Below are 115343 nucleotides of genomic sequence, written 5' to 3'. Positions count from 1 at the left end.
CCGGCAGCGCGTAGCCGAGCAGCAGCAGGTTGAACACCGCGCCGCCGACGTCGACGCGCCAGATCAGCGGGTTCTCCAGGATCAGCAGGCCAATCACGCTGATGAGCCCGCCGATCGCCGTGAGCACGATGGCGCCGACATCGTGCACGATGCTGTGGCTGTGCAGCCGCAGGCGCTCCAGCCCGATCGCCATTGCGAGCGTGATGCAGACCTGGAGCGCGAATTCGAGCAGCGACGGCGGTGAGATCATGTCGCCGCCGGTCGCAAAGTGCCGGATCTCCATGAAAGCAAGCAGTGCGGTGAACAGGATCGCGGCGGTCTCGACCATGCGCAGCGGCGCATCGTCGGCGCGGCGGCGCAGGAACAGGCTCGCGGCCCAGAACGATGCCGCCGGCAGGCCGTAGCCCCAGAGCAGCCAGTTGAAGATCGGCGTGGTGCCGACGGCGTCGCCGACGATGCGCGGATCGTAGGCGATGCGCGCGGTGACGAGGCCGGCGAAGATCGCGGCGAGCCAGCGCAGGAACGGGATCGGCCGCTGCAGCGAGATCCAGGCGGTGCCGAGCGACATCAGTGCCAGCGCGATCGTCAGCCAGCCCTTCTCCAGCGCGAAGGTCAGCGCCAGCGCCAGCGCGCCGAGCGTGCCGGTGGCGAACAAAGCGGCGGAGATCATGATGCCCGGCCGGGTCTCGCGGCGCGTCAGCGCCTCGGTCGCAGCGCCAAAGGCGGCGGCGAGCAGCACAGCGAGGATCGCAAACGGGATCGAGCGGTCGAGATGGGCGATGCGCGCGTAGAGCGCGACCAGGATCGCGATCGGCGTCGCGACGCCTGCCACCGACCACACCACCGGAATGATCGCCGAATTCGATCGGCCTTGCGCGAGGAAGCCGGCGATGCCGAAGCCCGCGGCGAAGATCGCCGCGGTCACCAGATGCAGCGTGACGGAGCTGTCGGTCGCGGCAGGTCCGATTCCCGCTATGGGGCCGCCCGGCAGCACCAGCATGTCAGGGTTGGCGCGCACCGCCCATTCGGCGAACACGACGAAGACGGTCGCTGCGGCCGCACCGATGGCGCCGGTGGCGGCAGATGCACGCCAGGCGACGAGGAGGGTTGCGCCGACGAGAAGCGCGAACGCGATCAGTGCCAGATCGGCATGCGCGCTCGACAGCACGATCAGCATCGCGCCGAACAGATAGGCACCGAGCGCGCCCGAGGAGATCGGCTCGATCTCGCCGTCCTGGATTTCAGGGCCGAACATGAAGCCGCAGACGACGAGGAGCGCGGCCAGCACGAAGCCGGCGATGACATGGAAGGCGTGCGGCGCGACCTGGACCTGCTCGGTGTCGAGACCCGGGAACAGCCAGAGCACGGCGAAGGCGATGGTCGTCACCGCAAGCCAGCGCCACAGCCGGATGCGGGCAAGGCCGAAGCTCGCGGCAGTGACGACGGCGAGATAAATGTAGAGCGCCCAGTAGTCCGGCTTGCCGCTGGAGACGAGCACCGGCGTCACGAAGGCGCCGACCACGCCGAGGCCGGCGAGCGCGGGTCCGTGCAGCAGCGCGGCTGCGAGCGTGCACATGGCCACGATGCCGAGCAGCACGAAGGCCGTTGCGGGCACGAGGAAGCCGTAGAGCGCATAGGCGGCATAGATGGTCGCGAACGCCACCGCCGTTCCGGCCGCGGTGAGGATCGCCGGGATGTTGGCGATCGGCAGCGCGGCGATGTTGGAGATGCTCTCCTTGCGCCGCGTCCATTCGCCGGCTGCCAGCAGCGCGGCTGCGAACAGGCCGCCCAGGAAGACGCGCACGCCGGGGCCGAGCAGGCCGGCCTCGATCGAATAGCGCACCATGAAGAAGCCGCCGAGCGCGAGCGCAAGGCCGCCGATCCACACCACCCAGCGCGTGCCGAGCCGCTCCTCGAAGCCGGGTTCGCGAATATCGGGTGCGGGCGAGGGCAGCGGTGGCGGGGCATCGGCCTGCGGGCCCGCTGCGAGCGGGGGCGGCGAAAGCTCTTCGGTGACGAGCGGAGGCGGCGCAGCTTCCGCCTCGGATGCAAGCGGCGGCGGCTCGGTGGCCGCCGTTGTGGGCGTCTCGACCTGCGCCTGTACGGGCAGCGGCGGCGGCGGTTGCACCTGCCGCCGTTGCGCGCAAAACATCTCCTCGAGCGTGTTGAAGCGCCGCCGCAGCTCGGCTGCCTGGCTGGAGGCCTTGATGGCGATCAGGATGGCGATGATCGCGATGATCAGCGCGAAGACGTCAAACGGGCCGTCGAACATGAAGCCTCCAGGCGATCGACAGGCAGGGGCCGATCACGCAAATCTTGAGTTAGCGCCGGGAGCGTACGCGCAAGCCCGGTGCGGGCCGCTCCTGAAGCACGTCGCGGCGGAAGCGGTAGAGCGCCGCCGGCCGTCCGCCCGTCTGTGTCGACATCACCCCGGTCGGTTCGACCAGGGCTTCCATTTCGACCAGGCGGCGGAAATTCTGCTTGTGCAGGTGCCGGCCGGAGATCGCCTCCACCGTATGCTGCAGTTCTGTGAGTGTGAATTCGGGCGGCAAAAGTTCAAACACCACAGGACGATACTTCAGTTTGGCGCGGAGCCGGGCGATCGCCGTGGCGAGAATCCGGCGATGATCGAACCGCATCGAGGTCCCGAGCGGGGGCAGCATCTTGCGCGCTAATGCCGCAGGGCGGCCGTCGCGCCGCGCTTCCTCGACCAGGCCGGCCTCGTACAGCAGCTCGTAGCGGTCGAGCACGCGCTCCTCGTCCCAGGCCGCCCCGTCGAGGCCGAAATAGAACCGCACACGATCCTTGCGCGGCAGCGCACGGGTCGTCTCCGGCGTCTCCTCCGCGGCCCACTCGGTCAGCGCGGGAATGATGTCGCGGGCGATGATCGCCGGCGGTTCCTCGCGCCAGTCTTCCCAGGGGAAGAAGCGATACCATGGCGCGAAGCTCGCCGCGTTGGCCGCAAGCTCGCCGTCCACCGCGCGCGTCAGTGCGAGATAGCCGATCGACACCATATGCGCCCCGGTGTCGCCGGCCTCGGCATGACGGCCGCGATCGCCGAAGGTGTAGAGCTGCTCGACATAGCCGAGCCGCAAGCCGGCCTGCTCCTCGACCCAGGCGCGCAGGCCGATCTCGAAGGTGCGGTGCGCCAGCGCGTCGAACGGGCCGAACGGCAGGCCGGCCAGCCCGTCGCTGCCGCGCGCGGTCAGGATCAGCGGCTCGTGGCCCTCGATCGCAACGATCGCAGCGGTGAGGCCGATCTCGATCGGGGTCAGCAGCGTCTCGCTCATGCGATAATGATCGAAACTGTTATGGAAGAAATATGCCGACTGATTGCGGCGGTCTCTCCGCGGGCTCGCTGTAACCTCTCCCGCTCGCGGGAGAGGTCGGCGCGCAGTGCCGGGTGAGGGCTTTCTCCTCTAGGGGGGCGTCCCAATGCGGAGACACCCTCTCCCCAACCCTCTCCCGCAAGCGGGAGAGGGGGGCACGGTCTCGTCGCGGCTGCCATTCGACTCCCTCTTCATTCGAGCTCGATCACGAAGGGGCGCCCCTCGACCATCATCGCGCCCGGACCGATCTCGTCGAGCGCGCGCAGCATGCGGCCGTTGCGCCCCAGCGCACGGTCGGCGAGGCCGACGATGCGCCGGTTCGGCGAGGCGATCGGCGAGGCTGCGCGGATCTTTCTGGCGATCTCGAGCTCGTCGCGGTTGGGATTGAGCGCGCAGACCGCCGCGAACGCGCTCGCGGTGGAGCGGCTGATGCCGGCATAGCAATGCACCACCAGCGGTGCGCTGCGGTCCCAGCCGCGCACGAAATTCAGCACCTGATCGATATGCGTCTCGGACGGTGCGGTGAAACCATCCATCTCCTCGGTGATGTCGTCCATCGAGACCTTGAGATGATTGGCGGGGAGCACCGAGACCGGCCGCGCCACCTGCTCGACATTGGCCATCACGGTCAGCACATGGCTGGCCCTGGTGAGGCGGACGGTTTCGGGGAGCGCGGCGAGGGAACAGACGTGGATCATGGCGAACCTTTTTCTTGATTATAGCCGCGCCCCGTCGGGTGGGCAAAGCTACCACTTCGTCGTCCCGGACAAGCGCGCCACAAGCGCGCGCCGATCCGGGACCCATATCCACGGGAAGGGATTTGACGAAAACTCGGAGTTACAGGCTCGGGTCGCAATCGCTCCCTGTGGGTATGGATCCCTGCTTTCGCAGGGACGACAGCGGAGTGCGAGGCCTCACCGTCTCACGAACCAGGCTCACGCGAACACCGCGTCAAACCGCTCCAGAAACTGCTTCTCCGCCCGCGCCGCGGTCCAGGACGTGAGATAGTCGCGCCGGACGCTGTCGGAGAGGCCGGGATCCTTGCCGAACAGGCGCTTGGCTTCGGCCGCGCTGAAGCCGGCAAGCTCGGTCGCCTCGAGGTAGGCTGCACCGCGGTCGGCGGCCTTGATGGCTTGCGTGATCTCCTCCGGCAAGACCGGCGGCAACCCGAAACGGATATGGATGGCGCCGAGCAGGCGCTTTTCGACCGCCTTGTAATGGCCGTCGAGCACGGCCTTGAACGGCGAGATCATGTCGCCGATCACATATTCCGGTGCATCGTGCAGCAGGGCTGCGAGCCGCATGCGCTGGTCCACGCGCGGCATTTCGTGCCGCAGCACGGTCTCCACCAGCAGGGTGTGCTGCGCGACCGAGAAGATATGCGCGCCGACGGTCTGGCCGTTCCAGCGCGCCACGCGCGCCAGCCCATGCGCGATGTCGGCGATCTCGACATCGAGCGGGGAGGGGTCGAGCAGATCGAGCCGACGGCCCGACAGCATGCGCTGCCAGGCGCGGGATTCCGCGCCGCGTGCCGTTTTCTTCGCGCTCATTTGGCCTTGAGGCGCGGCTTGCGCTGCAGCTTGCTGCAGCTTGCGTGGCAGTGGCAGTCGACCAGATGGTCGTTGACCATGCCGGTCGCCTGCATGAAGGCGTAGACGATGGTCGGGCCGACGAACTTGAAGCCGCGCGAGGACAGCTCCTTGGAGATCTGCACCGACAGCGGCGTCGAGGCCGGTACGCTCGCGCTGGTCTTGAAATGGTTGACCTTGGGCTTGCCGCCCATGAAGTCCCACAGCAGCTTCGAGAAGCCCGGACCTTTCTCCATGATGTCGAGATAGGATCTGGCGCTGAGGATCGTGCCGTCGATCTTGGCGCGGTTGCGCACGATCCCGGCGTCGTTCATCAGCGCGTGCACCTTCTTGTCGGTGTAGCGCGCGATCTTCTCCGGCCGGAAATCGTCGAAAGCTTTGCGGAAATTGTCGCGCTTGCGCAGGATGGTGATCCAGGACAGGCCGGCCTGGAAACCGTCGAGGATCAGCTTCTCGTACAGCGCGCGGTCGTCATATTCCGGCACGCCCCATTCGGTGTCGTGATAGGCGACATAGAGGGGGTCATCGCCCGGCCAGGGGCAGCGGGTCTTTCCGTCGGGATGCAGGCGGGGAGCTCGGCTCATGCGGTGGGCTGTTTCGCAGGGATACGGACAACGTCAGGATCTGCCAGGCGCAACGCGAGGCCGCCGGCGGTGAGAGGCTGGCCGGCATCGAGCGCCTCTGCGACACGGTCGATGCGCACCAGGGCAATGCCCTTGCCCTGCGCCGACGAGCCCATGGTTCCGACGGATTTGTCGCCGGCCATGACACTGACACCGGCCTCCGGCGAGAAGTCGTCAAGCAGCACCTTGACGCTGCGCGTGCGCGCGGTGCCGCGATGTTGCATGCGCGAGACGACCTCCTGGCCGACATAGCAGCCCTTGTCGAAATCGACGCCGGCGAGGCGGTCCATGTTGGTCTCGTGCGGGAACGCATCGTTGTACATGAAATCGAGCCCGCCGCGCGGCACGCCGAGCGCGATCCGGTGCGCCTCGTAGTCCGCCGCATCGACCAGGTCGGCGCCGATGAGATCGGACAGCTTCTGCTTGAGGTCCTCCGGGATCAGGATGCGGATGCCGAGCGCTTCGTTGCGCGGGTCGGCGAAGGCAAGGTCGGTCTGCGCCGCAGGCTGGCCGTCCCAGGCCGCGAGCACGCCGAGATCGAGGTTTTCCACGGTGACCTTGGCACGCAGCTTGTAGAATTTCAGCTTGGTGGCGAGGCCCTCTGCCAGCGCTTTCGGGCAGTCGATCAGGAACCCGCCGCCATGGCCGGCCGGCGCCTCGGTGATCAGGAAATCCACGATGATCTTGCCCTGCGGCGTCAGCAGCGCGCCGAATCGCCCCAGGCCCGGCTTCAGCCTGTCGACGTCGGTCGTGACGAGGCCGTTGAGGAAGTTGCGCGCATCCTCGCCCGCGACCTTGACGACGCCCCGGTCGGGAAGAAACGCTGATTTCATGCGAAAATCTCTTGCGACATGGTGCTGCGGAACGTAAGCCCGCGAGGCTTAAACGACAAGACCTCGAGCCCTGCGCTTGGGGATGAGAGAGGCCCTCAGCCATGACCCAGCGCTTCGATGTGATCCTCAAGAACGGCACCGTCGTCAACCAGGACGGCGAGAATGTTCGCGATATCGGCATCGCCAATGGCCGCATCGCCGAGCTGGGCCCGCTCTCGCAAGGCAGCGCGGCCGAGGTGATCGACTGCAAGGGCCTGCACATCCTGCCCGGCGTGATGGACACGCAGGTGCATTTCCGCGAGCCCGGGCTGGAGCACAAGGAAGACCTCGAGACCGGCTCGCGTAGCGCCGTGATGGGTGGCGTCACCGCCGTGTTCGAGATGCCGAACACTGCGCCGCTGACGGTGACGGAGACCGAGTTCACCGACAAGGTGAAGCGCGCCCATCACCGCATGCATTGCGATTTCGCCTTCTTCATCGGCGGCACCCGTGAGAACGTGCAGGATCTGCCGGTGCTGGAGCGCGCGCCGGGCTGCGCGGGCGTCAAGGTGTTCATCGGTTCCTCGACCGGCGCGCTGCTGGTGGAGGACGACGACAGCCTGCGCCGCATCTTCCAGGTCATCAACCGCCGCGCCGCATTCCACGCCGAGGACGAATACCGCCTCAACGACCGCAAGCCGCTGCGCATCGAGGGCGATGCCCGCTCGCATCCGGTCTGGCGCGACGAGACCGCGGCGCTGATGGCGACGCAGCGCCTGGTCAAGCTCGCGCACGAGACCGGCAAGCGCATCCACGTGCTGCACATCTCGACCAAGGAAGAGATCGGGTTCCTGCGCGACCACAAGGACGTCGCCTCCTGCGAGGCGACGCCGCATCATCTGACGCTGGTCGCGCCCGAATGCTACGAGCAGCTCGGCACGCTGGCGCAGATGAACCCGCCGGTGCGCGGTGCCGATCACCGTGCCGGCATCTGGCGCGGCATCGAGCAGGGCATCATCGACGTGCTCGGCTCCGACCACGCCCCGCATACGCTGGAAGAAAAGCAGAAGACCTATCCGGCCTCGCCCTCCGGCATGACCGGCGTGCAGACGCTGGTGCCCCTGATGCTCGATCACGTCAATGCCGGCCGGCTGTCGCTGGCAAGGTTCGTCGACCTCACCAGCGCCGGCCCCGCGCGCCTCTACAACATGGCCTGCAAGGGCCGCATTGCTGCGGGCTATGACGCCGATTTCACCATCGTCGATCTCAAGCGCAGCGAGACCATCACCAACGATTGGGTGGCGTCGAAGGCCGGCTGGACTCCTTACGACGGCGTGCGCGTCACCGGCTGGCCGGTCGGCACCTTCATCCGCGGCCGCCGCGTGATGTGGCAGGGCGAGCTGGTCACGCCCGCGCAGGGCGAAGCGGTGCGGTTTCTGGAGACGCTGAAGCAATAGGGGCAGTGGTTCGCTCGATCCGTCATCCTGAGGTGCGAGGCACGGGACGCAACGCGTCCCGTGGAGAGCCTCGAAGGATGCACGGCCGCGCTGTAACCACGCGGAGAGGGCCGGGCTGTCGCCCTTCGAGGGCCGCTGAAGGAGCGGCCACCTCAGGGTGACGGATTGAGTTCTGAGTGCTCGCTTGCAAGCGTAGACCTTAGCCCGCATGAGCGTAGCAATATGCGGGGGTTCGCTTGAGCGATTCCCGGGTTTCGCTACGCTCACCCGGGCTACGGCTCCGCAACGCGAGGCGATTATGTCCCAACCGTCACCCCTCATCACCACCGGGCAGCTTGCCGCCATGCTCGGCGATCCCAATCTCCGCCTCTATGACTGCACCACGTACAACGAGCCGGTCCCACCCGGCAGCGACGTGCCGTATCGTGCCGTGCCCGGCGACAAGACCTTCGTGGCCGGCCACATTCCGGGTGCCGATTTCCTCGATCTGCAGGGCGAGTTCTCCGACGTCTCGTCGCCGCAGTTCTTCATGATGCCCGACGTTGCCCAGCTCGAAGCCGCCTTTGGTCGTCACGGCCTCGATGCGAGCAAGACCATCGTGCTCTACAGCATCGGCACCATGATGTGGTCGACGCGGTTCTGGTGGATGCTGCGCGCGCTCGGCGTCGATGCCCGTGTGCTCGATGGCGGTCTCGACAAGTGGAAGGAGGAGGGGCGACCGATCGAGATGGGCGCACCGAAGGGATATCCGGCGACGACCTTCAGGGCCGCGCCGCGCGCCGGCCTCTTCGTCGACAAGACCGCCGTGGCGGCCCGTATCGGCGATCCCGCAACCGTCATCGTCAACGCGCTCGGGCCGCAGTTTCATCGCGGCCTCGAGCCGAGCCGCTACGGCCGGCCGGGCCGCGTTCCCGGCAGCGTCAACGTGTCAGCCGCAACGCTCGTGAACGCCGACAAGACCCTGACGACGCTTGCCGACGCCGAAGCCAAGTTCACTGCTGCAGGCGTCACGCGCGACAAGAATGTGATTCTCTATTGCGGCGGCGGCATCTCGGCGACGATCGACCTGTTCCTGCTGGCCCAGCTCGGCTACGACAGGCTGACGCTCTACGATGCCTCCATGGGCGAGTGGGCGAGGGACCCGACGCTGCCGATCGAGACGGATTAACCTCTGCTTACCCTCCCCTGGAGGGGGAGGGTCGATCGCGCGCAGCGCGAGCGGGGTGGGGTGATCTCTCCATTGAGGCGGTCTCTGTGCGGAGAGATCACCCCACCCCGCTTCACCTCTCGCTTCGCTCGACATGAATCGACCCTCCCCCTCCAGGGCAGGGGAATCGCATGTGGTTTTGAGGGTGGTATTGCGCGGTCCAGCGATATGGATTCTGAAGAGGACTCCCGATTCGGCGTGGGGGTCCTATGCGCAAGATTCGCAGTATCTTCAGTACGTTGCCCGATCCGCGTGCACCCAACGCACTGCACGACCTGCTGGATCTCATCGTCATCGCGCTGGCAACGGTGTTGTGCGGAGGACAGGGCGCGACGGATATGGAGGTGTTCGCGTCGTCCAAGGAAAAGCTGTTGCGGCAATTCCTTCGGTTGGAGCACGGAATCCCCAGTCACGATACGTTCAGCCGGGTCTTCAACGCGCTCGATCCGGGGGCTTTCGAACAAGCCTTCCGAAGCTTTATGGCAGCATTCGCAGAGGCCAACGGGATCAAGCTCACCGGCGTGGTGGCAGTCGATGGCAAAGCTGTTCGAGGAGCCTACGAACGCGGTCGCAGCGCCACGCCACTGCACATGGTCAATGTCTTTGCGACCGAAGCCCGCATGGCCCTGGCTGCATGCAAGGCGCCAGGCCGCAACGAGGCCCAAGGTGCCCTGGATGTGCTGCAAATGCTTTCGCTCGAAGGCTGCATCGTCACTGCCGACGCCCTGCATTGCAATCGTCCCTTCGCCAAGAAGGTGCTCGAGCGTGGCGCCCACTACGTGCTGGCTCTCAAGGAAAATCAAAGCAAACTGTTCGCGGAGGTCGAGCGCTGCTTTGCCCGCTCGGGCAAGCGCAGCGTGGCTCAACGACGCGAGCCGAGCACGCACGATCGATGCGAATCCCGGCGCGCCACCGTCATGCGCAACATCAGTCTGGGTACGACAAACCGCTTTCCCGGAGTGGCGGCCGTGGCTCGCATCACTTCGCGCCGACGACTGCATGGCAAACCCGCCGGCAAGCCGTCCGTGCGATATTACTTGTTGTCCAAATACCTGCCCGCAAGACGATTGTTGCAGGTCGTCCGAGGCCATTGGAGCATCGAGAATCAGTTGCACTGGGTGCTCGATGTCGTCTTTGGCGAAGACGCTTGCCGAACCAGAAAAAACAACGGCCCCGAGAACTTCGCGATCTTGCGGCGAGCTGCAATCAATCTCATTCGAGCCCACCCCGCCCGCATCTCCATGCGACAGAAGGTCAAACGAGCAGGCTGGGAAGACGAATTCCTTCTCAGCCTTATCGGTCACATGCGATAGCCCTGCCCTCCAGGGGAGGGTAAGATCCCCCAAGGTCAGAAATCCGGGAACCTTTCTCCCGGACCTGCATCCAATGTCCGGAACCAATGAAGGGGTGCCCGCCATGCCAGGGACCGCAGCCGGCCTGTCCGCCGGCGCCAGGACATTAGAAGCCGAACTGATCGACCGCGCGCGAGGCCGCGACGAGACTGCGCTCCGCGAGATCATGCAGGCCAACAACCGCAGGCTCTATCGCCTCGCGCGCGGGATCTTGCGCAGCGACAGCGAGGCCGAGGACGTGGTGCAGGAAACCTATGTCCGCGCCTTCACCCATCTCGACGGCTTCCGCGGCGAGTCCGGGCTGTCGACATGGCTGTCGCGCATCGCCATCAACGAGGCGCTCGGCCGGGTGCGCAGCGCAAAGCCGCATGTCGCGCTCGGCGCGGTGGGCGAAGCGGCGCTCGAGGCGCAGATCATCAAATTTCCCGCTTCTCCCGCGAGCGATCCGGAAAGGACCATGGCCCAACGTGAAATCCAGCGCGTCGTCGAACGCGCCATCGACGAGTTGCCGGATGCGTTTCGCATGGTGTTCGTCGCGCGTGTCATGGAGGGCATGAACATCGAGGAGACCGCCGAACTGCTCGGCGTGAAGCCCGAGACCGTGAAGACGCGGTTGCATCGCGCCCGCGCCATGCTGCGCGAGAATGTCGAGAAGGAGATCGGTCCGGTGATGATGGACGCGTTTCCGTTCGCGGGCTGGCGCTGCGAGCGCCTGACCGAAGCGGTGCTGAAGCGGCTCGGCGTCGGCGGCTGAAATTTTTCGGGAACGTCCGCGAAGAATTCCCATCCAACTCCCGTGAAGCAACGCCGGCAAATGTCCGGCAGCACAGGAGTGTCAGACCATGTTCATCCGTTGGAGCGCGGCGCTCGCCGCGGCCATTCTGTTGTCGAGCCCCGCGCTGCAAGGCGCCAGCGCCGCCGACAAGCCGACCGATCCGCAGATCGCCCACATCGCCTACACGGCCGGGGTGATCGACATCAACGCCGCCAAGCAGGCGCAGAAGAAGGCGAAGAGCAAGGACGTCAAGGCGTTTGCCGAGGACATGCTGCGCGACCATGAAGCGGTCAACAAGCAGGCGCTCGCGCTGGTCAAGAAGCTGAATGTCACCCCTGAAGACAACGACACCAGCACGGCGCTGTCGAAGCAGGCGAGCGACAAGCTGGCCGAGCTCGACAAGCTGGACGGCGCCGCCTTCGACAAGGCCTATGTCGCCAACGAGGTCGCCTACCACAAGGCGGTCAACGGCGCGCTGGAGACCCAGCTGATTCCGTCGGCGAGCAATGCCGAGCTGAAGAGCCTGCTGCAGACCGGCCTGAAGATCTTCCAGGGCCATCAGCAGCACGCCGAGCACGTCGCGGCCGAGTTGAAATAGGGAGTGTGCGATGAGGTCGTGGCGGCTGTTTTCGTGTCCCATCGCGCTTGTCGTCGCGGCGATGGCGGTCCCGGCGCACGCCGCGACGATCGAGATCACGATGGAGAACCTCGTGATCTCACCGGCCGAGATATCGGCCAAGGTCGGCGATACCATCAACTGGATCAACAAGGACGTCTTCGCCCACACCGCCACCGCGAAGAACGGCGACTTCGACGTGAGCTTGCCGCCGAAGACATCGGCGACGTCAGTTCTGAAGAAGGCGGGAACGATCGACTATTACTGCCGCTATCATCCCAACATGAAAGCGACGCTCAAGGTCGAGCCGTGAGGGAGAGAGCACGTTCCCGAGCGCGGCGGGAACATCTCCCGATGGCGACGAGACTAATGCTTGTCCGCTGAAAACGGCTTCCGTGCGATAAACGCGGCAGACTTCGCGAAGCCTTTCGCCAAATCCGCTTTGCAAAGTCATTCATCCGTTGACTGGCCCCGCCCGCGTGGCGGGGTCATTTTCGGAAGGTGCTACTGCCTGCAGATGTCGACCGAGAACTCGCCGTTGCGGATGCGGCCCGGAAAGCCTTCGACGAACTTGGCGACCGCGTCCTCGCCATAGGTGCCGACGAGCTCGGCAAAGGCCGCAAACAGGCTCGCCTGCGCCAGGCAGTCGCCGTCGACGCCCTCATGGCGCGCTTCGGCCCAGGCCTCGTTGAGATAGCTCAGTGCGGCCTGTTTCTGCTCGTGATCGGGCAGCGGCGCGCGGTCGGGTGCGTAGGAAATCGGCTGGCTCATGAAACTCGATCAGGGCTGGGGCGCGATCCACGGCGATGCGCTGTGCGAGAGGTGTAGCACGCGTATTAACGACCGCTAGGCCACATCTTTAAGAACGGTTAACGGCTGTGAACAAAGTCGATGGCAGGGTTCCCGTGGCTGTCATTCCGGGACGCGCCGACAGGCGCGGGCCCGGAATCCATCGGGCCGCGAAGACGATGGATGCATGGATTCTCAGGTGCGCAATTGCGCACCATAGTTCGCGCTGCGCGCGCCCCGGAATGACGAGGAGAGAAATCAGTTCGCGTAGCGTGCCGTCAGATCCCGCGAGATCTTCGAGCCTTCCTCAATATACCGGCGGATCGCGACCGTCGCGGCGGGCGTGCAGCTCCGGTAGGTCTGCTGAAAGCCGTTATAGCCGCGGTTGAAGCCGGCGATCATGCGGGTGCGGCGCTCGCCGGAGGGGGTTTCGGCATCGATCAGCGCCTGCATCTCGTTGCGCCATTTGTTGCCCTCGTTGGCCCCGCAGATGCCGCGCAGATAGTGCAGGCCGCCGAGGATCTCCGCCAGCCGCTGCAAATCGGCGTCAAACGGCGCCGCCACGTCCTGGGCCCTGGCGGGCGCCGAGGCGCAGGCGAGAATCAGGGCAAAAATGGCCAGAAATCGCGTGGACATCGGCGGGGTGTATGCCTCCTCGGGGCTGACGACGCAAGGTAGGGGAGCCGGTGAGCCGGGCGGCTCGGGTCAGGCCCCAATCAGCCGCGCCGCGGACTGGATGACCTCCTCCAGCCCTCCGGTCAGCCTGAGGTCACCCAGGCCCGCCAAGGCGTCGGGCGCGATCCAGCGGTAATCGTCGAGCTCGTCGTTGAGAGACGGCTCCCTGGCCACCCAGCGGGCGGCAAACGACATGATGAGGTAATGGCCGGCCCCGGGCGCGGCCGGCAGCACCTCGCGCCAGCCGGCAAGGCCGACGATCGCGATGTCGAGCCCGGTCTCCTCGTCGACCTCGCGGCTGAGGGCCTGGTGCAGCGATTCGCCGAACTCGACCCGGCCGCCGGGGAGCGAATAGAAGCCCTTGGCGGGCGAGCGGGCCCGGCGGGTCAGCAGCACCTTGCCGTCGCGGAAGATCGCGGCGCTGACGGCAAGCTGGGGGTGGCTGGGCTGGACGACTGAAGCCATTTTCTCAAAGGACCCGGTTCAGGACCTGTTCTTAAAGGATCTGGTTCAGTTCGCCATGATGGTGTCGACGTCGGCTTCGGCCCCGCCATGGATGATGCCGCCGCAGGCCGCGATCAGCGGCTTGACCCAGAGGGCGGCCTGCTCGGCGAGGCGGATGCGCGTGGTGTCCTTCTCGACCTCGCGCATGGCCGAGCCGACCGCGGTCAGGATCGAGGTCATGGTATCGGTGAGGTGGTCGAATTGGGCGCGGACGCTGGGATCGGCCTTCTCATAGGCCTCGATGGCAAGGTCGCGTGCCTTGAAATTCGACGCCGTGAAGTGCTCGGCATAGGACAGCGGCGACCATGTCAAAAAATCTTCCGCGCATTCCGGCATGTCCGGAACCATTTCCAGCAGCATCACGGCTTCATTGAAATGGTTGAGATAGTCAGTGGCAAGCCCGGTCCGCGGGTTGATGTTGGCCACGCGCAGCCGTTCGGCCCAGGCTTGCGCCTCGGGGCCCGTCTGTACATGCGTCCGCGCGGGTTGCGAGGCCATTGAGCTCATCTGCCGCAGTGTTAACGTTCGGGGTTAAAAGGACCTGAACGGACCCTATATAGACGCCCTGGGATGTGTGGACGCTTCGTCATAACTTCGGCCCCCGCGGCTTTGCGGCAACTGTTCGGCTATGTCGAGCAGCCCAACTTCCCGCCCCGGTACAATGTCGCCCCGACACAACCGATTCCGGTCGTGCTGGTCGAGAACGGCGCCCGCCATTTCCGCCTGATGCGCTGGGGATTGCTGCCGGGCTGGGTCAAGGACCCCAAGGGCTTTACGCTCCTGATCAATGCCCGCTCCGAGACGGTGCTGGAGAAGCCCGCATTCAAGCGCGCGATACGCCGCCGCCGCGGCCTGATCCCGGCCGACGGCTATTATGAGTGGAAGTCGGAAGGCGGCCGCAAGCAACCCTTCTTCATTCACCGCGCCGACGGCGCGCCGCTCGGTTTCGCCGCATTGTTCGAAACCTGGGCCGGGCCGAACGGCGAGGAGCTCGACACGGTCGCGATCGTCACGGCCGCGGCGGGCGAGGATCTCGCGAGCTTGCATGACCGCGTGCCCGTCACCATCAGCGAGCGCGATTTCGAGCGCTGGCTTGACACCAGAGGCGACGAGATCGATGCGATCCTGCCGCTGATGAGGGCCCCGCGTATCGGCGAGTTCGCCTGGCACCCCGTCTCCACCCGCGTCAACCGCGTCGCCAATGACGACGAGCAGCTCGTGCTGCCGATCAGTGCGGCGGAGATGGAGGCGGAAGTGGAGGCGGTGAAGCCGAAGAAAGCGGTGCGGAAGGTTGCGGCCGGCCCGGCGGATGACGGTCAGGGCTCGTTGTTTTAGCTCGCGCCACTCACTCAGCTGTCGTCCCGGACAAGCGCGCCCCAAGCGCGCGCAGATCCGGGACTCAACCCCAGGGAGAGGTTATAGCAGCAAGCTGCTCACCACGAGTCTTCGTCAAACGCAATCCTGTGGTGATGGGGCCCGGGTTCGCGCTACTCGCGCCCCGGGACGACGAGAAGAGTGTGGGGTGCTACCTTCACACGACCTCCCGCGCCCTCAAGCCCGCGATCTCCGCCGCATCGAACCCCAGCTCGTCCAGCACCGCATCCGTATCCGCGCCCAGCTCCGGCGCCATCCGGTCGAGCTTGCCGCCGCCATGAGCGAGCTTGAAACCGCTGCCGGCAAAGCGCAGGCGGCCGTAGGGCGTGTCCAGCTCCTGGATCGCGCCGCGCGCCTTGATTTGCGGATGGTCGATCACCTCCTCGACCTTCCAGATACTGGCACAGGGCGCCCCCGCGTCTTCCAGGATGGTCTCCCATTCGCGCGCCGGCTTTGCCGCGAGCGCCTCCTCGATGATCGCGCGCAATGCCGGCTCGTTCTCGTTGCGCGAGAACCAGTCCGCGAAGCGCGGATCGGACAACGTGTCCTCGCGGCCGAGCGTAGCCATCAGCGCGCGGTACTGCTTCTCGTTGTTGACGGCGAGCAGGATGTGGCCGTCGCCGCATTTGAACAAATTCGCCGTGGTCCTGCGGCTCACCGCCTGGTTGCCCGAGAGCGCCTGGCGATGGCCGGCAACCGACCAGTCCGCGATCTGCCCCGACAGGAACGCCATCGTCGCCTCCAGCATGGAGACGTCAATGAGCTGCCCCTGGCCGGTGCGGTCACGCTGATACAGCGCGCTCGACACGCCGAACGCGGCGGTCGCACCCGACAGCACGTCGCACACCGCAAAGCCGGCGCGGGTCGGCCCGGTCTCGGGATGTCCGGTGATCGCCATGATGCCCGACAGCGCCTGCATCTTGCCGTCATAGCCGGGCCGCAATCGATCCGGGCCGGTCTGGCCAAAACCTGACACCGCGCAATAGATCAGCTTCGGATTGATCGCCGAGAGCGCCTCGTAGCCGATGCCGAGCTTGTCCATCACGCCCGGGCGAAAGTTCTCCATGACGACGTCGACGCTCGCCGCGAGCTTCTTCACGATCGCGATCGCCTCGGGCTTCTGCAGATCGAGCGTCAGGCTGCGCTTATTGCCGTTGATGGCCTGGAACGCCGGGGCGAGCCCGCGCTCGGCCCATTCGCGGCTGAGCGGCGTGCGGCGCATGTCCTCGCCCTCGCGCCGCTCGACCTTGATGACGTCGGCGCCCAAGAGCGCGAGCTGATAGCTCGCATAGGGGCCGGCCAGCACTTGCGTGAAATCCAGGATCTTCACGCCCTCGAACGGTCGCGTCACGTCGCTCTCCCCCTTGTTTGTTCTTATTGGAAGACGTCAGGCGGCGCGGTTGCCGCGCGCGATCTCCTTCTGCTTGTCGAATTCGGCGCGGCGGCGCGCCAGCTCTTCCGGCGACAGCTGCGCGACGTTGTTGTAGTCGAGCTTCCAGGAGGCATCCTCGCTCCAGCGCAGCGGCGACTGCATCGTGGTCTGCGGGCCGCTCGCGGTCTCGAGCAGCAGAAGCGCCAACTCCAGGGTCTGCGCCTGCGAGGCGACGTCATGCGGCTTGCCGGCGGAGTTGCCGAGCGGGAAGTCCGAGAACAGGAAGCGCGGCACCGCGGCGTGCTCGATGATGTCCTTGGCGCAGCCCATCACCACGGTCGGAATGCCATTGGCCTCCAGATGCCGCGCCACCAGCGCGGTGGTCTGGTGGCAGACCGGGCAGTTCGGCACCAGCACCGCAACATCGACCTTGTCGGCCAGGCAGCGCGCCAGAATCTCCGGCGCGTCGGTGTCGAGCGTGACGCGGTGGCTGCGGTTGGTCGGCGCGCCGAAGAAGCGCGGGGCCACTTCGCCGATCCGGCCCGCCGCGCTCGCCTTCAACAGCTGCGGCAGCGGAAACCAGGTGCCGTTGTCGGTCGCCGAGGTGTGCTTGCGGTCGTAGCCGATATGCGAGATGCGAAGGTCGTGCTCCTTCGACGTGTCGCCGTCATAGACCTGATAAAACTTCGCGCCGCCATTATACGCCGCGCCCGGCCCCTGGTCGCCCTTGGCGGGATCGTAGGGCGCAGCCGTGGTGATGATCGTCACGCGCGACCTGGCCAGCGGCTTCTTCAGCGGCTGGAACGGCGCCGAGGTGTAATGCGCCCAGCGGTACGGCGTGGTGTAGCCGATCGCCGCGTAATAATCGCGTGTGCGCTGCATGTAGGGGATGGGAGAATCATAGTCGGGCGCAAAGCCGAATTCATCGTCGCGCGGCGCGGACATGGGCGCGTCTCCTGGTTCTTGGTTGGAGCCAGACTAGAGATAGTTTTGGGGGCGCTCAATGGGGGGCGGGGAGACGCAGGTCAGAATTGCAGATGAGGATGATGCGGCATGCGCGGTGCCTCTTACCCTCCCCTGGAGGGGTCCGGGGCGAGCTGCGCTCGTCCCGGACCCCTCCAGGGGAGGGTGAAGAGCGTCAGCTACCTGAACACGTGCAGCGCCGCGTATTGCAGCAGCATGATCGCCTTGGCGTCGATGATGCGGCCGTCGGCAATCATCGCCAGCGCCTCGTCGATCGAAAGCTCCAGCACCTCGATGTCCTCGCCCTCGTGCGCGAGGCCGCCGCCGTCGCTCACCCGCATCGAAGGCTCGTACTCGGCGACGAAGAAGTGCAGCTTCTCGGTGATGGCGCCCGGGCTCATGAAGGCCTCGAACACCTTGTGGACGTGGTGCAGGCGATAGCCGGTCTCTTCCTCCGCCTCGGCGCGGATGCGCTCCTCGGGCTCGACGTTGTCGAGCACGCCGGCGGCCGCCTCGATCAAGAGGTCGTCATAGCCGCGGATGAAGGCCGGCAGGCGGAACTGGCGCACCAGGATCACGGTGCGCCCAGCGAGATTGTAGGGCAGCACGGCAGCGGCGTTGTCGCGCTCATAGGTCTCACGGTGCTGCGTCTGCCATTCGCCGCTGGCGCGCCGGTACTCGAACGTCGTGGTCTTCAGCGTGGTCCAGCCGTCCGAAAGCACGCGGACGTCCTTGATGCGGACGCGGTCGGAAATGGTCATGAGATATCCCTAAGCTTTGCGGCACTCTATCTGGCCCTGAAGGCTTGCAGAAAGGCGCCGGCGCGGGCGCCTGCCACCCGCGACGCAAGCTCGGTCGTTCTTGATACGAGCTAGTGCACGAGTTCCGCAGCGACAACGGGCGATGGCTGCGTGTCGTCCGTTGCAGCCTCGTCGGCCAAGTCCGCCTTCGGCACGTCGGGCCACATCCACCACACGAACTGTGTGTACGGATCTTCGGCAATCTGATCAAGGATGAAACGGATCGAATCCTCGTCCAGCGCCAAGGCGTTGGCAAATGCCCGCAACTGGCGCTGCGCCGCTGCCTGGGCCAGCGACGGGCTTGGTTGGGGTTCGCCCTTCGCGGTCGCTTGTTCCTGAAGTTCGTCATAGGCCAGCAGCGTATCGTTCAGCGTCTTGACTTCGAACCCGCTACGCAGTCCGTATTTTTGTACGATCTTCATCTGATCGTCGTCGAAGTACGATCTGACCATCGCCCGGCTGCAGCAGATCAGGATGAACGAGAAATCCATCCCGGACCGGATCGAGAGTGCGATCGGATCGGCATAGGCGAGCTGCACCAGGGTCTTCACGCCCTCGTCGATGAAGCGCTCGGCAACCGGCACGGTGACGCCGTCGACTTTCTTGAGCTGCTGAACGCCGTCTTCGCCGGTGTCTGCATCAAGTTTCAGCGGCACTGCGGCAGTACGGCGCATGAATTTGAGCACCGTATCGGTCGGAAAGGCGCCAACGAAGAAGGCCAGAGCGCCCGTGCTCAACGTGACCGTCGTGCCGGTCATGACGCCGGCAAACGCTGAGATGGCAAATCCGAACGGAAGCGAGATCAACAGACGCAACGTCGCGCGATTGATGTCCGAAGTCACGATGTCGTTCTGGCGCGCGCGGAATATGAGGTCGTAAGTGATCCACATATAGGCGCCGGCAAGCGACAAGATGGCGATCTTCGCAGTGCCCTCCTGCGCGCTTGCCCAATCATGCGTGAGCACCCACAAGACGCAAAAATAGGTGAAGACGAGCAACGTGATCGTGAGCAGGAGGATCGGAGCCGCGAACAAGTGCCGGCCATACCGCTTGTCGTACTCCTTCGCAAAGCCGTCATTGTCGGTGAAATCGCTCTCCGGACAAAAGGCCATCCTGTAGTAGCCGATCGACTGATTGGACAGGCGTGAGACGATCTGCCGCTTTCGTGCCGGCCAGCCGAACGACAGGTAATGACCGACCGGAATCAGGGGTAGCGACGCGATGATGCCCGTGGCGATCAGGGTGGTGTTCTGGAAATTGCTCATGAAACACCCGCGAGAAAAATGTCAAAGCAGTTACAAACTCGCCTCCGATGTTGCGCGCGACGCAGTCATAGTGGCACGCGCGGCGACGCCTCATCCATGGTGCTGGAATGATTCATCAACTATAAGATGTGCGCAAGCGATTTCTTCCCGCGTGTGACCTGCAGCAGGCCCTACGGCGTCGGCTCCCGCCCGTCGAGCCACTTCTGGAACATCACCGAGGTGGATTCCTCGAACCCCAGCGAGTTGTAGAACGCATTGGCCTGTGCATTCTCGCGGCGGACGAGGAGCTGAAGCTTCGAAATTCCGGCCGCGCGCAGCCAGTCCTCCGCCGCCGCCATGATGACGCGGCCATGGCCGCGCTTCTGGCTGTCGGGATCGACCGCGACGTAATAGACCCAGCCGCGATGGCCGTCATGGCCGACCATGACGGTCGCGACGATCGCGCCGCCATCGCGGCCGACCAGCACGGTGGAATTGTCGCGCCGCCGCGCCAGCGCGATGTCGGCATGCGGATCGTTCCAGGGCCGGGTCAGGCCGCAGCGCTGCCACAGCGCGACGACGGTCTCGACATCGCCATCGGCGATGGCGTCAATCGCAAGTGCGCTCACAGCACCTTCCCCGGATTCATGATGCCGTGCGGATCGAGCATCGCCTTGATCGCGCGCATCAGCTCGATCGCGGTCTTGTCCTTCACCTCCGGCAGCTCGTCGCGCTTGAGCACGCCGATGCCGTGCTCGGCCGAGATCGAGCCGCCCATGCGCAGCACGATCTCGAACACCACCGCGTTCACATCATGCCAGCGCGCGAGGTAATCGGCGGTGTCGGCGCCAACAGGCTGGCTGACATTGTAATGCAGATTGCCGTCGCCGAGATGGCCGAACGGAACTGGGCGCGCGCCGGGAATCAGCTTGACCACGGCGGCGTTGGCTTCCTCGATGAACGCAGGCACCGCGGCGATCGGCACCGAAATGTCGTGCTTGATCGAGCCGCCTTCGGGCTTCTGCGCCGCCGACATCTCCTCGCGCAGCTTCCAGAAATTGTTGCGCTGGGAAAGGCTGGCCGCGATCACGGCGTCGTCGACGATCTCCTCCTCCATGGCGCGCGTCAGGATCGTCTCCAGCGGGGTGCGGGCGTCATCGCCCGGCGAAGACAACTCCATCAGCACGTACCAGGGATGCTTCTCGCTGAGCGGATCGCGCACGTCGATGCCGTGCCGCACCGAGAAGTCCACCGCCATCTCCGACAGCAGCTCGAAACTCGTCAGCGCGTTGGCGGCCTCGCCTTGCGCGATCGTCAGCAGCTTGAGCGCCGCGGCCGGCGATTTCAGCCCGACATAGGCGGTCTCGACCGAGCGCGGCTTCGGAAACAGCCTCAAGGTCGCCGCGGTGATGATGCCGAGGGTGCCTTCGGCGCCGATGAAGAGGTTGTGCAGATTGTAGCCGGTGTTGTCCTTCTTCAGCTTCGACAGCACGTTGAGCACACGCCCGTCGGCGAGCACGACCTCGAGCCCCAGCGCCATCTCGCGCGCCACGCCATAGGCGAGCGCGGCGGTGCCGCCGGCATTGGTGGAGAGGTTGCCGCCGATGGTGCAGCTGCCTTCCGCGCCCAGCGACAGCGGAAACAGTCGGTCCACGTCGGAGGCCTTCGCTTGCGCGATCTGCAGCACCACGCCGGCCTCGCACGTCATGGTGTTGGAGGCGGTGTCGACCTCGCGGATCTTGTCGAGCCGCCGCAGCGACACCACCACCTCGCCGTTGTGCGGCGTCTGCCCGCCGACCAGCCCGGTGTTGCCGCCCTGCGGCACCAGCGCGATCCTGTGCGCGGAGGCGAGCTTGCAGATCGCCGAGACCTCCGCCGTCGAGCCCGGGCGCAGCACCAGCGGCGAGCGGCCGTGGAACAGGTTGCGCTCCTCGGTGACGTAAGGCTGGATGTCGTTGGCGTCGGTGATCGCGTGCTTGTCGCCGACGATCTCACGGAATTGCGCGATCAGCTCGGGGGCAAGCGGAGGCGTGGCGGGTTGATTGATGTTCATTGTCTTGTCTCTTCTTCCACTCTCATCTCGCCACGGCAGCTCGGCGCAACCGGTCGTTGATCGCTTCGCCCAGGTCGTCTTCCGGAATGGTCATCACCGCGATCGCCCGCGGGCCCTTCGCATCCAGCTCGCGAAGATAGCCGAACAGGTTGGCGGCGGCTTCATCGAGATCGCCGGTGGGCGACAGATTCATGACGGCGGTGGCGGCCTCCATGCCAGGCAGGCGCGCTGGTCCGAATGCCAGCAGCGCTTCGTCGGGTGCAACCTCCTGTGCGCGCAGGCGCACGGCAGCGCGCGGCGCGTAATGCGAGGCCAGCATGCCCGGCGCCAGCGGCTGGCTGTCACAGCTCTCGGCCTCCATTGGGGGGCGCGACAGCGGCGCGCCCAGCACGGCTTCGATTCTTTCGCGCGACAGCCCGCCGGGCCGCAGCAGCATCGGCGTCTCGAAGCAGCCGACGATGGTCGATTCGACGCCGACCGTGACAGGCCCGCCATCGACGATCAGGTCGATCCGGCCCGACAGGTCGCTCTCGACATGGGCCGCCAGCGTCGGCGAGACGTGACCGGAGATGTTGGCGGACGGCGCCACCACCGCCCCGCCGAAGGCGCGCAGGATCGCCTGCGCGACCGGGTGGGCGGGAATGCGGATCGCGACCGTGTCGAGGCCGGCGGTCGCGAGCTCCGCCACCGGGCAGCCCTCCGTCTTCGGCACCACCAGCGTCAGCGGCCCCGGCCAGAACGCCTCGGCCAGCCTCAAGGCGCGCGCGTCGAACCGCCCGATCCGCAGGGCGGCGGCGATATCAGGCACATGGGCGATCAGCGGATTGAACGCCGGCCGCCCCTTGGCGGCGTAGAGATGGGCGATCGCCGCGGCATTGGCGGCGTCCGCGCCGAGCCCGTAGACCGTCTCGGTCGGAAACGCGACCAGCCCGCCGGCGGCCAAGGTCCGGGCGGCAGCCTCCGCGCCGGCCGCGCCGGCCGGTAAAATCAGCGTTTCAACACCCGTTTTCACAGGGACAAAATTCCTCATCTCGGCCGCTTGCGGTGCGCCAAACCCGACGCTATAAGCCGGCCTCTTGTCGGAGTGTGGCTCAGCCCGGTAGAGCACTGCGTTCGGGACGCAGGGGTCGCAGGTTCGAATCCTGCCACTCCGACCAACAATTTCAAGCACTTAGCGTGAGAGCGCTTTTTGCCCCCCGAAGAACGCAGGGTTCTTGGGTGGAAGCGCGCCGCCAAATGATCGGTTTCGGCGCCGTTCGTACCACATCCTCCTAGAATGTCTGCGCTCGTTTGCATGCAAACAGCACGCATACCTATTCCGGTCCGTCAGAACTTGTCAGTTCATTTGCCTGCTGGCTCGAAAGCCTGTTCGCGTGAGACTTCGGAGTGAGGAGGCAATCCGGTGGTGAGCGTCGGCCTTGATCGGCTGAGACCGGCCGCTCGCAAAGTCGCGTTGTTCCGCATCCATGCGTCATTAACAAGGTCCTGCCATTGGATGACTTCAATTGATCCTCGGTATTGGTTCTTGAGCGGACGGATGCGTCCCTGTCCGTTCGCCGTCGTTTCCCAATTTGATAGTTGCTGCTTCAAGTCACCGATAATGTCGGCCACAACATAGCAATGAAAGATGCAGTCGTGGGCTACTCGAACCCTAGTACGGTCGAATGACTCGATTTCTCCACCTTGCAGTTGCGCAAGGTACTTCGTGATCTGGTTTTCAAGTTGATCTTCCGCTGCCGGATAAGAGGTGCGGCCCGGCTTCTTGAACTCCACGATCATTACCGTGCGCAACGGTTCCGAGACGTTGACCGAATCCAGTTCGTCAGACTCGGTGACACCTAAGCCGTAAGCGAGATCCCAGAGTAGGAGATCAGGGCGATCGGCGGAGCCGCCTTTGGCAAGTATAGCATCAAGGCGCTTATCCGAAGCGAACGCCCTCGTGAAGGCCAGCCGTTCATCTACAATCCAGAGTTCATGAGCACGACTCTTAATCTCTTTCGGATTGTCACCACGTACTCCCATTGGGACGATGAATGAGTGCAGCGTCTTTTCGAGGTGGTGGTCATCATCTTTGCCGTCACGAGTCCGAATCCGTTTTATCAATTTCTCCAGAAGTTCCAATGCAAGTTTGCGTCGAACGACGTGCTGCGCCAACGCAAGTTGCTCGGAAGCCTGAATGCCTTTTGCAGCATCGATGACTATCTGTTGAAAATTTGCAGGTACGCGCTCCAAATCGAGTGCTTCGATAAGTGTTTGCAGTGCGTCTTGTCGATCTTCTTCGCGTCGGATTTGATATTTTACCAAGCCTGCCGCGAACTCCTCGGCTGTCGTCGCGTGAAACGGCACTCTTTCAAGCTGCGTCTCGTCATCATCAAATCCAAAAGTGGGGTATCGAGAAACGAAGGACTGATAGTTCGCTTGTCGCTCCTTAACATAGGCCTCGACCTGTGCCGGCAGTAGCGTCGTTCGAACCTTCTCCATACAGCCGCGGCTGATCTGGTTGAGCGTCTTCTCTGTCAAATTGAAAGCTGTTCGCCCCTCATTCACGCGCGCGTCAAGGTACTCACCCGATACACACCCGTGGAAAACTAAGTCTCTCTCTGAGTTGCGCTCAAGGTTCGTCACTCCAAGGAGATTGTCGACTTTCCGAGTTTCGACGGTGCGACCATTCGCGAGCAGATGCAGTTGATGCTTTCCGTCGAGGCCCGTGCTGGCTTCTGCTCGACACGTGAATCCGATAATTGAAAAATTCCCAAACCCCTTCAATTCGAATGAGTCCGCTTTCAGCGGCTTCCCGACGGTCAGATCGGCAACGGCCTGTGGATATGTGGTCAGATCGCCGTCGAGGTCGACCTCGATTGTTGGACCGTCGCCCATCAAGAAGTCAGCAATGAAGTGTGCGCTGAAGTAACGAAGGAAAGTGTCTGCGCGCTTTGGAAACGTATCCGCATACTCCTGCGTGCGCAGTCCTCGGAATGTGATCGTTGTACCAATTGAGAGAGCTGCCGCCGGCTGGTCTTCGACGCTAGGTCTGATTTGCTCTTTGTTATTCAATACGAACGAGAACACCCTGCGCGATCGCCCGTTCGTGGTGTTGTAAACGCTCTCGACGATGATTTCTTTGAATGCGTCCAACCAAAACAGGCGACCAACGCCTTTGCCACCTTTGGCGCGCTTGAAATCCGTGTCGATCGTGCAAAACGCCTCATACCGGTTGGTGTCGAGACCAATGCCGTTGTCAGACACCACAATCTCGATTTTATCCGGACTCGAAAGCGACGTGACGCTTATGGAAATTTTTCCCTTGCCAACTTCCTTTTCAAACCGATCCTCAACCGCATAGACGGAATTGCTAACCGCCTCGAACAGAGGTTGCAGCCCTTGGGCTGCATTCGACGGTTTGGCGAGCTTCCGAACTCGATTTTCGATATTGGGGGTAAGTGTCGGCACCGGGGTGTCCCATGAGTTTAAAAATCAAACAATGCACTTCCTAGGTTGCATTGTAAACTTGGCGCTTGACGGTACGGGTCTGCTTAGCGACGCAGTAGAGCGAGATCATTGCGAAGCCGATCGCCCTTTCAAACTGGATAGTTTGTCCCGGGTTCGGCCTGCCAGGTGATGTATAAGGAAAAGGCCGCCAACTAGGCGGCCTCGTAACGTTGTGGGGCGGAGATCGGCGGAAGCTAATCGTCGTCATCATCGCGTAGATGTCTGTTGACCGTACCTAGCCAATGGATGTCCTGACCCATCTCTTCTTCAGAGGCTTCCCGGCGTCCGAATGCTGCATCGAACAACCGACCAAGAACGGTACGCTTTTCTTCTTCCCAATCGCGTTCGCTCATCAGAGGTCTCCTGTGGCTAAGCCCCCGCGATAGGTTTGCTGAGTCGATCGAAGTTCCCTCATCACAAAGAGCACCAATCCACAAATCGCGTGGGCAATCAGCGTCCGAGAAGATTGAAGTGGGCTCAACGGAGACTAGGCGTTACCCCCCGAATACCCCCCGAAGAATAACGTGAACAAATGAGGAAGATCGCGTACAAACGGCGACAAAAAATGCTGGAAATTCAAGATGCCTCTAGCAGGAAAAACCGTTCGGGACGCAGAGGTCGCAGGTGATCGAAAGCGCAGCGAGCGATTTACAATCCGTCTGTAACCTATTGATTTCAATGGCGCTGTTGTGGCGGCCTTTTACAGCTAAGCTACTGTACTTCCTGCGAAAAAATAAGACTCTTAATCAGCGGGTCCCAGGTTCGAGCCCTGGTGCGCCCACCAAACAAATCAAGATCTTAGCGAGAATAACCGTTTGAGAAGGCCGGACTAAAACGGTTTTTCAAACGGTGTTTGTGGCAGCCGGCGGCCGATCTACTCCCGACAATGTGATTGGTAGGCTCGCGCCTCTGAGCGGTGGTTTCCTGCTGATTGGAAATCGTCGGTGCGTTGCCCCCACCCGGCAAGCGTGGTGACAGTTCGAATCCCTCAATGGAAACGAAGGCCTTACGCTTCGATATCGGCGGTTTGAGGGATTCCGCCGGCGCGGGCCGACGACAGTGATGCGCCAAGCACTGATAAGATTCTAACAAGCTAAACACGAGAATCATAATCCTGGGGTCGGGGGGCGAGTCCCTCTCCCGCTACCAAAGCTACGATTTCCCACGACAATTTGCGCTTCCCTGCGATTTTGTACTCCTGATGGTAGTGGCCAACCCAGCCACCAAGCTGCCACGAGCTCAGCTTGCTTCGAGCCGAGCCAGTCTCGTTGGCTCCGCGCCGGGCGGTAGATCCTGCACCAAGATGACGTTTGGCCGCATCGATAGGCAGGTTCATTTTCCACGTCATGTTGTGCAGTGGCTGGACCGTGCGCGCTTTGCGACGACCGAAGCCGAGGCGACCCCCGGCACCGATGCGACGACCACGTGCGTCACCATCGCGAGGGCCGCGACGGGGCGACGAAAGATCCTCGTCGCCAAGGGGGCTTATCATGCGGCTGTGCCGTGGTGCTTACCGTCGCTGCTCGGTGTGTCCGCGGAGGATCGCGCGCATCTCGTATATTTCACTTTCAATGACGTCGAGGGTCTCGAGGCTGCGGCGAAGACCGCAGGTGATGATCTCGCCGGCATCCTGGTCTCGGCGTTCCGGCACGACTTCGGGTTCGACCAGGAGCTTCCGACCGCAGAGTTCGCGCGCGCGGCGCGCCGGATCTGTGACGGCATCAATTGGCGTGCCTTCCAGACCCAGGATGCGCGTTGCGTTGACGTGATCGTCCCGCGAGCTGCAGCGCAGCGCTTCAAAGCTGGCCCGTAATCCTGACGTAATGCGGGGCCCGTAGCTGCACTTCCCACGCTCCCACGAGAGCGTAGGTCTTGTTCGCCCTCGGGTATCGTCAAAGGGAGTTATTACATGAGAACGTTGATCAGGGTGTGTGCGATGGCACTGCTCACGATCATCTGCGCCGCAGGCGAAGTCCGCGCCGCCAGTCGGGCCGGGTACTCCGGCGTCAACCTCAACATCCGTTCAGGACCGAGTGTTCGGTTTCCCGCAGTCGGCATGTTGGGTGCTGGCTCCGGGCTGGTAATCCACGGCTGCCTTGATCGCTACGCGTGGTGTGACGTAAGCGCTTCCGGTATGCGCGGCTGGGCGTCGGGTGCGCATATCCAGTTTGTTCACGACGAACGTCGCGTCTATGTGCCGGCCTATGCAGCGCAGGTGGAGATACCGATCGTCACATTCAACGTCATCAACTACTGGGGGGATTATTATCGCGATCGCGATTTCTATCACGATCTGGATCGTTGGAGCAGTTATCACTGGGAAGACGATGGCTCGCCGCCAGGCTGGCGCGATAATTGGGGCGGAGACTACGAGGGAAATGAATACTGATGACAATCGCACCAAAAGCCCCACGGAGCTGACATCAGTGGGCCGTTCGTCGAGGCAGGTGCTGCCAATAGATAGCAAGTCGCGCGCAAAACGAGCCTCAGGTCGCGCCTGGTTTTCTTTGGACCGTTCCGCGCTCGGACCGTTCGGGATGATCACGCATGGCAGGGAAAATCAGTTCGACCGTCGCTCCGCCACCAGGCGTCTCTTGCATCCGAACGCTGCCGTTATGCGTGGCCACGACCTGAGAGACGATCGAGAGACCAAGTCCCATGCCTTGCGCTGCCGTGTTGCCGCGTTTGAATGGCTCAAACGAAACGTTGGGGTTGAAGAATCCCAGGCCCGGGCCGTGATCGATGACGCAAATGCGCGCGGGCTCGCTCACTTCGACGAGGACGGGCCGGTCAGATTCCGCATGAAGTATTGCATTTCGGATCAGATTCGAAAGCGCGATTGCAACCGCAGTCTCGGAGCCCAAGACCGGGACAGGATGTCCAGGTTCCGTGAACACGATATTGGTGCCGTTCTTCAAGGCCATCGGTACGTGTTCAACTGCGATTCGTCGCGTGAGCGCGACAAGGTCGACTTCAGTCAACTCGGACGGTTCCATGGAAATGCGGGCGAGTTGGAGAAACATCGTGATGATCGCCGACAGCTTTTCGTTTTCCGCAACGACTCTGGCGCGGAGTGCGGCGTCCGGGATTTGTTCGAGCGCGGTGCGCGCATTGGTGAGCGGCGTTCGAAGCTCGTGGGCTGCATTCGACAAGAAATTCCGCTGCAGCTTCGATGCGTTATCGATGCGCGAGAGCGCACGATTGAATGCCAGGACCAATGGTAACAATTCCGTCGGCGCGTTCTCCTCGGGCAGGCGGCGACCATCGGGTACGCCGTCGATGGTTTCCGCCGCCGCCGCGACCGCGCGGACTGGACGGGCGATCAGCGCCGGAACGAAGACGAGAGCAGCTAGCGCAGTTGTCATCAGCATAAGAAGAATTGGAAGCATGACGATCGTCGCCTCGGAGAGGGTTCCAAGCATGAGCTGCCTGGCGGTGAAGGCCACGCCGCCGGTCTCAATCCAGATCTCTCCGACGGGCGTATCCCTCGAGGCGGTTATCCTCTTGAGTTTTCTTGTGTCACCGTCAATCGCATATGCAAAAAAGCTCGTTCCGTTGCGTTGCGGTTCGGATTTCTTCGGTCGCCATTTGGGTACCGGTCCGGCGGATACTTCCGATGTCCGGTCGGATACAACATACCAAAACGACGGGAATTCGCTGATGATCTCCTGCAGTTTCGGCGTTGGCGTGATGATCAGTTGACCTTGGTCGTTTCGTGCTGTCGCTGCGGCCAAAGTGTTGGCCACGTTGGCGGCGGCCCACGTGCCATCGTCGTCGCCACCCAGGCGGATCAACAAAGCAGCGGCACATAACAACATGATGGTCGTCACAACCCCGATCAACGTTGCCGCCGTCAGCGTGATCGAGCGAAAGATGCGACTTAAGCCAAACCGATTCGCGTCGCTATTCGTCATTCAACACATAGCCAAGGCCACGGATCGGCCGAATCGTCACGTTGCACCTGGCTTCACGAAGACGCCGGCGTAGGCGAGAGACATGAGCTTCGATTGCGTTGGATTGAATGTCGTCTTCGAAGCCGTAGGCGGCGAGCTCCAGGGTTGAGCGCTCAACAACCCAACCGACACGGCGCACCATGGCCTCCAGAATTGCCAGCTCCCGCCGTGGTACCACGATGGGCTTCTGATCGACGTGCACCGCACGGTTGACGATATCGTAGCTCATATTGGCGATTGTGACGATCGCGCCTTTGTCCAAGAGCAGACGACGAAGGACGGCTCTCGCACGCGCGATCAGTTCGACCGGCGCGAAAGGTTTGGACATGTAATCGTCGGCCCCCTCGTCGAGTGCGTGGGCGACCTTGGCCGGCTCATCGAGCGCCGTGAGGACCAACGTCGCGGGGCTCGGATGCTGACGCCTCAAATCCGTCAGAAGATCGAGTCCGTCGCCGTCGGGAAGACCACGGTCGATCACGACGAGGTCAAAGGGCCGAACGGTTACCGCTGCTCGCGCCTCATCCAGCGTTCTCACGATGTCGGATGAACCGAACACACCGGCAAAGACATCGCATAGCCAGGGGCCCAGCTTTGGGTCGTCCTCAACCACCAGAACCCGCATTGAATCCGCCCCCGATACTCCCAACCGTGCGGTCCAACGATTACCGATACATTATCGCAACATTACGTGGCCTCCGCCGAGGCCGCGATTTGATTCCATTCTAAACGGTGCGTTGTCGATGCTCGCTCACGCACGGCAGAGGCCATTCGCTCGAGTTCGGCCCAGAACACGTGTCGTAATACCATCGCAATCTCAGGGAAGAAGTCCCTCGAGGGTCGGGAAATATTCCCGGGGCCGGGCGTTCGACCGTCGTTGTTGTACCACAAATCGTGGACTGCCTAGAGAGCGCTTCCGAAGCTGCCGGAAACCAGTGTGATCTGCTGCCACGATTGCGTGACGGTGCTTACGCGCAACGTAATCCAACCGATGACCATCGTGCGCGTCCCCCGCACCACTCACGTAAGACACGCCCGCCGCTATGCGACTTGTTCTCACGCATACGAGCGCCAGCTCGAAAGTGCGTCAGAGGCGAATGTAATCGTGCTGCAATCCTGTTGGCCTCTACCTGCTCGTTAGACATTGCAGTCCAGCGTACTCTCCAGCAAAAGGAGCAAGTTCATGCCGCTAAAATTCGCTTGCCTCGCGCTCGCGATCGTCGGCGCTCTGAGCGTGGCCGCATTCGCGCAATCTTCGACACGATCTCAAAATGCGATCGATGGATCCGGAATGCCGCCAACGGAGTTCGGTCAGCTCAAAAAGGTCGACCTGAACATTGCCACCGCCGCCGAACTGCGCAAGCTGCCGCGCCTCAGTCCCGGCAGCGTGACCGCGATCATCGAGTCTCGGAAGAAATCCAATTTCAAGGATTGGACCGACTTCGTGAACCGCAGGCTTGTTCCGCACTTTGCGCAAGACGAGATCAGGAGCCTGGTCACAATCTGAGCGAACGCCGCGGACGTAGGCCAGCAGTCTGTGCGAGCCATTGTGCATCCGGGGGGCTGAGCAGTCACCTGAGCGATGCGCGCCCCATCAGGCCAGCGCCCAAAATGCCGACGGCATGGCGAAATGGTCGCCACGTCTGCTGCTTCGACGCAGGTTTGCCATTCGCGCCCCTGACCGCGTAGAAGAGCTCCCGTCGGCCGGTCGGCTCGAGCGATCGACGCAACGGCGTAGGAAAAACGGCGGGCCGCAAGGAGATCGCGCGATGCAATGGAAGAATACGGAGCAGGAATTCGGCGCTTTGGCCAAGTTCCTGCATTGGACTGTCGCCGCCGCCTTCATCGGTGCTTATGTCGTCGTCTACTACGTTATCTGGTTCATGGACGACAGCTCGCCGGACTCATTGCCGGTGCTCAACATCCATTGGGTCCTCGGGATATTCGTCGGTGTCTTGGTTGTCCCTCGTCTGTACTGGCGGCTGCTGAACGTACAGCCGGAGGAGGCGCAGACCTCGGAGCTCGAGAAGCGAATTGCGCAAGCGGCGCATTGGGGGCTTTACGGGCTGATGATCCTGATGCCCCTCACCGGCTATATCGGCACGGATGCCGACACGGATTTTGCGCTGTTCAAGGTGCCAAATTTTCGTGAAACGGCGCTGTTCGCCTGGATCGAGGTCACCTGCGGGATCGGCTGGGAAGCGTTCGAGCCGCCGGTCGACGCCATTCATCATCTCGTCGGAAAATGGATTGCCTGGCCTGTCGTCGGCCTGCACATAGCCGCGGCCCTGTTTCATCACCTGGTTCGGCGTGACAAGATTCTCGTCCGCATGCTGCCGCACTCGTCGGCCCCGGGAGTATAGCTAGCCAGGTGCCTCCCGCCAATTCTGCGACCGAGAAGTTGCTTTGCAGAACGCCAGCCATCTTGGCGGAGGCACTGACGACCTGGCGATCGCCAGATCCGAGGGCAGTGGCCGGTTGCAGGGCGCGTCTACGCGACGACGCCCCCAGCCTCACCAATCCGACGCCGCGTCATTGTAGCCATCACGATACCCCGAAGAGTAGCCATAGCCCGAATCATATCCGTGGCCGGAATAATAGGGCGCCTCGTAATATCTGTAGACGCGACGACCCCTCGGCTGATAGACCGGCTCGTCATCATAGACATAGGCAGGGGCCCGGTGCGAATTCGCGATCGCGCTCCCAGCGAGTGCGCCGACTGCGAGGCCGCCAATGATGCCGGCCGCGATTGCGCCATCGCCCGCGTGCGCGCGTGTTGGCGACAACGAGGTCATGGCGATCAGCGCCGCGGCTCCTATCAATGCTTGCTTCTTCATATGAGTTCCCTTGTCGGAAGACGACGTTAGTCACACTGGGACGCTGGGCCTGGAGCATTGCCATAACATTACGCAGTCACTGCTGCGGACGTTTGCCGCAACGGTCATCCGGGGCATGCTCGCGAATGACGACTATGGCGCATGAAGACGACGAAACTCGAAGCCGCTATCATGCGCGCAAGTTCATCGACGGTGAGTGAGAAGCCGTCGAATCAGTGCTACCGAAATTCCGGACCGGGCAGCGCGCCGGGGGTGCGACGCATCTTCAAGTCCAATCGCCGGCCATGTCGGTGCGGCCAAATTAGGTGGGTGCTTTTTCGCGCTCGCAGTCGCGAGCCGGATTCGACGACACTTCAGCCGATGGAAATCTCAGGACGATCGTGGCACCGCCGCCAGGCGTATCGTCGATCGCCACTAGTCCTTTGTGCAAAGCCATCACTTGCGCGACAATTGCCAGACCAAGTCCAGTGCCATCGCCGTCCTGACGGCCGCGCACGAAAGGTTGAAGTACCGCAGATCGGTCGCCTGGTGCGATTCCCGGACCGCGGTCGATCACACGCACCGTCGCCGGAGCCTCCACTTCCACCAAAACCTGCTGACCTTCCCGGGAATGCTGTAGCGCATTGCGAATGATATTGGCGAGCGCAATCCTGATCGCCTGGTCGGATCCGTAGGTTTTGATGGACCCGTCCGGAGCCGAGAATTCGATCTCGACGCCGGAATCCAACGCGCTGGGCGCATGTTCTGCGGCGATCCGCTTCGCTGTTGCGACGAGATCGATTTCCGTTTCCTGCGCCGGCGCCGAGGATAGACGCGCCAGTTGCAGGAGCATTGTTATGATCGAAGACAGTGATTGCAAGTCGGATACGAGCGCCGCTTTCAGTGCTTTGTCGCCGACCCCCTCCAGCCGTGTCCGAGCCCGTGCCAACGGCGTGCGCAACTCGTGCGCTGAGTTGGACAGAAAACGACGCTGTGCCGAGGTCGTCGCGTCAATGCGCTCGAGCGCCCGGTTGAAAGCGCTGACCATCGGGACGAGCTCCAACGGCGCGCTCTTCTCGGGCAAGCGGACACCCTCGCGCGTTCCGTCAATCAATTCGGCCGCGACCGCGACGCGGCGCACGGGGCGCGCGATCAACATTGGTACAATTACAATTGCAGCCAGAATTGTGCCCACGAGCACGATAAAGATAGGTATCCTTATATACGAAGTATCCTGGACAGTGCTCATAAACATCTGCCACCGGCTATAGGCGGCTCCGCCGACCTCGATCAGAGTTTCGCCGGCATCCGTTTGGTCAACCACCGCCGAAAGAGAGCGCCGCGTCGATGTATCGTTCACTGCATATTCAGAAAACGCCGACTTCTTCTGCTCGTTAGCTAAGCCCGCCAAAACACGCTTAGGCACTGGTCCGTACTGGATCACGCTTCGGCCATCGGAGATGACGTACCAAAAGCCCGAAAACATACGTTTGAGCTCCAGGAGCGTTGGCGTCACCTTGGCTGCCTTCGGACTATGCTCGTCGATAATCAGCTCTCCGCGTTCGTCCTGACCAATCGCGGCCTTGATTGCCGTCGCAGCGTCGGAATGCGCGAAGGTGCCGTCGTCGTCCAAAAGACTGAACTGCAGGATCAACACACATGTCAGGACAACGGCGATCACAACGCTCAGAAGCGCTGCGGCGATTAGCGTGATCGAGCCGCGAATGCGGTTCATCTGGTGTCGCACAAGAGGTAGCCGAGCCCGCGCAATGGCTTGATGCTCGCTAGACAACCATTGTCGCGCAAGCGCTTTCGCAATCGTGAGATATGCGCATCGATTGCGTTCGACTGGATTTCGTCGTCAAAGCTGTAGGCGGCTGCTTCCAGCGTATCCCGCAAAACGACTTGCCCGGATCTTCGCGCGAGCGCTTCCAGCAAGGCAAGCTCGCGCCGCGGGATGACGAGTGGCTCACCGTCGATATAAGCCATCCTTGACGTGGCATCGAACATCAGATTGGCAACCGTCACCCTGCCCCTTTGATCCAATTGAAGCCGACGGATGACCGCCTTGGCGCGCGCAATCAACTCGATCGGCTCGAAAGGCTTAGCCAGATAATCGTCAGCTCCGGCGTCAAGCGCGCGCGCGATGTCGTTTGGATCGTCAAGCGCAGTCAGAACGAGCACTCCGGGCCGCGGTTGCAACTGCTTCAGTCGCGCAAGCAGATCGACGCCATCGCCGTCGGGTAAACGTCGGTCGACCACAATCAAGTCAAATTGACGCACTGAGATCGCCGCCAAAGCCTCGTCAAGCGTTGTGACGAGATCTGCGCCACCCAGGGTCCCGGCCAGTTCGGATTTCAACCAAGGCCCCAGCTGTTCATCGTCCTCGATGACAAGTAATCGCAATATAGACTCCTCCGGCGATCCTGGCGCACTGAAGGATGACTGTAACATTACAATAGGATTACCGCCATCTGGCGGCTGGGCCGGCTCCCGGTCGGCCTGTAGCCGAGCTGCGCGCCACAGGCTTCGAAAATGGGCCATTCTTTGCCTCCGTCATCCAACTCCATGTGACCGTTCGTTAACCTAAAGAGAACCCTCTGACATTGCAGGCCGCCGCTTACTCACGACTGTCGATTGCAGACGTATTACGTGATCTGAACCGATCTTCGCTCCGGGAGGGTGCGGTTGCTCGCCCAATACGACCCGTCAAAGGCTGAATGCTATTCTCTAGCCGCTATCAGGGCTGCATGGACCGGGATGGCGCGGCATCAGTGACGCCATTGAGAGGCAGAATAATCTCAAAGATTGAGCCGCCGGTCGCAGATGCCTTGTATGCGGCCCGGCCGTTATGAGACTCCGCGATGGCGCGCACCACAGATAGACCCAGGCCCGACCCACCGAGTTGCCGCGAGCGCGAGACCTCTGCCCGCGAGAACGCGTCGAAGGCGTGGGGGGCAAAGTCCGGACTGAGACCCGGTCCTTGATCCTCGACAGTTACGACGAGGCCGTCGCTATCGACTCTCATCAAGACCTGAAGACGCCCCGGCGTCGCATAGCGGCGCGCATTCTCGAGGAGGGCCAACAATGCCTGCCGCAATCGAACACTATCGCAAGCCAAAACGATTGGGCGAGTGTTCATTTCGACCGAGAAGCCTGCTCCGACGAGCCTTGGCCTCATGACGTCCACCACCTCGCGCACGTCTTGTTCCACGTCCGTCAATACAAAGCGCATCTCAAGTCGACGACTGTCCGACAAGGTAACGATACGAAGATCGTCGACCAGCCGCGACAAGCTTTCAATCTGCCATAATAGAGTTCCAAACAATTCGTCGGTCGGCTCGAACAGCCCGTCAGTGAGACCTTGAATCCGGCCGCGCAGGATCGTCAGCGGAGTTCGAAGCTCGTGTGCGACGGTGGCGTTCCACGAAACCATGGCCTCCGCGGTGTCTTCCAATCGCTGCGCCATCGCATTGAAATCGTCGACCAGGTGGGCCGTTTCGCCCAGCGACCGGTCGCCCGGAGATGCACGGGCCGTCAGATCGCCGGCCGCGATCCTTCGCGCCCCCTCTGCGACAGAGTTCAGGGGAGCAAGGATTCGCTCGGCGAGGCGCAGGGCGGCAACGATCGCGATGATCAGGCACAGGAGGAGAAAGACTGCGATCAATACGAAGTCCGGCGCCTCGGGGAGAAGTGGGGGCGGGCCGGGCGGCGGGGGGAACCAAGTCAGGTAAACCGCGTAGAAGATGAACGAGCCGACGAAAACGATCAGGACCGCAATGGCTACGACCATGCTCATTGACAGGGCGATCTGCCGGCTCAGTCGATACCGCTTCATAGCGCCGCCAGCCGATACCCGATACCGCGAATGACGGACATCATGCCCGACGCGCCAGCCTCGTCGAGCTTGCGGCGCAGATTGCTCACATGGCTGTCGACGGTGCGTTCGAGGGCATCACCACCAGGAAGGCAGGCGTCGACCAACTCACTCCGGCTGAAAGCCCGCATCGGAGACTTCGCCATGTGAGCGAGAAGCCGGAATTCCGTGAGCGTGAGTGACAGCGATCTCACCGCGTCATCGTTCAGGACCCTGGCGAGATAACTTTCGAGATCGATCTCGAGCTTGCCAATCCGAACCACGGCGCTATTGCCCGACGCGCTGGTCCGCCGCAGGACCGCCTTCGCGCGGGCGACGACCTCCGCGGGATTGAACGGTTTGATGACGTAGTCATCGGCGCCGAGACGCAGTCCTTGCAGTCGATCGATGTCCTCGTCGAGCGCCGTGACCATGATCACAGCCGTGTCGCCGCGACGCCGCAACTCGGTCAGCACTTCCCAACCGTCGACTTTTGGCATGTTCACGTCCAGGAGGACAAGGTCAGGCTTCAGAATTGCATGTTGATCGAGCGCGACCTGGCCATCCGCGGCGCTCACGGTTCGAAATCCTTCCCGCGCCAAATAAGCTTCGAGTATCGTGACGATTTCCGGCTCGTCTTCGGCGACAAGGATGAGTTCGTTCATATCTTGTTTGGTCTGGTTGGCTGGCTCATATCACGCGTCACAGCCGCGGCTCGGCGGTGCGTCGGATCGAGCCGCGGAATTTTGGGTCGGCCCGTCCGAACATATGGCCGAATTTCCGTCTGCTGTGAACTCCCGCAAAGACGCGTGGTGACGCGTCGCCAGACCATGCAGTGGACTGAACCATAAGGCATTTCTATTCCCATCCAGTGGATGCCGTCAGCCTCCCGCCGCCTCCATCAAACCTCCATCAAATCTCCACGGACCGCGAACGTCGGGCGCTTAGTTCATCGCCGAAGCCTCGACGGCCTGCCGCGGTGCGGACGGGGGCGCTCAAGCACGTCCTGAAAGTGTCCATCCATGAATCTTCAGTTGACGATCGTCACGGTGACGGCCGTCCTTGCGCTCGCCGGCTGCGAGTCCGGATCAAACGACAAAGGCAGCGCATCGGCGGCTCGTCCCGAGGTGCGTGTTGTCACGTTGCATCCGCGGACTGTCGCCATCACAGCTGAGCTGCCCGGTCGCGTTGTTGCTTCCCTTGTGGCGGAAGTCCGGCCACAGGTCGTGGGGATCATCCTGAAGCGCCTATTCCAGGAGGGAGGCGAGGTCGCCGAGGGGACGCCGCTCTATCAGATCGATCCCGCGCCCTACCAAGCCGCTCATGATAACGCCGTAGCCGCCTTGCAGAAGGCGGAGTCGTCGGTGCCCAGCGCGCAGGCCAAGGTCGATAGATACCAGGGACTGGCGAGGCAGAACGCCGTCAGCAAGCAGGATCTCGATGACGCCGTTGCAGTGCTGGCCCAGGCCCGAGCTGACGTGGCGACCGCCAAGGCGAATGTCGCCACCGCGAGGATCAACCTCGACTATACGACGATCAAGGCGCCGATCGGCGGCCGAACCGACAAGTCCTCGCTCACCCCGGGTGCTCTGGTAACCGCAGGCCAGGCCATTGCCCTCACCACGGTCCGCACGCTCGACCCGATTTACGTCGACGTCACCCAGTCGAGCACCAATCTGCTCAACCTGCGACAAGCCATCGATGCGGGGCGTATCAAGCTCTCGGGCCAGAATGTCAGGGTCAGGTTAAAGCTCGAGAACGGTACGATCTATCCCGTCACGGGTCGTCTCGAATTCGCGGAAGCCAATGTCAATCCGGCGACGGGGACGTTCACTGTCCGAGCGGCGTTCCCCAATCCCGAGCGTCTGCTGCTGCCCGGGATGTATGTCCGGGCCATCGTCGAGGAAGGCGTCGCGCCGAACAGCTTCCTCGTCCCGCAGCGCGCCGTCACGCACAACGTCAAGGGGGAGGCAACCGCACTGATTCTCGGCACAAAGGACAAGATCGAGGAGCGCGTGCTCACGATTGGGCGAAGTATCGGCAATAGCTGGCTCGTCACGGCAGGAGTTGGCGACGGCGACCGCATCGTTGTCGAGGGCCTGCAGTTCGTGCGCGTCGGACAGCAGGCCAAAGCTGCCGAGGTCGTGATCGACGACACCACCGGCGAGGTGCGCGAGCGAGGGCCAGCGACATCCAGGGATCAGGCAAAAGGCTGACGCATGATCTCGGTGTTCTTCATCAACCGGCCGATCTTCGCCTGGGTGATCGCGATCGTGATCATGCTCAGCGGCTTGCTTGCGCTCTCCACGCTTTCCGTTTCGCAGTATCCGGAGATCGCGCCCCCGACCATCCAGATCACCGCCAACTATCCAGGAGCCGACGCGAAGACGGTCGAAAATTCGGTCACCAAGATCATCGAGCAGGGCATGACCGGTCTCGACAATCTTGACTACATGACCTCGACATCGACCTTGACCGGTCAGGCCGAGATCACCCTGACCTTCACCAGCAAGGCCAATCCCGACATCGCACAGATGCAGGTGCAGAATAAGCTTCAGCTCGTCACTGCGTTGCTGCCGACGATGGTTCAAGCCAATGGCCTTACAGTCACCAAATCGTCGAGCGGCTTCCTGATGGTCGTTGGCTTTGTCTCAACCAACGGCAAGATGACCGACACCGATCTGTCCGACTATGTCAAGAGTTCGCTCAACGATACGCTCAAGCGCGTTGAGGGCGTCGGCAACACGCAACTGTTCGGCGCCGGCTATGCAATGCGCATCTGGCTCGATCCGGACAAGCTCGCCAAATACGCGCTCACTCCGACCGATGTCGCGACTGCGATCCAGACGCAAAACACACAAGTCTCGGCTGGACAGCTCGGCGGCCTCCCGGCGCGCAAGGGACAGCAGCTCAATGCCACCGTCACCGCGCAGAGCCGCCTGCAGACACCGGAACAGTTTCGCAACATCATCCTCAGGAGCGCGGCCGACGGCTCACTCGTCCGTCTCGACGATGTCGCGACCGTCGAGCTCGGCGCGGAGGACTACACCAGCGCATCAACCTACAACGGCATGCCGGCAACCGGACTCGCCGTCAATCTGGCGACCGGCGCCAACGCCGTCCGCACGGCGGCGGCGGTCAAAGCGGCTATTGACCGGCTCGCACCGACCTTTCCGGACGGAATGCAGGTCGTCTATCCCTATGACACGACGCCGTTCGTCCAGATCTCGATCGCGCAAGTGACCAACACCCTCGTGGAGGCGATCGTGCTGGTCTTCCTTGTCATGTTGGTGTTTCTGCAGAACGTCCGAGCCACGCTCATCCCGACGCTGGCAGTCCCCGTGGTGCTGCTGGGGACTTTCGCGGTCCTGTCGATCGCGGGGTATTCGACCAACACGCTCACGATGTTCGCCATGGTGCTGGCGATCGGACTACTGGTCGACGACGCCATTGTCGTGGTCGAGAATGTCGAACGCGTCATGCACGACGAGGGCCTGTCGCCGCGCGAGGCGACCCGCAAGTCGATGACCGAGATCACCGGCGCGCTCATCGGAATCACGACGGTATTGTCCGCAGTCTTCGTGCCGATGGCATTCTTCAGCGGTTCGGTCGGCGTCATCTATCGCCAATTCTCGGTCACGATCGTTTCGGCAATGGTGTTGTCGGTCGTCGTCGCACTGGTCCTGACGCCGGCGCTTTGCGCCACGATACTCCGCGCCCCGGGCCCGCACGCCGGCAGGAGGGGTTTGTTCAGCTGGTTCAACCGCGGCATGGAACGTACCACAGAGGCCTATCATGGCGGCGCCAAGGCCATCCTGCGGCGCCCGGCGCGGGGATTTGTAGCATTTGGCGCCATGATCGCTGCGGCCACGTTGCTCTTTACCCGTCTGCCGAGTTCGTTCCTGCCGCAGGAGGACCAAGGTCTGCTCATGGTCAGCGTGCAATTGCCGGTCGGCGCCACGAGCGGCCGCACGGAAAATGTGCTTGACCAGGTCACGCGGCATTTCCTGGATCACGAAGGCAAGGCCGTCGACGGCATCATGACCGTGCAAGGCTTTTCCTTCGGCGGCCTGGGCCAGAATGTGGGGATGGCCTTTGTGCGGCTGAAGGACTTTGCCGAGCGCAAGGCGCCGGAACTCTCTGCCGGGGCGGTCGTGAAGCGAGCGATGGACGTTTTCGCCGGCATTCGAGACGCACAGGTTTTCGCTCTGTCGCCACCTGCGATCGAGGGAATGGGCACGAGCAACGGGTTCGACTTCTATCTCAAGGACATCGCAGGTGCTGGCCACGACAAGCTGCTGACTGCGCGAGACCAATTGCTGTCTGCGGCAGGTCAAACCAGGCTCTTGAGCAACACCCGTCCGAACGGTCAGGACGACACACCGCAGTTCTCGATCGACATCGACCAGGAAAAAGCCAGCGCTCTTGGGATCAACCTGTCCGACATCAATGCCACGTTGTCGATGGCGTGGGGCAGCAGCTACGTGAACGACTTCATCGACCGTGGCCGGGGCAAGAGGGTCTATATTCAGTCAGCAGCCGATTTCCGGATGCAGCCCGAGGATATCGATCGCTGGCAGGTCCGGAACAGCTCCGGCACAATGGTGCCATTTTCGTCGTTCGCAACCGGCCGCTGGACTTTCGGCTCACCTCGTCTCGAGCGCTACAACGGATCGCCCGCCGTCGAGATCCAGGGCGATCCTGCCCCTAGCGTTAGCTCGGGCGACGCCATGAACGAAATCAATCGTCTGGTCGCCGCTTTGCCGGCGGGCTTCAGTCATGATTGGGCGGGCCTGTCGCGGCAGGAGAAGCTATCCGGCAATCAAGCGACCGCGCTTTACGCAATCTCGGTCCTCGTCGTTTTCCTGTGCCTTGCCGCACTCTATGAGAGCTGGTCGGTTCCATTCGCTGTTGTGCTCTCGGTGCCGATCGGCGTTCTCGGTGCTCTCGCCGCAGCATTCCTGTTCGGTCAAACCAACGACGTCTACTTCAAGATCGGATTGCTGACGACGATCGGGCTTGCGGCCAAGAATGCCATCCTGATCGTTGAGTTCGCCATCTCCCACCAACGAGCGGGCATGGCGTTGACGAACGCGACGCTCCTTGCCGCGCGCCAGCGCTTGCGTCCGATTTTGATGACGTCCTTCGCCTTCATCCTGGGCGTGGCGCCACTTGCGATCGCGAGCGGCGCGGGATCTGGCGCGCAGAACTCGATCGGCATCGGCGTCATGGGCGGCATGATCGCCGCCACGGTGGTTGCGATCTTTTTCGTCCCCCTGCTGTTCGTAACCATCTGTCGCGCGTCCAGGCACGCAACCCAGACGGAGGCGACGACAAACGCCGCAGACCCGAGCGCGGGAAATACTTAGGGCCGGCCGACGGGGACGGGTGCAATTCAATGACAAGGTCAACAACGATGGTACCCGGTGTGCCGTACGTCCACACGTCGGCAATGTTGATCATCTTCTCAATGATCCTCGCCGGATGTGCGGTCGGCCCGGATTATCAGACACCGCTCCTGGCAATGCCGTCGCATTGGAGCCAGACAGACGCGACGAAATCCTCACGTCCCCCCGATCTGTCGCGCTGGTGGATGCGTTTGCGCGATCCTGTCCTCAACGACCTGATCGAGGAGGCGGTCGCTGGCAATCTGGATGTCGCCACGGCGAAGGCGAGAGTTCGCGAGGCCCGGGCGAGCTATGGGCAGGCTGTCGGCGCGCTGTTTCCGACGGTCACGAACAGAGATATGGTGACACGGACCAACGGTTCTGCGCTCGCGCCTTCGAACGGCTCGCCGCCTGCGATCGGTACGTCCGCTCAGCCGGGTTCTGGCGCCACCTATACGCTGTTCCAGGCCGGGTTCGATGCGAGTTGGGAGCTCGATTTGTTTGGAGCCAACCGGCGCGCGGTCGAGGCGGCTGCCTACGGCATCGACATCTCCGAACAAAGCCTCGACGCTGCCTTGTTGACGCTCATCGGCGACGTTGCCTCCGATTACGCCCGGGCGCGCGGATATCAAGCCCGTATCGCGCTCGCCCGGCGCAGCGCCGCCTCCCAGGAGGAAACGACCCAGATCACCCGCGACCGGTTTGCGGCTGGCACCGCATCGGCCGTCGACCTCGCGAACGCGATCGGGCAGGCCGCGACCACGAGGTCGGCGATCCCCACACTTCAGGCCTCCTACGTTCAGACCGTGCACCGGCTCTCCGTGCTCACCGGACGCCCACCTGCAGCCCTGCAGGAGCGCTTGGAAAAACCTGCACCCGTCCCCAGGCCAAGACTGCCGATTCCGACCGGAATTCCAGCCGACGTTCTGCTGACCCGTCCTGACGTACGGCTCGCCGAACGTCGATACGCACAATACACCGCCAGAATTGGGCAGGCTGAGGCCGCGCGCTATCCGAGCGCGAGTCTCACCGGAAACATCGCGACGGCCGGCACGCAACTAGGCGACCTCGGCAAGAGTTCATCGATCAGCTGGTCGTTCGGCCCCACTGTGACCGTGCCGATCTTCAACGCCGGCAAGTTGCGCGCGGCAGTCGAGATTGCCGAGGCGCAACGTGATCAGCATTTCGTCACGTATCGGTTGTCGATTCTCACCGCACTAAAGGATGTTGAAGACGCGCTGGTCGCGCTCGGCCAGGAGCGCCTCCGCGCTCGCGCCCTCTCCACCTCGGTCGAGGCCTATCGCGAAGCAGCGAGCCTGTCCCAATCCCTCTACAAAGCCGGGTCTTCGAGCTTCCTCGACGTGCTGACTGCCCAGCGCTCGCTTTACAATGCTGAAGATGCATTGATCGAGAACCAAATTCTTACCGCCATCGACTATATCGCGTTGAACAAGGCGCTCGGGGGTGGATGGGATGGTTCGGTTGATACCTCCAGGCCGGAGACTGTGGATGCTATGACGGGTCCGCGCCCCGTTCGGCCAAATTGATGCGTGGCTCACCGCCGTTGGCTTTACATGCATCGTCCGTTGCCTGAATTCCCGAACGATCGCGAGCTTCGTAATCTAGCCGTAATGTGGGACGACGAAGCTGACATTCGATCCGAGCTGGTTCGGTGGTCGCGCTTGTCTACTCTGCGCGCTCGCCAGATGCAGGCCGTTCGGTAAGTGACGCCAGCCCCGCACTTCCGAACGGCCTGCAGTGGGACTCGCTGAATGCCCTCCATTGTTTCGGGCCGGATCACGTTGGCCGCGCTCATTCGGGGGCATGGCCAACGATCCGGGCGATAGCGGGCCGAAAGGATCCGCTAGCAGGCCGATTGTCTCCGTCTCCCTGATCCACCGGGCCCGTGGCCGGAGATCCGCTTGCGGTTTGCTGTCTTGGTCCAAGTGACCCTCTCGATGGCTACATCCTCAATCGGCGCCATGATCTCCTCGCAATGGCGACGGCAGCCCCTGCCTGCACGACGCACCATCGACCTCCTTCCCAACAATCCGCGAACGGACGCGCTCCACGTAAGGTTATTGCAATGCTCGAGGGGTCTTTACGCATGATCGACTTCGAATTCGTGCGGCCGCCCTTGTCGGGCCGTCCGTGAGGAGGGCTGATGGCAATCGACGCGACACCGCCTAACTCAAATGTGGCCGTTCCCTCGGCAGCTTCAGGAACGGGAAATCCGGGAGCCAGATCGGCTGGCGCGACGAAGTCGGGACTGGCTGACAATTTCGAAACGTTTCTATCCTTGTTGACGACGCAACTGAGGAATCAGAACCCGCTGGACCCGTTGAACGTCAATCAGTTCACTCAGCAACTCGTCCAATTTGCGCAGGTCGAGCAGCAGCTCAAAGGCAACAGCCTGCTTGCGACGCTCGCGAATGGTCAAAAGGCAGTGCAGTCCACGCAAGCGCTGGCCTTCGTCGGTGCAACGGCCGTTGTCGATGGCAGCACCACGACGTTGGCCAGAGGCTCTGCCGGCTGGTCCCTGCAGACGCCGAAGAGGGTGAGTGCCGTCGTCTCGATCACGAATCCGACGGGTCAGACCGTCTATTCGGAAGATCGCACGCTCACGGCGGGCGCGAATAAATTCGCATGGGACGGCAAGGGAAATGACGGGAGAAGGTGGCCCGACGGCGTCTACAAGATCAGCGTAACGGCGAAGGAACGCAGCGATCAGAATGTCCCGATTACGACCGAGGTCCAAGGCATCGTCGATTCGGTCGATCTGACCGCAAGCCCGATCTTGGTGTCGATCGGCGGCCAGAGCTACACGCTTGACAGGATTAAGCGCGTGGTGCGGCCACCAACCGATAGGGCGAACGGCATACTTCGACCGTAGAGTGTCATGGATGCCCGTGCGACGGAAGCTCCGACCGCCTCGATCGCGCGACGTCTCCGGTGAGGCTGAGCAGATCGCCTCCATGAGCCAATTTGGCGGGCGCGCATGAGAGTGGTCATTGCAAGGTGGCTCCGCTCGCGAACGCTCGGGATCAGCGCGAATCCCCCTCGGAAACTACGGAATCTGGAAAAGCCTCATCCAGAATTGCCGCGTTGCGATCCGCGCCCGCGTGACGGCTCTGCTCATGCGGGCGGCGCAGTGTTTGGGGGAGTCAAGCGGTGGCTGCTTGTCTCCAGCCTCCTTGGAATGATTGTCCCCGCAACCGGTTGCTCGGCAATCAATCGCCTGTCGACGATCGGTGAAAAACCGGCATTGTCGTCGATCGACGATCCGACGACCCGGCCAGGCTATAGACCGGTTCAGATGCCGATGCCAACTCCGCAGCCGGCGTCCTACAATCCGAACTCGCTCTGGCGTACCGGATCCCGGGCCTTCTTCAAGGACCAGCGCGCGTCGAAAGTCGGGGATCTATTGACCGTCGCTGTGAGGGTCGCCGATAGCGCCAACATCGCCAATGAGAGCAGGCGCAGCCGCGGCAATAAAGAGAACACAGGCGTCGGCAACTTCCTCGGCGCCAATCTCGTCAAGGATCAGCCTCCGCTGCCAGGTCGTGTGCTCACTGCCGACTCCACGGCCTCCAGCGACGGCAAGGGATCGGTGGTGCGCCGGGAGGGTCTGCAGACCAACGTCGCCGCGGTGGTCACGCAGTTGCTGCCGAATGGAAATCTCGTGGTCGAGGGCAAGCAGGAAATACAGGTCAACAACGAGATTCGCGAACTGAGCGTCGCTGGCATCGTCCGCCCCGAAGATATCCAAAGCGACAACACCATCGATTCGTCAAAGATTGCGCAGGCTCGGATATCTTATGGGGGCCGTGGCCAGATCAGCGACGTTCAGCAGCCGCGGTATGGCCAGCAGGCGCTCGACGTGTTGCTGCCGTTCTAGCAAATTGGATCAACTTTGATCCGGATCGGCCAAACGTCGTCTCGGCGGGACGGCCGGTGCAGGCGCTCGGAGATCTGCGCCGAGATGCTCGCCGCGGGTCCCGTCATCGTACTTCGCCCGAGTTCGTGGTCACTCGACTAACGGCGTTCCGGACCCAGGGCACCGCTGGCCGTATTCACGCGGCACGCTCGACGAAAGCCGCATACGCCGGCGAGCTTGGCAGCTCTTCCTGCGATGGACGCTCATTTCTCTCGTCTGATACCCGCCACTGCTGACGGCCGGTCGGACGCATCGCTCCGTGCGCGATCAATGCACTGCAATGTCGGCCGCAATCTAATCTCAAATTCGGGAAACACCGGGCGCTGGTGGCAGCCTTGCCGTGAGATGTGCGGGGCCAATCGTTCGACGGATATCCAAGCGTCGATTCGTCGGCGTGAACGAGTGATCGAAGCGGCAAAGTACAAAACGTACCGTGTTCGGGACGCTAGGTGCCCTAATGCACGGCGTTCGCGTCTCATCTTTACACCTGAATAAATTGCCCGGGGGCCAACCTTCTGCGTGTCGCACGATCGAAGCGACGGAGAAACCAGAAGGACCTCAGCTATGCCCTCCGATATCACCCTATCCGCTGCCACACGTCAGAACCTGCTGTCACTGCAGGACACAGCGGCACTGCTCGCAACCACGCAGTCTCGCCTCGCGACCCAGAAGAAGGTCAATTCCGCGCTGGACAATCCGGTCAACTATTTCGCAGCTCAAGGCATGAGCGCGCGCTCGGCGGATCTGCTGTCCCTCATGGATGGGATCTCCAATGGCATCCAGACCATTCAGGCCGCCAACCAGGGCATCACCCGCATTCAAGGGCTCGTCGATTCCGCCAAGAGTACCGCGCAGCAGGCACTTGCCGTGCAGAACACAGCCTCCGGCTCGACTGCGACCGGAGCGGTCGTGGCGGCCGCAAGCGGAAAGTCTCTCCTCGGCGGCGGCACGGGTGCCGCTGCAGATGGCACTCACGACTACAGCGGCGCCACGACCGCGTCGATCTTCACCCTGACCGACAATTTCGGCAATTCCGCCACTATCACCCTGGACCGGGCCCACTTGGCACCGAGTGCGAAGGACGTGTCGAAGGTCACTTCGGCGGAGATCCTCACCCAGATCAACCAACAGCTCGGACAGGCGGGCGGCTTTGCTACCGCTTCGTTGACCAATGACGGCCGGCTGACTTTCACCTCGACCCTCACGGGCTCGGACGCCAAGGTGACGATTGGTGGCGGCAGCGCCGCAAACACGGTCGATGTCGGCTTCGGCACCGGCAGCATCACGACGGTCAGTGCCACTGGCATTGACGCGACCGATGGGTCGGCCAAGGCAAGCGTCACGGGCGCAGCCATCACCGCGCTTGGCGCGGCGAGCAACTTCGATCTGACGAGCGGGGATGCTTCGATCACGGTCCAGCTGGGGAACGGACTCACCAAGACGATTAACCTCAACAAGACCGCTGACGCGACGCTCGGCGTTGCCACGCTGAAGGCGCAGGACATTGCAGGCGCTATCAACCGCCAGCTCAACGCCGATACCGGAATTTCGGGCAAGGTGATCGCGACCTACGACAACACGGCCGGTACGGTCTCGCTGCGAACCACGTCGGCAGGAGGCGACCAGAAGCTGACGGTGACCTCGGCAGCGGCCAGCACCAAGGACATCGGCTTCGGCGTCGGAGGCGACGCAACCAAGGCCAGGATCGGGGCCGGTGCTGGCGCTACGGCAGCGAACGGCACCAATCAGCGTGCCGCCCTTGCGCAACAGTTCAATGATCTGTTGACGCAGATCTCGATGGCAGCGCAGGACGCGCGCTTCCAGGGTGTCAATCTGCTCTACAGGTCGGGCAGCGACCCCAAGGAAAACACGCTGCATATGACCTTCAACGAGAAGGATACGAGTTACCTCGACATCAAGGGCGTGAAATTCGACTCGGCAGGTCTTGGGATCACCCAGTCAACCGGAAATTTCGCGACGAACGATGAGGTCAAGGGCGCGTTGAGCCAGTTGATGAACGCGTCATCGACGCTGCGCAGCCAGGCCTCGACGTTCGGCTCGAATCTGACGGTGATCCAGAATCGGCAGAGCTTCACCAAGAGCATCATCAACATTCTCGACGTCGGCGCAAACAACTTGACGATCGCCGATCTGAACGAGGAGACGGCGAACCAGAACGCGTTGAGCCTGCGCAATTCGCTCGGCATCTCGGCGTTGTCGCTCGCCAACCAGGCGCAGCAGGGAATTCTGCAGCTTCTCCGAGGTTAAGGCGCCGCCCGACCTGCGGGAGGGGGCGGGCGCCACGTGTTCCATGAATTCAGGACGTGGCGCCCGCTATCCACCGGATATCGACCTGCGTTGTGGCACCCGCCCGTCTTCCCGATTGGATCCGGGGACGAGCAAGCAGCGCAACTTCAATGCATGTCTCCCCCGTGCCGCCGTGAACTGGCGCGGAGCAGATCAAGAACACGTTCGATTGATCCCGAGCAGTTCAGCGGACCGGCGTCGGAGACGGTCGAAACATCCTTCCAGCTGCTCACGACGAGGTAACAATGAGCATTTCGACCGCATTGCAGACTGCTTTCAGCGGAATGAAAGCGCAGTCATTCGCCATCGCCAACATCTCTGGCAACATCGCGAATTCGCAGACGCCTGGCTACAAATACATCGATACCAGCTTCGCGGATCTGGTGACGGCGCAAACTCCCAAGCAAACGATGGCGGGAAGCGTCGTCGCGGAAGCGAGGTTCACGACAGCTCTTCAGGGCCCACTCCGGGCCACTGGCATTGCCACCAACATGGCGATCAACGGCCCAGCCTTCTTCACAGTCCAGCAAAAGACCGGTGATGCCAAGTTCTCGGGTACCTCTCTGTATACACGACGCGGTGACTTCATCCTCAACAAGGATGGCTATCTAGTCAACGGGGCCGACGGCTACTTGTTCGGCAACAATCTCGACCCCGCGACCGGCAGTGTGACGTCCTCCGGCCCGATCAAGATTGCGAATGCGAGTTTGCCAAGTCGACAGACTACGAAGATCGACTATGCCGCCAACCTGCCAAAGATGCCGGCAACAACAGCATCGGCCAGTGGTGACTCGACACCCTATTCCGTCGCAAGTGCGGTTGTGACCGACCCGTCGCTGACGGCGCCGGATACCAGCAAGAAAGTCCTGGCGGCGCAAGCGTCGGCTTTCCTGGATAAGTCAATTGCCGGTCCATCCCTGACGCTCTACGCACCCGGTGGTGGCCCGGTTTCCTTCTCCACCCGTTGGGCCAAGGTGCAGGACGCGGCTCCGACGGCAGCGCCGCCGAAGAACGCCGTCTGGAACCTGTTCTACTCATCGAGCGCGACAGCCGCAAAACCCAGCGACTGGACCAATGTCGGTTCACCGTTCTCCTTCGATTCGTCCGGCAAATTGGTGCCGCCGGCAAGTGCCACCGTGGCCGCTGACGGCAGCGCCTCGCTGAGGATCCCGCAAGTCGTCGTCGATGGCGTGAACGTTGGGGACATCACGTTGAATTTGAATCTGGGAGGTCTCACGCAATATGCGACGACTTCCACTGCCGTGACAACCAACACGCTGATCCAGGATGGCTACGCGGCTGGATCGCTCAAGAATCTCTCCGTGACAGCGGAGGGGACCATCGTCGGCACCTTCTCAAACGACATGACGGCGTCGCTCGCGACCGCCGGAATCGCCAGCTTCGCGAACCCGAACAGCCTCAGAGCCACGTCCAGCGGGAGTTACGAACATACCCGGGATTCGGGTCCGCCGATCGCCGGCCTGAATAATTCGACGATCGTCGGAGGCAACGTCGAAGCATCCAATAGCGACGTCGCAGGGGAATTCTCCAGGCTGATCGCGACCCAGCAGGCGTACTCCGCCAACGTGAAAGTAATGACCACTGCGAAGGAGATGATGTCGGATCTGCTCAATGCGATCCGGTGATCAGCTGTCGAGGCGTACGCGCTGCGGAGACATAGGATGCTGACGAATGCCTTCAACACGGCCTCAGCCGGCCTTCAGGCGACGCAGATCGCCATTGGGATCGTTTCCCAAAACGTCGGGAATGCGGGGGCGGTCGGTTATGTGAAGCGTTCCGTAGTGGCGGTCCCATCTGGGCCCGCCAATTCCGGAGTGGCGGTCAGTACAGTCAGTCGCATGTTTGACGATGCGGCGTTGAAGCAATTGCGCCTTGAGGGCTCGCGCGCGGCCTATGCGTCCACTATGGCTGGGACCTTGGCGCAGGTCGACAAGCAGTACGGTAAACCCGGCGACTCCACTTCACTCGACGCTCGTCTCAATGCCTTCACCCAGGCTCTTCAGGGGTTGGCGTCCAACCCCGCCTCGGCCGCCATTCGAGGCTCGGTCCTGAACACCGCCTCCAACCTCAGTCGCCAGATCCAGGGCATTTCGAATAATCTGCAAGGCCTTCGCTCGGGCCTCGAAAACCGCCTTGTCAGCGAAGTCGCCACAGCGAGTAGCCTGCTGGGTGCGATCGCTGAGCTGAATGTGAAGGCAGGCGCGACCTTGGACGCCGCCGCGCGCGCCGACATTCTCGATCGGCGCGATCAGCAGATCACACAACTCTCCTCCTACTTGGACGTGACCGCTATGGCACAACGTGACGGTACGGTTACCTTGATGACGGGGTCGGGCGTGATCCTGCTCGATCACGGAGCTGCGACCACACTCAGCTTCGACGCGCGCGGCACACTTGGCCAGTCATCCGCATTTTCGACAGATCCATCGACGCGCGGCGTCGGTACGATTACCGCCACGATGCCTGGCGGAAGCAGAATTGATCTCGGCTCTCGCGGCATGTTGCAATCGGGTTCGATGGCGGCAGCACTGGAGTTGCGCGACACGCTGCTGCCGCAAGCTCAACGCCGGCTCGACGATCTTGCCTTCGGCCTCGCTCAATCGCTCACCGACAAGACCACAAGCGCGACTCAGCGCGCGAGCGGCTTCGAACTGAAGTTGACAGACGTCGCCAACGTCAAACCCGGGAATCACATCACGATATCGTTCGGGGCGGGTGCAGCGGAACGCAACGTAATTCTTGTCGCGTCAAACCTCGCGTCGCGGCCGGCGGATGCGAGCCAGACCGTCGATTCCAATGCCCGCGTGCAGACATTCACGATCCCTCCGGCTCCGGCGACAGCGCTGGATTATGCGAACGCGATCTCGTCTGCGCTCTCTGCTGTTTCTCCAGGCCTGGCCGCAACGAGCACGACCGCCGGTACGCTGACGATATCCGGGGCGGGCGTCCAGGGTATTACCGCGACGATCACCCAGCCCACGTCTGTGAGCGATGTTTCGGATACTTATCCGCAACTGCCGCTTTTCGTGGACGGGGCGGGCAATATGCTGGTCTCGGGGTCGCTCGATGGCGCTCCTCAGCGCGTAGGGTTGTCCCAAAGGCTGACCGTGAATGCCGCTCTGACCGCCAATTCGTCTCCGCTTGCCGCCACGGGCGGCACGGCGACCAGCTCTCGGGCACAATTCCTCTACGATGCTCTGACGAGTGCCAAGCAGACGTTTTCGTCATCGAGCGGCGTCGGCGGCAGCCAGGTGCCGTATAGCGCCACTGTGGCTTCGTTCGCCCGCGACGTAGTTGCAGCCGAGGGCGCCGCCGCAGCATCCGCGAGAACAAACGAGGAGCAGCAGAACGTCGCCCTCACGACGGCGCAAGGGTGGTTTTCGAAAGGCGCCGCCGTGAACGTCGATGAGGAGATGTCGCATCTGATCGCTCTGCAGACTGTCTACGCCGCCAATGCCCGCGTGCTGACGGCGGTCCGCGAAATGCTGGACGTTCTTCTGCGGTCATGAGGACACACGCCATGACATCCATTCTGACCTCCGTTCCTGGCAACTATTTCCTCAACCGTACGACGTCCGATCTGCTCGCGCTCAGGAGCCAGTTCGATCGTCTGTCGACCCAATTGAGCAGCGGCCGGGTCGCGGATACATATGCAGGATTGGGCCTCGCTCGCTCTGAGAGTCTCGATGCGCGCTCAATTCTCAGCGCACTCGCTGGCTATGATGCCGCTATTGCGAATGCAAAACCTCGCGTCGAGCTGACTTCGACCAGTCTGGCGCAGATCTCGCAATCGCTCGGGATGGTGCGCACGAGCCTTACGAGCAATGCCACGGAAGTCGGTACGACCGCCAAACTGGCCCGGGCAGGTCTCGACAGCACCATAGACGCGTTGAAGCGGCAATTTGCCGGGCGCTACATCTTTGGTGGCCTGGACGGCGGCGTTCCGCCGGTCGCATCAGCCGATGTTCTCCTCGACGGCGACACGAGTGATCCGGCAAGACCGTTGGCTGGCCTCAATATCCTTGTTTCGGACCAGATCAAGGCAGATCAAGGTGCCGGCACCGGTCGCTTGACGGTGGCAACCCCAACGCCAGGCAGTGTCCTCGTCCTGGAAGATGCCGACGCAGGTGTCAGGGCCAATTTTGGGTTTATGCTGGCGGGTCCTCCCGTCGCATCCGGCGCCTTTGCCGCGATCAGCTACTCCGCAAGCGCACAGGAAGGCGCAATTCCCCGCTTTTCCCAGGCCCCCACCGCAACAGACCACTTTCGGGTCGTGGCCAACCAGGCCGGAGGCGGCCAAAAGGCCTACGATCTGAGCGGGGCAGACCTTGCCGATATCAGCTCCGCTGCGAAGGCTGCATCTTCCTTGCAGACGCTGATCGGCAGCGGAAAGATCGCCAGCGTGCAAAGCGCGACGCCGCCGGGCCTCACGGCCTCGTTCGCGAATGTCAGCCCACCCGCTTCCTTCACGATCAACATTGCCTCACAACCTGTCGCAGGTGACCAGGTTTCGATCAAGCTCGCCTTGCACGATGGCACCGCGACAACGCTGACCCTGCAGGCGCAACGGAATGCCGAGGCGGGCTCGACGACCGACTTCACGATTGGTGTCACGCCAGCGGCGACCGCGCAGAACTTTTCCGATACTCTGCAGCGCGCGCTCAACCGGGCATCGGAAACGGCCCTCGCTGCAAGTGCAACGGTTCGCGCGACCCAAGACTTCTTCGCTGGATCGAGCATCCCGGGACTCGCGCCGCGACGGATACAGTTTTCAGGGCCGACACCGAGCTACATCCAGACCCCACCAGAGTCGACCGTGATCTGGTACAAGGGGGAGACCTCGGCCACCGATCCCCGTGCAACCACCACGGTGCGGACCGGGAGCACCAGCACGGCCGCGATCGGAGCGCGCGCCAACGAAGAACCCATTCGCGCTGCATTGACTGCTTTGGCCGCCGTCGCGGTAAGCGATCGAGGAGGAGCCAAAGCACCTATGGCGGACCGATTCAAGGAGTTCGTGGCGCGAACGGGCACACTGCTTTCGCAGAAAGAGTCGCTCGAGGGAATGTCCAACGAGTTTGGTCTCGCATCGCGCGGGCTTTCCGAAGCGCAGGAGCACAACAAGTCGCAGCGAGCCATCTTTCAATCGGAGCTGGACGGCATCGAGAATGTCTCGATCGAGGAGCTCGTGACCAGGCTCGTCGATACTCAAAACAGACTGCAGGCCAGCTATCAGGTGACGTCGATGCTGTCCAAGCTGACGCTGGTCAACTACCTCCGATAGCTCGTGTCATGTCCTCCCTCGCAAAGCGGTCGAACACGAACATCTCGGGGCGCGCCGTCCTCGAGCAACCACGTAATTCAACGGTAAGGCGCTTGACGAACATGGCCCCGTTTGGAGGTCTGGCCGATTCGCCTATGACGCACAAGCTGATAGACCCGCGATTCTCGGAGATAGAGGACGATCAAGTGAGATTGCAGGCTTGGCAGGAGCTCACGTCAAGTCTGTTCGTGTCCAGCAGCGACAGGACAGCAGTCCCAGGTCGCGATCTCTTCTTCCGATGCTACAACCTGGATCGGATGCTGTTCTTTGATCATGCAGCTTGCGCCCACAGTGCCGAACGAACGGTACCCCAGATCGTGGCTCAAGGGGTCGATCACATCCTTATCGGGCTACAAACGTCCGGTGTAACCCGCCTGACCTGCGCGAACGGTGAAGCAGTCGCGCGGGTTGGAGATTTCTTCATCCTGGACCTTGCCCAGAGAGTCCAATCCGAGACTGACGGCATGGCCGCAATTCATATCTGCGTTCCAAGGCGCCGCTTTGAAAGCCAGGTCGGGAAGCTGAGCGCTCGCCACATGCAAGTCCTCCCCTCCGACAGCAGCCCACTTCTGAAGTTGACGGCCGATCACCTCCTCAACATGAGAGCGTGCCTTCGTCGCGCCGACGCGGAACAACGAAGCGCACTGACCTCTGCCGCACTCGCGATCTGCAACGCCGCTTTTGCGCAAGGCAGAGGTGACCCATGCGATCATCCGATCGTTGCTGCAATCGAAGTCCGGCAATTCATCGACGATCATATCGATCGTCAAGACCTCGGAGTCGAGCTGCTCGGCGCCCGTTTCGGTCTCTCACGGACTCCGCTCTACAAGCTGTTTGAGACCGATGGCGGCGTAGCGAGCTATATTCGCAATCGCCGGCTCGCCCGCGCAATGCGCATTCTTGCCGGGGTGGAAGGCGGACCTCGGCAACGTGTTTCGTCGGTTGCCTATGCCTGTGGGTACGAGTCGGAGAAGATCTTCAGCCGCGCCTTCCGCCGACGATACGGCGTCAATCCGCGGGACGTGAACAAGACGTTCCAAGGCATTGCCGTGCGCGAGAAAGGCAAGCTTTTGGCGTCATGGATACAGGGCTTGTAGCAACAGCCGTCATCTCCGGCACTCGAGGCTGTGCGGCTTTGGTGCCGCTCGCCGCGTCGGTCCGCACCTGGAGCAGCGCTGTGCTGCTCACGGCGTGGAGGTACGAGAAACGCAATGATATTTCGTGTGCTTCCCGGAACGCCCAGCAGCCGTGATTGAACGGTAAAGTCGTGCCTGACGTAGTTTCCGGCTGCGACCGCCATCCGCTCTACCCATTCGATGCAACCTGGCTGGTCATCGAAGCAGAGCGCTGCCCAACCCTGCTCCAATGTCAGTTGGTGAGGCAGTTCCAGCGCATACCGATAGGCAAGGGGTCGTCCGTAGTGAGGGTGGTCGGAGCTGTAGAAGGCGATCGCCAACCCAAGGTCGTCGTTACCTCCGACAATAGCAAGTGGAAGTGTCGTTAGCTCGCTCCATCGGCGGGTTAGTTCGTCTGCCGCTTGGCGATAGAAGCTCCGTCCTTCTTCGTAGCCTTGGCTGTTCCGGTAAAGCGCGTGGACGGGCGCCGCGATCAGAACCGCTGCGATTGCAATGCAGGCAACGAGGACCGCTGCGTTCACGACATAGAACCGTTCGATCCGATAACTAGCGCCGCATACGACAGGTACAGCAAACAGAAACAATCCCTGCAGCGCCCACAAGGACGGAAGGTCGGTGCCGACCGCGAGCGACGTGATTACAGGCAGAGCAACAGTACCTATCGCAACGCTATACAGCAGCTTGAGCCCCGAGTTCATCAGCACGAAATCCTGAGAAAAGCGCGTGAGCCGACAACCAGCCATTACCGTCCACGTTGCGGTGGACACGCCCATCGCGGCAGCAAGCCCCAGAATGAAGTTACCGGCATCGTGGAATGACCTCGAGCCGTCTGCGCCAGTATGCTCCAACGCGTAGTGGAGAGGCGCGGCTCCCGTCGTCGCAAGCCAGTAGAGATGCGGCGACAGTGTGATGAGACCGACTGCGGCGGCGATCCAGGGCGAAACCGAGAAGAAATACTCGCGCCGAAAAGGATGGGAGATCGCCGCAATCGCAAAGCTCACGATTAGGAAGATTGAATAGTACTTGCCTAACATCGCCAACGCGCTCGCAAGTCCCGCCGCCACCGCCCACATCGCGCCCCGTGTCTCAAAAGCCCGCAAGAAGCAGTAGGTGGCAAGGGGCCAGGTCGCGAGGAGTACCGAGTTGGCGTTGAAGCGCTGGGCGTGAAACTGATACGCAGGCGTCAGCATCAGCAGGAGGAGCACGATCACCCGCTTGTCGCCGGTCACGAAACGTCGCGAGACAAGGTCGACAAACCAAAGGGCCAAAGCCGCATTTGTCATCGCCATCAGCTGCAAAGACCAGTTGGTCAACGGAAACAAGGACGTCCAGGCCGCGGTAACCCACCCCATCAAAGGCGGATGCTTGGGATAACCCCACGCCAAGTCTCGTCCAAACGTCCACGTTTCCAGGACGTCGGGATGCAATCCGGCGCCGAGATAAGCGATCGACAAGTATGTCGTCCAGACCGCCACAAAGCAGAGCAGTAGCAAGGGTATGGACCACCCTGCTTCGACCCCCTCCAGCCACCGGATGAAAGGGCGGCGCCATGCGGCTGGACAGCGATCTGACCGTTGAGCCAGTGCCAAGAACGTCAGGTCCATTGGTTTGCCACTCAGCGGGGATTATGACCGCTGGAGCATGGCCCACGCGAAGCCCGCGCAGATCGACCGAGAGGCGTCCCGGTCTTGGCCGCGACGGCCATAACGCCGCAGATCATCGAGATCTTCAGCGAAGCGGGGAGGGGATTATCCCTCGTCGACGTGTTGTTCTTGAGCATGCGGCCGAAAATCTCCGGTCTATGTGCCGGTCGCCCCATTTGGCTGGCACGCAGATGGACATGCTCTTTATGACAATCATTGCGATCGTCTGACGCCCTGTCGAAGGATCGGTCACGAGAGCCCAAGTTCGGCTGCGCCGATTGCGACTATGCGTCGCGGCCATTGAGTGGAAACGAAAGCGGAAATTCATCGCGCACTTGGGCGAACTGCGAGCTCGCAGTCATCTCGGCCCCAACCCGCAGCTGTGCGACCATGTCGACGGATCGGAAGTTCATTGTCGCGCCAGGGACAGGCCCAGTGGGAGTGTCGATGCCGTCCGCTCAGCCGAGCCAGGATTTCTCACCGGACTTCGATGCGTAATGTAGTGGTAATCCTGGCGATCAATCAAACGAAGCTGTATCGATCGGCAGTTCAATGAAGCACGTGGTGGAGTCAGACGACTTCTGGCAAGCCGGAGGACGGCACGCGCCGTACTCGGCGGCGATCCGTTCAGGCGTGCGACGGTCGCCTGTCGTGCCTCGCGGCGATTGACATACGCGTCAAATCTAGAGTGATCTGAATGAACGACCACGCCACTCCCAACCTGCCCTCACGCAGCTTCGATCAGACGCAGCAATTCTACCGGCGGCTCGGCTTTACCCTCGCGTACCGGGACGATGAGTGGATGATCCTGAATCGCGGTCGGTTGAAGCTGGAGTTCTTCGTGCACCCGGGCCTGGACCCTCTGACCAGCTGGTTCAGCTGCTGTCTGAGACTGGATGAGCTCTCGGAGTTCTACGCGCTGTGCCAGTCGGCCGGCATAGAAGAGAAGTGAAGCGGGTATCCCCGCCTTCATCGGCCTGAAGAGCAGGATGGGGGCGGACGAATGGGCGCGTTGATCGATTTGGACGGAACGCTCCTGCGGCTCATCCAGAATCGAGCTGCACGATCTCTGGCGACACATTGACGATCGAGACACCGTCGTGCCCCGATCGGCCTCCGATGTTGCGGTCGGAGCTTCGAGTGCGCTGGAGGACTCTATCTTCTTGGTATGTCCCTGTTCCTCCTCGGCAGCGTCGAAAGGCCGCACAACCAGAATCCAAAACCCCCCGACATGACGAGGCTCGCGTAGGTCAGACCTGCCGTCGCGAACTGTCCACTCAGGAACAAACCAACAATCAATCCAGACAACAAGAACAGGATGCCTGGGAGATCCCTACCGACGCCGCGGCCGCGACTTCGGCCGTCCTCTTGGGTACGCCTGTTGGACCAGGCGGCGCTGCCAACGAATCGGGCCTTCATTCGTCATCCTCAAGCAAGCGGCATTCGTATCGCAGCCACCAGCCGAGCACAGCCCCGATGAGGCAGCCGGCTATCGTGGCGGTGAGTGGGGATATGCGATGTCCAGCGACGACACCAAGCAGGCCCCCCGTCATGGAGGCGATCAGCCAAAATCCAACCGGAGCACCCTTGCTCTCCTCATCGCATCGATCTGAGCCCGTCATCACAACTCTGTCGGTAACGTGAAAGAAAGCTGACAGTCGGCGGGCGAGATTACCGCCGTATTACACCTTCAATCCAGGTTCGGCTGATGCGTGCCCTACAAATGCGGCTCCAACCAGGTGCGTGGGAATGCGCTCAACGCAGCGCGAGATAACAATCGGCTCAAGAGCGCGCACCCGCGAAATCACCGCCGACGAGGCCCGTTGAACATGGTGACGACAGCGCTCAAGACCTCGTGGTGCCGAAGTGATGCCCGTGATCGCTTATCCTGATGCGCAAATCCGGACGGACCCTTGGAAGAGTCGACCAGCTACAGTTGCGTTGTCGGCTGCGGCAGCATCACCACCGGATCATCTTGAAGAAAAACGGGTGCATGGATCGAAGCGCGCCGAGGGGCGGGATTGCGGAAAGGGAACGTACCGAATAGGACATGAACTCGCGCGACAAAGCCACCCTCGCGTTGAGGCGAATGGCTTGCGTAAATTGCCGTACCGCGAGAGATCTGCGGCTCCCCGTGGCATGGAGAAAGCCCGACAACGCCAAGGCGCTTGCACGCGCTTCGTTCTCCCACCGACGGACGTCGTCCGGCAAATCGGTCCGCGCAAAGAATTCATCGACCAGTTGGACTGGCTCGTTTGCCATGTCGTACGAACTCGGCTTACGAGTCGTGGATTCGGGATGAACTCGAAAATCTGCGAGACAGTGCGGAACGCGCGCAAAAGGTCCTATCAAGGAAAGACGGAAGTAGAGATCCATATCGGGGATTTGCCTAAAAGAACTAGACCAGCCGCCGCAGCGGCTCCAAGCCGTCTTGCGCATCAGAGCGCCGGGTCCGGGCAAACATCGAAAGCCGGCGATCAAGCGTCGTTGGTCATACGGCGAGGCCGACACGCGACGAATAACCGCGCCGTTCGTATCAATCAGATTGAAATCAGGATAAACTAAGCACATCGCATGTTCGTGCGCCAGTCGGTCTACCAAAATCTCAATTGCGGACTCATGTAGGCGATCGTCCGCGCCTAGATAGGCGATCAACTCGCCACTTGCCAGCGACACTCCGCGGTTGATGGCAGCGCTCTGCCCAGAGCGGGTCTGGGACCATGACGTGATCGCGCGACCATAGGTCCTGAGCACCTCGCTCGTACCGTCAGTCGAGCCATCGTCGACCACCACCACTTCCACGGCAGCGTAGAATTGGCTGAGCGCACTATCAATCGCCTCGCCAATGAACATTCCGGCGTTATGGGCGGGGATAATTATGGAAACGAGCGGCTGCGATTTCATGGGCACTCGCATTGTCGCATGGAAGAGGAATCGGTCATCAAACGTATGGAATCACTCTGTCCTGAGGCTCGCACATGCGAGTGGACCAGCCGGATTGGAGCCTGCAACAACGACTTGCGAATGTAGTCATCGTCTCTCTCATCCCGAACGCGCCTTCGAGTTGACGGCGCAACGAACCGACCTGCCGCATCGGGATGCGCGCAATGGTTCTCGTTTGGTCTCACATTCCCGGCGTCGCGCCTAACCGGGAGCGGCCTCGCCGTCGACGGCGAGTATACTCGCACCGGACTCGAAAGCGGTCATTGTGATCGAGCGCATTGGCACAGCGAACATGACGCCATTGCGGTATGGCGAGTTCACTGTGAAGATGAGTGCATCATGCAGCCAGTGGTGCTGAACGTGATTGTCGAGTGTGCCGGATGCTATCGCGGCCGTGATGGCGTACTCGCCGGATTGCAGGCAAGGCAGTTCAAAAACAAAGGCGACATCGATGGTCTGCCCCTCCCTGATCTCGAGCTTCTGTTGCCTGCAGGCGAGGTATGTGTTGTCTCCGAGCAGCGGTTGTCCGAGCCGGTCTTTGATGTGGAAACCAACGATCGGCGAGCCGATGTCGACCTCGGCTCGAATCTTGATGCTGACACACACCTCCTCGCCGCCTTCGATCATGGTGAGTTCGCGACCGTCCGGATGGGCCAGGCGTACGTCCAGAATGCTGGCGCCGCCGCTGCCGAACGATGCCGAGTTCTCATTGAACTCGAAGATCGCGAGAGACTGCGCGAGATTTGGTGTGTTGCTTCGTGCCGTCACGTTGGGAGACGTTCGATGGGCCGGACGCACAGTCGTCGCGGAATCGAGCCCGGTCGATTGTGCATATACCGTGGCCATATAGGCCTCGCACACGTCTTTCGCGTCGCCAGCTGCTTTGACTGTCCCTCCATCGAGCCAGACAGCCTTGTTGCAGAAATTCAGTACCGCGCCAATATCGTGGCCACAGAACAGCACGGTTCCGCGCTCGCGGAAGCCTCGCAGCCACCGTATGCACTTCTGCTGGAAATAGGCGTCGCCGACCGATAGGGCCTCGTCCACAATCAGCACGTCGGCGTCTACATGGGCGATCACTGCGAATGCAAGTCGCATCGTCATGCCGCTCGAATAGGTCTTGACGGGCTGGTCCAGGAAATCGCCGATGTCAGCGTAGTCTATGATGCTCGGAAGCTTGGTCTCGATCTCGGGCGTGGTGAGGCCGAGTACACTTGCATTCAGGTAAACATTCTCGCGGCCCGTAAATTCGGGATTGAAGCCTGATCCAAGCTCCAGCAGCGCCGCGACTCGCCCCCTGACGACCGCCGAACCGCTGCTTGGTGCCAGCGTGCCGCACACGAGCTGCAGCAACGTCGACTTGCCAGCTCCGTTGCGACCGATCACGCCGACCGTTTCGCCCGACCAGACCGTGAAACTCACGTCCCGAAGGGCCCAGAACTCGCGGTAGTAGCGGGAAGGTGCAATTGACTTGCCGAAAGCGCGGGCGACCGGCGCCAGCAAGTGTTGCACACGCGGTACGATGAACTGCTTGAGGCGATCGGGCGGAGTGTCGAACACGTTGTAGCATTTGCTCAGCCGCTCGATCGCGATGCGAGGCTCACATGACATCAGCGAATCCTCTGCGCGTCCTCTGAAACCAGGCGTACCCCAACCAAGCCGACGTCGCGCCTGCAACGGTAAATACAGTCAGTCCCAGCCAATCGGGTGCCTTGCCGTAGAGCACAACGGCCCGAGCCTGCTCGACGGCAAAGGTGAGAGGGTTCAGGTACAGCAGGGTGCGATAGGGATCGGGAACGGCGGAGATCGGGTAGAAGATCGGCGCCAGGAACATGCTTGCCGTGACGACGAGACCGACGATCTGCAACAGGTCACGAAAAAAGACGCCGACCGAGCTGAGTAAATAAACCAGGCCAAGTACGGCCAACAGAAGAGGTAGCAGCACGGCCGGCAACAATGGCAAGGTGGGCGAAAGCCTGCCCGATAGTGCGAAATGAATGGTGATGACGATTGTGAGCCCGATCGCCGCGGTCACGAGGGCATTGAGGACTGCAACGATCGGCAGTATTTCGAGTGGGAATACCACCTTCTTGACGTAAGATGGATTGCCGAGAACGATCGTGGGAGCACGCGACAGTGCCTCGGCAAACACGCCGTGCACCACCAGGCCGACGAGGAGCGTCACGGTGAACGTGCCCTGCTGCTCCGCTCCCCACCGGCTTTGAAACACAATGCCGAACACGAACAAGTATACTGCTGCCATGATCAGGGGCGTGAGCACTGCCCATACCACGCCCATCACCGACCCGCGATATCTCGCGGCGAAATCGCGTGCGACCAGTCGCTTTATCAAGCCGCGATAGCTGAGGAGTGTTCCTATCATGCAACGCGGAGAAATCGGATGATCAATCATGCCAGCGTCTCCTGGGTTCGCAAGCGGAGACTCGGAGCCATTTTCTCCGTCATCTCCGTCGTCGCTTTGCGCCAGAAAACGGCAGCGCCATCCACTGGCTCGAGCGCTGCGGTGATTTCGTACCTTGCACGGAAATCTTCCACTGCTTTGCGACATGGCTCCAGAATGTAGTCGTCGACAATCACAACGCCACCGGGGGAGAGCTTGATGTAGAGAGCCTCGAGCGCCTGTATGGTGGATTCGTACATGTCGCCGTCGAGGCGCAGAAGTGCCAGACGTTCTATAGGTGCCCAGGGTAGAGTGTCCTTGAACCATCCTTCAAGGAAGCGAACCTGGTCGTCGAGGAGACCATAGCGCTCAAAATTCCGCTTCACCTCGTCGAGCGGAACAGCAAGCTGGCCGAACGTGTGATGGGCGTCTCCGCGATCAGCGGGGAAAGTGGCCTCGTCAGGCAGGGGCAGGCCGCGGAACGAGTCAGCCACCCAAACGCTGCGATCATTGATATGGTGAGCGCTCAGGATGCCACGCATGTAGATGCAGGCCCCACCGCGCCAAACGCCGGTCTCGATCACGTCCCCGGGGATCCCTTCCTCGATGACCGTTTCGAGCAGGTGGCGCAAATTGCGCATTCGCACCGTGCCGATCATAGTCAGCGCATGCTGCGGCCAGTCGCGGCCGATCGTACGAATGTCCGGGTCGAACTTGCCGCCCGACCAGGGACTTGCAGCGGGATCGTCGATCAACATGCCGACCAGAGCGCTCTCGAGCAGGTCCAGATAGGCCCGTCGCTCCGCGACGCCGCTTTCGCTGCCGGCGCCGGATTTCATGAACGTCTGGATTCGATAGTCGAGTAGAGACAGCTTGCCCGTGATCAAAGCGGACTGATTGTCGTTGGCAAGGCGCAAGGCGGTGGCCTGGCCTTTGAGAGCGCCATTCTCGTCGAGCGCCGCTGCACGCTCCTGTAGAAGGCGTGCAAGCTCGTTCTCGAACTCGCTCACAGTCTCGTTCAGTCGCGCGATTTGCCCAATTTGGGTCGCCTCTGTTACCTGGTGTTCGGCGACCCTTTTTTGGAGTTGGGCAATCTGATTGAAGTGTGTCGCTCGGACGGCCTGGTGCTCGGCGACAGTCTGTTCCAGCCGGGCGATTTGTTCAACGTGGGCCGCGTGCTTCGCCTGGTGATCGGCGATGGCCTTGTCCAGCCTAGCGATCTGATCGAGCTGCGCCGCGCGCATCGCCTGCTCTTCAACGTTTGCCTGCGCTAGCCTCGCGATCTCGTAAAAACTTGCCGCGCGCATAGCCTCGCCCCTGCTGATGGTCTGTTCCAGGGAGGCAATTTGCGAGGTCTGTGTGCCGTATGCAGCCTGCTGGTCGGAGATGTTCTGCTGCAACTGCGCGATCTGAGCCATATGGGCCGCGTGCGTGGCCTGATGCTCTATCACGGTCCTTTCCAGCCGGGCCGCCAACTCACGATACACTGCCGAGGCCGAGACGACGCGACGTTCGATGCGCTTCGGAGCCAGAATATAGCTTGCTGCTCGTCGTACGATCCGGGCTGGGCTTGACGACAGGAGTGAGGATGTCGTCGCCATGGCGAGAGGAACCAGTCGCCGAAGCCGCGCTGCGACCATGGCAGCACCTGGGATCTTGCGCGCGGCATGGCGTACGAACGCTCCTGCAACGTAATTTCCAGGTATCAAGGATATGATCCGAGGCCAGTTGCGAACGATGAAGCGCAAGTCTCCTATCTGTCCCCGCGACATGGCTACCCGGCACATCGTCAGGAACAAGCTCGTCTCGAACTCATCCCCCCGGCGAGATACGCCGCGCGCCATACACACGCCCATTCGAGCAGCGTAAGCATCCGCGACGTTCCAGACGTAGGTGGGCTTGATGTTTATGATGGACAGCCTGAACGGCAGCTCGAAGAACCATCCGTCGCCAATCAATCTGGAGAAGAAGTCCATGTCCTCGCAGATATGCATGCCTTCGTCGAACCGAGCGTCGGTGGTTCTGAACATGAAGGATGGCGTGGGGAATATTCTATCCAGCGTGAGGAGATAGTCTCTCGCGTTGAAGTACAGCTTCTGCTTCGACGCAAAATCCTCGATGTCGAGGCCGTTCTGAGAGTAAGCGGTGCTCACCGCCCTGCAATCAAGTCCGAGCATCACGGCAACCTGGTACTCGATCTTGTCGAGGTGCCAGAAATCGTCTGCATCGAGCAGGGCGATGAGCTCGCCATTGGCGGCGTCAAGTCCGCGATTGCGCGCGAACGACGCGCCGCGGCGCGCAGACGCGTCCACGATCTCGAGTTCGCGTCCGTTGGCACGGGCCAGGGCGTGAAGCGCGCCGAATTCATCGGCGGCGATCTTGGTATTCGCCGCCAATATGATCTCGAGGTTCGTGTAGGTCTGCTCGACAACCGATTTGACGGCACTCAACAAAAGCGCGTCGATCCGCACAAGCGGTACAATGACCGACACTAGCGGCTGTTCTCGCGGCGGTGGGACTTGCGCCTCGATCGCCATGCGCAATTCCTCGAAGACCCTCTCCCGCGCCGTCGGATACGGCGATTGCCACAGGTGATTGGCGAGCTTTGCCCAATACTCAGCAGGTGAGCGCTCGTATGAGAATACGCCGATCGAAGCCGAGTCCTCTATGAAGCGCGACCATAGCTGGTCGGATTCCCGCATCGCCAGGTCGTGCTTTGCGATCGTATCCTGTTGCGGATGCATCCGCGCGGTGACCAGGACATCTTCATGATAGACGATGCTGAATCGCCGCAACATTCGATAGAAGAGATCGTAATCCTGCGTCGTACGTAAGGATTCGTCGAACAAACCCGTTTCGGCGAAGACCTCCTTCGAAATCAAGAGACAATTGCCGTTTATCGCTCCCCGAAGAAGACCGTAAAGCGGCTTCCGTTCAAACTCCGCCACGTCGTAATAGTGCTGCGGAACCGTCCTTCCGGTTGCCTCATCGAGAACGCGGTATGCGCAACATGCAATTGTCGCCGTGGCCTTTCGCTCGGAAAGGACCACCAACTGACGTTCGATCTTCTTCGGATCATAGAGATCATCGTGGCTTAGCCAGGAGAAATAGTCTCCGAGCATTCGCCGGATGCCGAAATTGAACGCACTGCCGCAGCCGCCATTCTCCTTCTCAAAATATCGGACTTTGTCGCCGAATGACAGCGCCACCTCGCGCGTCGCGCCATTGTCGGTAGACCCGTCGTTCACGACGATGATCTCGATCTTCGGGTAGGTCTGAACCAGGGCAGAGTGAATCGCGTCAGCGAGAAAAGTCGCTCCATTGTAGACGGGGATCACGACTGAAACGAGCGGCTGCTTCGTCGTCAAGTCCATATGTGTTCTCCGACATTGAGCGGCCCGGTCATGTGCGCCTCACGCGTTTCTGCTGCCGACATTCGTCGACAACTCGATGTGTGTCCGACACGGCAGCGGCCGCAAGCTCGTTGCATCGGCGAGGCGCAGTGCACCAGATCGCACCCGTCTGATCCTCGCGAGTCCTTGCGGAGCCGTAGACACGAGCCGTTACCCCTCTACTGGTCCTGCACGTCCAATTCACGTCAGCCGCTCATAAAGCAGCACTCGTTTCGGTGGAAGCCCAAAGTTGCATGCTTGGGAAGAGGCATCGAGATCGCGGGCGCGTTCCCTGCAGTGCCGTAATGTATTGGTAATGTCGGCGGATCAATCCGCACATTCAGGTTGTGATCTCTTGCGCGTTCAGACAAGTGGGACCGGGTGAAGTGATAAGACTGGAGGGCATCGCCATCACGAGCCTGGTGCGTGACGGGACGAGCAGTGGCGGCGGAATGGCCGCGGTTGCGGTGCCCCTGCATCATGCTCTGCTGGATCTGCGGGCCAACTCCAGATTGATTTGCGGCCTGCCCCCGGAAGAGTGCATGGACGATGTAAGCGTGGCAGGTCCAACCGGACGCGGCCTTCGCCTTCTTCCCAAAGAGTTGCTGTCCGGGTTGGTGCATATTCACGGGCTTTGGACGCCTTTTGAATGGCGGGCCCAGCGACGAGCCAGAGAAAATCGCGCGCTTCTGGTCATCAGTCCGCACGGCGCGCTGGCGCCTTGGGCGCTGGCTCACAAGCGATTCAAGAAACTCGTTGCGTGGGCGCTCTACCAACGTCGAATTGTTCAGCGTGCAGATCTGCTGATCGCAAATTCCGAGCTGGAGCACGACCAGCTCCGGCAATTGGGGCTGCGTCCGCCTGTAGCGGTTATACCCAATGGGGTGGATGTGCGCAGACTGCCCCTAACCGAGGTCGTTGGCGCGAAGCGCGGGAAGATCGTTCTCTTTCTGGCTCGTCTATCTCCGACGAAAGGCATTTCCGACTTGCTGGAAGCGTGGCGGGGGCTGGAGGATCGCAAAGGCTATGAACTGCATATCCACGGCTTTGGCGATGCGAGTTATCGCGGCTCGTTGGAAAGGCATATCCAGGAATGCGGCCTCGTTGGCTGCGTGAAGCTCCTGGGGCCGTTGTACCGCGAAGAGAAGTGGGAGAAGTTTTGCAGCTCTTCGATTTATGCCTTGCCATCTTACGGTGAGAGTTTTGCGCTGACGATCGTCGAAGCGCTTTCGGCTGGCCTTCCCGTGGTCACCACCAACGCAACGCCGTGGAGCCATCTTGCGGAAATGGGCTTGGGCTGGGTCGTTGAAAATGACGTTGGCCAGTTGCGGCAAGCTCTGAGAGAGGCATTGTCGCTAACTCCATGTCAGCTGAAATCGATTGAGAAGCAGGCTAAACGCTACGCGGGCAACTTCTCATGGTCCAAGATAGCCGATAGATATCTTGGAACCTACCATTGGCTCTGCGATCGAGGCATGCCCACACCCGACTGGATCAGCGTCTGATGCGCATCTTGGTTGTGACACAATATTTTTGGCCGGAGTCATTCATCGTGAATGACATGGTCCGATGGCTTGCCGAGTCCGGGCACTCGATAGTCGTCGCGGCGGGGAAGCCAAGCTATCCATCCGGCAATCTCGCGCCTGGATATACCCGGCATGGCGTTCAATATGAGACCTTCGCCGGCATTGAGGTCGTTAGAATCCCCAGCCGACCGAGATACACGACCACGGCGTTGAACCTGGCGCTCAATTACCTCTCCTTTGCCTGGTCGGGTCTCCTGCGCTTGCCGTGGGTGTTCGGGGGGCGGGACTTTGACGTTGTTCTCGTATTCGCGATGCCGATAACCGCGGCGCTTCCGGCCGTTCTGCTGTGCTGGACAAGGCGCTGTCATCTCGCACTTTGGGTTCAAGATCTGTGGCCGCAGGTCGTCACGTCGACCGGTGTTGTTCGAAGTCGCCTTGTCGTCGCGGCTCTCGATGTGATGGTCGGATTCATCTATCGCGCAGCGAACAGCATCCTGGTTCAATCGAAGCAATTCGTTGCGCCGATCTCCAAGATCGTCCCCCAGGAGCGGATCGTCGTCCTTCCAAACTTCGCACCGCCGTCGGAGGAGCAACGTCTTGGCTTACCTGAGGCAATTGAGCGCTTGTTTCACGATCGCTTTTCGGTGGTGTTTGCCGGCAATCTCGGTGGGGCGCAGTCTCTGGCCACGATCGTGGATGCAGCGCGGAACCTCCGTCTCCATCCTGAGATCCGGATCATCGTAGCCGGCGCAGGGAGCCATGAGCAGTGGATGACGCAGGCGATCGCCGCTGCGGGGCTGACCAACGTGGAAATGGTCGGAATGCTGGACAGCCGCATGATGCCCGAGCTGTTCGAGCTGGCCGATTGCCTGCTCGTGACGCTTAGCGATCATCCGGCTCTCGCTGCGACCATTCCAAGCAAAGTGCAGACCTATATGAAGGCCGGGCGACCCATCGTCGGCGCGATGAACGGCGCGACCGCTGATCTGATCGAAGTGGCCGGAGCGGGAATTGCCGTTCAAGCCGAGAATGGTGCCGGCCTTGCGCGTAGTATCATCGCTTTGTCCAGGATGCCCGAATCCGTGCGGCTGGAGCTCGGCCGATCGGGGCGGGCATACTACGAGGAGCATTTCACGATCGACAAGGTGCTGAACCAGCTGGTGAGATTCTTGAAATCGAGAACGGGTTGCCATGTGTAAGACCAAGGTCCTCATTCTCGGTGCCGGCGGAATGCTCGGGGCGGCGGTGTTTCGCTCATTTGCGGCGTCCGACGAGTTCGAAGTAATCGCAACCGTACGAGACAGAGTTGCTCTGCACTTGCTGTCGGCGCCAAGGGCCCGCTTCTTCTGTTTGGATGTTCTCGATCAGGACGCGATCGTGTCGCTTCTCGAACGAGAGCGCCCTGATACGGTGGTCAATTGTATCGGGCTGGTAAAGCAGCTTGCGTCAGCGTCGGACCCGCTGATCGTTCTGCCGATCAACGCCATGTTCCCCCATCGGTTGGCTCGCCTTTGCGCGCTTATTGGCGCCCGAGTGGTTCACGTCAGCACCGACTGCGTCTTCTCCGGGGCAAGAGGAGATTACGCAGAAGACGACGTCACGGACGCTTGCGATTTGTATGGTCGATCGAAGCTTCTGGGAGAGCTCGTCGATTACGACAATGCCGTGACGTTGCGTACGTCGATAATCGGTCGCGAGCTCTGCACCGCACACTCGTTGGTAGAGTGGTTTCTGGCCCAAGATGGCGCAGTCAACGGCTACGCAGAGGCGGTTTTTTCCGGTCTGCCGACGACGGAACTTGCCAGGGTCATTCGCGACATCGTGCTGCCAAGAAAGGATCTCGTCGGGCTCTATCACGTCTCGTCAGGGCCGATCTCGAAATTCGATCTCTTGCACCTTCTTGCGCGCCAGTATCGAAAACAAATCGACATCCGGCGGGATGCCGAACTGAAGATCGATCGCTCTCTGAAGGCAGAGAAATTCAGAGAGGAGACCGGATATCGGGCCCCCAGTTGGCCGCAACTGGTCGAACAATTGTACGAAGCTGATCTACGTCGGGAAGCGCGAAGTGTTTAAGAGCAAGGTTCTGATGATCACGGGCGGCACGGGCTCCTTCGGAAATGCCGTCCTGCGTCGCTTCCTCCATACGGAAATTGGCGAGATCCGCATATTCAGTCGCGACGAGAAGAAGCAGGAGGACATGCGTAACGAGCTGAAGAACAAGAAGATTCGGTTCTGCCTGGGCGACGTTCGCGACTACGGGAACATTCGCGATGCGATGAAGGGTGTCGACTATGTCTTTCACGCAGCCGCGCTGAAGCAGGTGCCCTCCTGTGAGTTCTATCCGATTGAAGCCCTGCGGACCAATGTGATCGGCACGGAGAATGTCCTGCAGGCGGCGATAGAGAGCGGCGTGAATCGCGTTGTCTTTCTGAGCACCGACAAGGCTGTCTATCCCATCAATGCCATGGGCCTTTCAAAGGCGATGGCAGAGAAGGTCGTTTTGGCGAAATCGCGGACGGCCGGCGACACGATCCTTTGTGTCACCCGCTACGGGAACGTCATGGGCTCCCGCGGGTCCGTCATTCCGTTGTTCATGCATCAGATCAAGCACGGTCTACCGATCACTGTAACCGATCCCAAGATGACGCGGTTCTTGATGTCGCTGGAAGACTCGGTCGAGCTCGTTGTTCATGCTTACCAGCACAGCAAGCCGGGTGACATCTTCGTTCAAAAGGCGCCCGCGGCCACGATGTCTGATCTGGCAATTGCACTGAGGGAGCTCTTCGAGGTGAGAAATCCGATTGAGGTGATCGGCACCCGGCACGGAGAGAAGCTGTTCGAGACGCTCATTGCCCGGGAGGAAATCATCAGGGCGCGGCAGTCGAGCCGATATTTTCAGATCCCAGCAGACAATAGGGACTTGAACTACGACAAGTTTTTCGTGGAAGGTGAGGTGGGGCTGTCGGGAGCCGATGACTACACGTCGCACAACACGGAGCGCCTGACTCTCGAAGGTCTTAAAGGCCAGCTGCTGGCCCTCGACTTCGTACGTACCGAGCTTGGCCGATGATCGGATCGGCAAGTCCCTCTTGAGCAGGCAGCGTCGCCATGAAGGTGATGACATTGGTCGGAACCCGGCCGGAGCTCATCAAAATGAGCCGCGTTATTGCAGAATTCGATTCTCAGGTCGATCACGTGCTGGTGCACTCCGGACAGAACTATGACTACGAACTGAATCAGATCTTCTTTGATGATCTCGGGATCCGCAAACCGGATCACTTTCTCGGCGTAAACAACGAAACCCCGGCAAAGGCGATAGGTGACGTCATCGTCAAGGCGGACGATATCATGAACGCGGAAAGACCGGACGCTTTGCTGCTTTACGGCGATACGAATACGTCTCTGGCGGTGATTGCCGCGAAACGGAGGAAGATTCCGATCTTCCATATGGAGGCGGGGAACAGGTGCTTTGATCAGCGCGTGCCGGAGGAATTGAATAGAAAGGTGCTGGATCATCTTAGCGACGTCAATCTGGTACTCACCGAGCACGCACGCCGCTATCTACTTGCCGAAGGCATCCGTCCCGAGACGATCATAAAGACGGGTTCACACATGCAGGAGGTGTTGCAGTACTACATGCCGAAGATCGAAGCCTCTGACGCCGTCGCGAGGCTTGATCTGAACGAAGGGAAGTTCTTCCTGGTCAGCATCCATCGCGAAGAGAACGTCGACACCGCGGGAAACCTGCGCGACATCTTGGATACGTTGACGGAACTGGCGGACGAATATGGGCATCCTGTCCTGGTTTCGACGCATCCGCGGACGCGTAAGCGGCTCGATGCGCTCGGTAGGGCGGGAGCGCACGACAGGATCGTTTTCGCGAAGCCATTTGGATTCATCGACTACGTTCGTTTGCAAATGTCGGCGCTTTGCGTTCTCTCCGATAGCGGTACGATCACCGAGGAAGCGTCGCTACTGAACCTTCCGGCCATCACAATACGTAACGCGCATGAGCGGCCGGAAGGCATGGACGTCGGAACGTTGATCATGAGCGGTTTGAAAAGTCAGCGCGTCCTGGAGGCGGTGCGGGTCGTAATCAAGCACCATGGCGCAGATCTTCGAACATTCAGCGTAGTGCCCGATTACGAAGCTGGGCCGGTCTCAAAGCAGGTGCTTCGTATCGTGCTGAGCCATGTCGACTACGTCAACAGGACCGTCTGGCATAAGCACTGACGCGGAGCATAGTGCGACTTGGAGGGCCGGGCGCTGCAAGCGGGTCGGTTGGTATCTGAGGCGAGTATTGAACAGCGCGTGAGTTGGCCGAACGCGTCGCGTTTCGGCACGCAAGCAACTGCACAAAGGCAATCCGGGCATGATGTGGGCTCGTGACGAACGACGGTAAATCATGCGCGAGCTGGCTTCGATTGGACGGCCGACGTTTGCGAGACACCGCCGATCACTTGGCCGTTGCCGTGGCCTTTTCTTTGCCGCTGTCGACATCTGCGACATCGATCCTAACGATCTTGTGGCTATGCGCCGTTCTGCCGACACTTAGCGTCCATGACGTGGGGCGGCAGGTGACGAGGCTTGAGGGTGCCCTGCCGGCTCTGCTGGTCATGCTTGCGGTCATCGGCATGCTGTGGGCCGACATGGCGTGGAGCGAGCGATTCGCCGGTCTTCGGCCGTTTCTGAAGTTGGCGGCAATTCCCTTGCTCCTTGCCCAGTTTGAGCGTTCTGACCGCGGCTGGATCGTGGTGTGCGGCCTTATGGCGGGCTGCGTTTTGGTGTTGACCGCCTCGTTCATCTCCATCCTGCTTGATCGGAGTTTAATCAGCGGCAAGCTGCCTGGCATCGTCGCAAAAGACTACATAAGCCAAAGCGGGTTCTTCGTGCTTTCAGCCTTTCTGCTTCTCGAGCTGGCAGTCGAGGCGTGGGTAGAAAAGAGAGCATGGTTGCTGGCCGCCGCGCTGTGTTTGGTTGCGGCCTTCCTTATTAACCTGAGCTTTGTGGCAACGTCACGGGCCGCGCTGCTCGTGATTCCGGTGCTGCTGTTTCTCTTCGGCATACGACATAGCTGGAAAATAGCCGTTGGCGCATGCGCCATATGGATGGTTGTCTTCCTGGCAGCCTGGCATTCATCGGCTTATCTGGAGCGCCGTCTGCAATCCGCCTTCAGTGTTAGGATGGACGACCAACAGCTTAACGCGCTTTCGAACCGGCAGCGAATTGCTTACTGGGAAGCATCGATCGATCTCATCAAGCGAGCGCCTTTGATTGGTCATGGCACAGGATCCATTCCAAATATGTTCCGGCATTACACGGCGGCAGGGACAAATTCGGACGTCAATCACGTCGCCAATCCGCACAATGAGACCTTCAGGATCGCCTTGCAACTGGGAGCGACGGGCGCGGCCATACTCTGGGGAATGTGGCTCGTACATGCGAGGATGTTCACTGGCCCCGGTCCTGCGGCTTGGTTCGGCCTCACTGCGCTCGCGCAGAACGTTCTTGGTTCATTGATCAATTCGCATGTTTCGGATTTCACGCAGGGGTGGACGTACGTCATCTGCGTGGGAGTTGCCGGAGGTATGATGAAACGCAGCAGATCTGTCGGGCGGCTCGCGTGCGCAGCGGTTGAGCTGGATGAGCGGGGGCATGCGGAAGCGAACACGTGACGGAATTCCGCCGGGCAAAGGCTCATTCGGTGCCGTGTGGGGCAATGCACGCGGACAGATGCGGTTTGAAGACAGCCACGGCGTGATCCTGGGCGGCGTTGACGATGTCGGTTCCATACCGCTGACGTGGTCGAGCACGTCATCCTTCGAATTGCCAACCGGCGGTCTCGGAAAGGGCGCGCGCATGCGCGATCAGCGCCGTCGCCGTCGGCCCTTTCAGGTCATCATCGAGAATGCCGATGGGCCCCATCATCGTGATGGCTGCGATCATGAATCCGGCCTGGTCGAAGATCGGTGCGGATAGGGAGGTGAAGTTCGGCAGCAGCGCGTCCCGACAACGGCTGATGCCGTCGCGCCGGATCGTGTCCATCATCTCCTCCACCTCGGCCTTGGTGGTTGGCGCGTCATCCACCCGCGTCTCGCGCGAGCGTTCCTCCTTGAGCTCCTGATCCAGCATCTCGCCCGTCAGCGAGCGCGGCAGATGTGCAAGAAAGTTTCGGCCCAGCGCGGACCGCAGCAGGCTCAGGACGCTTCCGACACGCAGCTCGATAATGGGCCGGCTGGCACCGCCCTCGACACGATAGATGATGGTCGGGCCACGATTGCCCCACACGCCGAGAAATACGGTGTGGCCGATCGTCGTTGCGAGTTCGGTCATGGCGGGCCGTGCGACGGCGAAGACGTCGAATTGCTCGATGGCCGCCATGCCGAGCTTCAATGCGTAGGGGCCGAGGGCATAGCAGCCGGTGTCGCTCTCCTGTCGGACGATGCCGACCGCCTGAAAGCTCACGAGATAATAGTGGACGTTGGCCGCGGACATTCCGGTGTTGGCGGCGATCATCTTCAGCGGCACGGGCCGCATTTCTGTCCTGAGGTAGTCGAGGATCTTGAAGCCGATCTCGATCGACTGAATCCCGCGCCGTCCGGTCCGTTCGGTCGTGGTGATTTTGCCGGGTTTGGCTCCTCGTGCGGATGCGGGCGCCGGATCCGGCGGGCGGGGTCGGCGCGGCTTCTTCACTTAAAATCCTTATAGATCAGGGTGTTATGGCGGGTGTCGTGCTGGCGCATTATTGGGCGCGTCGCGCCGGATATTCAAGCTTGCTGTATTTGACGACGTCATATGTATATGACTAAATAAAATCGCGTGAAGCGGGGCTGGGTTGGCCGCGGGCGCAAACAGGGGAATGACGATGGATGCACGAGCGACGGCGGTACCCGCCGACCAGAATCTGACGCGCAGCGAGGAGCGGCAGGTCGTTCTCGCCTCGACCCTCGGCACCGTGTTCGAGTGGTACGACTTCTTCATCTACGGCTCGCTGGCCGTGTTCATGAGCTCGGTATTGTTTCCGCCGGACAACCCGACCGCCGCCGTGCTTGCTTCGCTCGGTGCTCTTGCGGCCGGCTTCGTGATCCGGCCGATCGGCGCAGTGGTCTTCGGCCGCATCGGCGATCTGGTCGGTCGAAAATACACCTTCCTCATCACCATCGTGATGATGGGCGGCGGCACGGCCTTGATCGGCTTCCTGCCCACCTATGCCAGCGTGGGGCACGCGGCATGGATCTCGCTTGTCATGCTGCGATTGATCCAGGGCCTCGCGGTCGGCGGTGAATATGGCGGTGCCGTCATCTACGTTGCGGAGCATTCGCGTCCTGACCGGCGCGGGCTTCTGACCGGCTGGATCCAGATCACATCGTCGATCGGGCTGGCGCTCTCCATCGCGGTCATCATCGGGACGCAGAGCGTGATGAGCGAGGCCGATTTCAAGGCTTGGGGATGGCGCGCTCCCTTCATTCTCTCGATTGCGATGCTGGCGTTCTCGATCTACGTCAGGGCCAGGCTACATGAATCGCCTGTCTTCACGCGTCTCAAGGCGGAGCGCCGCCTGTCCAGGAGCCCGGTGAGAGACACCTTCGCCCGGTGGTCCAGCCTTCGCCTGGTGTTGATCGCGCTGTTCGGTGTGACCGCGGGCATGGGGTCCACCTACTTCACCGGCCAGTTCTACGTGATGATCTTCATGCAGCAGATCGCAAGGATCGACCTGCAAACATCCTATACCCTGATGGCCATCGGCCTCGTCATCGGTGCGCCGGCTTTCGTTTTCTTCGGCTGGCTGTCCGATCGGGTCGGACGCAAATGGCTGATGATGACGGGGCTCGTCCTGTCGGCGCTGTGCTACCGGCCGATGTTTTCGTCGCTGCTGGAGGCGGCAAATCCGCAACTCGTGGCCGCGACCCGCAGTGCGCCGGTGACCGTGCATGCGGACACCACCAGCGAAGCGTGCCGGTTCGGCCTTGCGGCCGCATTGCTGAGCTCGCATGGCGATCACGGCAAGCCTTGCGTCCAGGCCAAGAAGCTGCTGATCGGAAGCGGCATCAACTTCAGCTATACCGCTCCGGTCGACGGCCAGGCCGTAGCCATGACGGTCAACGGCAAAACGATTGCCGGATACGATGCGGCGGCTTACCGCAAGGCCTTGTCCGAGGCGGGTTACCCCGCCAAGGCCGATCCCGCAAAGGTGTCGTCGGCCTACATCGTCTTTCTGCTGGTCGTCATGACCATCATCGTCGCGATGGTCTATGGGCCGGTGGCATCGTTCCTGGTCGAGGTGTTCCCGGCCAACATCCGATACACCGCGCTTTCGTTTCCCTACCACATCGGCGCCGGCATCTTCGGCGGCTTCCTGCCGTTCTTTGCAACCTATCTTTCGCTCGCGGTCGGCGATGTGTTTGCGGGGCTGTGGTATCCGGTCGTCATTTGCACGGTCGTCGCCGTGATCGGATCGATCATGCTGCCGAACAGGCCGCAAATCGAGACGGATCACTGAGTGTGCCATGCTGGCGGGCCGCAGCCGCGGCCCGCTCTCCGCTTCCGTGCCCGGGATGACATGATGGATAGCAACCGACCGAACACCTACAAGGCGGCCGTCGTTCAGGCCGCGTCAGATCCGACGAGCTCGCTGGTGTCGGCGCAAAAGGCGGCGGCCCTGATCGAGAAGGCCGCTGGCGCCGGCGCCAGGCTGGTCGTTTTCCCTGAAGCCTTCATTGGCGGTTATCCCAAGGGGAATTCGTTCGGCGCTCCCGTCGGCATGCGCAAGCCCGAAGGACGTGAGGCGTTCCGTTTGTATTGGGAGGCGGCCATCGATCTCGATGGCGTGGAGGTCGAGACGATCGCCGCGGCGGCGGCCGCAACCGGTGCTTTCACGGTCATCGGCTGCATCGAGCGGGAGCAGGGCACGCTCTACTGCACGGCGCTGTTCTTCGATGGGGCTCGCGGGCTCGTCGGCAAGCACCGCAAGCTGATGCCGACCGCGGGCGAGCGGCTGATCTGGGGTTTCGGTGACGGCTCGACCATGCCGGTGTTCGAGACTTCGCTCGGCAATATCGGCGCGGTGATCTGCTGGGAAAACTACATGCCGATGCTGCGCATGCACATGTACAGCCAGGGCATCAGCATCTACTGCGCCCCAACCGCGGATGATCGCGAGACCTGGCTTCCGACCATGCAGCATATCGCCCTGGAGGGACGGTGTTTTGTCCTGACGGCCTGTCAGCATCTCAAGCGCGGCGCCTTCCCGGAGGACTATGAGTGTGCGCTGGGTGCCGATCCCGAGACCGTCCTCATGCGCGGCGGCAGCGCAATCGTCAATCCGCTTGGTAAGGTGCTGGCGGGGCCATGCTTCGAGGGCGAGACCATCCTGTATGCCGACATTGCGCTCGATGAAGTGACCCGCGGCAAGTTCGATTTCGACGCCGCTGGGCATTATTCGCGTCCGGACGTTTTCCAGCTCGTCGTCGACGATCGACCGAAGCAGGCGGTATCCGCCGTCAGCGCCGTTCGCGCGCGCAATTGAGGGACCGATGCTCTTCGATATGGGCCAGCTTCCGGCGGATATCCGCTACAAGATTCTCACCGCGACCGTTACGCCGCGCCCCATCGCGTGGGTGACGACCCGCTCCCGGGACGGCGCCGCCAATGCCGCGCCCTTCAGCTTCTTCAACGTCCTTGGGCATGAACCGCCGACGGTTGTGCTCGGCTTGCTGCGTCATCCGGACAAAGGCCTGAAAGACACTGCGCGGAATATCGTCGAGATGCGTGAGTTCGTCGTTCACCTGGTGTCGCATCAGATGGCCGAAGCCATGAATGCGACGGCCGTCGATGCTCCGACCGGAGTCGACGAGATGGAGATTGCGGGGCTTCAGACGCTTCCTTCGCAGATGGTTGCGCCTCCGCTCATCAAGGGGTGCCCGGTTGCGTTCGAATGTCGCTCCCTCTCGGTTCTGGAAACCGGGCCCCGGCAACTCGCCGTGATCGGCGAGATCGTTTGCGCTCATGTGGCGGAGCAGTTCGTGATCGATGCCCGGAGAGGCTATATCGATACGACTGGCCTCGACCTCATCGCCCGCATGCACGGGGCGGGCTGGTATGCGAGGCCTCGCGACCTCTTCCAGCTGGTGCGGCCGCCTCCGATCGAATAGGCGGCCGGTCACGGCGGAGCGGCGATGGGAGCGCAGCTTGTCGCGGGTCACACCGGGCTTGTTGCGACGCCGTTCTGAACCCGCAATGCCGCCGTCGAACTTGCTCTCGCGACGAGCACATCGCTCGAATCCCGCAGCTCAGCTTCCATAAAGCCGATGCTGCGTCCATGCCGGATCACCGTCCCATATGAGCGGTGCAGGCCTGGATGTGCTGGTAGCAGGAATGAGACCTTGATCTCGAGACTGGCGACCGCAATCGTACGCTCATCGCTTACGAGACATGCGGTCGCCATTGCGACGTCGAGCCAGCCCGTCACTACTCCGCCCTGGACGATCCCACCTCTTGGATGCCCTTCAACGGAATGACAGTGGCGTTGTTCGGCATTCCATTCGATAACGACGCGGTTCAGTATCTTGTCGTAAGCGATGGCTCCGACCCCCAGAAGGGTCCACGCCGGCGAGCGTCTGGTCGCGAGTTGCTTGATGCGTTCCGAATGGGACATGTGTTCGTGACTGCTCGATCGGTCCTTGCTTGCGGGATGCGAAACCTCCGCACTCGTCGCAAGGGTTCAGCACAAGCCTTGTTGCTCCGCAACTCTTTCAGTGGCCTGCAGCACCCGCTTTTGGGACGGTTGACCCGCGGCATCGGCATTGCGGTCTGGGCGTCACCTATCGGGGGCCGCCATTCTCCGTTGCCGCGAAGGGCAGCACGGCGCCTGCTATTTGCGCCTTGACATGAGAAAATTATTACATTTTGATAAAAATATAATTCATGGCGGCATCGGACGTCGCCGGAGGAGGACCTTTCGGACGGGACTGAAGCCCGTGATCTGCCTGTGCTCGTCGATCCCCTCGTCGACCGATGATCGCGTTCTTCGACTGCGCCAATGCGGACGCGAGGACGTGGAGGGGATCTGTTTGCAGCAGCCGCCTTTGTTCAACGAACATTCGTGACGCGCTCTCGCTGAGCGCGTCGTGATCATCTGCGACACCTCGACGGAACGGGCCGCGTGCGCGCAACACACGTGCGCGATGCTCTCCTCCGGCGGACAACTCATGCCTGGAGAGGCCACGCCTTGAATAGAAATCTGGTCCGCGCACTGCTCATTGCCGGGCTTGCCCTCAGCTTCGGGGCAGGGTCGTTTCGCTACTCGATCGGCGACCTGAGCGATGCCGGTCCAGGCCTGTTTCCGCTGATGATCAGTGCGCTGTTGCTGGCCGTCTCGCTCATGATGATCGCCAGATCGCGCTACGAGAGCGCCGTCCCAATCGAGATCGGAATGAAGCGCATCTCGCTCGTATTGGGCGGCCTGATCGGTTTCGTCCTGGTGTCGAAAGCCGTCGGCGTGATCGGCGGCATCGTCGCGCTGGTCTTCGTCACCGCGCTGGCCGGCAGATCCTACTCCTGGCGGCGCAATCTCCAGGTTTCGATCGCGTTGATCGCGGTCGCTTTCGCCTTGCAGTCCCTGCTCGGCCTCAACATTGGGCTCTACTGATGGACGTCCTGCAAAACCTCGCCATGGGCTTCGAGCATGCGCTCACCCTGCAAAACCTGATGTACTGCGCCATCGGCTGCGTGGTGGGAACCCTGGTCGGGCTGCTGCCGGGCCTCGGACCGCTCGCCACGATCAGCCTGCTCCTGCCGCTCACTTATTCCATCCCCGTCAATGGCGCGCTGATCATGCTCGCCGGGATCTATTACGGCGCACAATACGGCGACAGCGTCAGCGCCATCACGATGAAGATCCCCCACGCGAGCAGCATCGTGACCTGCATCGATGGTTACCAGCTCACGCTGAAACGTCAGACCGGTCTTGCGCTGTTCACGGCCGGCATATCGAGCTTCATCGGCGGCACCGTCGCCATCGTCGTGCTCGCCTGGCTGACCCCGCTGCTCGGCCGGGTCGCCTTCATGCTCGGACCCGCCGACTACTGCATGCTGATGCTGTTCGGATTCATGTGTGTGAGCGTCGTCACGACGGGAAGCGTCCTGAACGGGCTCGCGATGTGCTTCGTCGGCGTGCTTCTGGCGCAGGTCGGCACCGACGTCCAGTCTGGCGTCCAGCGCTTTACCTTCAACCTCGATACGCTCTACGACGGCATCAACCTGGTCAGCGTAGCGCTGGGATGCTTCGGCATCGCGGAGATCACCAAGAATCTCGACGAGGGCGAGGAGCGTTCGCCCTTCAACGGCGAGATCCACCTCATTCCAAGCTGGGCCAACTTCAAGCGCATCATGCCGAGCGCGCTGCGCGGCAGCCTGGTCGGCTCCATCCTCGGCGTGCTGCCGGGCGGCGGAGCCACGGTCGCCCAGTTCGTGTCCTATGCGTTCGAGAAGAAGACCAGCAAGTACAGACGGGAAATCGGCAGCGGCGCCATCGAAGGGGTCGCGGGTCCCGCTGCCGCCGACGAGGCGGCCGCCCGCACCAGCTTCATCCCCCTGATGAGCATCGGCATTCCCGAGAACGCGGTCACCGCGCTGATGATGGCCGCCTTCATCATCAAGGGCGTTCAGCCCGGTCCCAACATGATCGAGAAGAATCCCGATCTGTTCTGGGGACTGGTCGCCAGCATGTGGATCGGCAACTGCTTCCTGCTGCTCCTCAACGTGCCCCTGGTTCGGATCTGGCTGTCGGTCTTCAAGATCCCCTACGGTGTGCTGTTCCCCAGCATTCTTTTTTTCTGCTGCATCGGGACGTTCAGCATCAACAACAATCTGAACGATATTTTCGTGACAGTGGCCTTCGGTTTCGTCGGCTATATCCTGATGCGGCTCTCGCTGGACCCGTCCCCGCTGATGCTGGGCTTCATCCTGGGGCCGATGCTCGAGGAGAATTTCCGCCGGGCGATGCTGCTGAGTCGCGGCAGCTTCGAGGTCTTCGTCACACGTCCGATCAGTGCGACCTTGCTGGCTCTGGTGGTGGCCCTGACCCTGGTCGGAGTGGTCGGCGCCCTGAGGGCGGGCCGGCGCGGCGGCCTTGCCGAGAGACACCCCCCGCCACCGCCTGATTGCGAGACCAACACCCCGCCATCGGCCATGGTCATCTGAAAACTGGATTGCAACGGCTCAATCAACGAGGATTCCGCATGAAGCTCTATCACGAAGTCAGAGGCTGTTCGCTGGCCGTCGATATCGTCGCGCGCGAGCTCGGCATTCCCCTCGAACTGATCTGGGTCGATGTCCCGCGCAAGCTTCTTCCGGACGGCACGGACTATTACAAGATCAATCCGAAAGGACAGGTGCCGTCCCTGGAACTGCCGAACGGCGAGTTTCTGTCCGAGGGCGCGGTCATCATGCAGTACCTGGCGGACATGCGGCCGAACAGCGAGCTCTGCGCAACGGCCGGCACGCTGGCGAGGTACCGCATCATGGAATGGATGAGTTTCGTCGCGTCCGATCTCCACAAGGGCGGCTTCATGCCGCTGATCAAGAAAGTCACGCCGGATGACTACCGCCCGATCGCGCGACAGCTCGTGATGACACGCCTGAAATGGCTGAACGACCATCTGGCCGAGCGGGATTATCTGACCGGGCCGACATTCACGATCGCCGACGCGCATTGCTACACGATCGTGATGTGGACCGAATATCAGAACATCGACGTGTCGCCATGGCCGCATTTGCAGGCCTATCTGCAGCGTATCAGTCGGCGCGACAGCGTCATCGCCGCGAAGGCCGCGGAGCGCGCCGAGGCGGAACGCTCCGCAAAGGCCACCGCTTCGTAAGCGAACGTCGCCGCGGGGGCCGGCCCACCGGTTTTCCTACGTCCGTCCCGCCGTCCAGGCTGAAACACCACGTTGGAGGTTGCCTTGCAGTTGATCCGCGTTCTTTTCGCGTTGTGCATCGTCATCGGAACGGCGCATGCCGAAGCGCCGTACCCGTCCAAACCGATCGTGCTGGTGGCGGCCTTTGCGCCCGGCGGCGTCACCGACATCTCCGCCCGCCTCGTGGCCAAGGGGCTTTCGGAAGAACTGGGACAGCCCGTCGTCGTGGAGAACCGGGCAGGGGCCGGCGGCGCGATCGGCGCGACCTTCGTGGCGAAGGCGGCCCCCGATGGATACACGCTTCTATTGGGCACGGTGTCGGAGTTGACGGTGCTGCCCGTGGTCAAGATCACGCCGCCCTACGACACGATGAAGGACTTCGAGCCGATCGCCCGGGTGGGAACGGTTGCCTTCGTTCTCGCGGCGCATCCCTCGGTCTCAGCCAACAACGTCGCCGAGCTGATCGCGCTGGCCAAGGCGGAGCCGGGCAAGCTGTCCTTCTCCTCTTTCGGCGTGGGATCGCAGAATCAGCTTCTGGCCGAACTCTTCATGAGCAAGTCGGGCACGAAGCTGCTTCACGTGCCCTACAAGGGGAGTGCTGCCGCGGTGACGGACCTGATCGGCGGCGCCGTTCAGCTCACCTTCGATACCACGACCGTCGTCATGCCGCTGGTGCAGGGCGGCAAGTTGAAGGCGCTGGCCGTGCTGTCGCCATCGCGCTCGGACGCAGCGCCCGGCGTCCCGACCCTCGCGGAGAGCGGCGTCGCACTCGAAACCGTCGGCTGGACCGGCGTGGTGGGACCGCGCGGCATGCCGCCTGCGGTGGTGGCGCGGCTCAATGCGGCGATCAACAAGGTGCTGGCAGACCCCTCGATAAAGACGGAGTTCGGCCGCCGGGACATCACCGTCGGTCAGACCACGCCGGAGCAATTCCGTGACTTCATGCAGGCCGACATCGAGCGCTGGTCGCAGGTGGTGAAAGCATCGGGGATCAGGATCGAATAGCGCGCGGTCGGACCCCACAGGGCCGAAACGGGGCCGTGAGCCTGCATTCACCCCACTTTACAACCGCGCATCAAGTGATAATTATCACAATATGATAAAACAAAGAGGTTGAACTCTCATGGACTCCACGATCATCGTCGCGACCGCCGGCCAGGGCATGTTGCGCAGCAACGACAAAGGAAAGAGCTGGCATCGCCTGGGCTTGGGCGAGCCCATCGAGTTCGACGGAATCGTCCGTTCGCTCGCGGTGGATCCGGTGCGTCCGGAGCGCGTCTATGCCGGCGCCGATTGCGGCGTTTGTCTCAGCGACGATGCGGGCGCACATTGGCGGCGGGCCCGCGGCGCGATTGAAGGACGGACGGTGTGGTCGCTCGCCGTCGACCCGAGCAATCCGTCCGTGATCTACGCCGGAACGGGAGCGCCGTCGCGTGCCGGCTTCTTCAAATCGACGGATTCGGGCGAGACGTTCAGCCAGATCGTCGAGGACTTTCCGGAGTTCTGCGCGGGCGTGAACCGGCCGCGGCTGCTGACAGCCTGCGTCGATCCTGATGATGGCAACCAGGTCTGGTTCGGGCTTGAGGAGGGTGGCGTCTGGCGTAGCCGCGATGCCGGCGGCACCTGGGAGCGCCTCGACGGCGAGGACCGGACGATACGGCACTCGGACATTCATTCAATCGCTATTCTGCCGGCAACGCCCTCGTCGCCGAAGACGACGTTCGTGCTGACGGTGAACACGGTTTACCGTAGCGTCGATGACGGCAAGACCTGGAGCGGAAAGCCGTCGAAAGAGCGGTTCGACGGGATGTATTACACCCGAACGATCCAGCCCGTTTCGGCCGACGAGAATGCTCTGCTGCTCGCCATCGGCGACGGCACGCCCGGGATCAAGACCCGCATCTACCGGTCGAATGACAGAGGCGAAACCTGGAGCACGGCGGAACTCAAACAAACGCCGAATTCGACTGTCTGGGCCTTCGGCGCTCATCCGGCGGATCCGCAGCTGATCTATGCGGGCACAAAATACGGCCACCTGTTCACGTCGAAAGACGCCGGCAAGAGCTGGGAGAAGGAATGGCGCGACTTCAGCGAAATCACCGCCGTCGCCTGGACGCCGGTCGCCGCGCCCTTGAAGGCGCACGCTAAGTCGGACGTTTGAGAGGGGCGGATCTTGAGTAACCAAGCTTCCCGCAAAGCGGTCAATTTTGCCGGATTCCACATCCGCAAATGGTACACGCAGATCGACGAAAGCCTCGCCAATGAGAGCGGCCAGCTCGCGGACGGACCGCCGCTGCGGAAGTACGTGCTGGCGGCCGCCATCGCCAACCCCTACGCGGGTCAGTTCAGTCAGACGCTGGACCTGATCGTCGGCAATTCCGTCGCGCTCGGACACGAGTTCGCGCGGCGCGCAGCGGCGTTGCTCGGCGGGGACGGCATCCAGAGCTACGGCAAGGCGGCAATTGTCGGTTCGGCCGGCGAATATGAGCACGGCAATGCCTTCCTGACCAGCATCTTCGCCGACCCGGTTCGCGACGCCGTGGGCGGCGGCAAGGCCTGGATTCCCTCCAGCGGCAAGCGTGGCGGGCCGGGAACGTCGATCGACATCCCGCTGGCGCACAAGGATGCGCTCTACGTGCGATCTCACTACGACACCGTCACGGCTCTGTTCGCGGACGCGCCATCGCCGGACGAAGTCGTCATCGCGTTTGCCTTCGCAAGCCGGGGCCGCCTGCATGCGCGGCTCGGCGGGTTGCGGGCCGATGACGTCAAGGGCGAAGACGGGCTGCATTGATGGGGGCCTCTGCAAACCCGGGATTCGCATCGCCCACCGAAGGATGGTTCACCAGCGAAGGCCTCAATCTGCGTTTCGTGGAGTGGGGCTTTCCCGACAAGCCCGCGATCGTCATGCTGCACGGGCTCCGCAGCTACGCCCATACCTGGGAGCCGGTGGCCCTGCCGCTGCTCGACAACTGGCGCGTCATCGCGCTCGACCAGCGTGGCCGCGGCCGCAGCGATTGGGACCCGAAGGGCAACTACTACACGGAAGACTATGTCCGCGATCTCGAAGCGCTTGCCGACCATCTGGCGCTGCGGCGGTTCGTGCTGGTGGGACACTCGATGGGCGGCGCCAACGCGTTCGTCTACGCCGCGCGTCATCCCGACCTGGTGGCGGCGCTCGTCGTGGAGGACATGGGACCTGGCGCTTCGGCAAGTTCGGGAGGAGCCGATCGCATCCGGCGGGAATTGAACGAAACCCCGTCCTCGTTCGCGACCTGGGCCGAGGCCACGGCTTTCTGGCGGCGTATCAGGCCTGACATCTCGGCCGAGGCGTTGCAGTCGCGGGTCACGCATTCCCTCAAGCCGGGCGAGGAGGGCCGTGTGACCTGGTGTCACGACGCCCTGGGAATCGCGAGGTCGCGCCTATCCGCCGCCCCTGACAAGATCGTCGATCTGTGGCCGCATGTCGAAGCGCTACAGATGCCGACGCTGCTGGTCCGCGGCGCGAATTCCGACTTCCTGTCGGCAGCAACCGCCGAGGAGATGTGCCGTCGCAACACGCGGATTCGACGCACCGATGTCCAGGGCGCTACTCACTACGTCCACGATGACAATCTGGCGGGCTTCAACGCCGTGCTGCAGGATTTCCTTTCGCGGCTTGCGGGGTCCTTCACGTCGCGGTCGTGACGCCGCGTCATCCTGCCGGCGCGCATTGCCGGGACGAAGGTCTTCGTCCCGGCATATCAGGTCTCACTCGATCCTGATCTCGGCGGCACGGGCGATCTCGCTCCATCTGGCGACGTCGGCTTTCATGAAGGCGTCGAATTCGTCGGGCGTGCTCGCCACCACCTTCACGCCACGTTGCTGCAGGGCCTCGACCAGAGCCGGAAGGCTGAGGACTTTCGCCAGCGCCGCGTGGAGGCGATCGACGATCGGCCTGGGCGTGCCGCGCGGCGCGAGCACGCCGAGCCACCCCTCGAAGGTGAAATCTGGGAGGCCGCTTTCGGCCATGGTCGGCAATTCCGGCGCGAGGAGCGATCGCTCCGGCGAAAGGGTCGCCAATCCCTTCAGGCTGCCGCTGCGCACCAGGGGGATCATCACCGAGGCGGTGTCGAAGGCGAGCTGAACCTGTCCGGCGAGCAGATCGGTCACCGCGGCGGCGCTGCCCTTGTAGGGCACGTGGACGAGCGACAAGTGGTTCTTTCGGGCGAACGCTTCGCCGATCAGGTGGTTCGTCGAACCGATCCCGAAGGACGCAAAATTCAGCTTGCCGGGATTGGCCCGCGCATACGCAATCAATTCGCCGACGCTATTCGTATTCAGGGACGGGTTCGTCGCCAGCACGAAGGACACGGTGCCGACCTCGGTGACGGGAGTGAAATCCTTCAGCGGATCGTACGGCGCCTTGACCTTGACCGCGGTCAGGACATCTAGCTCCGAGCCCGAGCCGAACAGCAGCGTGTAGCCGTCGGCCGCTGCGCGGGTCACGCCGACGGCGCCGATCGCGCCGCCGGCGCCAGGCCGGTTCTCCACAATGATGGGTTGGCCAAGCTCGGCCGCAAGATCTTTCGCGACGAGCCGCGCCGCAGTGTCCGTGCCGCCGCCGGGCGCGAACGCGACGACCAGCGTGATGGGCTTCGATGGATAGTTCGGCTCCGCCTGCGCCGTCGAAACAAGCAGCGACGTCAGCAGTGCAACCCATCCCAGTTTCCGCATGAACATCGCTCCTGTCGGCATGATGACGATTGACTCATGAATTATTTCTCATAATGTAATAAAATTCATAATCGGTCAATGGATCGGTGGATCATGCAGATGAAGTCCTTATGCGGCGAGACGCGAGATCGTCGCCGTCGGTACTTGCGAGCAATCGTCGTGCCGCACCTGTTCGTGGCCTTGCTCGTGGGTCTTGGCCTGGCGTCGCATCCGGCCGCAGCCGCCAGCACGTACCCCAATCGGCCTGTCACCATCATCGTCGCGTTCGAACCCGGCGGCTCGTCGGACATTTCAGCGAGGCTCGTCGCGCAGGAATTGACCACCATCCTGGGTCAGCAGGTGATCATCGAGAATCGTCCGGGCGCAGGCGGGCGGCCGGGGACGCGGCGGCTCGCGGAGGCGGCGCCGGACGGTTACACGCTGCTGTGGGGCAGCGGCAGCACGCTGACGGTGTCGCCGGTGCTTTATGCCGACCAGAAATATGTCGGCAATCTCACGCCGATCAGTCTCGGCGTGACGCAGCCGTTCATCTTCGTCGCCTCCACCACGCTCGGTGCGAAGTCGGTTGGGGATTTCGTGGCACTGGCGAAGCAGCAGCCCCGCAAGCTCAACTTTGCTTCCGCCGGCGTCGGCTCCAGCAATCATCTGCTCGGCGAGATCTTCATGGCCTCCACCGACACTCAACTCACGCATGTGCCCTATCGGGGCGGGGCGTCGGCGCGCGACGCCGTCACCAAGAACGAAGCCCAGCTGATGGACGAGGTTCTCTCACCTCTGGTCGGCGCCATCCAGGCGCACCAGCTCCAGCCGCTCTTCGTGACCGGCGCCACGCGTCATCCGCTGTTTCCCGATGTCCCAACCGCGAGCGAGGTCGGATTGCCGGACCTTGCAATCGTCGGCTTCTTCGCCCTGCTCGGACCGGCCCGCCTGCCGCCGGACGTCGTCGAGGTCCTCAATGCCGCGATGAAGAAGGCGCTGGATTCCAAGGAGCTGCGCGCGTCGCTCGACCTGCGCGGCTTCGATGCCGCCTACAGCGCGCCGGAGGATCTGGCGCGGCTCATCGAGAAGGGCCGCAAGCAATATGGCGACATCGTCGCGCGTCGCAACATCAAGATCGACTGATCGCCTTCACCCCGTTTCGAACTGGAAGAACAATGAAGCTCTATCTCGCTCCTCACGCCTGTTCGCTCGCCGTCGACATCGTCGCGCGCGAGCTGGAGCTACCCCTTGCACTGGAATGGATCGATGTCCGTGCCAAGAAGCTCAAGGATGGCAGCGACTACTTCAAGATCAACCCGAAAGGGCAAGTGCCCACGCTTGGCCTGGAAGACGGAGGGCTGCTGACCGAAGGCACCGTGATCGTGCAGTGCCTGGCGGATTCCAGGCCGGGCAACCGTCTGCTGCCGTCCGGTACGAACATCGCCCGCTACCGTGTGCTGGAATGGCTGAGCTTCATCAGTTCGGAGTTGCACAAGGGCTTCACGCCGTTGTTCCGGCCGACCACGCCGCCGGCCTATCGCGACATCGCGATCGAAAACCTCGCCAAGCGATTCGCGTGGCTGAACGAGGAGCTGTCGACGCGGCCGTTCCTGACCGGCGACGACTTCACGGTCGCCGACGCCTATGGCTACACGATCATCAGCTGGAGCCGGATCCACAAGCTCGACCTGTCGCCCTGGCCGCACCTCGTCGCATACATCGACCGTATCGAGAGCCGGCCGAGCGTCAGGGCGGCGCGCGAAGCGGAGGCGGAAGAACTTCGCCGTCGCGGCAGCTGAAAGGGCGAGGTGGGTGATGGCGATGCGCTGGAAAAAGCGGCCTGACGGCTCGAACTGGGGTGCCTTCGGCGCCGACGATCAATTGGGGGCGATGAATCTGGTCGGCCCCGAGCAAGTCAGGAAGGGTCTGGCCGAGGTGTGCCACGGCCGCACGTTCTGCCTGTCGCTGCCGCTCGACCATCCGGGTGGGACCGCGCTACATCCCCGTCGGCACCCGCCGCGTCGTTTCGCGACGTTGCGCGGCGGCAAGAACGAAGGCGCGCAGTGCTTCTGCCATGCCGCCTCGCGCGACAACCCGCTGTATTGCGACGTGTTCAGTGACGACGTCGCGCTGATCCACACGCAGTACTCGACCCAATGGGACGGCCTTGCGCATGTCGGAGCCGAGTTCGACGCCGATGACGACGGAACCGAGGAGATCGTCTTCTACAACGGTTTCCGGGCCGGCACCGACATCAAGCCCGCCCCTGCGGCGACAGGCCAGATCCGGTGGGACAGCTACGAAGATCCACGCGCCGAGGCCCTCGGAATTGAGAATCTTGCCCGTCACGGCGTGCAGGGGCGCGCCGTCATGGTCGATCTCCACCGCCATTACGGACAGGACAACCATGCCGTGACGTTTGCCGAACTGATGAACATCCTGAAACAGGATCGCGTGGTGATCGAACGGGGCGACATGGTGTGCTTCTACACCGGTCTCGACACGCTTATTCTCGGCATGAACAAGCAGCCGGTCGCCGAAATCCTCCTGAATTCCTGCGCCGGTCTGGACGGCAGCGACGAGCAGTTGCTGAACTGGATCAGCGAGACGGGGATGGCGGCGCTGATTTCCGACAATTTCGCTGTTGAACTCATGCCGAAATCGTCACGGGCAAGCGGCCGGCACGCGATGCTGCCGCTTCACCATCATTGTCTGTTCAAGAACGGCATCCATCTCGGCGAACTCTGGCGGCTCGACGAGCTCGCACTCTGGCTTCGAACGGAAGGACGCAGCCGCTTTCTCCTCACCGCGCCACCGCTGGCACTTCCTGGTGCGGTCGGCTCGCCCGTAAGTCCGATCGCGACGGTCTGACATGCAATCGCCATCAGGGAAAACCGTCGTGAACGGCGCTGATGCCATCGTTGCCTCGCTGGCGAAGAACGGTATCGATATGTGCTTCGCCAATCCAGGCACGACCGAACTCGCGCTCGTCGATGCGCTCGATCGGACCGCCGGGATCCGGAGCGTTCTGGGACTCTTCGAGGGCGTCTGCACCGGCGCTGCCGACGGCTATGCGCGCATGTTGGGGCGGCCGGCCGCCACCTTGCTGCATCTCGGACCGGGCTTCGCCAATGGCGTCGCCAATCTGCACAACGCACGTCGCGCCCGGTCGCCCATCCTCAACCTGATCGGCGATCATGCCACCTGGCACCTTCCGTTCGATGCCCCCTTGACCAGCGACATCAGGTCGTTGGCGATGCCGGTATCGGGTCACTACGCCTATCTGGGGACTGCGCAGCTCTGTGTCGAAGACACCATGAGGGCTCTCGGCGCGTCGAAAGGTGGAAAGATCAGTACCGTCGTCATCCCGACCGACGTGCAGGAACATGTGTTTGGCGAGCAGCCGGAGGTTCCACAGCTGCCGCACCCTGGGGTCGCAACATGCGATGGTGAGCGGGTCGAAGCGGCCGCGCGCGTGCTCAGGGATCGCAAACCTGCGATCATCCTGCTTGGAGCACGGGCGATGACGTCGTCGGGCCAGAAGGCTGCTGCAGCCGTTGCGGCCCTGATCGGAGCCCGCGTGTTTGCGGAAACCTTCCCCGCACGCTGGGACCGTGGCGGTGATACGCCGGTGATCCCCCGCTTTCCCTATTTTCCCGAAATGGGAATGGCGACGTTGAAGGATGCCGAATGCGTGCTGCTCGTCGGCGCCAGAGCGCCAATTGCCTATTTCGGCAAGACCGGCCTGCCCAGCGAGCTCGTGCGTCCGGGGACGCACGTCGAGACCCTTGCTGGGCCTGGCGATGATGCGGAGCAGGCTATCATGTCGCTGGCCCGGGCGCTCGGCGCTGCGCCGCTTCCGCCATGCGCCGTGTCCGTCCCTCCGCTTCCGGAGCACGGGCATCGCCTGGACGCATCGGTGATGGCGCAGACCGTCGCTGCCTTGATGCCGGGGCGGGCCATCGTTGCGGTGGAAGGCGCGACCACGACGCCCGTCTTCTTCACGGCGGCCGCTGCTGCAAGGCCACATACGGTGTTGACAAATACGGGGGGCGCGATCGGGCAGGGCATGCCGGTCGCCACGGGCGCCGCACTGGCCTGTCCCGATCGGCCGGTCCTCAGCCTCCAGGGGGACGGAAGCGCGGCCTACACCATTCAAGCCTTGTGGACACAAGCGCGCGAGGGGCTGAACGTCGTCACGATCCTTTGCGCCAACAAGAGCTATGGCGTTCTGCGGGTCGAGCTCGGACGGGCCGGCATGAATCCGGATGCGCCGGTCCCGCACCGCATGACAAGTCTGGATGATCCCGCGCTCGACTGGGTTGGACTCGCTCGCGGCTTCGGCGTGCCGGCGGCACGCGCTCATACGGCGGGCGATTTGGCCGGGCTGGTCCGTACCGCGCTGTCGCAGGGCGGACCATTTCTCATCGAGGCGGTGATGTCATGATGCGAGACTTGAAACCGATACTGAGAGTCCCGGCACCGCGAGAGGCAGCGCGGCCGGTCGCCTGTCCTGGCGGCAGGGCAAAGATGGAGCCGTGTGTCGATCTGCGTTCGTCGTCGTTGCAGTCCAGTCTCCGCAAGACGAGATCTCGCACCATGCGCCGCCATAAGGGCCTTGCGGTCATGGCGCTTGCCGCACTGTTGGTTTGCGGCCTTCATGGACGGGCGCGCGCCCAGGCCGCCGCGCCCGGCTTTGCGCCGAGCCGTCCCGTCAACCTGGTCGTGCCGTTCGCAGCCGGCGGCGGCACCGACGTTCTCGCCCGGCTGGTCGCCGACAAGCTCGGAGCCGCGGTGAAGCAGACGGTCATCGTCGACAACCGGCCCGGCGCCAACGGACTGGTCGCCAGTCAGTTCGTCGAGAAAGCCAAGGCTGATGGTCAGACCCTGATGCTCGGAAGCAATTCAACGCACGTGATCGCACCGTTGCTGCTGCCGGATCGCAGCGCCGCGGACGCGATGAGAAGCAAGTTCAAACTGGTGGCGATCCTCGCCGGCACGCCGTTGGTGCTCGCGGTCAACGAGACCTCCGAGTTCAAGACGTTGGAGCAGTTCCTGAAGAAGAAGGACGTCGATCTGACCTTCGGCACTTTCGGCGTCCATTCGTCGCCGCATTTGATGGGCGCGCTGCTCGCCGCCCGCACCGGGCTACGGCTCGTCCACGTGCCTTACAAGGGCTCGGCGCCGGCAGTCACGGATCTGCTCAGCGGCACCATCAACAGTGTGTTCCTGACGGTGGCCGGGATCAGCAGCTTCGTCGAAGGAAAGCAGCTCCGAGCGCTGGCGATCACGGGCAAGGAACGATTGGCCAGTCTTCCTGACGTCCCGACCTTCCAAGAGCGTGGGATTACAGGGCTCGAGAATCCCGGCTGGTTCGCCATCTTCGCGCCGGCCAATCTTCCCGACGCGGTCACCGCAGATCTGCGCGAGAAGATCGGCGTAATCATGCGGCAGCCGGAGATGCGCGACAAGCTGCGCGAGTTGGGGCTTCAGGAGGTGGCGATCGCTCCGGGCAAGGAGATGGACGTCTGGAACGATTCCTGGGCCGGCACCGTCGACATATTGAAGCAGACGGGAATCAGTCTCAACTGAGCGGCACGCCGTGCCATCACTCGGCCGTCTGCTCGTCGGGACACCAGGCGCCTGAGGCTCGACAGAATGGGCATTATTGGGTACCTCCCGCAGGGGAGGTTGAGCATGATCAAGAAGGTGTCAAAGCTGTCGAAGGCGAAGGCCCGCCCCAGAAACCAGGTCATCGGGCAAGCGCAAAGGCCTGCCAGGAAACCGGCCAAGAGCCAGATCAGTGCTCGCAAGCCCGTCGCCACCCGAGGCGAGAAGAGCGACGAGGGCGGTTCGAGCCTGTCCCGCATGCTGGGGACCCTCCAGTTCTTCAGCAGAGCCGAGCCGGTGCTGTCTGCCGAGGCAATCGCCGAAAGGGCCGGCGTTCCCACCAGCACCGCCTATCGCTACGTCAAGCAACTCACGAATGCAGGTCTGCTCATCCGCTGGAAGGGGGGATTCGCCCTGGGGCCGCGGATCATGGAGCTGGATCTGCAGATCAGGGAGTGCGATCCCGTCATCGTCGCCGCGGCCGGGCCGATGGCCGAGCTCTCCAGGCAGACCGGCCTCGAGGTTCTCCTCAGCAAGCTCTATGGACGGACGATCATCACCGTCCACATCGAGACCGGCGGCTCTGGCCGAACGCTGAAGTTCGGCCGCGGCCGGCCGCTTCCCCTGTTTCGCGGCTCCAGCTCGAAGTCCATCGTCGCATTCCTGCCCGCCGCGCGATTGCGGAAGCTTCACGAGGAGGCGCGAGCGAACGGCGACAAGGATGCGCTGGCGCAGGATTGGCCAACGTTCTACGAGGCGATGCTGAGCACCCGCAAAGCCGGGTACAGTCTGACCAAGGGCGAGTTGAATAGCGGCATCGAAGGCATCTCGGCGCCGATCTTCGGCGGCGATCGCGACGTGATTGGCAGTCTGACGTTGATCGGTGATCTCGGACGCATGGCAATGCTGCGCGAAGAGGCGCTGATCGAGGTCGTCCAAAAGACCACGGACCTGATCAGCGAGTCCCTGAAGTAATCGGATTGACGGCGAAAACGACGTGAAGCGCGGCCCAATGCGCCTCGGCGATGCGCCGTCTGCGGTTGGTCGGAACGACCTTCTGAACCTACAATATACGTCCGGCACCACGGGCTTTCCGAAGGGCTGCATGCTTACGCATGACTACTGGATGATCATGCAAATTCCTCGTTCGCCTCGGCCATAGCCCGGGTAGCGTCCGTGATACGAAGCTGAAACCGCGTGGTACGATCGGCCCTGCACCAAAGAGCTGAAGCTGCCGCTCGCCCGTCGCGACATGCGCCGCTTCTACGCGCAGCCCGTGGCGCCCACTGAGGAGGTCGCGGAGAAGCTCGCGGCGCCGCTCGGGCCAAGTTCGTGGCAGACAGGCTGCCTCGGCGGGTTTGCTTCCTCATGATCGACATCGTTTGCATAGTCTGCAGTGACGGCCAATGTCAGTTCGTTGCTTCGGGGCAAGAATGCGTCGTTCCGACAATGGGGAATCCTATTGCGGGTCCAATGCACGATAAACCGTCTACTTGTTGGAATAGGCCTTGATTTGACGCCAAAATCATACGCCTCTTAATCAGCGGGTCCCAGGTTCGAGCCCTGGTGCGCCCACCAAGCTTTTCAATAGCTTGCAGCGAATGAGCATCAGAACGGGACGTTTGGTTGGACGTTTTCAGCGCCCAACCAAAACAGACATTGCTCATCGACCCATGCACCACCGAGAACCGGGCATAGACGAGATCTTCGGCAGCAGAAGCAGAATCGACCAATTGCTCAACCTCGCAAAATGCGGGTTCAAACGACTATCGGGACTTGCGGCGGGTCGCGGCGAACAATAGTCCATGCAAAATGGTCCACGGAGCGCGCTTGCACGTCAGTGTCGCTTCGGAGAGGAGGTTACGTCATCGCTGATGCCGCGATCCGCGGGTAGAGAATCGAATGGGCGATTGCGCGGTCGCGAGAACGAAACGCCTGAAGCGCCAGCACATGATGGTCTTCTGCATGCGAGTGCGGGCGCTGCACAAGTTGGATCAGTCAGAATTAGACTGTGAATCGGCACCGAAGCACGCCCCCTTCGATGTCATGTGAATCAGAGACTTATCGTGCCGATCGGCGTCGAGACCCCACGCCGATTCACAGTACCTGCTCAAAGTTGCCTTCAGCATCCGTCGGTATCCGACTAGGCCCAGTGCCTCGCTGTTTCGACGAACGCTATCTTGAACGAAACCGCCGAGATTTGTCAGTCTTGGCTGTTCAGAAACGCGATGTAATCCCGGGAGAGTTTTTCAAAGTCGTTGGTCATCACGCTCCTTCGATACGTGTCTCGCGGATTTGTAACGCTTTGTGTCCACCAAGGTCACCTACGTGCCCGCAGCAGTCGGGCAATATGTCATGAGATAACCGACTGATCGACGACGCGGCCCCGCACTAGCCGAGTTTCTTTCCGGCTACGAAGCCAGCGGATGCTGCGGCTTCTGGGCGTTTGGGGAACATTGCTCAACCCCTCGTCGACGCGCTCAACGGCTCAACGCGGGGATCAATGAGTTTCTGGCGATGGCAGGGTGAAGGCTGGCTTTGCATATCTCGGTGCCATGACCCAGCCGGTTCCGTCCAACATTTTGGCCGAATCATCGGGGCATCTGGTGCCCTAGACAATCTGCCTTTCAAGAAGCTGAAGCTTTGTGAGATCGAAGTCCCAAAAAAGCGGTCGGCTATGAAGCCGACCAGTCTGGGAAGTTGAATGCAGGTAGCTTTCCCCGGACAGCCAGGTTTTATCGGGCAGCACCAAAATATGTGCAAGGATATGCTAAGATTTAGTTTTTGCGTGTAGACCGACGCCTCTAGGCCGGCTTCACAAGTTCGCGGGCGAGTTCGACCGGCATGTCCACCATGACGTCGTGTCCACAAGGCATTTTGGTAACACGCCAGCCCGGCAACCCGGCCACCTTCGCTGCGTAATAGCGGAACGGGCTTGGATCCCAACCCTCGGCCAAAATGAAGACACGCTCCTTTATGGTGGAGCTGGCGCCGGTTAGCAGCACTGGCATTTCGAAGGTCGCCAGCGCTTGAGGTACGCACCGCCGATCAACCCACGCGCGCTTCTGCTCGATGACATTGAAGCCTTCGGCCGGAACAGGTGCCATCAGACCGCTGTTGTTCTTGATGGCACTTCCCCGAAATCCCTCAATGAACGCCTTGAAGTTCTCGCGTGATAAAGCAACTTCGAGGCACTTATTCAGTGACTGCTCATGCTCGGGAATGAAGGCGTCCAGGTACACCAATGTCCGGATTCGCGAAGCCATCCGGTCGGCGACCGCCGTTATCACCATCCCTCCGTAAGAGTGGCCACAAAGGATCACGTCGGAGAGTTCCTCCGCCTCGATGACCCCACAGACATCACGAATGTGGGTCTCGAGCGTGACGTCCTGACCGTTGAGGTGCGCGCGTTCTCCCAAGCCCGTGAGGGTAGGGGTAAATACCGTGTGTCCCATGGAGCGAAGTTCACTGGCAACGTCACGATAACACCAGCCCCCGTGCCACGCTCCGTGCACGAGTACAAAGGTAAGCGGCGCTCTGGTCTCTGCGCTCTTCGCGCTGTTTGAGCTCGTGAGCAGGGAGCCAGTGACAACGGCTCCAGCTACAGCGTTGCCGATCAACTGTCTACGATTCATGCGCGTTCACCTTCTGACTGAATGAAGTTCTCATAAGAGAACTAGTTCTTATACATGTACGATGGTCTGCCGCAATCTCAATTGCTTGCACACGTCGACGCTCAAAAGTGATCTTCGCGACGCGTTTGAAAACAGATTTGCCTGGATCGCAGCTTGAGCGTGCTTCTTCTCTCGGCAGCAAACAGGCGAGGTCAATCGTCCGCCGCCGCAAGAAAACAGCGATGAATTGCAGTGCAGCGCACTAGCGCCTCTTGGGGGGCTTATCCGCGAGCTAGCTGCGCCCATGCTTTACAAACATATAGACCAATTGGTCGTTAAATGCAATGTTTGTCGGGTCGGCAGTTCGTGCCACGTTGACTTCTTGCCTAGTTGTACATATAGCAAAACATGTTCATATACAGGTACAACTAGCGCGACCGTCCAAGAGCTCCAGAGAGCCGTAAGCGGAAACCAGTGAGGGAGGTAGTTATGTCGTCCAATTCGTTGCGCCATTTGACCAAGATTAATCGCCGAACCTTGATTGGAGGTGCGGGCGGCTTCGCGCTGGCTCACGCTGCGGCTTCGAAGCTTGGGATGCCCTACATTGGGAGTGCCGCCGCTGCGGATCCGATCAGGATTGGAATGATCTACGCCAAGACCGGAGCCGTGGCTGATCAGGCGGAATACATGGCGCAAGGTAGCTTGTTGGCTCTTGAGACCCGCAACAACACCCTTTTGGGTCGTCAGGCGGAGGTCATTTGGCTCGATGAGCCGACGTCACAAGCGGCGCAGCAAAACGCCGAGCGCCTGGTCGGCGAACATAACGTAGTCGGCATTGTTGGCGGCTCCTTAAGTTCGAGCGCGCTCGCAATATCCGCGGTCGCTAAAAAGGCGAAGATCCCGTTCGTCGCCGCCAACGCGGGGGCGATCGATCTAACCGGGCGGCTTTGCAACAAATACACTTTCCGCCTGCAGCCCCCGGCAGACGTTCATACCCGCGTTCTCGCGCCCTATTGTGCGGGGCTTGGCAAGAAGTGGTATCTGCTGACTGCAGCTTTTGCTTTCGGGCAAGACATCAAGCGTTCCTTCACCGAATTCAGTGCGGCGAATGGAATCACGCTCGTGGGCGCCGACGAGGTCCCGGTCAACACAGCTGACTACAGCTCATTTATTCTCAAGATCCGCGCCGCCAAGCCGGACGTCGTTGTGGGTGGGGTGCCGGGCAACGATATCTCCACGTTTCTGAAGCAGTGGAACGAACTGGGTATGAAAGGCAAGATTCCGTTCGCCGAAATTGCCGTCGGCGCCACGGATCTCTGGGGCGTGGGTCCAGAAGCGGCGGACGGCCTGTTCACGATCAACTGGTACCACAAGAACCCCAACAATCCGCCCGAAGAGCAGATGATGGCGGCAACATATGAGAAAAAATACAAGCGTCCCGCAGCCGACAAGACCTGGATGGGATGGATGGCAATGAACGCATTGCTCGATTCGGTTGAGACTGCGAAAGCGACCGAGCCCGGAGCAATTGTAGACGCGCTCGAAAATTGGGGCGTTCAGCGCGGTGGCGTAAAGGCGGGTTACCGCGCATTTGATCATCAGATGGTCAATCGTCTGCTCGTCGTCGGTATCAAACCCAAAATCACCGACAAATGGGACTACTTCGACATTCTCGCCGAGACGCCTTCGAACGACGCCGAGATCGAGAAGGTCTTCGGCGCGCAGGCCCAAAGCGCGTGCAAGATGGACACGCTCTAGACCTCGGGTGAGGCGACGCCGCAATTCCGGCTGGAAAGATGCGGCTCCTTCAATAGGAGCACTCTATGTTTGACTTGATCTTGTCTCAGGCCGTAAACGGCCTGGTTCTGGGCTTCCTCTACGTTCTTATCGCCGTAGGACTCTCAGTCATTTTTGGAATGCTCGGCATCGTGAACTTTGCGCATGGCGCCTTCTTTGCCATCGGCGCCTATCTTGCCTTGATGCTGAACCGGGATTTCGGATGGGGAGCGGCGTTGCTGGCGCCGTTGCTTACCGGTCTTATCGGCATGCTCGTCGAATTTGTGCTGATACGACGACTCTACGGAAAGGAGCCGCTTCTCGGTCTGATTCTGACGTTTGCGCTGGCCTTGTTCTTCGAAGCGATCCTTCGCCTTGTGTTCGGCGCCGCTCCTCTGCCTTTCAATCCACCCAGATTCCTTGCGGGGTTCGTCGAATATGGTCCGGTATTGATCACCAAATACCGTATCGTCGTCCTGGCGGTGACGGTCTTCGCGCTGGTCGCGTTCTGGAGTTTTCTTGAATACACACCGTTCGGGCGGATTATTCGCGCCGGCTCGCGCGATGCGGAGATGGTTGGACTCCTCGGAATCAATCTTCCGATCGTACTGAGCAGCGTTTTCGGCATCGGCTGCCTCCTTGCCGGTCTCGCGGGCATGCTTTCCGGTCCGCTGTGGACCGTCAATCCGTCGATGGCCGCGGGCGCGATCATGCCTGCCTTCGTCATAGTCACTATCGGCGGTCTGGGATCGTATGCCGGAGCGATCATTGCCGGCGTCCTTGTCGGCGTAGTGACGGCGATGACCATTCAGTTTTATCCCGATTGGTCCAGTGCAGCGATGTACGTCCTGATGGCAGTCATCCTGCTGGTTCGTCCGCGCGGCCTCTTCGGCGAAAAGTGGGAAAGGTTCGAATGAAAGTCCGCTCGCTCTCGCGACATCCGGTTCTGTGGGTTGCCGCCGTTCTCAGTGCTTTGACTGTCCTGTGGCTCGGGCTCGGCGCTCCGGTGTCTCTCGTCACGCAAATAGCGATATATGCGCTCTACGGAGTTGGCGTGAATCTGCTCGTCGGTTATACGGGCCTTGTTCCGTTCGGCGCATCCGTCTTCTTCGGCGGTGCCAGCTACGCGGCGGCATTTCTTCTGCTCTCCGGCGTGGGTAACGAGTTTGCCGCGCTGGCGTTGTCAGTCCTGTTCTCGATCCTGCTCGGGCTTGCTATCGGCGCGATCATCCTGCGTCGCAAGGGTCTCTATTTTTCCTTGCTGACGCTGGCGTTCTCGCAGATCGCATTCGAAATCGCGTTTAAATGGACCTCGGTAACCGGCGGTGAGAATGGCATTCAGGGCATCCCGCGCATCAATTTTGCCAAGGATACCTCGTTCCATGTCTTTGTGGTTGTGACCGTGGTTGTCGCCATGTGGCTCATATGGCGACTGGCGCATGCGCCCTTTGGACGCGTACTCCAGGCCGTGCGCGACAACGAGCAGCGGGCCAGCAGTCTGGGCTATAACGTCTACCTTGTCCGTCTCGGCGCGTTTTCACTCATGGCCGCGGTCGTTGGCTACGCCGGTGCTCTTCTGACTGTTATGCTGCAAGGAGTCTATGCCGACAATCTAAGTTGGCAGCATGCGGGCGACAGCTTGCTGATGACGGTTCTCGGTGGCGTGCATCATTTCCTCGGCCCGCTCTGGGGCGCGATCGCCTTTATCATTTTGGAGAACAGGCTGTCGGCGCTTACCGAGAACTGGTGGCTGATGTTTGCGCCAGTGCTGATCCTGTTCGCGTTGCTATCGCCCGAAGGCATCCACGGTTTGGCGCAACGGATGACGCGTCGTCAGCGTTGGACGCTCACGGACAACGCAATTCCGCCCAGACCTCACGCAATTGAACCCTACGAAAGCGCTGCGTTGGCAATCGACGCGACCAGGCCGCTCCTCGAAACGCGGAAACTCTCGAAGAATTTCGGTAGCCTCGTTACCGCCAGGGAGATCGATCTCCAGATTCGACCCTTTGTGCTTCACAGCATCATCGGCCCAAACGGAGCTGGAAAGACGACCCTTTACAACATGCTCACAGGGGTGTTGCCGGTAAGTGGCGGCCAGATATTGTTCGAGGACAGGGATATCACGAACCTGCCGATCCACGCCCGCGCGCGTCTCGGAATCAGTCGTTCGTTCCAGATTCTATCAATCTTCCCGAACCTGAGTGTCTTTGAGAACGTGCGAGTAGCCGTGCAGGCTCAGCGTCACGGCCTGGGTGGATTGTTCTTCGACGCTCACGGTATCACGGCTCTGAACGACAGAACGTGGTCCATTCTTGATGCCGTGGGTTTGGTCGAGCGGGCGGCGGATCTAGGAGCGGAACTCCCCCACGGAGCGAAGCGGCTGCTTGAGATTGCCGTGACCCTCGCAATCGACTCGAAGCTGCTCTTGCTTGACGAGCCGCTCGCTGGTCTGGCGGAAGCCGATCGGGTCGTTGTCGCCGACTTGATCAAGAAGCTCTCGGAAAAACATGCGGTGCTGCTCATCGAACATGACATCGACAGAGTATTGGCCATCTCGGACCGTATCTCGGTCCTGCATCAGGGACGCATTATCGCGGATGGTAAGCCGGCAGACGTGGCCAAAAATCCGGAAGTGGTCGCAGCCTATCTGGGCGCTAGCAGGGGGAGCGAGGCGCAAGTGCGTCCAACGGTCGAGCGGCTCTCTCGCGTCCCGGAGTCCAGGCTGCTGGATGCCCAAGGCGTAGCTGCCGGCTATTTTGGAAGCACGGTGCTCTCCGGCGTGAACCTCGCGATCCATGAAGGTGAAGCGGTCGCGCTTCTTGGCCGCAATGGTGTCGGCAAGACGACCCTGCTTCGCGCGCTCACGGGTAGCTTACCGCCGACCGCAGGTACGGTCACGTTCAACGGTACGACACTCAACGGGCTGAAGCCGTATCAGATCAACCGGCTTGGTATTTCGCTCGTTCCGGAAGGGCGCCGTCTGTTTCCAAACCTGACTGTTTTGGAGAATCTTCAACTCGCGATGCGGCCGGGTGGCATCGGTATCGCGGAGGTGTTCGAGCTATTTCCGCGCCTTCGGACCCGTCAAAAGGCGAGGGCGGAGAACCTGTCTGGAGGCGAGCGGCAGATGGTCGCCATTGCGCGCGCGCTCGTTGTTCCCAGCAAGCTGATCTTGCTCGACGAGCCGTTCGAGGGCCTCGCACCGGCGGTCGTGAGTGAAGTGATGGAGGCGCTCGTCAAGCTACGCGGGAAGATTGCGATGATCGTGGTGGAGCATCATGCCGAGACCGTCCTGACCATCGTCGACAGGGCGTACGTGCTCGTCAACGGCGCGGTCGCATTCGAAGGAGCGGCCCGGACGTTGGCGGAAGACCATGCGCTTCAAGCGAGGCTGCTCGGCGTCGTCCAGGACGATGCGTCAGCTGCGGTCGCCAGGCAAGCAATCGCGTAACTAGGTAAGGAGAAGTTAAATGGCTTCAATGCGTATTGGAATCGTCGGCCTTGGCACGATCGGAAAAGCACATTGGAAGGTAATCCGGGAGTCATCGGAAACGACACTGGTTGCCATTTCTGACCCGACGCCCTCGGCGCTGGAGTTCGCTCGCGCCGAAAGCGTGCCTGCCTATGCGGACTACCGCGAAATGCTGGAGAAGGAAAAGCTGGACGGCGTGGTTGTGGCTGTGCCGAACGCGCAGCATGTGCCGGTTTCGCTCGCCTGTATCGAGCGAGGCATTCCGGTTTTGGTCGAGAAGCCTGTGGCCGATGAAGTCGAGGCCGCCCGCGGAATGTGCAGGGCAGCGGAGGCGCAGAATGTGCCAGTTCTGGTCGGCCACCATCGCCGTCACAATACCGCCGTGCAGCGTGTGCGTCAGGCCATTCGTGACGGGCTCATTGGACGGCCGGTCACAGCGACAGTCATGTACAATCAACTGAAGACGGCGAGCTATTTTGATCTTGATTGGCGGCGGCAGGCCGGTGGCGGACCCATCCTGATCAATCTCATTCACGAGATTGACCTGATCCGTTTTTTATTTGGTGAGATCCGTTCGCTTCAGGCCCTGAGTTCGAATGCGGTGCGCGGGTTCCCCGTTGAGGACACTGCCGCGGTGCTTTTGCAGTTCCACAGCGGCGCCATAGCAACCATTAGCGTTTCAGATACCGCCGTTACCCCGTTCTCGTGGGATCTGGCCTCGGGCGAATTCGACCTGATGCTAGGAACTTCGGACCGGATGAAGCGGCAGAAGGTCAGTTCGCATGTATTTGCCGGGACGGAAGGCTCCGTGACGCTTCCGACGCTCCAGTACTACAATTATCACGGCACGGTCGAGCCCGGCTGGCGGAGCGATCTCAATGCAGAGACGCTGATGGCTGAAGGCGGTGACACTTATGTCCGCCAGATCGAACATTTCGCCCGAGTGATACGCCGCGAGGAAGCTCCGCTTGTGTCGGGTCTCGATGGGGTCCGTACGCTCCAGGCGACGCTGGCCGTGAAGGACGCGGCAGCGTCAGGCCGGACGATTGTTCTGAGCGAACAGTGAGCGAAGCCGTACCTGGTCGGCTCCCATCCTCAAGGATCAAGTATGCCACTTCTTTCCCTAGCTCACTTCACGGTCATTGACGCTGACCCTATCACGCTGATCGAGGCCGCGCAGATCGGGGGGTATGACGCGGTCGGGCTACGCATCGTGGCGCCGTTCCCGACCGATCATATCGTCCCGGTCATCGGCGATCCCGACATGATGCGACGCATCAAAAGCCGGCTCGCGGACACGGGTCTCAGGATATTCGATGTGGAGGCGATCTGGCTTTCGGCTGAAAGCGATGTCACCGCGCTGGAGCCCGCTCTCGATGTCGCAGTCGAACTGAACGCCAAGTACGTCGTTGTGGCCGGGCGCGATCCTGATCGCGGTCGTCTTGCGGATAACCTTTCCCGGTTGTGCGCAGCGGCCAACATCAGGGGAATACGGGTAATGCTGGAATTCCTCCCGTACTCGGAAATCCGCTCACTGGCGGAAGCAGTTGCCTTGCTGAAAGACGTTGGGCCCGCAAATGCCGGAGTGTTGGTGGATGCCCTGCATCTGAGCCGTTCAGGCGGAACCCCGGCGGATCTGGCGCAATATGATCCGGCGCTGTTCTCGTACATGCATCTGTGCGATGCGCCCGCCGTCCCCCCGGCGCCTGAAGGAGTGCGTTCCGAGGCGCGGGGAGGGCGACTTTATCCGGGTGAAGGCAGCCTTTGGCTCGGTGAGTTTATTAGAGCCTTCCCTCGGGACACACCGATCGCCATCGAGGCGCCTAACGAGCGACGGAGTGGTCTGGCTCCGGCTGCACGCGCAAGCCTGGCAATCGCGGGGACAAGGCGGTTGCTGGAAGAGTTGGGTGTCAAGTGACCGGCATCGCCACTCCTTCAGAGGTCGCCGAGAAGATCGCCGATCTGCGTGCTCGGCTTCGCGCTACGCGCTGGCCGTCTTACGATGCGGGAGACGATCGCTCGCTCGGCGCAAGCTCAGATGATGTCAGGCGCCTGGTCCAGTATTGGGCGAATGAGTTTGACTTCGCCGCCTGGCGGCAGCGCATCGACGCTTTGCCTCATGAGTTCCTCACCATAGACGATGTGAGCGTCCATCTTGTCCATGTTCGAAGTCCGCATCCCCAAGCAGTGCCCGTCATCATAACCCACGGCTGGCCCAGTACCTTCCTGGAGATCGTCCCGTTAATTGAGCGCCTGACCCAACCAGAGCGGTTTGGAGGGCGAGCCGAAGATGCCTGCCATCTGGTCATTCCCTCGCTGCCCGGGTTCGGATTCTCGTCCCCACCCAGCGCTCTTGGCGGATATACCGGCGCCGCGATTGCCGACCTGTGGGCGCGTGTGATGACCTGGCTTGGGTATGAGCGGTTCTTCGCCAGTGGTGGCGATATCGGGGCGCGGGTGACGTCCTGGCTGGGCGTGCGGCATGCGCAACGCGTGCTGGCTATTCATGTCAGTTCGAACGCGCTCCGGGTGGCGCTGCCGGGCGAAGCCGCCGCGACGCCGGACGAACAGGCGTACCTCGACGCACGCAACCAATGGGCCGCCATGGAAGGCGGCTACATGCATGTTCAGCAAACCAAACCGCTCAGTCTTGCCTATGGCCTGAGCGATTCCCCCGCAGGGCTCATCGCATGGTTGGGTGAGAAATGGTCTTCCTGGAGCGATAAACTGAATCTCGCGAGCCCTGAAGTCATGGACGTCATCCTCGGCCATGCCACGCTCTACTGGATCACCAATACGATCGCCACTTCGTTCCTGCCATATTTTGTCTACGACTGGCCGCCCGGCGCAAGGGTAGAAGGGCCTCAGGTCAAGGTGCCCGTTGGTTTCTACCTGTCGGCCGCGGAGATCGGTGGCATTCCGCCCGAATCTTTTGCCCGCCGGCAATTCGAGATCTCGCGCTGGAGCGTCCTGCCGCGTGGCGGCCACTTCATGGCGACCGAAGAACCAGAACTGCTAGCCGATGACCTTCTGGCCTTCGTTCGTGCATTTCGATGATTTTCTCGGCTGAGGCAAGCCAAAGCGAAAACCTGTTCCAAGTGAGACTGATCAAGATGAGCCGAGCCCCGCATCTGTTCGAAGGTTTTTCACCGCTCGATCGCCCAACCTCGCGCGTGCGCTTTGCGGGCGTAACAGGCGGAGAGGGACCACCGCTCCTTCTGCTCCATGGTTACCCTGAAAGCCACGCCACCTGGCACGATGTCGCCCCAGCGTTGGCGAAGCGTTATACCGTCGTGGCGCCCGATCTCCCGGGCTACGGGAAGAGCCGAGTTCTGGATGCGGGGCCATGGGACAAGCGAGCAGTGGGCGCGGAGCTCGTCGCGATGATGCGGTCCTTGGGGCACGATCGCTTTGCCGTTGTTGGACACGATCGGGGCGCGCGTGTCGGTTATCGGCTTGCGCTCGACCATCCGGACCGTGTGAGTGCCTATTGTTCGCTCGCCGTCGTACCGACGCTGGATGTTTGGTCTGCGGTCGACCGGCAGTTCGCCAAAGGTGCGTTTCACTGGTTTCTGTTTCTTCAACCGGGCGATTTGCCCGAGCGGATGCTGGCGGCTGATCCTGATGCTTTTCTTGAGGCCACATTGAACCAGATGGCAGGTGGAATCGAGAGGCTGCATCCCGCTGCCGTAGCTGCTTATCGCGAAGCATTTCGCGATAGCTCCGTGCGTCGAGCTATGATCGAGGACTATCGTTCCGCCTATGAAAGCGATCTAGATCATGATGCAGCTGATCGCGCAGCGGGACGCAAGATCGCCTGTCCTGTCATGGTGCTTTGGGCCGACGAACGCCTCGTTGCCAGTGGAATGGAAACCGGGGTGTTGACGGCCGCCGATGTCTGGCGCCGCTGGGCGGACGACGTGAGCGGATTCGATATCTCCTGCGGACATCTTTTGCCGGAGCAGGCGCCTGGAGAGGTCATTGAAAAGATCGTGCCGTTTCTCGAGGCTTCTTTGAAGCGCAACACCGCGTGATTGGGCCTCTGTCGATAGATGATGGACTTCGTCGATTCCGCGGGCGCAATGCGCCCCGACACTTTGAAAGGTCAGCTTACGTGGAAACTCTTCGTCTTGGGGCCAGTACATGGACCTATCTGCAGACATTTGATCTGGAAGCAGCTCTTCGGCGGCTGAAGGCCCTGGGTTACAGTCGCTTTGACGTCCTCACGATCCCACCACATCTTTGGCCATATGATATCGATCTTGCTCAGCGTCGCGCGCTTCGTACTTTCCTCGCCAGCGAAGGCCTGAGCTTTGATTCTCTGAATTTACCGAGCACCGATCAAAATCTGTGCAGTGTTACACCACAGATGCGCGAATACTCGGTTCAGCAGTTTCTCGACGTCATTGACCTTTGCGAAGAGATCGGCGTGCCGATGATCGTTGTAGTTCCGGGCAGACGCGCCAACTTCGTGCCGCCGCCACTCGAAGCGGCGCATGGCTGGTTGAAGGCCGGTCTCGAAATACTTCTTCCGCACGCCGAGCGCGCGGGCGTGCGCCTGATCCTTGAAAATCACCATATGAGCTCGATGCCAACCGTGAAGCAGATGGTGACGTTCCTGGATGCGTTTGGCAGCGATCATCTTGGAATCGCCTATGACGTCGCCAATGGAGAGTTTGTCGGCGAAGACCAGACCCAAGCCATCCGGACTGCTGGCCGCTGGTTGTGCCAAGTCCATCTTTCCGACGCGAGCCGCAGCAAATGGGACCACGCTCCGATCGGACGATCTGCCGTTGATTTCGGCGCGGTCGCGCGGGCACTTCGCGAGATCAATTTCTCGGGGACGAGCATCGTGGAATTGATCTCCGAAACACCAGATGCCGATATGGCCGACGCTCTGCGAGAGTTGCACCGCTATGACTGGCATTGAATCCTCGGCCATGGCATCGGGAGAAATAGATCCGGCCAACGAGTTTCCCAACGGTGAGATGCGCATCTTGGGGCTGATCGGCGATCCCGTGTCGCAGGTGCGCGCTCCTGCTCCAATGACGCAGCGTCTGCGCCACGCGGGCCTCAACGCAGCCCTGGTACCACTGCATGTGCCGGCCGTCGTCTTGCCAATCGCGTTCGGCTGCCTGAAGCTGATCAGAAACCTCGACGGTTTGGTCATCACGGTGCCGCACAAGATTCCGATGGCTGAGCTGGTTGACCACTGCTCCGAGCGCGCGCGCTTGGTCGGTGCTATCAATGTCGCGCGTCGCGAAGCGGATAGCTCCTGGAGTGGCGACATTCTCGATGGCGTAGGCTTCGTGCGGGGGCTAAAACAGCGTGGTTTTAATCCAGAAGGCCAGAGCGCCTTCGTGATCGGGGCTGGCGGCGCTGGCTGCGCGGTCGCCGCGGAACTGGCTATGGCTGGCGCAGTGGTACGCATCTTCGATGTCTCCCCCGACCGTGCCAGCGCGCTCGTCAAGCGGTTGAGCCGGGCCGATTACCCTGTGACCGCGGCCGATACGCCTGATCCCCGCGGGTCTAGGCTGGTGGTGAATGCCACGCCTCTCGGTATGCGACCCGACGACGCTCTGCCGTTGGATCCGGCGCTGCTGTCACCGGAGATGTTGGTTGCCGATGTAGTCATGAAGCCGCGGGTGACGTCATTTTTGGAGCAGGCGAGGGCGCGGGGATGCGAGATCCAGCTCGGTGAAGCCGTGATGCTCTATCAGCTCGACGCCCAAATTGAGTTCTTTCGGGAGAACCTGGTTGTCGGAGCGTCGGCGGCTCGCTAAGGCAGGCGGCAGCCGTCGATGGAGAGCATCATGGTCAACCGCCGCCTGACCGCGGAGAATAGGGGCTGGCGCATATCTTGACCCGTTGGATCGTTAGCAGGTCCGGGTCGTCGGTGGGCGGGTGCTCCTACCATTCCCATCTTGGCGCCGGCAGCATCGCGTTGACATACAAGGCAGAATGACAGATTGGTTCATATATGTGAACTGGAGATGTCTCTGATGTCTGATACGGGACTGGCGGCAGTCAAGTCTGCCGATCGCGTGCTCGATCTCTTCGAGTTGTTATCCCACGCGGGACGCGAAATGTCGCACAGTGAAATTGCGGACATGTTGCGGATTCCGAAAAGCAGCCTTTCTCAGCTACTGAAGAATCTGATTGCGCGCGGGTATGTCGAAGTCACGGCGAACGGGCGTGGATACCGCTTAGGCGAAGCATTGCTTCGTCTGGCGCAGGGCGCGGGCCGGATGCGTGACCTGGCGACCCAGTCCGAAGCGTTCCTGGCGGAGCTAACGAACAAGACCGGCGAAAGCAGCGCGCTAAACCTTCTGAGGGGCGATGAGGCCGAGGTCGCGGCGACCGTTCTCGGACCGCACAGGTTGGTCACCCATATGCGACTAGGTGATTTGGCGCCGCTTTATGCGACCTCCGGGGGGAAGGCAATTTTGGCCCACATGCCGAGCAGCTTTCAGAAAGAATATCTTGGCCGCGTGCAGTTTGAGCGGGCGACCCCAAAAACAATTCACTCGGTCAAGGTCCTGCGTCAGGAGATCGAGAAGATCCGCGCCAAGGGCATCGCATATTCGCTCGAGGAGTGGACCCCGGGAATCGTCGGCATAGGAGTTCCGGTGCTCGACCCGGGTGGAGAACCACTGGGCGCAATCAACGTCGCAATTCCGGCCTCCCGGTTTAATCCCGAAATGCAGCGTAGGGCAGAACAGGCACTGATCCAGACCCGGGATGATCTGCTGCGGCAACTCCTCGTAAACCCGCGGACGGCGCGATCAGAACCCGACGTCCGCTAAGATTGACATTCGCTGCTTTGTACATGTACAAGAACATGTTCACATTTAAGAACGTGGTGACTTGGCATGGATGCGGCAGTGAAATCAGACGACCAGTTGGCAGATCGCCGACAGATCCGTGATTTGCTCGAGAACTGGGTCGTTTGGCGCGACGCTGGCGATTGGGAGCGATTTCGTCAGGTATGGCACCCTGACGGACGCATGATGGCGACCTGGTTTCAGGGGAGCGGCGACGAGTTCATCCGCGTCAGCCAGGAGGGCTGGGCGCGTGGCGTCAGCATCCTGCATTTTCTCGGAGGAATATCGATTGAGGTCAGCGGAAGCCGCGCGATTTCGCAGACCAAAATGACAATCTCTCAGCGCGGCGATGTTGAAGGTGTCACCTGCGATGTCGTCTGCACCGGCCGCTTTTATGATTTCCTGGAAAAGCGGAACAATCGCTGGGGCATCGTGCTGAGGCAGCCGATCTATGAGAAGGATAGAATCGATCCGGTCTCGCCAGCGGCGAAGCTGGAACTCGACGCCGCCTTGCTCGCTCGCTTTCCCGAAGGCTACCGTCATCTCGCCTATATGCAGACCCGCATTGGTTACACCGTTAAACCGGATATGCCCGGCCTCAAGGGCGAAGAGGTAGAGCAGCTCTATCGTCGCGGTGCCGCATGGCTTCGCGGGGCAAGGCTCTAGCCTCTCCTTTCGCCTACGTCTCCAATCCGGCACGTGTGCTGTTCGGTTCCGGAAGGGTACGCGAGGTCGCACCAGAGTTGGAGCGGTTGGGCTGTCGCCGGGCCTTTGTCGTTTGCACTGCGGACCAAAAGGCTCTCGCGCTGCGTGCTGTATCGGATTGCGCAGCCCGGGCGGTGTTCGCGGAAGCGGCGATGCACACTCCGCTCGGTGTTACCGAAACAGCGCTCTCCCCAATTGCGTGCGGCAGAGTGTGACAGTCTGGTCGCCATCGGCGGTGGATCGACCATCGGCCTTGGCAAGGCTCCGCACCGGGAGTTCGCACTCGGCGACGACATCTCCGGACGCATGACGCGGCGCGCCGCTTCTGGTCGAGGGCAAGCTCGGCGGTATCGATGGAAAGCCGATCTTGGACGCAGTAGTCGAATTCTGGCACGCCGACGCCGATAGCCTTAGCTTCGACGGGAGCCGATCGCCCAAGGCGTCATTTCGCGAAGAATTTGAGAAGCGCATCGGCCGTCTCAGCAGGCCGCTCTTCCGCCATCCAGTGGCCGCAGTCCGGGATACTGCCGCCTGAGACGTTGTCGGCGAATTCCTCCAGCATGCCGACGATTTTAGGTCCCCACCTGTGATCGCCTCCCAATGCAAGAACAGGTATCGTCAAGGGAGATCGCTTCCAGTCGAGTGCGTTGGCATGGTCGATTGGGAATGCGCGATACCATTCGAGGCCACCACGCGTGTTGCCAGGATGAGCCATAGCTCGCGCATAGGTTTCCACTTCCTCGGCCGGCAGTGCACCGTGGTTGAAAGTACGATCGGCGAAGAAAGTCGAGACGTAGTCGAATTCGCGCCCATAGATCAGGCGTTCCGGCAAATCACGCTTCATATGGAATGCGAAATGCCAGACCATCGGATCGGCGAAATTGGCCTCCCACTGACTCCATCCGGGCATCGGCGCATCGAGGATGGCAACGCGGGTCACGGATTCGCGGTGTGTGAAAGCCAATGCCATGGCAACCATTGCCCCGATGTCATGGCCGCAGACGGCGTAGCGGCTAAAACCAAGCGCGACCATCGCCCCGTGCACGTCTTCGGCCAGGCTTGCCTTGTCATAGCCGCTCTGGGGGCAGTCGGAGTGCCCCGCTCCGCGTAGATCGAGGGCAACCACGGTATGATGCTCGGCAAGTACCGGCATGACCCTACGCCACTCCCACCAGGTCTGTGGCCACCCATGGAGCAGTACGAGCGGCGGTCCATCACCCCCTACGACGGCATGAATCTTTACGTCGCCCACACGCAGCAATTTGTGATGGAAGCCGTCCAGTTCAGAATTCATTGTTGACCCCTTTATTGAACTTTGCGTTGCGCTGGATGCGTGGCGGATGGCGTGTTCGCCAGAAAATCGGCGATCCAGCGAGCCAGTTCGTTCGGACGTTCCTCCGCGGGATAGTGTCCGCAGCGTTCGATGATGGCTCCTTGAACATCTTTGGCCACCCGACGTAACGTCTGCTCGGACGCGGCTCCGTAACCCCAATCAGCCCCGATCGCGAGAGCCGGCATCGGAAGCGGCGTTTGTCCCCAGACCGAATTGTCGCTTCGGACGATCGGCAACGTACGGTAATAGCTGAACGACGATCTCAGTGTTCCAGGCCGCTGAAGCGCGCGCGCGTAGAATTCGATGTCCGCGTCGCTCACTGAATTGGATTCGAACAGACCGACCTTCTCGCGTCTCATGAAGTGATCGACGAACAATTTCTCTCGTCCCCGGACCAATTCCTCCGAGATGTCACCGGCCATGTTGAAGCCGAAGTACCAGCTTCCGCCTTTCGAAACATCCATTGCCTCTTCGGAAGCATATTGACGACCATTTGGTCCAAAAATATGCCAGCGCGTTGGCGACAAAACCATGGAAAGTGTCACCTTACGAAGCGGTCAAGAAGGGTTTGGACGACGGCTTGTGATGAGCTGCGGTCGGCGTTTGTCTTGCTGACGACGCGCATGCCTTCGAGCAGGCACATAATGAGACGCGCGACGGTCGAGGGCTCGACCTCGTCAGCCAATCGTCGCTCGGACTTCGCGCGTTCCAATGCCGTTGTCAGCCGCGCTTCCATCGCCTTGAAGAAGCGTCGAATGCGCTGTTCCACTTCGACGTCCTGACTTCCCAATTCCATGGCGGTTGCCACAATCAGGCATCCGCGCTTGGCGCCAGCCCCGCTGGTTCGCTCAACGTATCTTGCAAGGCACGCCCGGATGCCGTCCAACACGTCTTTGCGCGGATCAAGGTCGGCATCCAGGCGTGTCAAGGAGTCTGCGATGTATCGGTCGAGCGCACGCAAGAACAGCCCGTGCTTGTCGCCGAAGGCGGCGTAGAGGCTTCCGCGAGAAAGATTCGTCGCCTCAAGCAACTCCGGAAGCGACGTCGCATGATAACCTGATGTCCAGAACACGCCCATGGCGCTTTCGACAGCGTCATCGGGATCGAACTCTCTCGGACGGCCGCGCATCCGCTGCGAAGTCTCTCGTATCATCATTCATATCTAGACTAAGCGGTCGTGAATATCAAGTCCGTTTTCCGGGGTATTGCGGAAGTGTTGGGCAGCACGAACGGGTTTGCCAAGGCGACACGCCATTCCGGGCCCTGCAGCTCAACGGACAGGGGCTTGCAAATGAAGACTGAATGGTCCAAAAATAAGAATTCCTTTAACCAGGGATGCACAGATGGTGACGGATACAAACAGGCCAGTGAATGTCGCCGTAGTGACTTATCTGTCCGGGCGCGCAGCAGCGCCTTTTGGCTTTCCAGCACGCAACGCTGCGGAGCTCATGGTCGAAACCATCAATTCCGGAGGCGAGCTTCCGGAACCTTACGCTGCTTCGGGCTTCGCTGGTCGCAAGCTGTCACTGAGGGTCTACGACGAGAGTGGCTCGGAAGACGAACAGATCGCGCTGTTGCGGCGCATACATGCTGACGGTGCGGATATCGTGGTCGGGTACGCGGGCAGCGCAGTCGCGATGGCCATTGCTCCCGTTGCCGAGGAACTTGGCCTGCTAACGGTAGTTTCCGGCGGCGGCGCAAGTCAGTTGTTTGCACGTCAGTGGGATTGGGTCTTTCGTACCCAGACGACGACAACGGCTGATTCTGTCGGCGCAGCGCGCTACGTGGCTGCCCAACTCGGGATCTGCGGCCTGGCTTTTGGTGGTATCAACCAAAAATATCTCTGGGGGACGGATAGCTGGAAAGAATTTCGCGCCGCCTTGCAGGTCCTCCTGCCTGATGCGCAGGAGGTCGGAGGTCACTTTGCGCCGCTCTATTCCGGCGCCGTTGTAAACCCGATCCAATTTCTGAAAGAGCAGGGGGCTCAACTGATTCATTCCGGGAATTGGGGAGTTGATCTGTTCCGTCTGGTCGAAGTCGCACGAACAACGATACCGGATGCACGCTTGCTATTGGTGTCCGGAGAGAGCGGTCTTCATCGGTTGGCGGGGATAATTCCCGATGGCACTATCATTGGGGGCCGTGGTTCGCACGGACTGCTGGCGCATGACACTGAGTTGAACCGCTGGTTCTGCTCCAACTATCGTGATCGATATGAAATTGCGCCGATCTATCCATCCTATGGGATTGCCAATGCGCTGCTAGGTTTGAAAGCCGCTTGGGATAGCGCCGGGGCAGGGGCGGCGACGATGGACGTTGCATCGGCCCTGGCCGGCTCGACGTTTGAAGGTATCGGATCGACAATTTCGATGACTCGCGCGAACGGTCGCCAGGCTGTTGCCGAAGCGGTCTACGGGACCGTACGACGACCAGCAGGTAGCAAAGAGATAGATTTGACGAATATTGAGCGGTTTGCGCCCGACAACGTAACTCCTCCGGACCGGATGTCTGGACTTGAATGGATCGAGGGACGTTTCGGTAATTAATGACATAGGCGCTATCGCGCTGGAGGAGAAGCGACCCGCGTCAGATCCCCACTTTCATGAAGTGTCGATTACCTGTTCGCCACGCGATGAGGTTTCAATGCGCTGGCAATATCGACTTCGATCCCAGATGAAATCTCCCAGGATGCGGTGTTGACGGACATCTGCAAGAACGTGATTGTCGATCCTGGAGAGTTTTTCCGAGGCATCAATGAAGCGACGGTTAAGGACCAGCTTAGATCAAATACCGACGAGGTAATCGCGCGCGGCGGATTCGGGTCGCCGACTAAGTGTTGGAGCACCGAAAGACGCGGTGTCATTCGGCCTAAAATATTGCCCCCTAAGCCAACTGGGGGATCGGCGCCCAAAGTTTGCGGGCTCATTGACAAAGCGATTACGAAAACTTGGGAAGCTCGAGGCGGTGTGCGACAACGATTTCATCCAAATGCGGAGGCGAACCGCCAGTTTTCGGCTGTAGCTCGAATGGTCGTTTCGGTCTAAGCCAAAAATGCCTTATCTATCAACGGGGCTTGACTGACACTCTCTCCGCCGCACTGCTTCTCAGGGTGGCATCGAAAATGCGATTTTTCGCTCCTGAGGCCGCTTTCGCCCGATCGTTAGCCCGAAGCCTTTCAGCATTTCCCGCATGAGATTAAAGCCGCCCTTGCCCTTAGGCCTCATGAACTGCCCTATGCGCAAGATTGTATGAAGTATCGTAGGTTTGGTTGGTGTGCGAAAAGGCGGTAGCGCTCCAGTGGCTCGAGCCCCCGATATTTCGAATATGTCGATCTGCCAACCACGACGAACTTTGCAGTTGGATTTCTCATTGTAAGCCATTGATCTCTAATGATCGGATTTTGGCCCAGTTGGAAAAATTCCCTGGAAGAATCAACGGCCATAGCATGTCTCTTAATCAGCGGCTCTTCTGACTTTCATCAAAGGGCGAAGCTGACCACCGATTGACCACCGAAACCCCGTGAACAAAGGGCGATAAAGGTGGTCAATTACGAGCGAACATCACTGTTTTTATTGATCTTTTCGTTTGCTACTTACGTTCGGGACGCAGGGGTCGCAGGTTCGAATCCTGCCACTCCGACCATTCTTCCAAAAGTCGACGTTTTCCAGAGGCTTGGCAGACCGGCCGCCAGCGCCTCGGAACGCCTTTTTGCAACGATTTCACCATCGGGTCCACGACCGATTTGGCGGGGCAGGGCGGCCTGTTCCGGGGGCATGGCTCTTGGTCAGGAGGATCTGCCCGGCCGGGGTTCGAACGAAATCACCACCCGCTTGGCCCTGATCCGGCCGTGCACGCCATAGCTTGACTCAAAGCTGAGCGTCGTGCCGCCGGGATCGATCTCGATGTCGAGCCCGAACATGATGCCGGCTTCCATGAAGTCGGACAGCTGGACCTCGATCAGCTCAAAAATCGTAAACGTGACATCGACATGCTTGGTCAGCACGAAATAGCCGCGCGCATCGACCTCTGACGTCATCTCAAATGCTTGGGCGACAAGTCGGCCGGGCGCTCCTTGGCGAAGCTCCAGCTCCCGCAATGTCGCATCGTGGAACGAGGGGACACCCTCGAACCAGGCGCACAGCGCTGCACCGCCTTCCAGTTCGTCAATCGCTGCCTTCGCCATCGAGGATATCTCGCGCCCAGATCCGGTGCGCAGGCTATCGGGATTTCGATGACGGTGCATCTCCGCGGCGGGGGCATCGTCGAGGCCTTGCGCGTGACCCAATCCCTGTACTCGAGATGATCGGTTGCCATCCGCTCAGGCCGACGGCTAGATGAGCGCCTAGACGGTTGCGCGTTCGAGGGCGCGATCGGCCAATAACAAGAAGCAGGGTCGGAAATCATGAACAGGACAATCGTCGCGCTCGTTGCAGCGTTGGGCTTTGCTGATTGCGGCCCGGCATGGGCGGGGTGGCCTGAGGACAAGCCGATCGAAGTCGTGGTCGGTTTCGCGCCGGGCGGCGGGACCGACGTCATGGCCCGGAAGCTGCTCCCGTTCGTCGAGCGCACGTTGGACGGCAAGGCCAAGTTCGTCGTCCTGAACAAGCCCGGCGCGGGTGGCGAGATCGCCTTTGCCTCGATCGCGCGTGCCGCGCCCGACGCCTATTTGATCGGCGTGGTCAACGTACCCGGCTATAACTTCCTGCCGATGACCCGCAAGACCCAATACAGCACGGACGACATCCGGCTGGTCGCCCGCGCCGTCGAGGATCCCAACGTGGTCGTGGTGCCCGCCGATAGCCAATTCCAGAATCTGCCGGATGTCGTTGCCGCGCTTCGCAGCAAGCCGGGCTCGGTGACCTTCGGTCACAACGGCGCCGGCACCAACGGTCATCTGGCCATTCGCATGCTCGCGGCCGCTGCGAAGGTCGAGCCCAATGAAATCTCCTACAGAGGGACTGCTGCCCAGCGCACTGATCTGCTTGGCGGCCATCTCCAGGTCGGGATGATCAGTCTGAGCGAGATTCCCGAACTGCATGGCACCAACAAGGGACCGCTTCGGGTCATCGCGATCCTCTCGAAGCAACGCTTTCCCGCACTGCCCAACGTTCCGACGGCGGAGGAAGCGGGCTTCCCCGTCATTTCGACGGCCGAACGCGGCTTCGCGGTCCCGAAGGGCGTCTCGGACGAGATCGTCAGGAAGCTGGAAGCCGGCATCGCCGAAGGCCTGCGCAATCCCGAATATCTGGCGGGTTCGCCCGGCGACGAGCCGGTCATCGCATTCCTGCCGGGCGCGGAGTGGCAGAAGCGCCTCGATGCCATGTCCGATGCCTTGCGTCCGTTCGCCGAGCAGATGCGGGCAAGCGATCAGAAATGATCGATCCTCCGCAGGCCGCGACGATCGTCGCGAGCCTACCGCCGCGCCACCACCATCCCCACCAAAAACGCCACCAGCAGCGCCGGCAGCGGGGCCTCGCGCACCATGCCGCGCACGATGTCCGGCCAATGCTGTTCCGGCACCAGTCTCGGTGATCGCACCTTCGGCGCCGGTTCGATGCCCCAGTGTGAGGCGAGCTCGGCGACTTCGCTCGATGCCAGGCGCACCCCATCGCGGACGCGGAAGATGGCCGACTCGGATCGTTCGCGCGGCGCGAGCTGCATCAGCGTCGCGACCGCGGTGCGCAACGTCATCTCGCCAAAGCCTTGCAGCCGTACCTGCTCCTCCGGATCGGACGTCATGCAAAATCCCTCACAGCGCGAAATGGCGCGCGAGGGCGAAGGCGGCCGTCGCGCACAGGACCAGCGTGGACACCGCGCCGGCCACGCCGCGTGCGAGATCGGTTCGCGTCAGGTGCCTGGTCATGATCGTGCTCCATGCTCTGCATGGAAATGGCGTCGGTGGATCTTGGTTCCAGCGCGGGACGCGAATCGACGAGTTCATCGGATGGGTAGAGCCCTTGCGAAACCCATCACCATCGTCTCCGCGAGACGGATCGATGGGTTTCGCTTGCTCTACCCATCCTACGAGCCACCCATCGGCTCGCCGTGTGCTGATTATTTCCGCAGCAACTCGCTCAACGCCGCCGTCGCCTCGGCGCAGCGGATGTCGTCGATCTCGCGCGACAGGCTGAGCGCGCTGGCCTTGAGCTCTTCGAGCTTCCAGCTCGAAGGATGCTGGCTTTCGAGCTGACCGAGACGCTTGTTGAGGTCGTCCAGTCTCGATTGGAGGTGCCCGATGCTGGCATCCCCATTCACTTTCCAAACGCGTTGTGCACGCATCGTCGTTCCCCTGATAGTCTCACGGCCTTGTGAGAGGGGTTCGTGGCCGGAATGGGAGTTTGTTTTGTCCGGCTTCAGACCGTGGGGAACCGTTGCATATCCGCAACGAAGTTCCCCGGGATCTTTCGCGAGCGAGCATGAGACCCTGCACGATGATACCCATCGCAGGAATTTCGGGCACGAAACTTGATTGTGTCCCGCCACGACGATGGGGCGAAGTGGCCCTGGGCGCGCGGTGCGCCGCTCGATAGGCTCTGGGCCGGAGCGCACTCCGGACAATGAGGGAATGACGCGTGGCAAGATTTGTGACTGTCGCAGCCGGCCAGCTTGGCCCGATTGCGAGGACCGAGAGCAGGACTGACGTGGTGGCCCGCCTGATGGGCCTGATGCGCGAGGCGAAGGCGTGCGGCTGCGACCTGATCGTCTATCCCGAGCTTGCGCTGACGACGTTTTTCCCGCGCTGGTATTTCGAGGATCAGGCCGAGATCGACAGCTTCTTCGAGCGCGAGATGCCGGGCGAGGAGACGCAGGCCCTGTTCGATCTCGGCCGCCAGCTTGGGATCGGGTTCTGTCTCGGCTATGCCGAGCTGACGGTCGAGGCCGGAATTGTCCGTCGCTACAATACGTCCATTCTCGTGGACAAGAGCGGGGCGATCGTCTCGAAATATCGCAAGGTTCATCTGCCCGGTCATGCCGAGCATGAGCCCTGGCGGAAATTTCAGCACCTGGAAAAGCGCTATTTCGAGCCGGGCCGCGGCTTCGGCGTCACCAGCGCCTTCGGCGGCGTGATGGGCATGGCGATCTGCAACGACCGCCGCTGGAGCGAGACCTATCGGGTGATGGGCCTGCAGGGCGTCGAGATGGTGATGATCGGCTACAACACGCCGGTGCACAATCCGCCCGCGCCGGAGCATGACGATCTCTCGCTGTTCCACAATCATCTCGTCATGCAGTCCGGCGCCTATCAGAACGGCACCTTCGTGGTCGGCGTCGCCAAGGCCGGCGTCGAGGAGGGCGTGGACCACATCGGCGGCAGCTGCATCATCGCGCCCTCCGGCGAGATCATCGCGCGATGCACCACCAAGGGCGACGAGCTCGCGCTCGCTCGTTGCGATCTCGATCTCTGCAATTCCTACAAGCGCACCACCTTCAATTTCGACGTCCACCGCCAGCCCCACGCCTATGGGATGATCGTGGAGCGGAAGGGCGTGACGACGATGGCGGATGGCACGGCGGTGTTGTGAACGTTTGTAGCCCGGATGGAGCGGAGCGTAATCCGGGGCCTTCGTGCCGGCCGCTCCGTCCCGGATTGCGCTCCGCTCCATCCGGGCTACGGGACCGAGCCTGTGTCGGCCGCTGTCAATCCACGCGCGCAAAAATATTCCACTTTACCGAAATTCGGTTTCGGCGTATGTGTCGCTCATCCCGGCTCACCCAAGAGGGGCGACTTGA

97 protein-coding genes, 1 tRNA gene and 3 pseudogenes (1 of these 101 running past the window's edge) are annotated in these 115343 nt (G+C 61.5%); 60 read left to right on the top strand and 41 right to left on the bottom strand.

Translation table 11 applies throughout. The features are described from left to right. From TSA1_RS10280 to ygfZ, 6 genes are all read right to left on the bottom strand, one after another. Nucleotides 1-2272: the 5' portion of a DUF2339 domain-containing protein gene (locus TSA1_RS10280; RefSeq protein WP_100176248.1), read on the bottom strand. Its footprint begins 449 nt before the window's first position; 2272 of the gene's 2721 nt are visible here — the first part of the coding sequence; its start codon is at nt 2270-2272; the stop codon falls past the left edge of the window. 49 nt (nt 2273-2321) lie between these two features. Beyond that, on the bottom strand, nt 2322-3290 hold the full coding sequence (locus TSA1_RS10275) for an NUDIX hydrolase (RefSeq protein ID WP_100176247.1): 969 nt from the start codon (nt 3288-3290) through the stop codon (nt 2322-2324). 230 nt (nt 3291-3520) lie between these two features. Beyond that, nucleotides 3521-4027, bottom strand: a complete 507-nt coding sequence (locus TSA1_RS10270) for a tyrosine phosphatase family protein (protein ID WP_028141638.1) — start codon at nt 4025-4027, stop codon at nt 3521-3523. 237 nt (nt 4028-4264) lie between these two features. After that, nucleotides 4265-4879 carry a YfbR-like 5'-deoxynucleotidase gene (locus TSA1_RS10265; RefSeq protein ID WP_100176246.1) on the bottom strand — a complete coding sequence of 205 codons (615 nt, stop codon included), beginning with the start codon at nt 4877-4879 and terminating at the stop codon, nt 4265-4267. After that, entirely contained in the window at nt 4876-5502 is a 627-nt protein-coding gene (locus TSA1_RS10260; RefSeq protein ID WP_100176245.1) for a DNA-3-methyladenine glycosylase I, read from the bottom strand. The genes TSA1_RS10265 and TSA1_RS10260 overlap by 4 nt, the downstream gene beginning before the upstream one ends. Next, a complete protein-coding gene (ygfZ, locus tag TSA1_RS10255; RefSeq protein WP_100176244.1) occupies nt 5499-6374 on the bottom strand; it encodes a CAF17-like 4Fe-4S cluster assembly/insertion protein YgfZ in 876 nt (291 codons plus the stop codon). The genes TSA1_RS10260 and ygfZ overlap by 4 nt, the downstream gene beginning before the upstream one ends. Nucleotides 6375-6475: 101 nt before the next feature. Between ygfZ and TSA1_RS10250 the strand changes: the two genes are divergently transcribed. The 6 genes from TSA1_RS10250 (at nt 6476) to TSA1_RS10225 (ending at nt 12073) form a co-directional block, all read left to right on the top strand. After that, nucleotides 6476-7810 (top strand): dihydroorotase, encoded by a 1335-nt coding sequence (locus TSA1_RS10250; RefSeq protein ID WP_100176243.1) that lies wholly within the window; start codon nt 6476-6478, stop codon nt 7808-7810. 298 nt (nt 7811-8108) lie between these two features. After that, the gene (locus tag TSA1_RS10245; RefSeq protein ID WP_100176242.1) at nt 8109-8978 is read left to right on the top strand and encodes a sulfurtransferase; all 870 of its coding nucleotides are present in this window, start codon (nt 8109-8111) and stop codon (nt 8976-8978) included. A 248-nt stretch (nt 8979-9226) separates the two neighbouring features. Then, nucleotides 9227-10330, top strand: a complete 1104-nt coding sequence (locus TSA1_RS10240) for an ISAs1 family transposase (RefSeq protein WP_100175217.1) — start codon at nt 9227-9229, stop codon at nt 10328-10330. A 103-nt stretch (nt 10331-10433) separates the two neighbouring features. Next, nucleotides 10434-11123 (top strand): RNA polymerase sigma factor, encoded by a 690-nt coding sequence (locus TSA1_RS10235; protein WP_174718841.1) that lies wholly within the window; start codon nt 10434-10436, stop codon nt 11121-11123. Nucleotides 11124-11211: 88 nt separating this feature from the next. Next, complete coding sequence (locus TSA1_RS10230) at nt 11212-11742, top strand: DUF4142 domain-containing protein (RefSeq protein WP_100176240.1); 531 nt, start codon at nt 11212-11214, stop codon at nt 11740-11742. A gap of 10 nt (nt 11743-11752) precedes the next feature. Next, nucleotides 11753-12073, top strand: coding sequence for a cupredoxin domain-containing protein (locus TSA1_RS10225; protein ID WP_100176239.1), 321 nt, complete (start codon nt 11753-11755; stop codon nt 12071-12073). Nucleotides 12074-12264: 191 nt separating this feature from the next. Here TSA1_RS10225 and TSA1_RS10220 read toward each other — a convergent pair whose 3' ends face one another. The 4 genes from TSA1_RS10220 to TSA1_RS10205 all read right to left on the bottom strand — a co-directional run bounded on the left by TSA1_RS10220 (nt 12265) and on the right by TSA1_RS10205 (nt 14235). Next, the gene (locus TSA1_RS10220) at nt 12265-12531 is read right to left on the bottom strand and encodes a hypothetical protein (RefSeq protein ID WP_097659736.1); all 267 of its coding nucleotides are present in this window, start codon (nt 12529-12531) and stop codon (nt 12265-12267) included. Nucleotides 12532-12807: 276 nt separating this feature from the next. Beyond that, nucleotides 12808-13185 carry a TIGR02301 family protein gene (locus tag TSA1_RS10215; protein WP_100176238.1) on the bottom strand — a complete coding sequence of 126 codons (378 nt, stop codon included), beginning with the start codon at nt 13183-13185 and terminating at the stop codon, nt 12808-12810. A 69-nt stretch (nt 13186-13254) separates the two neighbouring features. Further along, nucleotides 13255-13689, bottom strand: coding sequence for an NUDIX hydrolase (locus TSA1_RS10210; RefSeq protein WP_100176237.1), 435 nt, complete (start codon nt 13687-13689; stop codon nt 13255-13257). A 45-nt stretch (nt 13690-13734) separates the two neighbouring features. Then, the gene (locus TSA1_RS10205; RefSeq protein ID WP_100176236.1) at nt 13735-14235 is read right to left on the bottom strand and encodes a hypothetical protein; all 501 of its coding nucleotides are present in this window, start codon (nt 14233-14235) and stop codon (nt 13735-13737) included. Nucleotides 14236-14298: 63 nt separating this feature from the next. Between TSA1_RS10205 and TSA1_RS10200 the strand changes: the two genes are divergently transcribed. Further along, complete coding sequence (locus TSA1_RS10200; protein ID WP_100176235.1) at nt 14299-15063, top strand: SOS response-associated peptidase; 765 nt, start codon at nt 14299-14301, stop codon at nt 15061-15063. A gap of 196 nt (nt 15064-15259) precedes the next feature. On the opposite strand, the gene TSA1_RS10195 is transcribed toward TSA1_RS10200, so the two are convergent. The 7 genes from TSA1_RS10195 to TSA1_RS10165 form a co-directional block, all read right to left on the bottom strand. Next, nucleotides 15260-16453: a CaiB/BaiF CoA transferase family protein gene (locus TSA1_RS10195; protein WP_100176234.1), complete on the bottom strand. Its 1194-nt coding sequence runs from the start codon at nt 16451-16453 to the stop codon at nt 15260-15262. A 36-nt stretch (nt 16454-16489) separates the two neighbouring features. Next, nucleotides 16490-17419 carry a glycine reductase gene (locus tag TSA1_RS10190; RefSeq protein ID WP_100176233.1) on the bottom strand — a complete coding sequence of 310 codons (930 nt, stop codon included), beginning with the start codon at nt 17417-17419 and terminating at the stop codon, nt 16490-16492. A 197-nt stretch (nt 17420-17616) separates the two neighbouring features. After that, nucleotides 17617-18198: an NUDIX hydrolase gene (locus TSA1_RS10185; protein WP_100176232.1), complete on the bottom strand. Its 582-nt coding sequence runs from the start codon at nt 18196-18198 to the stop codon at nt 17617-17619. 110 nt (nt 18199-18308) lie between these two features. Further along, nucleotides 18309-19502: a hypothetical protein gene (locus TSA1_RS10180; protein WP_100176231.1), complete on the bottom strand. Its 1194-nt coding sequence runs from the start codon at nt 19500-19502 to the stop codon at nt 18309-18311. 170 nt (nt 19503-19672) lie between these two features. Beyond that, nucleotides 19673-20110, bottom strand: a complete 438-nt coding sequence (locus TSA1_RS10175; RefSeq protein WP_100176230.1) for a GNAT family acetyltransferase — start codon at nt 20108-20110, stop codon at nt 19673-19675. Further along, nucleotides 20107-21534: an FAD-binding oxidoreductase gene (locus tag TSA1_RS10170; RefSeq protein ID WP_100176229.1), complete on the bottom strand. Its 1428-nt coding sequence runs from the start codon at nt 21532-21534 to the stop codon at nt 20107-20109. Before TSA1_RS10170 ends, TSA1_RS10175 begins: the two co-directional genes overlap by 4 nt. 22 nt (nt 21535-21556) lie before the next feature. Then, the gene (locus TSA1_RS10165) at nt 21557-22546 is read right to left on the bottom strand and encodes an L-threonylcarbamoyladenylate synthase (RefSeq protein WP_145984295.1); all 990 of its coding nucleotides are present in this window, start codon (nt 22544-22546) and stop codon (nt 21557-21559) included. Nucleotides 22547-22614: 68 nt separating this feature from the next. Between TSA1_RS10165 and TSA1_RS10160 the strand changes: the two genes are divergently transcribed. Then, nucleotides 22615-22691, top strand: a tRNA-Pro gene (locus TSA1_RS10160). 184 nt (nt 22692-22875) lie between these two features. On the opposite strand, the gene TSA1_RS10155 is transcribed toward TSA1_RS10160, so the two are convergent. Then, complete coding sequence (locus TSA1_RS10155; protein WP_100176227.1) at nt 22876-24984, bottom strand: sensor histidine kinase; 2109 nt, start codon at nt 24982-24984, stop codon at nt 22876-22878. 233 nt (nt 24985-25217) lie between these two features. Then, complete coding sequence (locus TSA1_RS39295) at nt 25218-25376, bottom strand: hypothetical protein (RefSeq protein WP_161497212.1); 159 nt, start codon at nt 25374-25376, stop codon at nt 25218-25220. Between the two features lie 1052 nt (nt 25377-26428). On the opposite strand from TSA1_RS39295, the pseudogene TSA1_RS10150 reads away from it, so the two are divergent. Both TSA1_RS10150 and TSA1_RS10145 read left to right on the top strand, forming a co-directional pair. After that, nucleotides 26429-26740 (top strand): annotated as a pseudogene (locus TSA1_RS10150) (aminotransferase class III-fold pyridoxal phosphate-dependent enzyme); the annotation flags it as partial. Nucleotides 26741-26959: 219 nt separating this feature from the next. After that, entirely contained in the window at nt 26960-27412 is a 453-nt protein-coding gene (locus TSA1_RS10145) for an SH3 domain-containing protein (protein WP_245448196.1), read from the top strand. A 97-nt stretch (nt 27413-27509) separates the two neighbouring features. Here TSA1_RS10145 and TSA1_RS10140 read toward each other — a convergent pair whose 3' ends face one another. Together TSA1_RS10140 and TSA1_RS10135 are read right to left on the bottom strand one after the other, a co-directional pair. Then, complete coding sequence (locus tag TSA1_RS10140; RefSeq protein WP_100176225.1) at nt 27510-28937, bottom strand: sensor histidine kinase; 1428 nt, start codon at nt 28935-28937, stop codon at nt 27510-27512. Continuing rightward, the gene (locus tag TSA1_RS10135; RefSeq protein WP_100176224.1) at nt 28927-29598 is read right to left on the bottom strand and encodes a response regulator; all 672 of its coding nucleotides are present in this window, start codon (nt 29596-29598) and stop codon (nt 28927-28929) included. The genes TSA1_RS10140 and TSA1_RS10135 overlap by 11 nt, the downstream gene beginning before the upstream one ends. A 519-nt stretch (nt 29599-30117) precedes the next feature. Here TSA1_RS10135 and TSA1_RS10130 point away from each other — a divergent pair. Together TSA1_RS10130 and TSA1_RS10125 are read left to right on the top strand one after the other, a co-directional pair. Continuing rightward, complete coding sequence (locus tag TSA1_RS10130) at nt 30118-30480, top strand: helix-hairpin-helix domain-containing protein (RefSeq protein WP_145984294.1); 363 nt, start codon at nt 30118-30120, stop codon at nt 30478-30480. 115 nt (nt 30481-30595) lie between these two features. Then, nucleotides 30596-31336 carry a cytochrome b gene (locus TSA1_RS10125; protein ID WP_245448194.1) on the top strand — a complete coding sequence of 247 codons (741 nt, stop codon included), beginning with the start codon at nt 30596-30598 and terminating at the stop codon, nt 31334-31336. A gap of 150 nt (nt 31337-31486) precedes the next feature. Here TSA1_RS10125 and TSA1_RS10120 read toward each other — a convergent pair whose 3' ends face one another. From TSA1_RS10120 to TSA1_RS10100, 5 genes are all read right to left on the bottom strand, one after another. Then, entirely contained in the window at nt 31487-31810 is a 324-nt protein-coding gene (locus TSA1_RS10120) for a hypothetical protein (protein WP_174718840.1), read from the bottom strand. Between the two features lie 301 nt (nt 31811-32111). Further along, nucleotides 32112-33524, bottom strand: coding sequence for a sensor histidine kinase (locus TSA1_RS10115; RefSeq protein ID WP_100176221.1), 1413 nt, complete (start codon nt 33522-33524; stop codon nt 32112-32114). Beyond that, nucleotides 33521-34195, bottom strand: coding sequence for a response regulator (locus tag TSA1_RS10110; protein ID WP_100181065.1), 675 nt, complete (start codon nt 34193-34195; stop codon nt 33521-33523). Before TSA1_RS10110 ends, TSA1_RS10115 begins: the two co-directional genes overlap by 4 nt. Before the next feature lie 334 nt (nt 34196-34529). After that, on the bottom strand, nt 34530-35588 hold the full coding sequence (locus TSA1_RS10105) for an ATP-binding protein (RefSeq protein WP_245448192.1): 1059 nt from the start codon (nt 35586-35588) through the stop codon (nt 34530-34532). A gap of 35 nt (nt 35589-35623) precedes the next feature. After that, nucleotides 35624-36310 (bottom strand): response regulator, encoded by a 687-nt coding sequence (locus TSA1_RS10100; RefSeq protein ID WP_100176219.1) that lies wholly within the window; start codon nt 36308-36310, stop codon nt 35624-35626. Nucleotides 36311-36667: 357 nt separating this feature from the next. Between TSA1_RS10100 and TSA1_RS10095 the strand changes: the two genes are divergently transcribed. From TSA1_RS10095 to TSA1_RS40625, 10 genes and pseudogenes are all read left to right on the top strand, one after another. Next, on the top strand, nt 36668-37861 hold the full coding sequence (locus tag TSA1_RS10095; protein ID WP_100176218.1) for an efflux RND transporter periplasmic adaptor subunit: 1194 nt from the start codon (nt 36668-36670) through the stop codon (nt 37859-37861). Nucleotides 37862-37864: 3 nt separating this feature from the next. Then, the gene (locus TSA1_RS10090; protein ID WP_283814354.1) at nt 37865-41014 is read left to right on the top strand and encodes an efflux RND transporter permease subunit; all 3150 of its coding nucleotides are present in this window, start codon (nt 37865-37867) and stop codon (nt 41012-41014) included. Between the two features lie 83 nt (nt 41015-41097). Then, the gene (locus TSA1_RS10085; RefSeq protein WP_347338525.1) at nt 41098-42579 is read left to right on the top strand and encodes an efflux transporter outer membrane subunit; all 1482 of its coding nucleotides are present in this window, start codon (nt 41098-41100) and stop codon (nt 42577-42579) included. A gap of 617 nt (nt 42580-43196) precedes the next feature. Beyond that, entirely contained in the window at nt 43197-43925 is a 729-nt protein-coding gene (locus TSA1_RS10080) for a flagellar hook assembly protein FlgD (protein WP_100176216.1), read from the top strand. Between the two features lie 306 nt (nt 43926-44231). Next, complete coding sequence (flgH, locus tag TSA1_RS10075; protein ID WP_245448539.1) at nt 44232-44930, top strand: flagellar basal body L-ring protein FlgH; 699 nt, start codon at nt 44232-44234, stop codon at nt 44928-44930. 603 nt (nt 44931-45533) lie between these two features. Continuing rightward, nucleotides 45534-47237 (top strand): hypothetical protein, encoded by a 1704-nt coding sequence (locus tag TSA1_RS10070; protein WP_100176214.1) that lies wholly within the window; start codon nt 45534-45536, stop codon nt 47235-47237. A 284-nt stretch (nt 47238-47521) separates the two neighbouring features. Further along, complete coding sequence (locus TSA1_RS10065; protein WP_100176213.1) at nt 47522-48922, top strand: flagellar hook protein FlgE; 1401 nt, start codon at nt 47522-47524, stop codon at nt 48920-48922. A 36-nt stretch (nt 48923-48958) separates the two neighbouring features. After that, complete coding sequence (flgK, locus tag TSA1_RS10060) at nt 48959-50806, top strand: flagellar hook-associated protein FlgK (RefSeq protein ID WP_100176212.1); 1848 nt, start codon at nt 48959-48961, stop codon at nt 50804-50806. A gap of 11 nt (nt 50807-50817) precedes the next feature. Beyond that, nucleotides 50818-52581 (top strand): hypothetical protein, encoded by a 1764-nt coding sequence (locus TSA1_RS10055; RefSeq protein WP_100181063.1) that lies wholly within the window; start codon nt 50818-50820, stop codon nt 52579-52581. An 8-nt stretch (nt 52582-52589) separates the two neighbouring features. Continuing rightward, nucleotides 52590-53588 (top strand): annotated as a pseudogene (locus TSA1_RS40625) (helix-turn-helix domain-containing protein); the annotation flags it as partial. Here TSA1_RS40625 and TSA1_RS10045 read toward each other — a convergent pair. Further along, a complete protein-coding gene (locus TSA1_RS10045; protein ID WP_245448190.1) occupies nt 53567-55360 on the bottom strand; it encodes a glycosyltransferase family 39 protein in 1794 nt (597 codons plus the stop codon). The pseudogene TSA1_RS40625 and the gene TSA1_RS10045 sit on opposite strands and share 22 nt — an antisense overlap. A 736-nt stretch (nt 55361-56096) precedes the next feature. On the opposite strand from TSA1_RS10045, the pseudogene ble reads away from it, so the two are divergent. Beyond that, nucleotides 56097-56483: pseudogene (ble, locus tag TSA1_RS10040) on the top strand (BLMT family bleomycin binding protein). Nucleotides 56484-57358: 875 nt separating this feature from the next. Here ble and TSA1_RS10025 read toward each other — a convergent pair. From TSA1_RS10025 to TSA1_RS10010, 4 genes are all read right to left on the bottom strand, one after another. Then, a complete protein-coding gene (locus TSA1_RS10025) occupies nt 57359-58303 on the bottom strand; it encodes a glycosyltransferase (protein ID WP_161497211.1) in 945 nt (314 codons plus the stop codon). A gap of 240 nt (nt 58304-58543) precedes the next feature. After that, nucleotides 58544-59953: an ABC transporter ATP-binding protein gene (locus TSA1_RS10020; protein ID WP_100176207.1), complete on the bottom strand. Its 1410-nt coding sequence runs from the start codon at nt 59951-59953 to the stop codon at nt 58544-58546. Beyond that, on the bottom strand, nt 59943-60755 hold the full coding sequence (locus TSA1_RS10015) for an ABC transporter permease (RefSeq protein WP_161497210.1): 813 nt from the start codon (nt 60753-60755) through the stop codon (nt 59943-59945). Before TSA1_RS10015 ends, TSA1_RS10020 begins: the two co-directional genes overlap by 11 nt. Further along, a complete protein-coding gene (locus tag TSA1_RS10010; protein ID WP_100176205.1) occupies nt 60752-64117 on the bottom strand; it encodes a TylF/MycF/NovP-related O-methyltransferase in 3366 nt (1121 codons plus the stop codon). Before TSA1_RS10010 ends, TSA1_RS10015 begins: the two co-directional genes overlap by 4 nt. Before the next feature lie 470 nt (nt 64118-64587). Here TSA1_RS10010 and TSA1_RS10005 point away from each other — a divergent pair, with 470 nt between their 5' ends. From TSA1_RS10005 to TSA1_RS09980, 6 genes are all read left to right on the top strand, one after another. Continuing rightward, a complete protein-coding gene (locus TSA1_RS10005) occupies nt 64588-65640 on the top strand; it encodes a glycosyltransferase (RefSeq protein WP_145984293.1) in 1053 nt (350 codons plus the stop codon). Then, entirely contained in the window at nt 65640-66860 is a 1221-nt protein-coding gene (locus TSA1_RS10000; protein ID WP_100176203.1) for a glycosyltransferase family 4 protein, read from the top strand. Before TSA1_RS10005 ends, TSA1_RS10000 begins: the two co-directional genes overlap by 1 nt. Further along, on the top strand, nt 66853-67737 hold the full coding sequence (locus tag TSA1_RS09995) for a dTDP-4-dehydrorhamnose reductase family protein (protein ID WP_100176202.1): 885 nt from the start codon (nt 66853-66855) through the stop codon (nt 67735-67737). Before TSA1_RS10000 ends, TSA1_RS09995 begins: the two co-directional genes overlap by 8 nt. Next, on the top strand, nt 67730-68734 hold the full coding sequence (locus TSA1_RS09990; protein WP_100176201.1) for a polysaccharide biosynthesis protein: 1005 nt from the start codon (nt 67730-67732) through the stop codon (nt 68732-68734). The genes TSA1_RS09995 and TSA1_RS09990 overlap by 8 nt, the downstream gene beginning before the upstream one ends. A gap of 38 nt (nt 68735-68772) precedes the next feature. Continuing rightward, nucleotides 68773-69897 carry a non-hydrolyzing UDP-N-acetylglucosamine 2-epimerase gene (gene wecB, locus TSA1_RS09985; protein WP_100176200.1) on the top strand — a complete coding sequence of 375 codons (1125 nt, stop codon included), beginning with the start codon at nt 68773-68775 and terminating at the stop codon, nt 69895-69897. 152 nt (nt 69898-70049) lie between these two features. Beyond that, on the top strand, nt 70050-71339 hold the full coding sequence (locus tag TSA1_RS09980) for an O-antigen ligase family protein (RefSeq protein ID WP_145984292.1): 1290 nt from the start codon (nt 70050-70052) through the stop codon (nt 71337-71339). A gap of 139 nt (nt 71340-71478) precedes the next feature. Here TSA1_RS09980 and TSA1_RS09975 read toward each other — a convergent pair whose 3' ends face one another. Continuing rightward, entirely contained in the window at nt 71479-72357 is an 879-nt protein-coding gene (locus TSA1_RS09975) for an IclR family transcriptional regulator (protein ID WP_100176198.1), read from the bottom strand. Nucleotides 72358-72529: 172 nt separating this feature from the next. Between TSA1_RS09975 and TSA1_RS09970 the strand changes: the two genes are divergently transcribed. From TSA1_RS09970 to TSA1_RS09960, 3 genes are read left to right on the top strand one after another with little or no spacing between them, the layout of a single operon-like run. Further along, nucleotides 72530-74164: an MFS transporter gene (locus TSA1_RS09970; protein WP_245448188.1), complete on the top strand. Its 1635-nt coding sequence runs from the start codon at nt 72530-72532 to the stop codon at nt 74162-74164. A 60-nt stretch (nt 74165-74224) separates the two neighbouring features. Next, the gene (locus TSA1_RS09965; protein WP_100176196.1) at nt 74225-75190 is read left to right on the top strand and encodes a nitrilase; all 966 of its coding nucleotides are present in this window, start codon (nt 74225-74227) and stop codon (nt 75188-75190) included. 7 nt (nt 75191-75197) lie between these two features. After that, nucleotides 75198-75815 carry a flavin reductase family protein gene (locus TSA1_RS09960; RefSeq protein ID WP_100176195.1) on the top strand — a complete coding sequence of 206 codons (618 nt, stop codon included), beginning with the start codon at nt 75198-75200 and terminating at the stop codon, nt 75813-75815. A 47-nt stretch (nt 75816-75862) separates the two neighbouring features. On the opposite strand, the gene TSA1_RS09955 is transcribed toward TSA1_RS09960, so the two are convergent. Then, the gene (locus TSA1_RS09955; protein ID WP_100176194.1) at nt 75863-76318 is read right to left on the bottom strand and encodes a PaaI family thioesterase; all 456 of its coding nucleotides are present in this window, start codon (nt 76316-76318) and stop codon (nt 75863-75865) included. 573 nt (nt 76319-76891) lie between these two features. Between TSA1_RS09955 and TSA1_RS09950 the strand changes: the two genes are divergently transcribed. The 7 genes from TSA1_RS09950 to TSA1_RS09920 all read left to right on the top strand — a co-directional run bounded on the left by TSA1_RS09950 (nt 76892) and on the right by TSA1_RS09920 (nt 83267). Beyond that, the gene (locus tag TSA1_RS09950; RefSeq protein WP_161497209.1) at nt 76892-77311 is read left to right on the top strand and encodes a tripartite tricarboxylate transporter TctB family protein; all 420 of its coding nucleotides are present in this window, start codon (nt 76892-76894) and stop codon (nt 77309-77311) included. Continuing rightward, complete coding sequence (locus TSA1_RS09945; protein WP_100176192.1) at nt 77311-78864, top strand: tripartite tricarboxylate transporter permease; 1554 nt, start codon at nt 77311-77313, stop codon at nt 78862-78864. Before TSA1_RS09950 ends, TSA1_RS09945 begins: the two co-directional genes overlap by 1 nt. A 38-nt stretch (nt 78865-78902) precedes the next feature. Continuing rightward, nucleotides 78903-79541: a glutathione transferase GstA gene (gene gstA, locus TSA1_RS09940; RefSeq protein WP_100176191.1), complete on the top strand. Its 639-nt coding sequence runs from the start codon at nt 78903-78905 to the stop codon at nt 79539-79541. A gap of 84 nt (nt 79542-79625) precedes the next feature. Further along, the gene (locus tag TSA1_RS09935) at nt 79626-80585 is read left to right on the top strand and encodes a Bug family tripartite tricarboxylate transporter substrate binding protein (RefSeq protein ID WP_161497208.1); all 960 of its coding nucleotides are present in this window, start codon (nt 79626-79628) and stop codon (nt 80583-80585) included. Between the two features lie 118 nt (nt 80586-80703). Continuing rightward, nucleotides 80704-81741, top strand: coding sequence for a WD40/YVTN/BNR-like repeat-containing protein (locus TSA1_RS09930; RefSeq protein ID WP_100176189.1), 1038 nt, complete (start codon nt 80704-80706; stop codon nt 81739-81741). 12 nt (nt 81742-81753) lie between these two features. Then, entirely contained in the window at nt 81754-82374 is a 621-nt protein-coding gene (locus TSA1_RS09925) for an amino acid synthesis family protein (protein ID WP_100176188.1), read from the top strand. Further along, nucleotides 82374-83267 carry an alpha/beta fold hydrolase gene (locus TSA1_RS09920; protein WP_100176187.1) on the top strand — a complete coding sequence of 298 codons (894 nt, stop codon included), beginning with the start codon at nt 82374-82376 and terminating at the stop codon, nt 83265-83267. Before TSA1_RS09925 ends, TSA1_RS09920 begins: the two co-directional genes overlap by 1 nt. 63 nt (nt 83268-83330) lie before the next feature. Here the strand turns inward: TSA1_RS09920 and TSA1_RS09915 are convergent, their stop codons facing one another. Continuing rightward, the gene (locus TSA1_RS09915; RefSeq protein WP_161497207.1) at nt 83331-84296 is read right to left on the bottom strand and encodes a Bug family tripartite tricarboxylate transporter substrate binding protein; all 966 of its coding nucleotides are present in this window, start codon (nt 84294-84296) and stop codon (nt 83331-83333) included. 159 nt (nt 84297-84455) lie between these two features. On the opposite strand from TSA1_RS09915, the gene TSA1_RS09910 reads away from it, so the two are divergent. The 7 genes from TSA1_RS09910 (at nt 84456) to TSA1_RS40915 (ending at nt 91047) form a co-directional block, all read left to right on the top strand. Continuing rightward, entirely contained in the window at nt 84456-85418 is a 963-nt protein-coding gene (locus TSA1_RS09910) for a Bug family tripartite tricarboxylate transporter substrate binding protein (RefSeq protein WP_161497206.1), read from the top strand. Between the two features lie 32 nt (nt 85419-85450). Next, nucleotides 85451-86074 (top strand): glutathione transferase GstA, encoded by a 624-nt coding sequence (gene gstA, locus TSA1_RS09905; RefSeq protein ID WP_100176184.1) that lies wholly within the window; start codon nt 85451-85453, stop codon nt 86072-86074. A gap of 22 nt (nt 86075-86096) precedes the next feature. Next, nucleotides 86097-87146, top strand: a complete 1050-nt coding sequence (locus TSA1_RS09900) for a cyclase family protein (protein WP_347338524.1) — start codon at nt 86097-86099, stop codon at nt 87144-87146. 1 nt (nt 87147) lies between these two features. Then, a complete protein-coding gene (locus TSA1_RS09895; protein WP_100176182.1) occupies nt 87148-88722 on the top strand; it encodes an acetolactate synthase large subunit in 1575 nt (524 codons plus the stop codon). A gap of 152 nt (nt 88723-88874) precedes the next feature. Further along, entirely contained in the window at nt 88875-89867 is a 993-nt protein-coding gene (locus TSA1_RS09890; protein ID WP_161497205.1) for a Bug family tripartite tricarboxylate transporter substrate binding protein, read from the top strand. 105 nt (nt 89868-89972) lie between these two features. Continuing rightward, complete coding sequence (locus TSA1_RS09885; protein ID WP_245448186.1) at nt 89973-90860, top strand: IclR family transcriptional regulator; 888 nt, start codon at nt 89973-89975, stop codon at nt 90858-90860. Nucleotides 90861-90897: 37 nt separating this feature from the next. After that, nucleotides 90898-91047, top strand: coding sequence for an AMP-binding protein (locus TSA1_RS40915; RefSeq protein WP_210421889.1), 150 nt, complete (start codon nt 90898-90900; stop codon nt 91045-91047). Between the two features lie 1642 nt (nt 91048-92689). On the opposite strand, the gene TSA1_RS09875 is transcribed toward TSA1_RS40915, so the two are convergent. Beyond that, nucleotides 92690-93520: an alpha/beta fold hydrolase gene (locus TSA1_RS09875; RefSeq protein WP_100176180.1), complete on the bottom strand. Its 831-nt coding sequence runs from the start codon at nt 93518-93520 to the stop codon at nt 92690-92692. Between the two features lie 468 nt (nt 93521-93988). Between TSA1_RS09875 and TSA1_RS09870 the strand changes: the two genes are divergently transcribed. From TSA1_RS09870 to TSA1_RS09820, 11 genes are all read left to right on the top strand, one after another. Next, entirely contained in the window at nt 93989-95257 is a 1269-nt protein-coding gene (locus TSA1_RS09870) for an ABC transporter substrate-binding protein (protein ID WP_100176179.1), read from the top strand. Nucleotides 95258-95322: 65 nt separating this feature from the next. Beyond that, nucleotides 95323-96192 carry a branched-chain amino acid ABC transporter permease gene (locus TSA1_RS09865; RefSeq protein WP_100176178.1) on the top strand — a complete coding sequence of 290 codons (870 nt, stop codon included), beginning with the start codon at nt 95323-95325 and terminating at the stop codon, nt 96190-96192. Then, nucleotides 96189-98729 (top strand): branched-chain amino acid ABC transporter ATP-binding protein/permease, encoded by a 2541-nt coding sequence (locus TSA1_RS09860; RefSeq protein WP_100176177.1) that lies wholly within the window; start codon nt 96189-96191, stop codon nt 98727-98729. The genes TSA1_RS09865 and TSA1_RS09860 overlap by 4 nt, the downstream gene beginning before the upstream one ends. Nucleotides 98730-98748: 19 nt before the next feature. Beyond that, nucleotides 98749-99816: a Gfo/Idh/MocA family protein gene (locus TSA1_RS09855; RefSeq protein WP_100176176.1), complete on the top strand. Its 1068-nt coding sequence runs from the start codon at nt 98749-98751 to the stop codon at nt 99814-99816. Between the two features lie 42 nt (nt 99817-99858). Further along, nucleotides 99859-100668, top strand: a complete 810-nt coding sequence (locus TSA1_RS09850) for a sugar phosphate isomerase/epimerase family protein (RefSeq protein ID WP_100176175.1) — start codon at nt 99859-99861, stop codon at nt 100666-100668. Beyond that, entirely contained in the window at nt 100665-101807 is a 1143-nt protein-coding gene (locus TSA1_RS09845; RefSeq protein WP_100176174.1) for an epoxide hydrolase family protein, read from the top strand. The genes TSA1_RS09850 and TSA1_RS09845 overlap by 4 nt, the downstream gene beginning before the upstream one ends. Beyond that, on the top strand, nt 101804-102784 hold the full coding sequence (locus TSA1_RS09840) for an alpha/beta fold hydrolase (RefSeq protein ID WP_245448184.1): 981 nt from the start codon (nt 101804-101806) through the stop codon (nt 102782-102784). Before TSA1_RS09845 ends, TSA1_RS09840 begins: the two co-directional genes overlap by 4 nt. An 80-nt stretch (nt 102785-102864) precedes the next feature. Then, the gene (locus TSA1_RS09835) at nt 102865-103680 is read left to right on the top strand and encodes a sugar phosphate isomerase/epimerase family protein (RefSeq protein WP_161497204.1); all 816 of its coding nucleotides are present in this window, start codon (nt 102865-102867) and stop codon (nt 103678-103680) included. Beyond that, nucleotides 103667-104533: a shikimate dehydrogenase family protein gene (locus TSA1_RS09830; RefSeq protein WP_161497203.1), complete on the top strand. Its 867-nt coding sequence runs from the start codon at nt 103667-103669 to the stop codon at nt 104531-104533. The genes TSA1_RS09835 and TSA1_RS09830 overlap by 14 nt, the downstream gene beginning before the upstream one ends. A gap of 219 nt (nt 104534-104752) precedes the next feature. Then, entirely contained in the window at nt 104753-105556 is an 804-nt protein-coding gene (locus TSA1_RS09825) for an IclR family transcriptional regulator (RefSeq protein ID WP_100181060.1), read from the top strand. 66 nt (nt 105557-105622) lie between these two features. After that, nucleotides 105623-106240 (top strand): nuclear transport factor 2 family protein, encoded by a 618-nt coding sequence (locus tag TSA1_RS09820; protein WP_100176171.1) that lies wholly within the window; start codon nt 105623-105625, stop codon nt 106238-106240. A 481-nt stretch (nt 106241-106721) separates the two neighbouring features. On the opposite strand, the gene TSA1_RS09815 is transcribed toward TSA1_RS09820, so the two are convergent. From TSA1_RS09815 to TSA1_RS09805, 3 genes are read right to left on the bottom strand one after another with little or no spacing between them, the layout of a single operon-like run. Continuing rightward, nucleotides 106722-107573: an alpha/beta fold hydrolase gene (locus TSA1_RS09815; protein WP_100176170.1), complete on the bottom strand. Its 852-nt coding sequence runs from the start codon at nt 107571-107573 to the stop codon at nt 106722-106724. An 11-nt stretch (nt 107574-107584) separates the two neighbouring features. Then, complete coding sequence (locus TSA1_RS09810) at nt 107585-108145, bottom strand: alpha/beta fold hydrolase (protein WP_145984291.1); 561 nt, start codon at nt 108143-108145, stop codon at nt 107585-107587. An 8-nt stretch (nt 108146-108153) separates the two neighbouring features. After that, on the bottom strand, nt 108154-108741 hold the full coding sequence (locus TSA1_RS09805) for a TetR/AcrR family transcriptional regulator (protein ID WP_245448182.1): 588 nt from the start codon (nt 108739-108741) through the stop codon (nt 108154-108156). A 214-nt stretch (nt 108742-108955) separates the two neighbouring features. Here TSA1_RS09805 and TSA1_RS09800 point away from each other — a divergent pair, with 214 nt between their 5' ends. After that, nucleotides 108956-110158 (top strand): ABC transporter substrate-binding protein, encoded by a 1203-nt coding sequence (locus tag TSA1_RS09800; RefSeq protein WP_100176168.1) that lies wholly within the window; start codon nt 108956-108958, stop codon nt 110156-110158. Nucleotides 110159-111396: 1238 nt separating this feature from the next. On the opposite strand, the gene TSA1_RS09795 is transcribed toward TSA1_RS09800, so the two are convergent. After that, the gene (locus TSA1_RS09795; RefSeq protein WP_100176167.1) at nt 111397-111795 is read right to left on the bottom strand and encodes a hypothetical protein; all 399 of its coding nucleotides are present in this window, start codon (nt 111793-111795) and stop codon (nt 111397-111399) included. Between the two features lie 219 nt (nt 111796-112014). Here TSA1_RS09795 and TSA1_RS09790 point away from each other — a divergent pair, with 219 nt between their 5' ends. Next, nucleotides 112015-112989 carry a tripartite tricarboxylate transporter substrate binding protein gene (locus TSA1_RS09790; RefSeq protein ID WP_100176166.1) on the top strand — a complete coding sequence of 325 codons (975 nt, stop codon included), beginning with the start codon at nt 112015-112017 and terminating at the stop codon, nt 112987-112989. A 35-nt stretch (nt 112990-113024) separates the two neighbouring features. On the opposite strand, the gene TSA1_RS09785 is transcribed toward TSA1_RS09790, so the two are convergent. Continuing rightward, nucleotides 113025-113351: a hypothetical protein gene (locus TSA1_RS09785; RefSeq protein ID WP_100176165.1), complete on the bottom strand. Its 327-nt coding sequence runs from the start codon at nt 113349-113351 to the stop codon at nt 113025-113027. 315 nt (nt 113352-113666) lie between these two features. After that, nucleotides 113667-113891 (bottom strand): hypothetical protein, encoded by a 225-nt coding sequence (locus TSA1_RS09780; protein ID WP_100176164.1) that lies wholly within the window; start codon nt 113889-113891, stop codon nt 113667-113669. A 293-nt stretch (nt 113892-114184) separates the two neighbouring features. On the opposite strand from TSA1_RS09780, the gene TSA1_RS09775 reads away from it, so the two are divergent. Then, nucleotides 114185-115135 (top strand): N-carbamoyl-D-amino-acid hydrolase, encoded by a 951-nt coding sequence (locus TSA1_RS09775; protein ID WP_100176163.1) that lies wholly within the window; start codon nt 114185-114187, stop codon nt 115133-115135. Nucleotides 115136-115343: the final 208 nt, after the last annotated feature.

The organism is Bradyrhizobium nitroreducens (genome assembly GCF_002776695.1).
Taxonomy (GTDB): domain Bacteria; phylum Pseudomonadota; class Alphaproteobacteria; order Rhizobiales; family Xanthobacteraceae; genus Bradyrhizobium; species Bradyrhizobium nitroreducens.
This window is presented reverse-complemented; position numbering and strand designations above follow the sequence as displayed.

Coding starts and splice junctions, on each gene's coding strand:
- TSA1_RS10275 (WP_100176247.1), bottom strand. CDS start 3,290: ATGAGCGAGACGCTGCTGACCCCGATCGAGATCGGCCTCACCGCTGCG.
- TSA1_RS10270 (WP_028141638.1), bottom strand. CDS start 4,027: ATGATCCACGTCTGTTCCCTCGCCGCGCTCCCCGAAACCGTCCGCCTC.
- TSA1_RS10265 (WP_100176246.1), bottom strand. CDS start 4,879: ATGAGCGCGAAGAAAACGGCACGCGGCGCGGAATCCCGCGCCTGGCAG.
- TSA1_RS10260 (WP_100176245.1), bottom strand. CDS start 5,502: ATGAGCCGAGCTCCCCGCCTGCATCCCGACGGAAAGACCCGCTGCCCC.
- ygfZ (WP_100176244.1), bottom strand. CDS start 6,374: ATGAAATCAGCGTTTCTTCCCGACCGGGGCGTCGTCAAGGTCGCGGGC.
- TSA1_RS10250 (WP_100176243.1), top strand. CDS start 6,476: ATGACCCAGCGCTTCGATGTGATCCTCAAGAACGGCACCGTCGTCAAC.
- TSA1_RS10245 (WP_100176242.1), top strand. CDS start 8,109: ATGTCCCAACCGTCACCCCTCATCACCACCGGGCAGCTTGCCGCCATG.
- TSA1_RS10240 (WP_100175217.1), top strand. CDS start 9,227: ATGCGCAAGATTCGCAGTATCTTCAGTACGTTGCCCGATCCGCGTGCA.
- TSA1_RS10235 (WP_174718841.1), top strand. CDS start 10,434: ATGCCAGGGACCGCAGCCGGCCTGTCCGCCGGCGCCAGGACATTAGAA.
- TSA1_RS10230 (WP_100176240.1), top strand. CDS start 11,212: ATGTTCATCCGTTGGAGCGCGGCGCTCGCCGCGGCCATTCTGTTGTCG.
- TSA1_RS10225 (WP_100176239.1), top strand. CDS start 11,753: ATGAGGTCGTGGCGGCTGTTTTCGTGTCCCATCGCGCTTGTCGTCGCG.
- TSA1_RS10220 (WP_097659736.1), bottom strand. CDS start 12,531: ATGAGCCAGCCGATTTCCTACGCACCCGACCGCGCGCCGCTGCCCGAT.
- TSA1_RS10215 (WP_100176238.1), bottom strand. CDS start 13,185: ATGTCCACGCGATTTCTGGCCATTTTTGCCCTGATTCTCGCCTGCGCC.
- TSA1_RS10210 (WP_100176237.1), bottom strand. CDS start 13,689: ATGGCTTCAGTCGTCCAGCCCAGCCACCCCCAGCTTGCCGTCAGCGCC.
- TSA1_RS10205 (WP_100176236.1), bottom strand. CDS start 14,235: ATGAGCTCAATGGCCTCGCAACCCGCGCGGACGCATGTACAGACGGGC.
- TSA1_RS10200 (WP_100176235.1), top strand. CDS start 14,299: ATGTGTGGACGCTTCGTCATAACTTCGGCCCCCGCGGCTTTGCGGCAA.
- TSA1_RS10190 (WP_100176233.1), bottom strand. CDS start 17,419: ATGTCCGCGCCGCGCGACGATGAATTCGGCTTTGCGCCCGACTATGAT.
- TSA1_RS10185 (WP_100176232.1), bottom strand. CDS start 18,198: ATGACCATTTCCGACCGCGTCCGCATCAAGGACGTCCGCGTGCTTTCG.
- TSA1_RS10180 (WP_100176231.1), bottom strand. CDS start 19,502: ATGAGCAATTTCCAGAACACCACCCTGATCGCCACGGGCATCATCGCG.
- TSA1_RS10170 (WP_100176229.1), bottom strand. CDS start 21,534: ATGAACATCAATCAACCCGCCACGCCTCCGCTTGCCCCCGAGCTGATC.
- TSA1_RS39295 (WP_161497212.1), bottom strand. CDS start 25,376: ATGAGCGAACGCGATTGGGAAGAAGAAAAGCGTACCGTTCTTGGTCGG.
- TSA1_RS10145 (WP_245448196.1), top strand. CDS start 26,960: ATGGCACTGCTCACGATCATCTGCGCCGCAGGCGAAGTCCGCGCCGCC.
- TSA1_RS10140 (WP_100176225.1), bottom strand. CDS start 28,937: ATGACGAATAGCGACGCGAATCGGTTTGGCTTAAGTCGCATCTTTCGC.
- TSA1_RS10135 (WP_100176224.1), bottom strand. CDS start 29,598: ATGCGGGTTCTGGTGGTTGAGGACGACCCAAAGCTGGGCCCCTGGCTA.
- TSA1_RS10125 (WP_245448194.1), top strand. CDS start 30,596: ATGGCGAAATGGTCGCCACGTCTGCTGCTTCGACGCAGGTTTGCCATT.
- TSA1_RS10120 (WP_174718840.1), bottom strand. CDS start 31,810: ATGAAGAAGCAAGCATTGATAGGAGCCGCGGCGCTGATCGCCATGACC.
- TSA1_RS10115 (WP_100176221.1), bottom strand. CDS start 33,524: ATGAACCGCATTCGCGGCTCGATCACGCTAATCGCCGCAGCGCTTCTG.
- TSA1_RS10105 (WP_245448192.1), bottom strand. CDS start 35,588: ATGAGCATGGTCGTAGCCATTGCGGTCCTGATCGTTTTCGTCGGCTCG.
- TSA1_RS10100 (WP_100176219.1), bottom strand. CDS start 36,310: ATGAACGAACTCATCCTTGTCGCCGAAGACGAGCCGGAAATCGTCACG.
- TSA1_RS10095 (WP_100176218.1), top strand. CDS start 36,668: ATGAATCTTCAGTTGACGATCGTCACGGTGACGGCCGTCCTTGCGCTC.
- TSA1_RS10090 (WP_283814354.1), top strand. CDS start 37,865: ATGATCTCGGTGTTCTTCATCAACCGGCCGATCTTCGCCTGGGTGATC.
- TSA1_RS10085 (WP_347338525.1), top strand. CDS start 41,098: ATGTTGATCATCTTCTCAATGATCCTCGCCGGATGTGCGGTCGGCCCG.
- TSA1_RS10080 (WP_100176216.1), top strand. CDS start 43,197: ATGGCAATCGACGCGACACCGCCTAACTCAAATGTGGCCGTTCCCTCG.
- flgH (WP_245448539.1), top strand. CDS start 44,232: ATGATTGTCCCCGCAACCGGTTGCTCGGCAATCAATCGCCTGTCGACG.
- TSA1_RS10070 (WP_100176214.1), top strand. CDS start 45,534: ATGCCCTCCGATATCACCCTATCCGCTGCCACACGTCAGAACCTGCTG.
- TSA1_RS10065 (WP_100176213.1), top strand. CDS start 47,522: ATGAGCATTTCGACCGCATTGCAGACTGCTTTCAGCGGAATGAAAGCG.
- flgK (WP_100176212.1), top strand. CDS start 48,959: ATGCTGACGAATGCCTTCAACACGGCCTCAGCCGGCCTTCAGGCGACG.
- TSA1_RS10055 (WP_100181063.1), top strand. CDS start 50,818: ATGACATCCATTCTGACCTCCGTTCCTGGCAACTATTTCCTCAACCGT.
- TSA1_RS10045 (WP_245448190.1), bottom strand. CDS start 55,360: ATGGACCTGACGTTCTTGGCACTGGCTCAACGGTCAGATCGCTGTCCA.
- TSA1_RS10025 (WP_161497211.1), bottom strand. CDS start 58,303: ATGAAATCGCAGCCGCTCGTTTCCATAATTATCCCCGCCCATAACGCC.
- TSA1_RS10020 (WP_100176207.1), bottom strand. CDS start 59,953: ATGTCATGTGAGCCTCGCATCGCGATCGAGCGGCTGAGCAAATGCTAC.
- TSA1_RS10015 (WP_161497210.1), bottom strand. CDS start 60,755: ATGATTGATCATCCGATTTCTCCGCGTTGCATGATAGGAACACTCCTC.
- TSA1_RS10010 (WP_100176205.1), bottom strand. CDS start 64,117: ATGGACTTGACGACGAAGCAGCCGCTCGTTTCAGTCGTGATCCCCGTC.
- TSA1_RS10005 (WP_145984293.1), top strand. CDS start 64,588: ATGGCCGCGGTTGCGGTGCCCCTGCATCATGCTCTGCTGGATCTGCGG.
- TSA1_RS10000 (WP_100176203.1), top strand. CDS start 65,640: ATGCGCATCTTGGTTGTGACACAATATTTTTGGCCGGAGTCATTCATC.
- TSA1_RS09995 (WP_100176202.1), top strand. CDS start 66,853: ATGTGTAAGACCAAGGTCCTCATTCTCGGTGCCGGCGGAATGCTCGGG.
- wecB (WP_100176200.1), top strand. CDS start 68,773: ATGAAGGTGATGACATTGGTCGGAACCCGGCCGGAGCTCATCAAAATG.
- TSA1_RS09970 (WP_245448188.1), top strand. CDS start 72,530: ATGGATGCACGAGCGACGGCGGTACCCGCCGACCAGAATCTGACGCGC.
- TSA1_RS09965 (WP_100176196.1), top strand. CDS start 74,225: ATGATGGATAGCAACCGACCGAACACCTACAAGGCGGCCGTCGTTCAG.
- TSA1_RS09960 (WP_100176195.1), top strand. CDS start 75,198: ATGCTCTTCGATATGGGCCAGCTTCCGGCGGATATCCGCTACAAGATT.
- TSA1_RS09955 (WP_100176194.1), bottom strand. CDS start 76,318: ATGTCCCATTCGGAACGCATCAAGCAACTCGCGACCAGACGCTCGCCG.
- TSA1_RS09945 (WP_100176192.1), top strand. CDS start 77,311: ATGGACGTCCTGCAAAACCTCGCCATGGGCTTCGAGCATGCGCTCACC.
- gstA (WP_100176191.1), top strand. CDS start 78,903: ATGAAGCTCTATCACGAAGTCAGAGGCTGTTCGCTGGCCGTCGATATC.
- TSA1_RS09930 (WP_100176189.1), top strand. CDS start 80,704: ATGGACTCCACGATCATCGTCGCGACCGCCGGCCAGGGCATGTTGCGC.
- TSA1_RS09920 (WP_100176187.1), top strand. CDS start 82,374: ATGGGGGCCTCTGCAAACCCGGGATTCGCATCGCCCACCGAAGGATGG.
- TSA1_RS09915 (WP_161497207.1), bottom strand. CDS start 84,296: ATGCGGAAACTGGGATGGGTTGCACTGCTGACGTCGCTGCTTGTTTCG.
- gstA (WP_100176184.1), top strand. CDS start 85,451: ATGAAGCTCTATCTCGCTCCTCACGCCTGTTCGCTCGCCGTCGACATC.
- TSA1_RS09900 (WP_347338524.1), top strand. CDS start 86,097: ATGCGCTGGAAAAAGCGGCCTGACGGCTCGAACTGGGGTGCCTTCGGC.
- TSA1_RS09895 (WP_100176182.1), top strand. CDS start 87,148: ATGCAATCGCCATCAGGGAAAACCGTCGTGAACGGCGCTGATGCCATC.
- TSA1_RS09890 (WP_161497205.1), top strand. CDS start 88,875: ATGCGCCGCCATAAGGGCCTTGCGGTCATGGCGCTTGCCGCACTGTTG.
- TSA1_RS09885 (WP_245448186.1), top strand. CDS start 89,973: ATGATCAAGAAGGTGTCAAAGCTGTCGAAGGCGAAGGCCCGCCCCAGA.
- TSA1_RS40915 (WP_210421889.1), top strand. CDS start 90,898: ATGCGCCTCGGCGATGCGCCGTCTGCGGTTGGTCGGAACGACCTTCTG.
- TSA1_RS09875 (WP_100176180.1), bottom strand. CDS start 93,520: ATGAATCGTAGACAGTTGATCGGCAACGCTGTAGCTGGAGCCGTTGTC.
- TSA1_RS09870 (WP_100176179.1), top strand. CDS start 93,989: ATGTCGTCCAATTCGTTGCGCCATTTGACCAAGATTAATCGCCGAACC.
- TSA1_RS09865 (WP_100176178.1), top strand. CDS start 95,323: ATGTTTGACTTGATCTTGTCTCAGGCCGTAAACGGCCTGGTTCTGGGC.
- TSA1_RS09860 (WP_100176177.1), top strand. CDS start 96,189: ATGAAAGTCCGCTCGCTCTCGCGACATCCGGTTCTGTGGGTTGCCGCC.
- TSA1_RS09855 (WP_100176176.1), top strand. CDS start 98,749: ATGGCTTCAATGCGTATTGGAATCGTCGGCCTTGGCACGATCGGAAAA.
- TSA1_RS09850 (WP_100176175.1), top strand. CDS start 99,859: ATGCCACTTCTTTCCCTAGCTCACTTCACGGTCATTGACGCTGACCCT.
- TSA1_RS09840 (WP_245448184.1), top strand. CDS start 101,804: ATGATTTTCTCGGCTGAGGCAAGCCAAAGCGAAAACCTGTTCCAAGTG.
- TSA1_RS09830 (WP_161497203.1), top strand. CDS start 103,667: ATGACTGGCATTGAATCCTCGGCCATGGCATCGGGAGAAATAGATCCG.
- TSA1_RS09825 (WP_100181060.1), top strand. CDS start 104,753: ATGTCTGATACGGGACTGGCGGCAGTCAAGTCTGCCGATCGCGTGCTC.
- TSA1_RS09820 (WP_100176171.1), top strand. CDS start 105,623: ATGGATGCGGCAGTGAAATCAGACGACCAGTTGGCAGATCGCCGACAG.
- TSA1_RS09815 (WP_100176170.1), bottom strand. CDS start 107,573: ATGAATTCTGAACTGGACGGCTTCCATCACAAATTGCTGCGTGTGGGC.
- TSA1_RS09810 (WP_145984291.1), bottom strand. CDS start 108,145: ATGGTTTTGTCGCCAACGCGCTGGCATATTTTTGGACCAAATGGTCGT.
- TSA1_RS09805 (WP_245448182.1), bottom strand. CDS start 108,741: ATGCGCGGCCGTCCGAGAGAGTTCGATCCCGATGACGCTGTCGAAAGC.
- TSA1_RS09800 (WP_100176168.1), top strand. CDS start 108,956: ATGGTGACGGATACAAACAGGCCAGTGAATGTCGCCGTAGTGACTTAT.
- TSA1_RS09795 (WP_100176167.1), bottom strand. CDS start 111,795: ATGGCGAAGGCAGCGATTGACGAACTGGAAGGCGGTGCAGCGCTGTGC.
- TSA1_RS09790 (WP_100176166.1), top strand. CDS start 112,015: ATGAACAGGACAATCGTCGCGCTCGTTGCAGCGTTGGGCTTTGCTGAT.
- TSA1_RS09785 (WP_100176165.1), bottom strand. CDS start 113,351: ATGACGTCCGATCCGGAGGAGCAGGTACGGCTGCAAGGCTTTGGCGAG.
- TSA1_RS09780 (WP_100176164.1), bottom strand. CDS start 113,891: ATGCGTGCACAACGCGTTTGGAAAGTGAATGGGGATGCCAGCATCGGG.